Annotated in this window: 98 protein-coding genes and 7 tRNA genes (1 of these 105 cut by a window edge); 31 read left to right on the forward strand and 74 right to left on the reverse strand. The window is 39.2% G+C overall.

All coding sequences use genetic code 11. The annotated features are described in order from the left end of the window. From infB to pilM, 20 genes are all read right to left on the reverse strand, one after another. On the reverse strand, positions 1 to 1,680 hold the 5' portion of the coding sequence (gene infB / locus BLS38_RS00800) for a translation initiation factor IF-2 (RefSeq protein ID WP_092746434.1). The gene continues 1,026 nt to the left of window position 1, outside the view; only the first 1,680 of its 2,706 coding nucleotides appear in the window; it begins with the start codon at positions 1,678 to 1,680; its stop codon lies off the left edge, out of view. A 10-nt stretch (positions 1,681 to 1,690) separates the two neighbouring features. Then, entirely contained in the window at positions 1,691 to 3,175 is a 1,485-nt protein-coding gene (gene nusA, locus BLS38_RS00805) for a transcription termination factor NusA (RefSeq protein WP_092746435.1), read from the reverse strand. A 33-nt stretch (positions 3,176 to 3,208) separates the two neighbouring features. After that, positions 3,209 to 3,733 carry a ribosome maturation factor RimP gene (rimP, locus tag BLS38_RS00810; RefSeq protein ID WP_092746436.1) on the reverse strand — a complete coding sequence of 175 codons (525 nt, stop codon included), beginning with the start codon at positions 3,731 to 3,733 and terminating at the stop codon, positions 3,209 to 3,211. Between the two features lie 206 nt (positions 3,734 to 3,939). Then, positions 3,940 to 4,016: transfer RNA gene (locus BLS38_RS00815), tRNA-Met, on the reverse strand. Between the two features lie 80 nt (positions 4,017 to 4,096). Beyond that, positions 4,097 to 4,173 (reverse strand) — tRNA-Met (locus tag BLS38_RS00820). Between the two features lie 181 nt (positions 4,174 to 4,354). Further along, the gene (locus BLS38_RS00825) at positions 4,355 to 5,638 is read right to left on the reverse strand and encodes an O-antigen ligase family protein (RefSeq protein ID WP_171258503.1); all 1,284 of its coding nucleotides are present in this window, start codon (positions 5,636 to 5,638) and stop codon (positions 4,355 to 4,357) included. A gap of 408 nt (positions 5,639 to 6,046) precedes the next feature. Next, positions 6,047 to 6,487: a pilin gene (locus tag BLS38_RS00830; protein ID WP_092746438.1), complete on the reverse strand. Its 441-nt coding sequence runs from the start codon at positions 6,485 to 6,487 to the stop codon at positions 6,047 to 6,049. Positions 6,488 to 7,049: 562 nt separating this feature from the next. Next, the gene (locus tag BLS38_RS00835; RefSeq protein WP_092746439.1) at positions 7,050 to 7,613 is read right to left on the reverse strand and encodes a TPM domain-containing protein; all 564 of its coding nucleotides are present in this window, start codon (positions 7,611 to 7,613) and stop codon (positions 7,050 to 7,052) included. Next, on the reverse strand, positions 7,607 to 8,680 hold the full coding sequence (locus tag BLS38_RS00840; RefSeq protein WP_244518098.1) for a TPM domain-containing protein: 1,074 nt from the start codon (positions 8,678 to 8,680) through the stop codon (positions 7,607 to 7,609). Before BLS38_RS00840 ends, BLS38_RS00835 begins: the two co-directional genes overlap by 7 nt. Before the next feature lie 32 nt (positions 8,681 to 8,712). Beyond that, positions 8,713 to 9,306: a LemA family protein gene (locus BLS38_RS00845; RefSeq protein WP_092746441.1), complete on the reverse strand. Its 594-nt coding sequence runs from the start codon at positions 9,304 to 9,306 to the stop codon at positions 8,713 to 8,715. Between the two features lie 164 nt (positions 9,307 to 9,470). Next, a complete protein-coding gene (locus BLS38_RS00850) occupies positions 9,471 to 10,892 on the reverse strand; it encodes an FAD-dependent oxidoreductase (RefSeq protein WP_092746442.1) in 1,422 nt (473 codons plus the stop codon). 69 nt (positions 10,893 to 10,961) lie between these two features. Next, entirely contained in the window at positions 10,962 to 15,437 is a 4,476-nt protein-coding gene (gene gltB, locus BLS38_RS00855) for a glutamate synthase large subunit (RefSeq protein ID WP_171258512.1), read from the reverse strand. Positions 15,438 to 15,961: 524 nt separating this feature from the next. Next, on the reverse strand, positions 15,962 to 16,699 hold the full coding sequence (locus BLS38_RS00860) for a hypothetical protein (protein WP_092746444.1): 738 nt from the start codon (positions 16,697 to 16,699) through the stop codon (positions 15,962 to 15,964). 9 nt (positions 16,700 to 16,708) lie between these two features. Further along, positions 16,709 to 17,791 carry a 3-dehydroquinate synthase gene (gene aroB, locus BLS38_RS00865; protein ID WP_092746445.1) on the reverse strand — a complete coding sequence of 361 codons (1,083 nt, stop codon included), beginning with the start codon at positions 17,789 to 17,791 and terminating at the stop codon, positions 16,709 to 16,711. A 25-nt stretch (positions 17,792 to 17,816) separates the two neighbouring features. Next, positions 17,817 to 18,374, reverse strand: coding sequence for a shikimate kinase AroK (gene aroK, locus BLS38_RS00870; RefSeq protein ID WP_425283442.1), 558 nt, complete (start codon positions 18,372 to 18,374; stop codon positions 17,817 to 17,819). Between the two features lie 33 nt (positions 18,375 to 18,407). After that, complete coding sequence (locus BLS38_RS00875) at positions 18,408 to 20,447, reverse strand: type IV pilus secretin PilQ (protein ID WP_244518100.1); 2,040 nt, start codon at positions 20,445 to 20,447, stop codon at positions 18,408 to 18,410. A 51-nt stretch (positions 20,448 to 20,498) separates the two neighbouring features. Next, positions 20,499 to 21,020, reverse strand: a complete 522-nt coding sequence (locus BLS38_RS00880; RefSeq protein ID WP_092746448.1) for a pilus assembly protein PilP — start codon at positions 21,018 to 21,020, stop codon at positions 20,499 to 20,501. A gap of 6 nt (positions 21,021 to 21,026) precedes the next feature. Continuing rightward, positions 21,027 to 21,722, reverse strand: coding sequence for a type IV pilus inner membrane component PilO (locus tag BLS38_RS00885; RefSeq protein WP_092746449.1), 696 nt, complete (start codon positions 21,720 to 21,722; stop codon positions 21,027 to 21,029). A 1-nt stretch (position 21,723) separates the two neighbouring features. Next, entirely contained in the window at positions 21,724 to 22,344 is a 621-nt protein-coding gene (locus tag BLS38_RS00890; protein WP_092746450.1) for a PilN domain-containing protein, read from the reverse strand. After that, the gene (pilM, locus tag BLS38_RS00895; RefSeq protein ID WP_092746451.1) at positions 22,344 to 23,405 is read right to left on the reverse strand and encodes a type IV pilus assembly protein PilM; all 1,062 of its coding nucleotides are present in this window, start codon (positions 23,403 to 23,405) and stop codon (positions 22,344 to 22,346) included. Before pilM ends, BLS38_RS00890 begins: the two co-directional genes overlap by 1 nt. A 151-nt stretch (positions 23,406 to 23,556) precedes the next feature. Here pilM and BLS38_RS00900 point away from each other — a divergent pair, with 151 nt between their 5' ends. Next, on the forward strand, positions 23,557 to 26,049 hold the full coding sequence (locus BLS38_RS00900; protein ID WP_092746452.1) for a penicillin-binding protein 1A: 2,493 nt from the start codon (positions 23,557 to 23,559) through the stop codon (positions 26,047 to 26,049). Between the two features lie 19 nt (positions 26,050 to 26,068). Here the strand turns inward: BLS38_RS00900 and BLS38_RS00905 are convergent, their stop codons facing one another. The 7 genes from BLS38_RS00905 to rsmH all read right to left on the reverse strand — a co-directional run bounded on the left by BLS38_RS00905 (position 26,069) and on the right by rsmH (position 34,106). Continuing rightward, on the reverse strand, positions 26,069 to 26,893 hold the full coding sequence (locus BLS38_RS00905; protein WP_092746685.1) for a putative RNA methyltransferase: 825 nt from the start codon (positions 26,891 to 26,893) through the stop codon (positions 26,069 to 26,071). A gap of 82 nt (positions 26,894 to 26,975) precedes the next feature. Continuing rightward, positions 26,976 to 28,094, reverse strand: a complete 1,119-nt coding sequence (mraY, locus tag BLS38_RS00910; protein WP_092746453.1) for a phospho-N-acetylmuramoyl-pentapeptide-transferase — start codon at positions 28,092 to 28,094, stop codon at positions 26,976 to 26,978. Continuing rightward, positions 28,095 to 29,495, reverse strand: a complete 1,401-nt coding sequence (locus BLS38_RS00915) for a UDP-N-acetylmuramoyl-tripeptide--D-alanyl-D-alanine ligase (protein ID WP_092746454.1) — start codon at positions 29,493 to 29,495, stop codon at positions 28,095 to 28,097. 4 nt (positions 29,496 to 29,499) lie between these two features. Next, positions 29,500 to 30,999, reverse strand: coding sequence for a UDP-N-acetylmuramoyl-L-alanyl-D-glutamate--2,6-diaminopimelate ligase (locus BLS38_RS00920; RefSeq protein WP_092746455.1), 1,500 nt, complete (start codon positions 30,997 to 30,999; stop codon positions 29,500 to 29,502). A 9-nt stretch (positions 31,000 to 31,008) separates the two neighbouring features. After that, positions 31,009 to 32,829 carry a penicillin-binding protein PBP3 gene (gene ftsI, locus BLS38_RS00925; RefSeq protein WP_092746456.1) on the reverse strand — a complete coding sequence of 607 codons (1,821 nt, stop codon included), beginning with the start codon at positions 32,827 to 32,829 and terminating at the stop codon, positions 31,009 to 31,011. Positions 32,830 to 32,838: 9 nt separating this feature from the next. Next, on the reverse strand, positions 32,839 to 33,177 hold the full coding sequence (ftsL, locus tag BLS38_RS00930; RefSeq protein ID WP_092746457.1) for a cell division protein FtsL: 339 nt from the start codon (positions 33,175 to 33,177) through the stop codon (positions 32,839 to 32,841). Between the two features lie 2 nt (positions 33,178 to 33,179). After that, positions 33,180 to 34,106, reverse strand: a complete 927-nt coding sequence (gene rsmH / locus BLS38_RS00935) for a 16S rRNA (cytosine(1402)-N(4))-methyltransferase RsmH (protein ID WP_092746458.1) — start codon at positions 34,104 to 34,106, stop codon at positions 33,180 to 33,182. 324 nt (positions 34,107 to 34,430) lie between these two features. Here rsmH and BLS38_RS00940 point away from each other — a divergent pair, with 324 nt between their 5' ends. From BLS38_RS00940 to BLS38_RS00955, 4 genes are all read left to right on the forward strand, one after another. Beyond that, entirely contained in the window at positions 34,431 to 34,769 is a 339-nt protein-coding gene (locus BLS38_RS00940) for a hypothetical protein (RefSeq protein WP_092746459.1), read from the forward strand. An 87-nt stretch (positions 34,770 to 34,856) separates the two neighbouring features. After that, positions 34,857 to 36,365 (forward strand): glutamate--tRNA ligase, encoded by a 1,509-nt coding sequence (gene gltX / locus BLS38_RS00945; RefSeq protein WP_092746460.1) that lies wholly within the window; start codon positions 34,857 to 34,859, stop codon positions 36,363 to 36,365. Positions 36,366 to 36,427: 62 nt separating this feature from the next. Beyond that, positions 36,428 to 36,503, forward strand: a tRNA-Ala gene (locus tag BLS38_RS00950). 22 nt (positions 36,504 to 36,525) lie between these two features. Next, positions 36,526 to 36,601, forward strand: a tRNA-Glu gene (locus BLS38_RS00955). A gap of 111 nt (positions 36,602 to 36,712) precedes the next feature. Here the strand turns inward: BLS38_RS00955 and BLS38_RS00960 are convergent. Further along, positions 36,713 to 38,869 (reverse strand): TonB-dependent receptor family protein, encoded by a 2,157-nt coding sequence (locus BLS38_RS00960; RefSeq protein ID WP_244518102.1) that lies wholly within the window; start codon positions 38,867 to 38,869, stop codon positions 36,713 to 36,715. Between the two features lie 155 nt (positions 38,870 to 39,024). On the opposite strand from BLS38_RS00960, the gene BLS38_RS00965 reads away from it, so the two are divergent. Both BLS38_RS00965 and BLS38_RS00970 read left to right on the forward strand, forming a co-directional pair. Continuing rightward, on the forward strand, positions 39,025 to 39,360 hold the full coding sequence (locus tag BLS38_RS00965; RefSeq protein WP_092746462.1) for a hypothetical protein: 336 nt from the start codon (positions 39,025 to 39,027) through the stop codon (positions 39,358 to 39,360). Positions 39,361 to 39,535: 175 nt separating this feature from the next. Continuing rightward, the gene (locus BLS38_RS00970) at positions 39,536 to 40,336 is read left to right on the forward strand and encodes a DUF4198 domain-containing protein (RefSeq protein ID WP_092746463.1); all 801 of its coding nucleotides are present in this window, start codon (positions 39,536 to 39,538) and stop codon (positions 40,334 to 40,336) included. Positions 40,337 to 40,387: 51 nt separating this feature from the next. Here the strand turns inward: BLS38_RS00970 and ettA are convergent, their stop codons facing one another. Beyond that, positions 40,388 to 42,049, reverse strand: coding sequence for an energy-dependent translational throttle protein EttA (gene ettA / locus BLS38_RS00975; RefSeq protein ID WP_092746464.1), 1,662 nt, complete (start codon positions 42,047 to 42,049; stop codon positions 40,388 to 40,390). A 312-nt stretch (positions 42,050 to 42,361) separates the two neighbouring features. On the opposite strand from ettA, the gene BLS38_RS00980 reads away from it, so the two are divergent. Next, a complete protein-coding gene (locus BLS38_RS00980) occupies positions 42,362 to 43,249 on the forward strand; it encodes an SDR family NAD(P)-dependent oxidoreductase (protein ID WP_092746465.1) in 888 nt (295 codons plus the stop codon). 55 nt (positions 43,250 to 43,304) lie between these two features. Here the strand turns inward: BLS38_RS00980 and BLS38_RS00985 are convergent, their stop codons facing one another. Continuing rightward, complete coding sequence (locus BLS38_RS00985; RefSeq protein ID WP_092746466.1) at positions 43,305 to 45,659, reverse strand: Tex family protein; 2,355 nt, start codon at positions 45,657 to 45,659, stop codon at positions 43,305 to 43,307. A 323-nt stretch (positions 45,660 to 45,982) separates the two neighbouring features. Between BLS38_RS00985 and ompR the strand changes: the two genes are divergently transcribed. From ompR to BLS38_RS01005, 4 genes are all read left to right on the forward strand, one after another. Next, positions 45,983 to 46,747, forward strand: coding sequence for an osmolarity response regulator transcription factor OmpR (gene ompR / locus BLS38_RS00990; protein WP_092746467.1), 765 nt, complete (start codon positions 45,983 to 45,985; stop codon positions 46,745 to 46,747). Between the two features lie 8 nt (positions 46,748 to 46,755). After that, positions 46,756 to 48,147, forward strand: a complete 1,392-nt coding sequence (locus tag BLS38_RS00995) for an ATP-binding protein (RefSeq protein WP_092746468.1) — start codon at positions 46,756 to 46,758, stop codon at positions 48,145 to 48,147. 111 nt (positions 48,148 to 48,258) lie between these two features. After that, a complete protein-coding gene (locus BLS38_RS01000) occupies positions 48,259 to 49,749 on the forward strand; it encodes an acetyl-CoA hydrolase/transferase family protein (RefSeq protein WP_092746469.1) in 1,491 nt (496 codons plus the stop codon). Between the two features lie 66 nt (positions 49,750 to 49,815). Then, positions 49,816 to 50,235, forward strand: coding sequence for a GNAT family acetyltransferase (locus BLS38_RS01005; RefSeq protein ID WP_092746470.1), 420 nt, complete (start codon positions 49,816 to 49,818; stop codon positions 50,233 to 50,235). A gap of 2 nt (positions 50,236 to 50,237) precedes the next feature. Here BLS38_RS01005 and BLS38_RS01010 read toward each other — a convergent pair whose 3' ends face one another. The 3 genes from BLS38_RS01010 to BLS38_RS01020 all read right to left on the reverse strand — a co-directional run bounded on the left by BLS38_RS01010 (position 50,238) and on the right by BLS38_RS01020 (position 52,097). Continuing rightward, positions 50,238 to 51,587: an Nramp family divalent metal transporter gene (locus BLS38_RS01010; protein WP_092746471.1), complete on the reverse strand. Its 1,350-nt coding sequence runs from the start codon at positions 51,585 to 51,587 to the stop codon at positions 50,238 to 50,240. Between the two features lie 233 nt (positions 51,588 to 51,820). Beyond that, a tRNA-Phe gene (locus tag BLS38_RS01015) sits at positions 51,821 to 51,896 on the reverse strand. Positions 51,897 to 52,021: 125 nt separating this feature from the next. After that, positions 52,022 to 52,097, reverse strand: a tRNA-Phe gene (locus tag BLS38_RS01020). A 286-nt stretch (positions 52,098 to 52,383) separates the two neighbouring features. Here BLS38_RS01020 and hisB point away from each other — a divergent pair. The 5 genes from hisB to BLS38_RS01045 all read left to right on the forward strand — a co-directional run bounded on the left by hisB (position 52,384) and on the right by BLS38_RS01045 (position 55,622). After that, a complete protein-coding gene (gene hisB, locus BLS38_RS01025; RefSeq protein ID WP_092746472.1) occupies positions 52,384 to 52,977 on the forward strand; it encodes an imidazoleglycerol-phosphate dehydratase HisB in 594 nt (197 codons plus the stop codon). Further along, complete coding sequence (hisH, locus tag BLS38_RS01030; protein WP_092746473.1) at positions 52,977 to 53,594, forward strand: imidazole glycerol phosphate synthase subunit HisH; 618 nt, start codon at positions 52,977 to 52,979, stop codon at positions 53,592 to 53,594. The genes hisB and hisH overlap by 1 nt, the downstream gene beginning before the upstream one ends. Before the next feature lie 80 nt (positions 53,595 to 53,674). Then, on the forward strand, positions 53,675 to 54,280 hold the full coding sequence (locus BLS38_RS01035) for a DUF805 domain-containing protein (protein ID WP_092746474.1): 606 nt from the start codon (positions 53,675 to 53,677) through the stop codon (positions 54,278 to 54,280). Positions 54,281 to 54,394: 114 nt separating this feature from the next. Further along, entirely contained in the window at positions 54,395 to 55,117 is a 723-nt protein-coding gene (gene hisA / locus BLS38_RS01040; protein WP_092746475.1) for a 1-(5-phosphoribosyl)-5-[(5-phosphoribosylamino)methylideneamino]imidazole-4-carboxamide isomerase, read from the forward strand. Between the two features lie 91 nt (positions 55,118 to 55,208). Further along, positions 55,209 to 55,622, forward strand: coding sequence for a TM2 domain-containing protein (locus BLS38_RS01045; protein ID WP_213030485.1), 414 nt, complete (start codon positions 55,209 to 55,211; stop codon positions 55,620 to 55,622). A gap of 52 nt (positions 55,623 to 55,674) precedes the next feature. Here the strand turns inward: BLS38_RS01045 and BLS38_RS01050 are convergent, their stop codons facing one another. Continuing rightward, positions 55,675 to 56,259 carry a DUF805 domain-containing protein gene (locus tag BLS38_RS01050; RefSeq protein WP_092746476.1) on the reverse strand — a complete coding sequence of 195 codons (585 nt, stop codon included), beginning with the start codon at positions 56,257 to 56,259 and terminating at the stop codon, positions 55,675 to 55,677. A 189-nt stretch (positions 56,260 to 56,448) separates the two neighbouring features. On the opposite strand from BLS38_RS01050, the gene BLS38_RS01055 reads away from it, so the two are divergent. Continuing rightward, the gene (locus BLS38_RS01055; RefSeq protein ID WP_092746477.1) at positions 56,449 to 57,369 is read left to right on the forward strand and encodes a LysR family transcriptional regulator; all 921 of its coding nucleotides are present in this window, start codon (positions 56,449 to 56,451) and stop codon (positions 57,367 to 57,369) included. 31 nt (positions 57,370 to 57,400) lie between these two features. Here BLS38_RS01055 and BLS38_RS01060 read toward each other — a convergent pair whose 3' ends face one another. From BLS38_RS01060 to BLS38_RS01085, 6 genes are all read right to left on the reverse strand, one after another. Continuing rightward, a complete protein-coding gene (locus BLS38_RS01060; RefSeq protein ID WP_092746478.1) occupies positions 57,401 to 58,429 on the reverse strand; it encodes a carbon-nitrogen hydrolase family protein in 1,029 nt (342 codons plus the stop codon). A 65-nt stretch (positions 58,430 to 58,494) separates the two neighbouring features. Then, positions 58,495 to 60,381 (reverse strand): solute symporter family protein, encoded by a 1,887-nt coding sequence (locus BLS38_RS01065; RefSeq protein WP_092746479.1) that lies wholly within the window; start codon positions 60,379 to 60,381, stop codon positions 58,495 to 58,497. 32 nt (positions 60,382 to 60,413) lie between these two features. Next, on the reverse strand, positions 60,414 to 60,725 hold the full coding sequence (locus BLS38_RS01070; protein WP_092746480.1) for a DUF485 domain-containing protein: 312 nt from the start codon (positions 60,723 to 60,725) through the stop codon (positions 60,414 to 60,416). Between the two features lie 373 nt (positions 60,726 to 61,098). Further along, positions 61,099 to 61,908, reverse strand: a complete 810-nt coding sequence (locus BLS38_RS01075; protein WP_092746481.1) for a sulfite exporter TauE/SafE family protein — start codon at positions 61,906 to 61,908, stop codon at positions 61,099 to 61,101. A gap of 216 nt (positions 61,909 to 62,124) precedes the next feature. After that, entirely contained in the window at positions 62,125 to 63,531 is a 1,407-nt protein-coding gene (locus tag BLS38_RS01080) for an NAD(P)/FAD-dependent oxidoreductase (RefSeq protein ID WP_092746482.1), read from the reverse strand. A 22-nt stretch (positions 63,532 to 63,553) separates the two neighbouring features. Further along, positions 63,554 to 64,873 carry an APC family permease gene (locus BLS38_RS01085; RefSeq protein ID WP_092746483.1) on the reverse strand — a complete coding sequence of 440 codons (1,320 nt, stop codon included), beginning with the start codon at positions 64,871 to 64,873 and terminating at the stop codon, positions 63,554 to 63,556. Positions 64,874 to 64,959: 86 nt separating this feature from the next. Between BLS38_RS01085 and BLS38_RS01090 the strand changes: the two genes are divergently transcribed. After that, entirely contained in the window at positions 64,960 to 65,319 is a 360-nt protein-coding gene (locus BLS38_RS01090; RefSeq protein ID WP_092746484.1) for a COG3415 family protein, read from the forward strand. A 562-nt stretch (positions 65,320 to 65,881) separates the two neighbouring features. On the opposite strand, the gene BLS38_RS01095 is transcribed toward BLS38_RS01090, so the two are convergent. Next, a complete protein-coding gene (locus BLS38_RS01095) occupies positions 65,882 to 66,502 on the reverse strand; it encodes a DUF1294 domain-containing protein (RefSeq protein WP_092746485.1) in 621 nt (206 codons plus the stop codon). Beyond that, a complete protein-coding gene (locus tag BLS38_RS01100) occupies positions 66,495 to 67,463 on the reverse strand; it encodes a homoserine kinase (protein WP_092746486.1) in 969 nt (322 codons plus the stop codon). Before BLS38_RS01100 ends, BLS38_RS01095 begins: the two co-directional genes overlap by 8 nt. A gap of 104 nt (positions 67,464 to 67,567) precedes the next feature. Here BLS38_RS01100 and hisF point away from each other — a divergent pair, with 104 nt between their 5' ends. Continuing rightward, positions 67,568 to 68,326, forward strand: a complete 759-nt coding sequence (gene hisF / locus BLS38_RS01105; RefSeq protein ID WP_092746487.1) for an imidazole glycerol phosphate synthase subunit HisF — start codon at positions 67,568 to 67,570, stop codon at positions 68,324 to 68,326. A gap of 31 nt (positions 68,327 to 68,357) precedes the next feature. Here hisF and BLS38_RS01110 read toward each other — a convergent pair whose 3' ends face one another. From BLS38_RS01110 to BLS38_RS01135, 6 genes are read right to left on the reverse strand one after another with little or no spacing between them, the layout of a single operon-like run. Continuing rightward, a complete protein-coding gene (locus BLS38_RS01110) occupies positions 68,358 to 69,107 on the reverse strand; it encodes a CDP-diacylglycerol diphosphatase (protein WP_092746488.1) in 750 nt (249 codons plus the stop codon). Positions 69,108 to 69,111: 4 nt separating this feature from the next. Beyond that, a complete protein-coding gene (locus BLS38_RS01115) occupies positions 69,112 to 70,353 on the reverse strand; it encodes a phospholipase D-like domain-containing protein (protein ID WP_213030486.1) in 1,242 nt (413 codons plus the stop codon). After that, positions 70,346 to 70,975 carry a MotA/TolQ/ExbB proton channel family protein gene (locus BLS38_RS01120; protein WP_092746489.1) on the reverse strand — a complete coding sequence of 210 codons (630 nt, stop codon included), beginning with the start codon at positions 70,973 to 70,975 and terminating at the stop codon, positions 70,346 to 70,348. Before BLS38_RS01120 ends, BLS38_RS01115 begins: the two co-directional genes overlap by 8 nt. 12 nt (positions 70,976 to 70,987) lie before the next feature. Then, positions 70,988 to 73,210 (reverse strand): TonB-dependent receptor family protein, encoded by a 2,223-nt coding sequence (locus BLS38_RS01125; protein WP_092746490.1) that lies wholly within the window; start codon positions 73,208 to 73,210, stop codon positions 70,988 to 70,990. Positions 73,211 to 73,230: 20 nt separating this feature from the next. Then, positions 73,231 to 74,043, reverse strand: a complete 813-nt coding sequence (locus BLS38_RS01130) for a TonB family protein (protein ID WP_244518104.1) — start codon at positions 74,041 to 74,043, stop codon at positions 73,231 to 73,233. 1 nt (position 74,044) lies between these two features. Further along, the gene (locus BLS38_RS01135) at positions 74,045 to 74,449 is read right to left on the reverse strand and encodes an ExbD/TolR family protein (protein WP_092746491.1); all 405 of its coding nucleotides are present in this window, start codon (positions 74,447 to 74,449) and stop codon (positions 74,045 to 74,047) included. 253 nt (positions 74,450 to 74,702) lie between these two features. Between BLS38_RS01135 and BLS38_RS01140 the strand changes: the two genes are divergently transcribed. Then, positions 74,703 to 74,778, forward strand: a tRNA-Thr gene (locus BLS38_RS01140). Positions 74,779 to 74,825: 47 nt separating this feature from the next. Here BLS38_RS01140 and BLS38_RS01145 read toward each other — a convergent pair. Beyond that, the gene (locus BLS38_RS01145) at positions 74,826 to 76,799 is read right to left on the reverse strand and encodes a phytase (RefSeq protein ID WP_244518105.1); all 1,974 of its coding nucleotides are present in this window, start codon (positions 76,797 to 76,799) and stop codon (positions 74,826 to 74,828) included. A gap of 20 nt (positions 76,800 to 76,819) precedes the next feature. Beyond that, positions 76,820 to 79,309, reverse strand: a complete 2,490-nt coding sequence (locus BLS38_RS01150; RefSeq protein WP_092746494.1) for a TonB-dependent receptor — start codon at positions 79,307 to 79,309, stop codon at positions 76,820 to 76,822. 383 nt (positions 79,310 to 79,692) lie between these two features. Here BLS38_RS01150 and BLS38_RS01155 point away from each other — a divergent pair, with 383 nt between their 5' ends. Then, positions 79,693 to 80,544, forward strand: a complete 852-nt coding sequence (locus BLS38_RS01155) for a GGDEF domain-containing protein (RefSeq protein ID WP_171258504.1) — start codon at positions 79,693 to 79,695, stop codon at positions 80,542 to 80,544. Further along, a complete protein-coding gene (locus BLS38_RS01160; protein WP_092746497.1) occupies positions 80,541 to 81,542 on the forward strand; it encodes an AraC family transcriptional regulator in 1,002 nt (333 codons plus the stop codon). Before BLS38_RS01155 ends, BLS38_RS01160 begins: the two co-directional genes overlap by 4 nt. On the opposite strand, the gene BLS38_RS01165 is transcribed toward BLS38_RS01160, so the two are convergent. Beyond that, on the reverse strand, positions 81,534 to 81,851 hold the full coding sequence (locus BLS38_RS01165; protein ID WP_213030487.1) for a hypothetical protein: 318 nt from the start codon (positions 81,849 to 81,851) through the stop codon (positions 81,534 to 81,536). The two genes, BLS38_RS01160 and BLS38_RS01165, sit on opposite strands and share 9 nt — an antisense overlap. 278 nt (positions 81,852 to 82,129) lie before the next feature. Between BLS38_RS01165 and BLS38_RS01170 the strand changes: the two genes are divergently transcribed. Both BLS38_RS01170 and BLS38_RS01175 read left to right on the forward strand, forming a co-directional pair. After that, complete coding sequence (locus BLS38_RS01170) at positions 82,130 to 82,846, forward strand: FadR/GntR family transcriptional regulator (protein ID WP_092746498.1); 717 nt, start codon at positions 82,130 to 82,132, stop codon at positions 82,844 to 82,846. 53 nt (positions 82,847 to 82,899) lie between these two features. Further along, on the forward strand, positions 82,900 to 83,610 hold the full coding sequence (locus BLS38_RS01175; RefSeq protein WP_092746499.1) for a cache domain-containing protein: 711 nt from the start codon (positions 82,900 to 82,902) through the stop codon (positions 83,608 to 83,610). Positions 83,611 to 83,615: 5 nt separating this feature from the next. Here BLS38_RS01175 and BLS38_RS01180 read toward each other — a convergent pair whose 3' ends face one another. The 3 genes from BLS38_RS01180 to BLS38_RS01190 all read right to left on the reverse strand — a co-directional run bounded on the left by BLS38_RS01180 (position 83,616) and on the right by BLS38_RS01190 (position 87,253). After that, entirely contained in the window at positions 83,616 to 85,070 is a 1,455-nt protein-coding gene (locus BLS38_RS01180) for an APC family permease (protein ID WP_092746500.1), read from the reverse strand. A gap of 170 nt (positions 85,071 to 85,240) precedes the next feature. Then, complete coding sequence (locus tag BLS38_RS01185; protein ID WP_092746501.1) at positions 85,241 to 85,705, reverse strand: ester cyclase; 465 nt, start codon at positions 85,703 to 85,705, stop codon at positions 85,241 to 85,243. Positions 85,706 to 85,816: 111 nt separating this feature from the next. Beyond that, positions 85,817 to 87,253 carry a gamma-aminobutyraldehyde dehydrogenase gene (locus tag BLS38_RS01190; protein WP_092746502.1) on the reverse strand — a complete coding sequence of 479 codons (1,437 nt, stop codon included), beginning with the start codon at positions 87,251 to 87,253 and terminating at the stop codon, positions 85,817 to 85,819. A 346-nt stretch (positions 87,254 to 87,599) separates the two neighbouring features. Between BLS38_RS01190 and BLS38_RS01195 the strand changes: the two genes are divergently transcribed. Next, positions 87,600 to 88,505, forward strand: a complete 906-nt coding sequence (locus BLS38_RS01195) for an EamA family transporter (RefSeq protein ID WP_092746503.1) — start codon at positions 87,600 to 87,602, stop codon at positions 88,503 to 88,505. Here the strand turns inward: BLS38_RS01195 and BLS38_RS01200 are convergent. The 5 genes from BLS38_RS01200 to BLS38_RS01220 all read right to left on the reverse strand — a co-directional run bounded on the left by BLS38_RS01200 (position 88,502) and on the right by BLS38_RS01220 (position 96,470). After that, positions 88,502 to 89,314, reverse strand: a complete 813-nt coding sequence (locus BLS38_RS01200; protein ID WP_092746504.1) for an SAM-dependent methyltransferase — start codon at positions 89,312 to 89,314, stop codon at positions 88,502 to 88,504. The two genes, BLS38_RS01195 and BLS38_RS01200, sit on opposite strands and share 4 nt — an antisense overlap. Position 89,315: 1 nt before the next feature. Continuing rightward, a complete protein-coding gene (locus BLS38_RS01205; RefSeq protein ID WP_213030488.1) occupies positions 89,316 to 90,614 on the reverse strand; it encodes an FAD-dependent oxidoreductase in 1,299 nt (432 codons plus the stop codon). Between the two features lie 259 nt (positions 90,615 to 90,873). Continuing rightward, on the reverse strand, positions 90,874 to 92,868 hold the full coding sequence (locus tag BLS38_RS01210; RefSeq protein ID WP_092746505.1) for a 2-oxo acid dehydrogenase subunit E2: 1,995 nt from the start codon (positions 92,866 to 92,868) through the stop codon (positions 90,874 to 90,876). Between the two features lie 3 nt (positions 92,869 to 92,871). Continuing rightward, complete coding sequence (gene aceE / locus BLS38_RS01215; RefSeq protein WP_092746506.1) at positions 92,872 to 95,586, reverse strand: pyruvate dehydrogenase (acetyl-transferring), homodimeric type; 2,715 nt, start codon at positions 95,584 to 95,586, stop codon at positions 92,872 to 92,874. A gap of 245 nt (positions 95,587 to 95,831) precedes the next feature. Then, complete coding sequence (locus tag BLS38_RS01220; RefSeq protein WP_092746508.1) at positions 95,832 to 96,470, reverse strand: M23 family metallopeptidase; 639 nt, start codon at positions 96,468 to 96,470, stop codon at positions 95,832 to 95,834. Positions 96,471 to 96,550: 80 nt separating this feature from the next. On the opposite strand from BLS38_RS01220, the gene BLS38_RS01225 reads away from it, so the two are divergent. Continuing rightward, a complete protein-coding gene (locus BLS38_RS01225) occupies positions 96,551 to 97,003 on the forward strand; it encodes a DUF721 domain-containing protein (protein WP_092746509.1) in 453 nt (150 codons plus the stop codon). 61 nt (positions 97,004 to 97,064) lie between these two features. Here BLS38_RS01225 and lpxC read toward each other — a convergent pair whose 3' ends face one another. The 13 genes from lpxC to tauA all read right to left on the reverse strand — a co-directional run bounded on the left by lpxC (position 97,065) and on the right by tauA (position 110,987). Next, positions 97,065 to 97,967 carry a UDP-3-O-acyl-N-acetylglucosamine deacetylase gene (gene lpxC / locus BLS38_RS01230; RefSeq protein WP_092746511.1) on the reverse strand — a complete coding sequence of 301 codons (903 nt, stop codon included), beginning with the start codon at positions 97,965 to 97,967 and terminating at the stop codon, positions 97,065 to 97,067. Positions 97,968 to 98,089: 122 nt separating this feature from the next. After that, a complete protein-coding gene (ftsZ, locus tag BLS38_RS01235; protein WP_092746512.1) occupies positions 98,090 to 99,277 on the reverse strand; it encodes a cell division protein FtsZ in 1,188 nt (395 codons plus the stop codon). A 165-nt stretch (positions 99,278 to 99,442) separates the two neighbouring features. Next, on the reverse strand, positions 99,443 to 100,711 hold the full coding sequence (gene ftsA / locus BLS38_RS01240; RefSeq protein WP_092746513.1) for a cell division protein FtsA: 1,269 nt from the start codon (positions 100,709 to 100,711) through the stop codon (positions 99,443 to 99,445). A gap of 100 nt (positions 100,712 to 100,811) precedes the next feature. Next, positions 100,812 to 101,633, reverse strand: coding sequence for a cell division protein FtsQ/DivIB (locus BLS38_RS01245; protein ID WP_092746514.1), 822 nt, complete (start codon positions 101,631 to 101,633; stop codon positions 100,812 to 100,814). 3 nt (positions 101,634 to 101,636) lie between these two features. Beyond that, entirely contained in the window at positions 101,637 to 102,566 is a 930-nt protein-coding gene (locus tag BLS38_RS01250; RefSeq protein ID WP_092746515.1) for a D-alanine--D-alanine ligase, read from the reverse strand. Positions 102,567 to 102,615: 49 nt separating this feature from the next. Next, positions 102,616 to 104,067 (reverse strand): UDP-N-acetylmuramate--L-alanine ligase, encoded by a 1,452-nt coding sequence (gene murC, locus BLS38_RS01255; RefSeq protein ID WP_092746692.1) that lies wholly within the window; start codon positions 104,065 to 104,067, stop codon positions 102,616 to 102,618. Positions 104,068 to 104,080: 13 nt separating this feature from the next. Continuing rightward, a complete protein-coding gene (murG, locus tag BLS38_RS01260; RefSeq protein WP_092746516.1) occupies positions 104,081 to 105,178 on the reverse strand; it encodes an undecaprenyldiphospho-muramoylpentapeptide beta-N-acetylglucosaminyltransferase in 1,098 nt (365 codons plus the stop codon). A gap of 223 nt (positions 105,179 to 105,401) precedes the next feature. Then, positions 105,402 to 106,349, reverse strand: coding sequence for a glutathione synthase (gene gshB / locus BLS38_RS01265; protein ID WP_092746517.1), 948 nt, complete (start codon positions 106,347 to 106,349; stop codon positions 105,402 to 105,404). A gap of 41 nt (positions 106,350 to 106,390) precedes the next feature. Continuing rightward, positions 106,391 to 107,215: a shikimate 5-dehydrogenase gene (locus BLS38_RS01270; protein ID WP_244518107.1), complete on the reverse strand. Its 825-nt coding sequence runs from the start codon at positions 107,213 to 107,215 to the stop codon at positions 106,391 to 106,393. A gap of 261 nt (positions 107,216 to 107,476) precedes the next feature. Further along, entirely contained in the window at positions 107,477 to 108,307 is an 831-nt protein-coding gene (gene tauD / locus BLS38_RS01275) for a taurine dioxygenase (RefSeq protein WP_092746519.1), read from the reverse strand. A gap of 10 nt (positions 108,308 to 108,317) precedes the next feature. Further along, positions 108,318 to 109,175: a taurine ABC transporter permease TauC gene (gene tauC, locus BLS38_RS01280; RefSeq protein ID WP_092746520.1), complete on the reverse strand. Its 858-nt coding sequence runs from the start codon at positions 109,173 to 109,175 to the stop codon at positions 108,318 to 108,320. Positions 109,176 to 109,178: 3 nt separating this feature from the next. After that, positions 109,179 to 109,952 carry a taurine ABC transporter ATP-binding protein gene (locus BLS38_RS01285; RefSeq protein WP_092746521.1) on the reverse strand — a complete coding sequence of 258 codons (774 nt, stop codon included), beginning with the start codon at positions 109,950 to 109,952 and terminating at the stop codon, positions 109,179 to 109,181. Between the two features lie 15 nt (positions 109,953 to 109,967). Then, positions 109,968 to 110,987, reverse strand: coding sequence for a taurine ABC transporter substrate-binding protein (gene tauA, locus BLS38_RS01290; protein ID WP_092746522.1), 1,020 nt, complete (start codon positions 110,985 to 110,987; stop codon positions 109,968 to 109,970). Between the two features lie 179 nt (positions 110,988 to 111,166). Between tauA and BLS38_RS01295 the strand changes: the two genes are divergently transcribed. Beyond that, positions 111,167 to 111,379, forward strand: a complete 213-nt coding sequence (locus BLS38_RS01295) for a DUF1737 domain-containing protein (RefSeq protein WP_092746523.1) — start codon at positions 111,167 to 111,169, stop codon at positions 111,377 to 111,379. Between the two features lie 48 nt (positions 111,380 to 111,427). Here the strand turns inward: BLS38_RS01295 and pyrE are convergent, their stop codons facing one another. After that, a complete protein-coding gene (pyrE, locus tag BLS38_RS01300) occupies positions 111,428 to 112,078 on the reverse strand; it encodes an orotate phosphoribosyltransferase (RefSeq protein ID WP_092746524.1) in 651 nt (216 codons plus the stop codon). Between the two features lie 45 nt (positions 112,079 to 112,123). Here pyrE and BLS38_RS01305 point away from each other — a divergent pair, with 45 nt between their 5' ends. Both BLS38_RS01305 and BLS38_RS01310 read left to right on the forward strand, forming a co-directional pair. After that, on the forward strand, positions 112,124 to 112,954 hold the full coding sequence (locus tag BLS38_RS01305; protein WP_092746525.1) for an exodeoxyribonuclease III: 831 nt from the start codon (positions 112,124 to 112,126) through the stop codon (positions 112,952 to 112,954). A gap of 462 nt (positions 112,955 to 113,416) precedes the next feature. Beyond that, positions 113,417 to 113,767: a Spx/MgsR family RNA polymerase-binding regulatory protein gene (locus tag BLS38_RS01310; protein ID WP_092746526.1), complete on the forward strand. Its 351-nt coding sequence runs from the start codon at positions 113,417 to 113,419 to the stop codon at positions 113,765 to 113,767. A gap of 102 nt (positions 113,768 to 113,869) precedes the next feature. Here the strand turns inward: BLS38_RS01310 and BLS38_RS01315 are convergent, their stop codons facing one another. Next, complete coding sequence (locus BLS38_RS01315) at positions 113,870 to 114,307, reverse strand: DUF2147 domain-containing protein (protein ID WP_092746527.1); 438 nt, start codon at positions 114,305 to 114,307, stop codon at positions 113,870 to 113,872. A 68-nt stretch (positions 114,308 to 114,375) separates the two neighbouring features. Between BLS38_RS01315 and BLS38_RS01320 the strand changes: the two genes are divergently transcribed. Then, complete coding sequence (locus BLS38_RS01320) at positions 114,376 to 115,320, forward strand: alpha/beta hydrolase (RefSeq protein WP_244518109.1); 945 nt, start codon at positions 114,376 to 114,378, stop codon at positions 115,318 to 115,320. The last annotated feature ends 23 nt before the right edge of the window (positions 115,321 to 115,343 follow it).

A 115,343-nucleotide genomic window follows, 5' to 3' on the forward strand; every position in this document is an offset into this window, starting at 1 on the left:
GATCAAATCTAATAGATCATCAATACCTTCGCCTGTATGTGCAGATACTTTTGCAACGGCAACATCACCGCCCCATTGCTCTGGCACAACTTGCTTAGCCGTTAATTCATTGAGTACACGATCTGGATCTGCAGACTCTTTATCCATTTTGTTCATTGCAACAATAATTGGTGTACCCGCAGCGCGAGCATGGTCAATTGCTTCAGCTGTTTGAGGCATTACACCATCATCTGCCGCTACAACCAATACCACGATATCTGTTGCTTTTGCACCACGTGAACGCATTGAAGTAAATGCTGCGTGTCCTGGTGTATCTAAGAAAGTAATAATCCCTTTCTCAGTTTCAACATGGTATGCACCAATATGCTGTGTAATACCACCGGCTTCACCCGCTGCAACTTTTGCACGACGAATACGATCAAGTAAAGATGTTTTACCATGGTCTACGTGACCCATAATGGTCACAACAGGCGGACGTGTTGTGAGTTCACCACGTGCTTGTTCTGCTTGCTCTAACAAGTTGTCTTCAGTTTGAGTATCTGAAACAAGAACAGGGTTATGGCCCATTTCTTCAACCACTAAAGATGCAGTTTCTTGATCAATCGCTTGGTTTTCACTGACTAACTCACCCATTTTCATGAGCATTTTAATCACTTCTCGCACTTTTACAGCCATTTTTTGTGCAAGATCACCAACGATAATGGTTTCACCAATTTCAACATCATACACTTGTTTTTTCACTGGTTTTTCAAAACCGTGTTTGTTTGATGCACTGGTTTTTAAGCCACGTTTATGGTGATTCTTACTAAAGTTTTGCTCTTCTTGACCGTTACGACCTTTCTTTTGACCACGGGTGTCTTTCGTATTCCCACCACGTTTAATTTCACGGTCTTCTTTCTTGAAAGACTCTTCGTACGCTTGACCTACAAGACCTGCAGCAATTGGAGCGTCATCTACAACACGAATCGTTTTACTGTCTTCATTCGTGTACTTAGATGCCATTTTACGCATCTGCTCAAGTGTACGTTGTTGCGCCTCTTCAGCTGCTTTACGACGTACAACTTCTTCTGTTGCACGAAGTTGCGCTTCTTGTTCCTGACGCGCTTTTTTCTCTGCAGCATTTACAGTTGGCTTAGTATTTGGACGAACTATCGCACCATTGCGTTTTTTTACAACGACAGCAGCTGTAGAAGAAGACGTTGTCACTTGCTCTTTCTTTTGTGCTTGTGCTGCGCGCATTGCTTCAAGCGTTGCATTGGCTTTATTTTCGACAACAGGCTTGCTGTCTTTAGCATCAGACTTAACAGTATTTACCATTTCTTTCAGCTTATCTGCATCAGTTCTGGCTTTTGCAGCAGCTTCTGCAGCAAGCTGTTTGGTATCAGGCTTTGTAAACGTATGCTTTTTACGTACTTCTACATTAATCGTTTTCGGCTTACCAGAGGTACTTGCAACTTTTGCTGTACTGGTCGTTTTACGTTTCAAGGTAATTTTTCCTGCATTGCCTTCGTTTTGACCATGTACTTTTTTAAGATGGTTTACGAGGGTATTTTGCTGTTCTGTTGTAAGCGTATCATCAGCAGTTTTTTGTGGCAATCCCGCATCACGAACTTGCTCTAGGAGCTTCTCAACAGGACGTCCCACATTTTCCGCCAATTCTTTAATCGACTTGTCCGTCATTTATTACCTCCTAGTTAAACCATGATTCTCTGGCTTTCATAATTAATTGACCTGCAAGTTTAGAATCAAGACCTTCGATATCAGAGATATCGTCTGTTGCCTGATCTGCAAGATCATCTATTGTTACAATGCCACGGCTTGCAAGTGCATAAGCGATTTGCTTCGTTACGCCTTCCATATTCAATAATTCATCACTTGGTTCTTGAATATTTTCTTGCTCTTTTAATGCATCTGCCAACGCAACTTCTTTAGCTCGACTCTGTAAAAGCTCAACTGTTTCAATATCCAAATCAATTTCATTGAATGTTTCTGCAGGCACATACGCCACTTCATCAAGTGAGGTAAAGCCCATTTCAACCAATGCCATTGCCAAGTTTTCATCAATATCTAAACGTGTTACAAACATGTCTAAATACTGTTGTGTTTCATTCTGCTGACGAGCATGGTAGTCCTCCTCAAGCATCATATCAAGCTTATAGCCTGTCAATTCTGATGCAAGGCGTACATTTTGGCCTTGTGAACCAATTGCACGTGCTAATTGTTCACTTGTCGCAAAAATAATATCTGCTGTACGCATATCTTCATCAATGACTATACCACTGACATCTGCAGGCTCAAGCGCACTGGCAATATATTGCGCAGGATCATCTGACCATACAACAACATCAATACGTTCGCCATTCAGCTCTTGTTGTACTGATTGGATACGTGTACCGCGCATACCAATACATGCACCCACTGGATCAATACGATGATCATTGGTTTTTACAGCAATTTTTGCACGCACACCCGCTTGACGTGTTGCAGCTTTAATTTCAATAATTTCTTCTGAGATCTCAGGTACTTCTTTTTTAATCAGCGCCTTTAACATCTCTGGTCTAGCACGAGACAGTAATAACTGTGCGCCTCGACCTTCACGGTTTACTTCATACAAAATAGCACTTAAACGCTGTTTTGGACGTAAGTTTTCTTTTGGAATAGTTTCTTCACGCGCCAAATAACCTTCTGCATTATCACCTAAGTCAATAATGTAGCCATCTTTGGTTTGTTTTTTTACTTCACCATAAATCAACTCACCAATTTTAGACATATAGGCGTCTGCAATCAGCGCACGTTCAGCTTCACGAATTTTTTGTACAATCACTTGTTTAGCAATTTGTGCTGCAATTCGACCAAACTCAATAGATTCAACTTCTAGCTCACGAATATCACCAATTGAGCATTTTGAAGGGTCTAAATCTGAAATCGCATCTTGACATGCTGGCATTTCATGATCTTCATCGGCAACAACTTCCCATTGGCGAAATGTTCGATACTCACCCGTTTTACGGTCGATTTCTACACGTAGTTCCGCTTCTTCTGAGTTTGTTCCTTCATAAAACTTCTTTTTAGTCGCAGCCACAAGTGCCTGTTCTAGTGCTTCAAAGATGGCTTCACGGCTAACACCTTTTTCATTACTAACCGTTTCTGCAACGGTAAGAATTTCACGACCCATAAGTCACCTATACATTCAAATTTTCTTAATAATTTAGTCTTGATATACCAAATTGGCTTTGTCGATATTTTGACTGTCAATTTCAATAACCTGTTGCTTTTCTACTTCTACTTGAATTGTTTCATTTTCAAGATCAACAGCAACCAATTTCGCTTGAAATTTACGACGATTTTCAACAGCTGCAATTAAACGTAAAGCAACATTTTGACCAATATATGCAGACATTTGAGTCAGTTGAAAAAATGGACGATCCCATCCTGGTGAAGACACCTCAAGTGAATACTCACCTGCAATAGGATCATGTACATCTAAGATTGCACCAACCTGTTTGGTCACACTTACACAATCTTGAACACCAATGCCACGGGCTTTGACATCAACACCTTCGTCTTCGAGTGCCTCTACTTGATCAACCTGATCAGGTCGATCAATATAAATACGCAACATTGAACACTTACCTTGTGGTAAGAACTCAATGCCCCATAGTTCAACATTACATGCGGCTACCGCAGGTGTAATGAGATCTTGTAGCTCTTGATTTTTGTTTGATAGTTTCATGTACTCTCATCATTTTATGCAATACAACAGTTGGCTTTTTCACCAACCCACCTGTATATAGTGAAGCATGTTTTGTTGACGAACTGATGTCTACAGAACATAACAACCATTAAAAAAAGGGCGTATATCCGCCCTTTTTGCACAGAAAAAGCAAAGCCCACTGTGCAAAAAGGCCCACCTATTTGTGAGCCTTTTAGCAAGAATCTTGGTAGCGGGAGCTGGATTTGAACCAACGACCTTCGGGTTATGAGCCCGACGAGCTACCAGACTGCTCCATCCCGCAATAGTGTGCAATATTTTAACTTAGTTAAACGTTTTTTACAACCTTAAGTAAGCCCAATGATTTTGCAAATCTCATTGAATTGGTAGCGGGAGCTGGATTTGAACCAACGACCTTCGGGTTATGAGCCCGACGAGCTACCAGACTGCTCCATCCCGCACCGACATTACAATGTTCTGGTAAACATGTAATTTAAAACCGAGTCTTAAACGACCTGATGGAGCGCATTGTATAGAGTGAAATGCTTTACTGCAAGCTGTTTTTTCAAGTTTGCTCTACTTTAGAATTGAGTGAAGATTTTTTAAACAAAAATCCTAGTAATATATAAGCGACTTTTGATATTATTTATTTAACAATTCCTCATAAGTCATATTTCGGCGATAGGTATAATTTAAAATAGCAAGTTGTCTTTTTGCCTCTTGCTCTTGTCCATTCACTGCCAGAACCTGAGCATATTTTATTAGGTCGTAAGGCATAATATACAATTCAGCCATTTTTTTTGCGTTCACCCAATCCGATGCTGTCATCTTTTGATGTACATTGAGACCAATCCATTGTGCTCTAGCATCATACTGATCAAATAAAAAAAGTGTATAGGGTAAATCAACCTCGCCATAATGATCATTCATTTCCGCTGTTTTTCCAGCCAGCGTATTATCCCAAACTAGATTATATTCTTTAAAAACATAATACCCACTACAAAATGATAAAATCACAATTACAGGTAGAAACCAGCGATTAATTGTATAATTAGCATTTGGCATGTAAGAGAATGAAATGCCAATAAGCAACCCTAAAGGTAACAAGAAATATAAATAATATAATGGAAACTCAAGCATTGAATGAATACCTAATGCCGACACCATCAGAAAAATAATAAATGTTTCAAGATTAATAATACAATTAAACAGTCTCTTATATATCCAAAGAATATAAAAAATGATGAGTAAACCTAAAGGTAACCCGCACCAAACCAGTAAATCTAAAAATAAATTATGTGCACTGGATGCCCACTCATAGCCTTTATAAACATCTATTACCTGTGCCTGTGCAACACTGGTTTGGTTCCAACCATACCCCCAAACAGGCTGTTTCATGACGGCATGAATCATTTGGTTCCAAATATCTAACCTTAAATAGCCTGATGAAATACGCTCAGATGCTGAGCTAATGGGTGCAAGATCAAAATAAGGGGCTAAAAGATGGTTTAAAATTGGCAGTACTAAAATTGATACGATATAAAAGATCGTTAAGAAAATAAAATCTTTATAACTAGATTTTAAATCCATTTTATTTTGCCAAATCACAATAAAAATAAAGCTAAAAAGAATAATTAACCACCCCGTACGGGATTGTGATAGTGCCATTGCAAATAGAAATAGGCAACTAGAAATAATAAATATATTTCTTTTTAAAATAGCTCTTTCAAAAAAATACAAGCCTGACAGTAAACCTAAGGATAACAATGTAGATAATTGGTTAAACTGCCCAATATTTGCATATGGACGATTGCCAGTAAAATCCATTATCCATGGTTGTCCTTTAAACAGACCTAACCACTGAAAAATAGCCAATAAAGAAGAACACAAAGATGCAATCAAAAATACCGTACAGAGCGCACTCAAAATCTGATTCTTAGAATTTTCTCTTATTGTTAAATTGTAGCCAACAACAACGGCCAACACAAAAGAAAACAGATAAAGTGATGCAGACCATGCAATGGTAAAGAAGAACATTTGATTAAAATAATATTGTAAAAATGGTATAGCCGATAACAATAAAAATGGAAGAATAAAACGAGGAATAATTATATTTTTTTTGAAAAACAATAATGGAAGTAAGAAAATAATGCTAAAAAATACAATAAATTCTGATAAGAAGCTAGACCACGGAAGGTAATGGGCCGGTAGTAGGTATGCTAATGAAAGCAATATAATAAAAAGGAAAACAATTATTTTCATAGATAAAAAATACAGGGGAGTCCCCTGTATTCCTAAATAGTAAAAGTAGCTACATATTTCAAAAAATAAGTATTACTTAGTCGTAGTAGTCAAACAAGACTTAGGTCTATAATCTGTCGGAACACTTGTTGAACATGTCCATGTTCCTGTAGCGCTACCAGCATCAGCACTACGACTCCACTTAATAACTTCTGTATTAATAGAAGATGTACCTTTAAGAGCACATTTGATTTCTGATGCACCATTTATTGCAACATTAACAGTTACAGTATCACATGCACTTTTGTCGCCTTGAAGACCGATTGCTGATGCAGTAGTAATTGGTGCAGAAATCCCTGTGGCAAGCAATGCTTCAGCATTAGTTTTACCTGGGCTAATCTCTGCCAAGCCAGCAGCTACTTGTGATTTAGCAATATAACCCTGATATGCAGGAATCGCAATTGCAGCCAAAATACCAATAATCGCAACAACGATCATCAATTCAATTAATGTAAAACCTTTTTGAGCGTTCATCTATTTACCCCGATGTTAAAAGTAAGTTGCTAAAGTTAGACATGCTAAAAATAGCATACTATATGTTCATAAACATAGCATCATTATGTGATAAATAAGTTACATCAACAAGCATATCAACTGTTTTTTTTGTAAAGTCAATGTCTATATATTCAGATTCAATATAAAAAAAGACCTTATAATTTTTAACACATTGTTTCTTAAAAAAGTACAAAAGCAAAGTTTTTCATGGACTAAACCATGAAATCACTTTGTACTGTACGTATTTTTGACAAGAGATTTAATACATAAATAGTAAAAAACTCATATTTCATCAAATAAAGCGAAAAAAATAAAAATTTAGCTTAGCTAAAACACAGACAATTGTCATTTTATTTCACACATCAGGGTTTCTATTTTTTTAATATTTCCGGTTTCATGTTATCTTTTCTCTTTAAGAATCAGCATTTTTCTAACTCGCCAAGCACAATATTTTTGTTGAATCATGCCACTTATTTATAAAAATTAGCTATATTCTTTCGTCAAATAAAAAGGGAGAATATTAGTATTAATATCATTGGCTCTACAAAATAATTGGATAATCTGACAGTTCATCGTTATCTGTTAATGACGAACCCATACTTGCATAATGCTTATTTAATACAGCTCCAATATGTTCCACGCCATAAATTATGGCTGCTTTATACTTTTTTTCTTTCATCTGTTGCGTAATATTTTGACAAATATTTTGCCAAATACTTGAGTCAGTTGTTTTTTTAATACCACGATCAAATACAATATCGACATGTCGTTCGCATAAATTGACATATAGTAGTACACCACTATTATGCTCCGTATCCCAAACACCCAATTCAGCAAATAATTGACGTGCTCTGAGTTCTGTATTTTTAAAGTAGGCAATATTAGCAGGGATATGTCCTTCTATGACTACCTGTATTTCACCCACATGTCCATGCTCGGCATGATGAATGACTTTAGCAATATCTACCCTGTCTTGCTTAGAAAAATAATGCTTACTGTTAGAAATACAACAAAAATGTTTCAACCAACGTTGAATGCTCGTAGTTGATGGCGTTTTTAACTCATTGCTGCCTAATATATAGGTTGTTTCTGTTTTATTTACCATGAGCCTGAAGCACCTCCTCCACCAAAGTCACCACCACCGCTGTAACCATCACTACCATTGCTCCCCCCACCACTGCCACCACCACCGCCTGACATAAATATTTGCAATATCAGCTGCGCTAAAGAAGTAATTAACAGTAGAAATACACCAGCCCCTAGCAGTAAACTCACAAGAAGCCCTGCACCACTCAAAATGCCTGCACTAACTGCCGTCACGCCCGCAACCGAAGCAGTTAAACGGCTACCAAAAAATGAAGATGCGAATATGCCTACAATTAAAATAATTGCAGTATAAAGTAACATTTGACTTTTGGATTCTTGCTCACGAATAGCACTTTCATGCTGTTGCTTTAATTGTTGGGCTGCTTGCTGTGCAACACTTGGGTCTAAATTCAGTATTCGTTGAATTTCATTTATGCCTGAGATCAGGCCTGATGATATATTTCCATCTTTAAATGCAGGAGTAATTTGGTTACGAATAATTCGGCTCACCACTACATCTGGTAATACACCCTCTAAGCCATACCCTGTTAGAATTTGAATACGCCGATCATTTACAGCCACAGCAACTACAATACCATTGTCTTGTTTTGCTGTACCCAATTTCCACTGATTTGCAATACGCATTGCAAAGTCAAATATATCTTCTTGCCCTGTACTTGGCACAATCACAATACCGATCTGTGCTTTTGCAGTTCGATGGAGTTGTCTGACTTGGTCTGATAATTGTTTGTACTGTGACGCTGTTAATACATTTGCTTGGTCGATAACTGGTTGATTGAGTGTAGGCAAATTTCGTGTACTTTGCCCCACTTGCATGTCGTCTGCGACAGACAGTGGCGCATTGGTTTTTTGCTCTACACTATTAGAACCATTACTTTTTTGAGCCTGTTGCTCTTTAACAACTTGCCCAATAATCGCTTGATCAGGAGATGCATCATTTAAAGCAGCGGTTGCAAGAATCTGTTTATTTTGATCATTACTCCAAGCAAGCACCGAACTGCTCAAAATAAGCAATGCCATGATCAATTTTAAAAAGTATCCTAACCGCTGCTTCCAATACCACATGTGCATTCACCTAACCCCTGATTTATGCTGAATTAGTTATCGAATGATACTGTAGGTGCTTTTTCAGCGCCTGCTTGTGCACTAAAATTTGGACGTACTTTCAGTCCAATTACTTTTGCAGTAAGTGCTTGAGGAAATTGACGAACATAGGTATTGTAATCTTGCACTGTTGTAATATAACGATTTCTTGCGACAGCAACACGGTTTTCAGTGCCTTCAAGTTGCGCTTGTAAATCTAAAAATTGTTGATTTGCTTTTAAATCAGGATAACTTTCAGATATAGCTAGTAAACGAGACAATGATCCTGTTAGCTGGTCTTGTGCTTTTTGATATTTTTCAAAAAGTTCTGGATTTTCAAGAACCTCTTTATCTACTTTCATACCTGCCACATTAGAGCGGGCTTGCGTCACTTCAAGAAACGTAGATTTTTCATGCTTAGCATAACCTTTAACAACGCTGACTAAATTCGGTACTAGATCTGCACGGCGTTGATATTGATTCTCTACATCTGACCAAGTGGCATTAACAGCTTCATCTTTTGCTTGTAGTGCATTGTAACCACATCCAGACATTGCAAATGTTGCACTCAACACTCCTACAAGTGTAAGTTTTTTTAAAATATTCATATTTTCCTCATTTTTTATAGTACATACTTTCTATAATAATCATTTTTATTATTCAACAAAAGCATTAAAACCTAAAATCACCCACAAAAAATAACGAAAAAGTGACACAAATCAACTTTTTCGTCTTTTACCACTCATCCAAAAATAACTATATATTTAAAAAATCAAATATTTAGGTAATCTAAAATACCCTCAGCAGCTTGGCGACCTTCCCAAATTGCTGTTACAACAAGGTCTGAACCACGTACCATGTCGCCACCGGCAAATATTTTAGGATTAGATGTTTGAAATTTATATTGCTGTTCTTCTTTAGCAACTACACGGCCTGAACCATCTAGCTCAATTGTTGCTGTATTAAACCAGTCCGCTGGGCTTGGTCTAAAACCAAATGCAAGAAGTACCGCATCTGCAGGTAAAACTTCTTCAGACCCTGGTATAGGCTCTGGACTACGGCGACCACGCACATCTGGCTCACCTAACTGTGTAGTGACCACTTTTACACCAGTAACTTTTCCATGTTCGCCCACAATTTCAATCGGTTGGCGGTTAAATAAAAACGCTACGCCTTCTTCTTTAGCATTTTGTACTTCTTTACGAGAACCCGGCATATTCGCTTCATCACGGCGGTAAGCACACGTCACTTCTGCAGCACCTTGGCGAATAGATGTACGGTTACAGTCCATGGCTGTGTCACCCCCACCCAGTACAATCACCTTTTTACCTTCCATGCAAATATACTCAGATGCATCTTTTTCCCAGTTTTGACAACGGTTTACATTGGCAATAAGGAAGTCTAAAGCATCATACACACCATCTAAATCTTCACCTGCAAAACCACCTTTCATATAGGTATATGTGCCCATACCCATAAATACAGCATCATAATCTTGCAAAAGTTGCTCTATGGTAATGTCTGTCCCCACATCTACATTCAATTTAAACTCTACGCCCATGCCTGTGAAAATTTCACGACGGCGTTTCATGACATCTTTTTCCATTTTAAATTCTGGAATACCAAAGGTCAGTAAACCGCCAATTTCTGGGCGTTTATCAAACACAGTGGGTTTTACACCGCTACGAATTAAGATATCAGCACAGCCTAGGCCAGCAGGACCTGCACCAATAATGGCAACTTTTTTATTGGTCCATTGCACTTGTGACATATCTGGTCGCCAACCCAGTGCAAAAGCAGTGTCATTAATGTATTTTTCAGCATTACCAATGGTTACTGCTCCAAAACCATCGTTAAGCGTACATGCACCTTCACACAAGCGGTCTTGTGGGCATACACGGCCACAGACTTCAGGCAAAGTATTGGTTTGGTGGCACAGTTCAGCTGCTTGAAAAATACGCCCTTCTGCAATGAGCTTCAACCAGTTTGGAATATAGTTGTGTACTGGACATTTCCATTCACAGTACGGATTACCACACCCCAAACAGCGGTGTGTTTGGTTTTGAGCTATATCTGTACCGAAAGGCTTATAAATTTCTACAAATTCAGTTTTACGTACATCAATTTGTTTTTTTTCAGGGTCTTGGCGTGCGACATCGAGAAACTGGAAGTCGTTACTTAGGCGTTCTGCCATATTGTTCTCCGTGGGTCAGTATGAATGGTGGCTGACCATTCATACCTGCCTGTTCAATCAAGATTCAATTTACTGTGGGTCGGCTTGTGTTGCTTTTAACAACGTGAGTAAGTTTGCAGCTTTGGGTTTAACCAACCAAAATTTTCGGCTATAAAAGTCAAACTCATGGCGAATCTTATATGCCCACGCACTTCCTGTTTCTTTAATGTGTTCGTCTAAAATACGTAACAAATTGGCTTGATGCTCTTCCATTGACTCAGTCGAAATACGTGTTAAGTCAATTAACTCATGATTATAACGGTCAACAAAATCATTTTCCAAATCCAGTACGTAAGCAAAACCACCTGTCATGCCCGCACCAAAGTTATAGCCTACTTTGCCTAGAATAGTCACGACACCACCGGTCATATATTCACAACAGTGGTCGCCTGCACCCTCAATTACGGCAAATGCACCTGAGTTACGTACTGCAAAACGCTCGCCGGCAGTACCTGCAGCATAGACTTTACCACCCGTTGCACCGTACAAACAGGTATTACCAATAATAGCTGTGGTTTGGGTTTGGAATGGCGAGCCTTTTGGTGGGAAGATCGACAGTTTACCACCTGCCATACCCTTACCGACGTAATCGTTGGCATCACCTTCTAAACGAATATGTAAACCGCCTGCATTCCATACGCCAAGTGATTGCCCTGCTGTGCCATGAAGATTCATGACAACAGGATAACTTTCCATGCCCAAGTTACCATGACGACTCGCAATTTCACCAGAAATTCTTGCACCAATCGAACGGTCACAGTTACCTACTTTAAAGTGGAACTCACCACCTGTAGCCGATTCAATCGCTGGCTTCATTTCTTCGACCATTCTTTCAGCCAATAGGCCTTGGTCAAATGGTGGATTACCTTGTTGTACGCAGTATTGCGCTTTGCCTTCTGCTGAAGGGTGTGACTGTAACAGTGGACTCAAGTCAATATGACGATGCTTATCTGTTTCACCCGGTAACATTTCTAGTAAATCTACACGACCAATGAGGTCTTTTAGCTGACTCACACCCAGTGCGGCCAACCACTCTCTCGTTTCTTCTGCAATAAATTTGAAGAAGTTAATGAGCATTTCTGGCTCACCAATGTAATGATCTTTACGCAAATGATCTTGCTGTGTCGCAACACCAGTTGCACAGTTATTCAAGTGACAAATTCGTAAGTATTTACAGCCTAAAGCGATCATTGGTGTTGAACCAAAACCAAAACTTTCAGCCCCTAGAATCGCTGCTTTTACTACATCTAAGCCTGTTTTTAGACCACCATCGGTTTGTACACGCACCTTGCCACGTAAGTCATTCACACGTAACGCTTGATGTGCTTCAGCCAACCCTAATTCCCACGGCGACCCTGCATGGTGAATAGACGATAATGGTGATGCAGCCGTACCACCATCATACCCAGAAATGGTAATAAAATCGGCATAAGCTTTGGCCACACCTGCAGCAATGGTCCCAACACCCGGCTCAGAAACTAACTTTACCGATACCATAGCTTTTGGATTGACTTGTTTTAAGTCAAAAATAAGCTGTGATAAATCTTCAATCGAATAAATATCATGGTGTGGTGGTGGTGAAATGAGCGTCACACCCGGTACTGCATAACGTAAGCGAGCAATCAATGGATTCACTTTACCACCCGGTAACTGACCACCTTCACCTGGTTTTGCCCCTTGTGCGACTTTAATTTGCAGGACTTCAGCAGACATGAGGTATTCCGGTGTGACACCAAAACGGCCAGATGCAATTTGCTTGATTTTTGAATTACGAATCGTACCGTAACGTGCGGGATCTTCACCACCCTCACCAGAGTTTGAACGCCCACCCATGGTGTTCATGGCTGTTGCAATGGCTTCGTGTGCTTCGGGTGACAATGCACCAATTGACATACCCGCAGAGTCAAAACGAGGTAAAATTTGACTAATATCTTCTACGTCATTAATTGAAATTGGATGATCAGTTTTTACTTTAAGTAAATCACGAATCGTTGCGATTGGACGGCTATTCACAAGCTCAGCATACGCTTTAAAGTCTTGGTAATCTCCTGAACGTACTGCTTGATGCAACGTGTTAATCACATCTGGGTTAAACGCATGATATTCCTTGCCAAATACAAATTTCAGTAGTCCCCCTTGGTCAATTGGTTTACGGGTTTTCCATGCCAATTCTGCCAAGATTTTTTGGTCATTTTCTAAATCAACAAAGGTCGCACCTTGTATACGGCTTGGTACACCAAGGAAGCACAGATCAACCACTTCATTGGCCAAACCAACGGCTTCAAACAACTGCCCACCACGATAAGATGCAACAGTTGAGATTCCCATTTTAGATAAAACTTTGAGTAAGCCTTTATCTATTCCTTTACGGAAATTATTTTGTGCTTGAAGTGGATCACCCAATAATTCGCCTTTCGCCACAAGATCATTAATTACATCATATGCAAGATATGGGTAAATTGCAGTTGCGCCAAAACCTAAAATGACAGCAATTTGATGCGGATCACGTGCGATTCCCGTTTCTACAATAATATTAGCATCTGTACGTAAACCAACTTTAATTAAGTGGTGGTGTATCGCACCTGTCACCATTGCCGCATTGGCTGGCAAATAGCCTGTGCGAATTTTTTTATCTGAAATAATCAGTAATGTTTTACCATCACGAATCGCTTGTGCTGACTCTTCACAAATACGTTGAATGGCTGCTTTTAAACCTTCTGAGATATCATAATTTAAATCTATTTCAGCAGCTTCATAACCTTTACGACCAATCGTTCTGAGCTGGTGCATTTTTGAATTAGATAAAACAGGGCTCGCAATAATTAAACGATCTGCATGCTCTGGCCCTTGCTCAAAAACGTTTTGCTCACGCCCTAAACAAGTTTCAAGTGACATCACAATTGACTCACGTAATGGGTCAATCGGTGGATTGGTCACTTGAGCAAATTGTTGTCTAAAATAGTCAGTCACATGGCGTACTTGTTTTGAAAGTACAGCCATTGGGGTATCGTCACCCATTGAACCAACTGCTTCTTGGCCATTTTCAGCGATTGGGCACAAGACTTGGTCACGCTCTTCAAACGTCACCATAAACATTTTTTGTGCCGTCTTAAGCTGTTCACCGCTTAGACCTTTATCAATCAAATGTTCTTCAAGCTGCGGACTTGCTTGTAAACGTACAGCATTTTCACGTAACCATTGGCGGTACGGACGCATACGTTTCAGGTGGTTGCTTACATCTTCAGTTTCAAGAAGTTTACCTGTAAAGGTATCCACCACTAAAATTTGACCCGGACCAACACGACCTTTAGATACCACATCTTCAGGCTTATATCCCCAGACACCAATTTCAGATGCAAGTGTAATGTAGTCATTTTTAGTAATGACCCAACGTGCAGGACGCAAACCATTACGGTCTAGCATACAAATCGCATGACGACCATCTTGAATTACTAAGCCAGCAGGGCCGTCCCATGCTTCCATATGCTTAGAGTTAAACTCATAAAATGCGCGTAAGTCCGCATCCAAGTTTTCAACATTTTGCCATGCAGGTGGTACAAGCATGCGTAAAGCACGGAACAAGTCCATACCACCGCCAATCAAAATCTCAAGCATATTATCTAGGCTTGATGAGTCAGAACCTGTACGGTTCACAATCGGATCTAGTTCAGATAACCCTGGAAGTAGTGGATTTTCAAATTTTGGTGTACGTGCACTGGCCCAATTGCGGTTTGCAGTAATGGTATTAATTTCACCATTGTGTGCTAAATAGCGAAAGGGTTGCGCAAGAGGCCAACGTGGCAATGTGTTGGTCGAAAAACGTTGGTGAAATACAGCAATATGTGATTTTAAATCTTCATTGGCTAAATCTGTGTAGAAATCAGCAATCGCTGCAGGCATCATTAAGCCTTTATAACTAATGACTGTAGAACACAATGTCGTGACGTAAAAATCACTATCTGAACGTAATAATTGTTCTGCTCTGCGACGTGCCAAAAAGAGCTTACGATTAAACTCTGGCTCAGTCACACCCATTGGGCAATTCACAAATATTTGTTCAAAACGTGGCAGTGACTGTAATGCAATTTCACCTAGAACATCTAAATTAATAGGGACTTCACGCCAACCAATAACACGTAAACCTTCTTCTTCAACTTCTTTAGTAAGAATATGGCGTGCATGCTGTGCAATCGTTTCATCTAAACTTAAAAATACTGAACCCACAGCAAAGATTTCACTCAGGGTAATATCACTAATTTTTTTGGCTTCACTACGGAAAAAGTCTTTTGGCATGGCCAAAAGTAGACCACATCCGTCACCTGTTTTACCATCTGCGGCAATACCACCACGATGTGTCATACAGCTTAAACTATGTATTGCTGTTTTTACTAAGTCATGACTTTCGTTGCCTTTCATATGGGCAATTAAACCAAAACCACAATTATCCTTGAACTCATCAGGTTGATATAAACCTTGAGCGGGGGCTACAGTGTTTAGCGATGGCATATGCATAGCGGACCCTTCTATCAATTCGCTCTAAAGAGCAACACACTTAAGAAATTTTTTTTGCGACTTTTATCGGCAGCTTGTGGCTTGTGAGAACACACGTGGGCTAAATTTTAAAGCTCGTTCAAATAGCATATCTTGTTTTGTACGACTGCCCATACATAAAATTGCAAGAATGTATGTAGTGAATCGTCATCATCATAAAAAACAATCGCAAGCTCTTTGGCTTCAATTTGGACCACAGATCACCAAATTGAAGCTTTTCGCACCATTATAAGCAATATATATGCCAAACATTAAATTAATTATTTTAAAATAAATATCAAATACTTAAAACATATAAGAATGAGTTTAACTATTTAAAAGTTGCACAAATATGGTGCCAAAAAAATTAACAATGATTTTTAGATACAAAAAATGCATGTCTTTTTATAAAAAATTTTAAGCACAAAATCATGACTGAGTGCGACTAAAGTTGTACCCATTATTAGGTTTTTCAATTTTTTTACAGTGCAGTTTTAATTTTAATGTTCACTTAAAGGCATGGTTTTTTGCGTACTTGCTTCATTCGTTTCTGTTGTAGATGAGATATCTGGTACAGGGTTAAGCACAGGTAACACGACTTTAGGTAATGGCGCACTGGTCAAGCGTACATCATATAGCTTGCTTACTTCTGTACCCTCATCTGCCCCCATATCGTTGACATAAGGTGCATAATTTGCAACCTTTTCAACACTGGGTTTAATTGAGGTGGGTAATTTTAAATTGAGTCGAGACAATACAGCTTTCGCCTCTTGTTCTCCATCATAAATACCATATAAAAGTACATAACGTTCAGGTTGATTTTGGTTAGTAAGCCGAATATAAATAAAATCTTTACGGTCTACTCTTTGCTGTAAGAAGTTTTTAATAATGTCTTCTTTACCAATTTGTACAATTTGAATACTGTATCGATTACGATAGTCAACAATAAATTTTGTGCCTCTAAACTCAGGCTCATGCAAACCCGATGTAACAACACGGGTTGTTTGCTGTAATGGCCTTACTTGATCAGTCAGTACACCTAAGTTGGGTACTGCTGCAACCTGTTCTACCTGAAATGTAGGATACACAATCTCTGTATCATCATGGTCTTTTTCAACATGTACGGGAGGCTGAGCCAATGACATGATGAGTAAAGCCCCCGCTAGACACACGCCACCAACAATAAACAATGACCACGGTTTTAAACGAGATTTTGTAGTAGCGTGAGGACTAGACATATATGCACTCTATTGTTCTAAATGATTGAGTATGGCTTGCTTCATCATATTTATGTCAAAGCGATTTGTAATAAATGCTTCACCAATACTTTTAAGTAAAATTAAACGTATTGAACCATTCAGTACTTTTTTATCATGTGACATATAATTTAAAAAGTCATCTATTGGAATATTTGGGCATCGAATAGGTAATTTAGCACGCTGAAAAATGTGTTTAACTCGCTCTACGTCTTCAGCTGAGATAAGCCCCATTTGACACGATAAATCTGCAGCCATGACCATACCCACAGCGATCGCCTCTCCATGTAACCATGTACCATAACCTAAATATGATTCAATCGCATGACCAAATGTGTGACCTAAATTTAAAAGTGCCCTTTCTCCATGTTCTTTTTCATCGTTGGCCACAATACGTGCTTTATGTGCACAAGAACGGTATACCGCTTCTGCTAACTTTTCTTCATCACCTGCAACAAGCTCATCTATATTACTTTCTAGCCAGATTAAAAAGTCGATATCACCAAGGAGTGCATACTTAATAATTTCAGCAAGACCTGCAGACAACTCGCGTAAAGGTAGTGTTTTTAACTGTGCCATATCTGCAAAAACAATATTGGGTTGCTTAAATGCACCAATCATATTTTTGCCTAAAGGATGATTGATTCCCGTTTTCCCACCTACGCTTGAGTCAACTTGTGACAATAATGTTGTAGGTACTTGAATAAAATCAACACCTCTTTGAAAACTCGCTGCTGCAAAACCTGCCATATCACCAATGACACCACCACCTAGAGCAAGTACTGTACAGTCTCTATTAAACCCTTCTCTAAGCAGTGCATCAAAGATTAGATTTAGACATTCAATATTTTTATATCGTTCACCATCTGGCAAAATACAAGTCGCCGTCGTCTTACCTAAATGTTGCAATGCATCCTCATAGGTTTTTGCATATAATGGAGCAACGGTATCATTGGTGACGATCATCACTTGTTTATTCGGCAAATATGGCGATAACAGTGTTGCAATATCAAGTTGACTACCAATATAGATAGGATAGCGACGTTCACCAAGTTCAACGTATAGTGTTTGCATCATTTCAACCAATTACTGTTCATTATTAAATCTGTGGGTTTTCAAGAATATTACTCAAAATTTGGTAAGCTAAATCTCGAGCAGCTCCATTATGGGTATCAACAATATAATGAGCAACTTCTTTGTATAAGGGGTCTCTTACTTTCAAGAGTTCTTGTAGCTTTTTTTCAGGATATTCTACTTGCAGAAGTGGGCGATTTTTGTCTCTATATGTTCTTTGCAACTGTATTTCAACAGGTGCAAATAAATAGATAACAATACCTCTTGTTCTCAACACATGGCGGTTATCTTGCTGGGTGATCGCACCACCACCTGTTGCCAAAACTAAATTACCTAGTTGTGTGAGTTCTTCTAAAATCTGTTTTTCTCGTTGGCGGAAGCCAGTTTCACCTTCTTTTTCGAAAATCCACGGAATCGATGCCCCTGTTTTCTCTTCAATTTCATGATCACTATCTACAAACTCACGCCCCAAAATTTCGGCAAGGTGACGCCCAACTGTGGTTTTTCCAGCGCCCATAGGCCCTACCAAATAGATATTTGGTAGGGTGTCAATTGCTTGTTTTGGCAAGGTGCTACCTATTATTTTCGATCTATACTACTTATATTAATGATTTCTTTAAAATGTGTCATTAATAATTCGTGGTGTAATGAAAATCAGTAGCTCTCGCTTAGTATCTGACTTGGTATTATTTTTAAATAAATGACCCACACCAGGTAAATCGCCTAACAATGGTACTTTATTCGTTTGATTAATCGAGGTATTTTCATATAAACCACCTAACACAACGGTTTCACCATCTGAAACGAGTACATTGGTTTTCAATTCATTGGTATCTATGGCATAACCTGCAGTCGTTAATACACCAAGTGAATCTTTCGAAATATTCAGTTTCATTTGTATTTTTCCATCTGGAGTAATACCCGGCGTCACTTTAAGTTCGAGCACAGCGTCTTGAAAGGTCACCGTAGTACCATTATTACCGCTAGTCGTTGCAAATGGTATTTTTTGCCCAGAGCGAATCGTTGCTTCTTGATTATCACCGGTCATCACTTTTGGCGTAGATAAAATTTCACTTTGCCCATCACTTTGTGATGCAGCTAATTTTAAATCAAGCATATTACTGCCTAAACGGAGTAACCCTAAAGACAGTGAACCGTAATTTGTTGTCGTGCCTAAATCAACACCTGCTGAAATTGAGCGCGTAATTTTACCGTTATCCCAACCTGACGTAGATGTCTGTTGTGATAAGCTCCAATTCACCCCAAGCTCTTTACTAAAGTTTGTTTCAGTACGCACAATGCGTGCTTCTACCATTACCTGCCTAACCGCTGTATCAAGCTGTTTAAATAGCTTTCTCACTTCTTTAATTTTTTCAGGTGTATCTGTTAAAACAATGGTATTCGTTCGAGGATCAAGAACTGCTGAACCTCGTGGCGTCAATAAAGGATTATTTTCTTTTCGGTCTTGACCTTTATTCTTTAAATCAAATATTTCTTCGAGATCTTTGACTTTAATATAGTTTAATTGAATAAATTCAGTTTGTAGCTGGACATCTCTACTTTGTTGAGATTTCAGCTTAGCCTCATCCTCATCAGCTTTAATCATATCTACTGTAGGCATAACCCACACCACTTGACCAATTTGCTTTTTAGATAAGTTTTTCGCTTTTAAAATCAAATCTAGAGCCTGATCTGAAGGGACATCTTTGAGCCGTAAAGTAATATTTCCTTGTACATTATCGGCTGCAATAATATTTACCCCTGAAAAATCAGATAAAACCTGTAGTACACGTCTAATTTCTATGTCTTGAAAATCTAGAGATAATTTACGCCCTGTATATTTAGGCTCATTGAGTGATTTGTCTACAGTATTGTCTTTACGTGCCACATTAATAGTCAGCTTCTTTTCAGCTTGGTAGGCTTTATAATCGAAATTTCCTGTATTTTTAATTTCAATAATGCCATTAGCCCCATCATTAAAACTATCTACTGTACTAACAGGTGTTGCAAAATCATTAACATCCATACGTTGAACAAGATGCGTTGGAATTTTATTTCCAATCAAACGAATCACAACATAGTTGCTGCGTTGCTGAATATCAATGGGTGTGTGACCATCTAATAAGTCAATTACAATTTGACCGTCACCTTTTTCACTACGCTGAAATCCAATATTTGCAACACCTTGTGCCAAACGCTTAGCTAATGTTTGGGTAGGCGTTGTTGCTTGCATTGGTGTAGTTATTGGTGTGCTCGAACCTTTAGGTGTCACGCTTAATATATATGTTGAACCTTCAATACGAGAAGAAAATTGTGCATTTGATTTTAAGTCTAAACTTAAACGAGATTGTTGGTTTTGTGAAAGCAGTTCCACACGATCAAGTTGATTCGTATGTAATTTTGCAAGTTGTGCAGCAGTCACTTTTAGTTCCGTTTTAGGAAAGTCTAAAATAAGCTTTGGTGTTTGCCCAACTTGATATGCTTTAGGGTCTATGGGTGCACCATCAAATACAATACGAACTTCACTGTTTTGGTTGCCTTGATCAGTTGCAGTCACACTTGTGATTGCAAGTGCTTGCGCCAATTGCACCGCAGATAAACTACTACTAAAAAGAATCACCCCCATCAGGAGTCGATACATTCTTGAATACTTCATTCGTTTATTCCCCACAATATTTCATTCTGTCTAATACGTTTCTCTAACTCGCTAAGCATTTTGGCCAACCAAAACTAACGTTCTTGGTCGCTCTACATAGCCACCTTGACCATCAGATACAATTTCAATTAACTGGATTCGCTCTGGTGTTAATGTCACAACACGTCCTTGATTCAAGCCCATATAGCTACCGACACTAATACGATAAACCTGCTTATCTGGTGCTTGGATTAAAGCAGACATTTTGCCACTGTCTTGTAATACACCTCGCATAAGTAAAGACTCTAGCGGATATAATTCAAGAGGCTGTGCAACATGTGCAGGGTTTGGTGATACTTTTTTACCAGCACGTACCTTCAGCTCAGTGAATAAAGAACTTTGTAAAAAAGGGCTTCTCAAGCCTTGAGCTGCATATTCAAATTGTGGCACTTTATCGAACACGGGGGCAGCTGGTAATGGTAACGGTGGCTGTTGCTGTATATGACTCATCTCAGCTTCGACATAATCAACCCTGGAATCACAACCCGAAATCAACAATACAGTCATAGCACAGTACATTAAGCGATGGTTCATTTTGAATTAGCCTCCCGCCTTTTGGTTTGTCATGGGTTGTACATCACCTAAATAGCGATACGTTTTTGCTTTGATCACGTAATTTAGTTCAGGTACATCAACTTTACCATTTTTGCTTTCAACTGCCGTAATAGAGAAATCACCCACTGTGACAATACGTGAAAGTACAGCCAAATCGCTCACAAACCGAGCAAAAGAATGGTAGTCACCTGTGGCTTCAATAGTGATGGGCTGTTCAACAAAAAAGGCTTGGCTCATCTCACCTTCTAAACGAATATTTTTGAGTTTTAACCCAGCTTTTAAACCTGTCGTGTTAATATCTTCAACAAGTCCCGCAATCTCAGATTCTTTAGGTAATTGCTGCAATTGCTGCTCAAAACCTGCTCGCATGGTTGTCAATTGTTTTTTATAATTTTGTGAGTTACGTAATTTAGACTCTTTTTGCTGATACTCATTCAGCAAGTTGGCTTCTTGCGCCCGTGCTGAAGATGTATCTTCTATAACAGAAACAATGAATACAAAATAGCCTAAAATTCCAATAAAGATGACAATAAAGATCCAACTGGTCACCTTTACAACTACAGGCCAAGCACCATAGTTATTCGCATCTAGTGATCTAAACTGGTCGAAAAAACCTTGTATTGAGCGTTTTTTCTTGGTTGCTTTATCATCAAAATCAACTAAAAAATCTTGATCAGCCATTTTATTGCCCCCCTTGTTGCGTGTTTGCAGAAATTGGCTGTGCAATACTTCCAATGTTTGCAGTCACAACAAAGCTTCCATATCGCTCTTCAGCTCTAGGTAAAATTGATGTTTGTATATTTGTTGAAATATCTTTATCGTTCGTAATAAATGAGCTCATAAAAACATTACGAAACCATACTGAACCACCCATCTTACGAATCAACTCTGCAACAGTATTTGGGTTATCTGCTCTACCTTCAATGACAAGCGATTCACCTGTACGAGTGAAACGTGTCAAATAAACTTGTGGCGGAATCACGCGAACCAATTCATCTACAAGCCGCACAGAAACGGGACGTTGAGCCTGTAAGTTTTGAATAAGCCCCATACGGTCAACAATGGCTTGTCTTTGTTCTTGCAAGCCATTTAAAGACTTTAACTGTGCATCAATTTGCTCATTTTTTGCTAAAATAAGCTGGTTTGCTTGTTCTTGATCTGTTCTTTGCTGATTTAAGAAAAACCAAGTGACCGCAACAAGACTTAACCCCAAACATGCCATAAGTACAGATACTAAAATAAATGTTTTTTTCTTTTGCTCACGGACTTCATCACGCCAAGGCAGTAGATTTATTTTTGACATCAATCGAAACTCCGAAGGGCTACACCTAATGCAAGCATTAATGCAGGGGCATCTTGTTCAAACTGTTGTACGTTTACTTGAGGAGAAAACGCCATATTTAAAAAGGGATAAGCTATAGTCACTCGATAGCTCAACTCTGCTTGTAAGTATTGTGCTAGACCATTTAAATTCGCAACACCACCTGCCAATAAAATATGGTCTATTTTATGGTAAGAAGAACTTGAGAAAAATAATTGTAAAGCTCTTGTTGTTTGATCCAGAATAGCTTCTTTAAATGGCGTTAAAATTGCAGTTTCATAATCAGCATACATACTGTGATCAGAAATTAAAGCCGTTGCATCTGCATCAGACAAACCACCATAATGGTACTGTGCATCTAAAATAAGTTGCTTCCCACCCAACATTTGTTCTTTGGTGTATACAACACGCCCTTCACTTAATACCGTAAAATTTGTTGTTGTATGCCCTACATCAAGCACTGCAACCAACTTCGCAGACACAGGCAAATTGCTCGAAAATATAGAAAATGCACGCTCTAAAACCAAATTTTCTACATCTGCAATCTTAGGTGTTAGTCCTGCATACGTCAGTGCGTCTGTCATTGAGTCTATATATTCAGTTCGAGTAGCAACTAAGCGAACATACACTTGATCTGGCTGCTGTTTGTTTGTACCCAGAATCTCGAAATCTAGACTCACCTCATCTAAAGGGAAGGGAATATACTGTTCTGCATCTAAACGAATTTGTATTTCTCTCTCTTCATCGCTCATCTCTTTATCCATTTCTAAGGTTTTATAAATAACCTGTGCATTAGGTAAAGAAAAAGCAACTAAATCAGCCGCAGGATTTCCCACATCAACGGCTTCTTGTAAAGCATCCGATAAGGCTTCAGCATCTATCACATTATTGTCGACAAGCACGCCTTCTGCCAAAGCAACCTTGGCATAACTTTCAACCTTATAACGCCCACCTTTTTGTGAGAGTTCCAACAATTTTACAGAGGAGCAACCAATATCTACTCCCACTAACCCCTTTTTTCGTTTACCATTCAGTTTAAGCACAACACTTCCTCATGATTTCTATGAGAGTAATAACTTTTGACGATACACTACTTTCAATATGATTTGCACAATAATCGTATATAATACGCCATAATATAATGACATAGATTATACTTTAATTTCGCCATCCCATTTTTTAACCATAGTTAATATGAAAAAAACTTCTTGTTCTGGTCGAATTTACCCATTTTTCCTGTTTATCTTGATGATTCTTGTCGCTATTCCGATGGGATTTTATGGCATGTACTTGTACATTGCACCATCACTACCAGACATGAGTACGATAAAAAAAGCACCTTTACTTAAACCCATTCAAATTTATACAGCAGACCATCAACTGATTGCAGAGTACGGCGGCAAACTGTCTATTCCCGTTGAATACAAACAAATTCCTCCTCAGTTCATTCATGCATTTTTAGCAGCAGAAGACTCCTCCTTCTTTGAACATAGCGGTATTAGCTTTAAAGGCTTAGGTCGCGCTGTCAGTGAAAGTATCACAGGTTCTGAGGTACAAACTGGCGGTTCAACCATCACCATGCAAGTGGCTAAAAACTACTACTTAAGCCCTGAGCGTACCCTAAAACGTAAACTTACAGAAGTCTTTCTTGCTCGCAAGTTAGAAGAGAACCTCACAAAACAAGAAATTTTAATGCTGTACGTCAACAAAATTTTCTTAGGCAAAAATGCTTATGGCATCGCAGCGGCTGCAAAAATCTACTATAACAAAGACCGCTTAGATCAACTTAGCATTGCACAAATGGCCATGATTGCAGGCCTACCTAAAGCACCATCAAAATACAATCCAGTTGCCAATCCAGACAGAGCACTTGAACGTAGAAATTGGATTTTAGGTCGAATGTTACAATTAGGCTATATTAGCTCACAAGAATATCAGAAATCTGTGACAGAATCGTTAAATTTAGATATGCAAGATAGAGGAATTAGTACTCAATTTCCATATGTCGGTGAAATGGTTCGAGCAGAAATTGTAAATAAGTTTGGAGAACAAGCAGTTGACTCTGGTTTTAAAATTTATACAACAATTAATAGCCAACGTCAAAAATATGCTGAAGAAGCCGTACAAGAAGGCCTTGAAGACTACGATCGCCGTCATGGCTGGCGTGGTGCTGAAGCAAATGATAAACCCTTAAATCAGTTTTTCCCCATTGCAGATGCCTACCCTGCTAAAGTGACTAAAGTTTTAAACAGCACATTTGAAGCAGAGTTTAAAGATGGCAAGACAGTCACCATACCTTGGTCAAATATGGCATGGGCACACCCATATAAAAATGCCAATAGCGTTGGGACAATGCCAACGCGCGCAAACCAAATTGTAAAGCTGAATGATATTGTACGTTTAAGACAAAGTCGCGATAAAAGTACATGGCTTTTAGTCCAAATACCAAAAGTCCAAGGACAGCTAATTGCCCTAAATCCTAATAATGGTGCAATTGAGGCCGTCGTTGGTGGTTACAACTATTACCAATCTACATTTAATCGTGCTTTACAAGGCTGGCGTCAACCTGGCTCTACCATTAAACCCTTCATTTATGCATTGGCTTTAGAGCGTGGTATGACCCCGTACAGTATGGTCGATGATGCGCCAATTACCATTGGGAAATGGTCCCCTAAGAACTCCGATGGACGTTATTTAGGGCTTATCCCTTTACGTAGAGCCTTATATTTATCGCGTAATACTGTTTCTGTACGTTTACTCCAAAGTGTTGGTGTAGAACATGCCCGTCAATTACTCATGGATTTTGGACTACAAGAAAACCAAATTCCTCGAAATTTCACCATTGCGCTAGGTACACCTCAAGTATTGCCCATACAAATGGCAACAGGATATGCAACTTTTGCCAATGGTGGATACCGTATAGAACCCTATTTTATCGGTCATATTGAAGATGCTTATGGTAAAACCATTTATCAAGCAAATCCTGAATATGCTTGTATTTCCTGTATAAATACAGCCTCTACTACACCATCAGATGTACAAGGCACCAGTGATGATGCTGCATTTAAACAAAGTACAACAACTGTAGAACAACCGATTTCAAAACGTAGTGATTACCGACAAGCTCAACGTATTATCAAACCGGAATCTGCCTTTGATATGGCAAACATTTTACGCGACGTTATTCAAGTCGGTACTGGTCGTGCAGCACTTGCGATTGGGCGTGATGACATTGGCGGAAAGACAGGAACAACAAATGATGCCAGAGATGCATGGTTCTCTGGTTTTAATGGCAAACTGGTGGCTGTTGCTTGGGTTGGGTTTGACCAACCAACAACTTTAGGACGACGCGAGTATGGTGGTGTTGCTGCTCTGCCTATTTGGTCAGGATTTATGAAAAATGCCTTAGCCGGTACACCTTATGCATGGATTAATGTAGACAGTAATAATTTACTCCAGCCACCGAGTAAAGATAAAAACAATGGACGTACTTTGCCACCAAGTGCAAAACCACTCTACAGACCTGTGACTATTCAAACCACACAAAACAGCAGTGACTTTAGTGACTTACCTCAAAATGATACAGACCATGCAGACACTCCCCCTGTGCAACCAAGTACACCAAATACAGGTAAGCGTCCAAGCAATGGGGATGATATTGAGAATTTAATTAATCAAGTGCAATAAAATAATAATGAGATCTGCCTCAATCTTTGCTTGGGCAGATCTCTAGAGTTTGTTTACAGCGTTGAAATAAATAAATTTGAAAACTTGCAGTCACTTCAAAATGTTCTACTTGCTCTAATGCACAACGTCTATCTAACTTGGCTTTGTAAGCATACGGTGTCATGGCAATCAGGTGTTTAAGTGCAGATTGTGTAAGATTAACTGTATATTCAAGGTGTTGTTGCATCACCAAGTCAAAATAAGGCTCAAATTGTGCCAATATTTTATCAGGCTCATGCAATGTCACTTGCTCAAAAAGCGCTTCTCGCATGGCATACAAATGATTCTTTGCCGGGGTCACAACAAGACAGTACCCCTCATCTTTTAATACACGACACATCTCACCCATAGGTAATGGACTAAATAAACTACTACACAAAGCAATACTATTATCCATCACCGGGAGTACTGCCCCAGTGCCCACGACCCAAGTCACGGCACGGTTTGTTTTTGCTGCACGTTGCACCGCATTTTTTGCAATATCAACGCCTATACATTGAGACGTACTGTGTTGCATGGCACTGGTGTAATACCCTTCACCACACCCAATATCTAGAACTGAATCGATCTTATATTTTTTAATTATTGCAGTAACAGCTTGCTGTAAAGGTTCATAATGACCTTCTGCCAAGAATGCGCGGCGAGCAGTTACCGACTCTACTGTATCACCTGGGTTTTTACTATGTTTATGTTGCACAACATGTAAATTGACATACCCTTGCTTTGCCACATCAAAACTATGCTTTTGTTCACACTGCCATGTCTGATCAGACAAATGAAGTTGATGCCGACATACAGGACACATCAAAGGTAAAGCTTTGGCTGTTTTCACAAGACCCTCCAATATAAAAAGCTGGCAATCGCCAGCTTTTAAACAACACCTATAATTAGCGTAATTTTAACGTCATTAGACCAATGACCACTAAGAAAATAGTAACAATCCAAAAACGTATCACCACTTGAGTTTCTTTCCAGCCCCGTTTTTCATAGTGATGATGCAGCGGCGCCATTAAAAATACCCGCTTGTTTCGCATGCGCAATGAACCAATCTGTAAGAAAACAGATACAGCTTCCATCACAAACACTCCACCCATAATCGCAAATACAATTTCTTGACGTACCATAACTGCAATCGTGCCCAACATTGCACCAAGCGCCAAAGCACCGACATCACCCATAAAAATTTGTGCGGGGTGCGCATTAAACCATAAAAATGCCAATCCTGCGCCAACCATAGCAGAACAGATCACAACCAGTTCAGAAGTATATTTCACATAAGGAATATGTAAATAACCAGCAAAACGTACATCCCCAGACAAATAGGCAAACACACCTAAACCGGCAGCAACCAAAACTACAGGCATGATGGCAAGGCCATCTAGACCATCGGTTAAGTTCACTGCATTTGATGCCCCATTAATTACCAAATAAGTAAATGCGATAAAAGCTAAACCCAACGGTACAGCAGACAATGGAATACTTAAGTTTTTAAAAAATGGAATAAGTAAGTCAAGCATATTGTGTGTTGTGGTCATTGACGGTTGTATTTGAGCAATATAGTACAATGCAATACCTGCACCTAATGCACCAACTGACGTCCAAAAAAACTTTTTACGAGCAGGAAGGCCCGCATTGTCTTTATAACGAATTTTAATCCAGTCATCTGCCCAACCTACAGCACCAAAGATCACCATCACCGCTAAAACAATCCAAACATATGGATTCGATAAATCTGCCCAAAGTAAAGTACTAATTCCAATCGACATGAGAATGAGTACGCCACCCATCGTAGGTGTACCCATTTTTTGGGCATGGTTTTCTGGAGCAAAAGTACTTACTGCTTGACCATATTTTAAAGCACGTAGCTTTTTAATCATGATTGGCCCTAAGCACAATCCAATTAACAGTGAAGTAAGGACACTCAATAGTGTACGTAAGGTGAGATAGCGCACGACTAAAAAGCTACTGTCGTATCCGCCCAATCTTTCAAATAACCATAACAACATTTAAAGTGTCTCCATCAAATCAGCCATCAACGTCTCCATATGCATAAAGCGAGACCCTTTAAATAGGAAACTCATGGTCTGAGGTTGATGTTTTTTTATCATTTCAATTAAATACGGTAGTGCTTGTGCTTGCGTTTCAAAGTGTGCTACAGGTACAGGCCCAGTTGCCGCAATGCTCACAGCCTGCGAATATTCGCCTATAGCCACAATATGATCTATTGCAAAGTATGATAGTTGTTTACCTAACTTTTGATGCTCAGAAATTGCTGTATTTCCCAACTCACCAATATCACCCATGACCAAGACTTTCATACCTTGTTGTTGGCTTAACACATGGCTTGCAGCCAACATAGATGTGGGGTTGGCATTATACGTATCATCTATGCATAAGTATTGTTTTTTACGAATAAAGTTCAAACGCCCCCTGGCCGCAACAGCAGAAGCTAAACCTTGCGCAATCACATTCAAGGGAACATCCAGCGCTAAAGCAAATGCCGTAGCTGCCAAAGCGTTATCCACATTGTGTATACCTGCAAAGGGCAAGTCTATGGGTATAACACCTTTGGGTGTATGTAGCGTAAATAATGTTGATTCAGGCTGTAGTGCTATGTCTGTTGCGAAAACATCACCACCGTCACCAAAACTTAAACACTGAAAAGATTGTGTTTTTTGTTCAATTTTGGCCGTAAAGTCATCATTTTTAGGAACAATTGCATAGCCACTCGATTTTAAGTGCTGATAAATTTCCGACTTGGCTTGGCAAATGCCTTCACGACCACCAAACTCACCTAAATGTGCTGTACCAATATTTAAAATACCGGCCACATCTGGTTCAACCAAATGAGAGGTATAATCAATCTCCCCTTGATGATTTGCACCTAACTCCATCACTGCATAACGATGCTGATCTGTGAGTTCGAGTAACATCATCGGTACACCTAAATCATTATTTAAGTTACCTCGAGTCACCAGTGTAGGTGCTAACTGGCTAAAAATACTGCCTAGCATTTCTTTGGTGGTGGTTTTACCACTACTACCTGTCAGTGCTAACACTTTTAAGTCATGGCATGCCCGACGGCGAAATGTACCTAAATGACCTAAAGCCAAACGTGTATCAGCCACCACAAGTTGAGCAAGATCTAAACCATCTATTGGTTGCTCTACAATCGCAACTTTACAACCTTGTGCCTGTACTTGGGCTAAAAATGTATGTGCATCGAAACGCTCGCCTTTGAGTGCTAAAAAGGCATCGCCTGATTCAGCATGACGTGAGTCAGTTAAAATGCGTTTAATGGGTGTATTTGGATAATACCCCTGATGCCAAATACCCTGGGTCGCTTGCGCTAAATCTTGTGCAGACCAAGGCATAAGTGTATTGGTACTCGTGGTTGATGTATGCATATTATTATCCCAATGCCACGTATGTTTTTGAAATCGTTTCTTTTTGTTGCAAAGCAGTTTTTATTTCAATAGTATCATCAAAAAAGTGCTTTATGCCTTGTATATCTTGGTAGTTTTCATGGCCTTTTCCTGCAATCACCACAACATCACCTGCTTGTGCATGCTGTACCATATAAGTAATCGCTTCACGGCGATTGTCAATTTGATAAGCACTGTGCGAGGTAAAATCTATACCTGTGGTCATATCATTAAAAATATGTGCTAGGTTTTCAGTTCTTGGATTATCTGAAGTGAGTATCACGACATCGGCTTGCGACAATGCAATATTGGTCATTATTGGTCGTTTTGTACGGTCACGGTCACCACCACAACCAAAAGCGACCCAGAGCTTACCTGCAACATGCTTTCTAACGCTGATTAACGCTTGTTCTAAGGCATCTGGTGTATGCGCATAATCGACAATAAACACTCTATTCGCATCTGCAATGACTTGCATGCGGCCTGGCGCACCCATTAAGTCAGGAAGCCTAGAAACTATCTGACGAAGATCAATCCCTAATGCATACACAGTGGCTAAACTGGCCAATAAGTTATCAATATTAAACTGGCCAAGTAATGGGCTGACGACACTCAGCACACCTTGTGGGCTATGTAGATTAAAAATCACACCATGTAAGCCAAACTCTACCTGTGTTACATAAAGGTCAGCATGGTGATGCTGACGCGAATATGTAATTACCTTCGGCTGTGTAGGGTTATTTTTTGCAGCGGTTTGCATGACTTCTGCATACGCATCATCAATATTAATGATTGCTGTTTTCAATGAAGAAAATGAAAATAGTTTTGCTTTAGCTGCAGCATATTGCTCAAAGGTATGATGGTAATCTAAATGGTCGTGACTCAAATTACTATAAATTGCCACTTCAATATCACACCCGACCAAACGCCCTTGATCTAAACCATGAGAGCTCGCCTCTAAAGATACATACTCAGCACCTTGTTGTTTATATTGTGCTAAATATTGCTGTAATTGTAAGGCATCCAGCGTGGTGTGGGTTGATGGGGTTAAATGAGGCAAAATGCCGTGTCCTGTCGTACCCATAACAGCAACAGTATGGCCTGCAAAGGTTAAAAGCTCCGCGACCAAGCGCGAAATAGTGGTTTTGCCATTAGTACCTGTCACTGCAATGACTTTCGGAGGCGCAATGTTTAACGTGTGTTGTAAGTATTGTTGTTGCCACTGCCCCATTTTTTGACGTACATCGGCAATGATCAGCGTATCCATTTGATCAATACTAGACTCTGAAACAACCCCCAAAGCACCTTTTTCAATTGCATTTTTTGCAAATATAGCTGTTTTTTCTGGCTGAGAATAACTATTGAGCGCAATAAAAATTTGACCTGATTTTAAAACACGACTATCCAAGCAAAAGCCATGAAAAGGCTGATCTAACCAAGCTTGATGACTAGAGACATTACATACATCTTTAAAGCAAATAGACATAAAAGCACCTTATTTTTTGAAGTTCGTTGGCTGTAATGGTTTATCTAAAGGTACATTTAATAAACGTAATGTTTCTTGCATAATACGGGTAAATACAGGGGCTGCAACCACACCACCATAATAAGCACCTTGTGGGTTTTCAACCACAACAATCATGGCCACACGTGGGTTGCTAATAGGTGCAATTCCTGCAAATAAAGCACGATATTCTGAGGTAGAGTACCCTTTACGATCTGGATTTAATTTATGTGCTGTCCCAGTTTTACCCCCCACACGGTAACCTGGTATTTGTGCTTGTGTTGCGGTACCACCAGGCTGTGTGACTTGCTCTAACATACTTACAATTTGGTCTGCAATTTTAGGAGACAACACCTGTTCACCTTCAGGTAATTTGTCTAAACGATACAATGATAATGGCATTTCTTTACCATGATTTGCCAACATGGCATAACCTTGAGCCAACTGTAAAACAGTCGCATTTAAGCCATAACCATATGCCATTGTGCCAATTTCAGAAACATTTAAATATTTTTGTGGCAAAATTAAGCCGCCACTTTCACCAGGGAAATGTACTGCTGACTTTGAACCAAAACCAAAACGTCTAAATGTTGTTGGTAAAGTGGTGGTTGGTAAGGACAATGCGATTTTTGCAGCACCCACATTAGATGATTTAATAATTACCCCTGCCAGTGTTAAAACACCATGGTCATGAGTATCTCGAATGGTATGCGAACCAATACGCATTGAACCCGGATGAGTATCTATAATAGATGCGGGTGTATATTTATTACTTTCCAAAGCTGCAGCAATGGTAAAAGGTTTCATGGTTGAACCAGGCTCAAACATATCAATTGCGCCACGGTTACGCATTGCATCTTTATTGCTTAAATCATTTTTATCATTTGGGTTATATGATGGCCAACTGGTCATGGCTAAAATTTCACCTGTTTTTACATCTACAGCAATAGCTGTCGCCGAACGTGCATTATTGGCAACGCCTGCAGCTGTGAGCTCTCTATACATCACATACTGAATACGTGAGTCGATACTCAAAGTGAAGTTCTTACCATTACTGACAGGACGAATAATTTCAGGATCTCTGACCCGATTACCAAATTTATCTCGAATAGTCGTTTGTAAGCCCGATGTACCTGCAAGCTCATTATTGAGCTTCATTTCAAGGCCTTCTACACCTTTACTATCATTATTGGTCAAACCAATAATCTGTGCATTTGGCTGTGGCTGCGGATAGTAACGTTTATACGATTTTTCCGTATATATCCCTTGAAAGTTGCGTGCCATAATGACATCCGCTTCAGGTGGTGGTACTTCTGTTTTTAAAACCAAATACCTAGACTTTGGATGTGCTTGCATACGCTGTTTTAATTCTGTACGACTGATCCCCACAAGATCTGCAAGTTCATCTAAGTTAAAATCTTTGTCTGGTAATTTCTGTTTGGCTTTATGTTTTTTACCATCAACCGAAGGGGCTGTCATTTGATCATAGAGCTTTTTATTGTCGTAATAGTCTGCCGTATCCATGACAATTTTCATAATCGGTGAACTAATCGCAAGCGGTACACCATTACGATCACTAATCACGCCACGCATAGATTCAACCGTTTGGTCACGCTGAATAACTGCATTGGCTTTATCTTGTAAAAAGTCTTTATTAATGACCTGTACATAAAAAGCTCGGCCAATTAAAAGAATAAAACACCCAACTACCACTAACCAAATAAAATAAAAGCGCTCCTGACTCATTGGAGCAACTTTAGGTGTCACCGAAGCTGTGACTTTATTTTGATGTGTCGTTTTTTTTTCAGCCATACCACAACCTTATTTTTTCTGTTCTAACGGCGGTAAGGCAATCACAACCGTTTCTGCTGCTGGTGGTGAGAACATACGTAACTGTGTGACAGCACGAGTACCAATTTGAGACGTAGAGCCAAACGTTTGTTGCTCAATCAGCAACCGTGTCCATTCGGCATTCAAGTCATCTTGCTCTTTTAAGTAGCCCGTCATTTGTCGGTAGTCATGACGATATTCAAAGACCTCAAACACCACCATAATTGCACTCACGCAAATTAAGAGCACCAAAAATGCATATAGCATGGCTTTTTTATAACCTTGGTTTACATTAGGCTCTGAATTGGCATTTGCAATATTTTTTTTCATACTTATTCTTCTATATGCTGTTCCAACCCTGCGGCCACTCGTAGCCATGCGCTACGTGAACGTGGATTCACTTTAACTTCTTCTGGGCTTGCACAAATACGGGCAATTTTTTTCAAGCGCCGAGTATCTTTTGGTACAACAGGCAAGCCCCAACCACTATCTTCTGGCAAAGTCGACTCTTTTTGTATAAATTGTTTAATCATACGGTCTTCTAATGAATGAAAGCTAATCACTGCTAGTCTTGCGTCGGGTTTGAGCATATTGACCGCTTGTGGTAAAAAAGCCTCAACATCATCTAATTCTTTATTAATTGCAATACGAATCGCTTGGAAAGTACGTGTGGCAGCATGTTTCTTTTTTTCCCACTTCGGATGCGCTACTTTTACAATTTCCGCAAGTTCTGCTGTGGTTTCTATATCACCTGCCATTTTAATGGCTTTAGCAATACGGCGACTGTAACGCTCTTCACCATACTTATAAATCGTATTGGCCAAAGTTTCTTCGTCAATATCAAGTAGCCACTGTCTTGCTGTTTGTCCTTTAGAGTTATCCATACGCATATCTAAAGGGCCATTATTCATGAAACTGAAACCACGCTCTGCTTGGTCAAGCTGTGGTGAAGACACACCAAGGTCAGCCATAATACCATCGACCTGTTGTATACCTCTACGCTGTAGCTCTATTTCTAAATCTGCAAAACTGGCATGAATAATATGAAAGCGTGCATCTTGTTGTTGTAATTCAGCCGCTGTTTGTAAAGCTTGAGGGTCTTTATCAAATGCATACACTTGGCTATTTTCATCTAACTTTGAAAGCAATAAACGTGTATGTCCACCCCGACCAAATGTTGCATCCACATATATTCCTGTTTGGCGGTTTGCCAAAAGTGCATCAATTGTTTCGTTAAGCAGTACAGAAATATGTGACATAAAATGGTATCAGAAAAATGGATAATATAGCCTGCTATTATCGCCATGATTTTTAGCTGTGCCAAACAACTTTTTGTAGGAAAATATTAATTTTTAATGGTTATTTCAATTTTTTCATCTTTTTGTTCAAAAATGGCACAACATGCTTAAAATACTTCGCCTAAAATATGACGAAATTTCGCTTTAGATTAAAAAATGCATCTTATTTATTATTACAATTCACTTAAAGCAACAAAATAAGATACAATATCTGTATAAAATCACTACATATAATATCACAAAGCATCATCGTACATGGCTTTGTTAATTTTTGGAGCACTTAGCATGTTTTTTGTACGTCTTGTACTCCTTACACTGTCTTGTTTTGGCATGTTTATCCATCCCTCGCAAGCAACTCATATTGTAAGTAAAACTGAAGCAAACAACGAATTACAAACACACTTTTTATTTACTCATCAAAACTTACTTCGTCAGCCACAACTAAAACTGTCAGAAAATGCATTAAACAAACAAAAGCAAAACCTCAATACTCAGATTTCTGAACATGATGATCTTATATTACTAAATACAATTCATGCCGCACCTACACAAAACTTTTTTGCAGCACAACAACAACGTTTTTCTCGTTTTGTACAAAACCTACTTGCACTGTGTAATTCATAACCTACACAAGCATGCTTTAGAACACCCTATCACCACTGCTATTTTTCGTTATAATGCATGTTAACTAAAAAATATTTAGACATGATTATGACCACTGTTCGTACACGTATTGCTCCTTCTCCAACAGGCTTCCCACATGTTGGCACAGCATATATTGCATTATTCAACTTATGTTTTGCAAAGCAACATGGCGGTGAGTTTATTCTTCGTATTGAAGATACCGACCAACAACGCTCAACCCCTGAATCTGAAAAAATGATTTTAGATTCACTTCGCTGGTTAGGACTCAATTGGAGCGAAGGCCCAGATGTGGGTGGCCCACATGCACCTTACCGTCAATCTGAACGTATGGGTATATATAAGCAATATGCTTTGGAGCTTGTAGAAAAAGGCCATGCATTTTATTGTTTTGCGAGTGCAGAAGAACTAGATGACATGCGTGCGGCTCAGCAAGCACGCGGTGAAACGCCAAAGTACGATGGTCGTGGTTTACACCTAAGCGATGCAGAAGTGAAACAACGTCTTGCTGCCGGCAAACCACACGTGATACGCATGAAAGTACCCGAAGAAGGTATTTGTAAGTTTAACGATTTACTACGTGGCGAAGTTGAAATTCCTTGGGCACAAGTCGATATGCAAATTTTGCTAAAAACCGATGGTCTACCTACCTATCATTTGGCAAATGTGGTCGATGATCATTTAATGCAAATTACCCATGTGTTACGTGGCGAAGAATGGTTACCTTCAGCACCCAAACACCAACTTTTATACCAATATTTTGGTTGGGACATGCCAACACTGTGCCATATGCCACTACTGCGTAACCCAGATAAATCAAAACTGTCTAAACGTAAAAATCCAACGTCTATTAACTACTATAAAGACATTGGTGTACTCCCAGAAGCTCTCCTTAACTATTTAGGACGTATGGGCTGGTCTATGCCAGATGAGCGTGAAGTATTTAAACTCCAAGACATGATGGATCATTTTGATATACAACGTGTGTCTTTAGGTGGCCCAGTATTTGATGTAGACAAACTGAACTGGCTTAATGGTCAATGGATTAAATCATTAACACCTATACAACTGTTAGAACGTTTACTCGCTTGGCAAAATAACCCTGCCAAATTAGAAGACATTGCCCAAGCCATACAGCCTCGTATTAACTTACTTTCTGAAGCGGTGAACTGGTCTACCCTGTATTTCAATCATATGCCACAATTAAATGCAGATATGTTTGTGCATAAAAAGCTCACACCTGAACAAGTGCGTCAAAGCTTACAATTTGCGATCTGGCGTTTAGAAAAAACTTTTACATGGAACAATGACACGGTGAGTCAAATTCTCATGGACTTGGCCAACCAAATGGGCATTAAACTTCGTGACTTCATGCCAACATTCTTCATCGCTATTGCAGGTTCAACAAGTGCCACGCCAATTATGCAAGCCATGGTCACTATTGGCCCTGATTTAACTTATGCACGTTTACGCCATGCACTAGACATTGTGGGTTCACCGAGTAAAAAAGAGCTAAAAGTGTGGGAAAAACTCAATGAATCAATCCAATTGCCGAAAAATGATGCAATTGATTCATAACTTTATATTTTTCACTTGACGCAATGTGTACTTCAACATAACATAGCGCTCACACAGCAACTGGGGTCATAGCTCAGTTGGTAGAGCGCTACAATGGCATTGTAGAGGTCAGCAGTTCGATCCTGCTTGACTCCACCAAATCGCTTGTTCGTGTATATATGTCCCTATCGTCTAGAGGCCTAGGACATCGCCCTTTCACGGCGGTAACCGGGGTTCGAATCCCCGTAGGGACGCCAAATTCTAAAAAACCACAACATTAAGTGTTGTGGTTTTTTTATGCCTGCCTATAAAATTTTTAATCATAAAAAAGGCACAGCGAGCTGTACCTTTTTATTTAGATGACCAATTTAAAAGTCAAATGAGGTTTGAACAAAAATAGTTCTTGGCTGGCCTTCAAACTTGCCACCGTTTGCATCAGATGAACGGGTAAAATAATTTTGATCAAATATATTTTTAATACCTACAGCTGCTTTTAGTCCTTTCACCTGTTGGCTAAAGTCATAAGCAACACGTACAGACATGGTGTTATAGCCTGGAATATTGCCATACATACCCGCAGCATCTTCAATCACTACATCATCTTTGTTTGGTGCAACTTGTTTTGACTGAGCAAAAAAGTCTGTATTTACAGTCCATTGCTCGTAGTTATATTTCAAACCTAAGTTTGCGACCCATCTAGAGTAAAATGAAATATCTTTTCCTTTTCTCACGCCAGCTGCTGCTGTTGCATGGGTATAGGTTAAGTTCCCATATGCAGATAAGCCTGAAAGTTGATCCGTAAATTGACCAAAGTCATAGCTTGTACCGAACTCAAAACCAATATGCTTGGTCGCGCCTAAGTTGGTCCAACCTTCTGTACCTGCAACATTGTAACGCAATAGCTCTTGGTCAAAATCGATATAAAATGCAGTAAACTCAGCCGTTACACCTTTGCCTAGGTAATGTGTACCAATTTCATAATTTTTCGCCTTTTCAGGGCTTAAACCTGCTGTTTGTGACACTGCTTTACCTGCATCATCAATTTTAGCCATTTGGCTATACTGCTGTGGCCCAAAAGACACGCCATAGTTGGCAAAAATATTCCATTGATCATTGGCTTTATAAGAAATAGATAAGTTTGGTAAAACTTCATCTGAATCTACTTGTGTTGCTACTGCATTTTTCACGCTATTATTGGTATTGAGTCGATAATAGTTTTCTTTACTTTTAATTGATTCAAAACGCACACCCGGCGTAATTGACCAATCATTCCACTGCGTTTTATGGTCTAAATACACGGCATGCGCTGTGGTATTTCCATCAGCTGCACTGTATCCATCTACAGATAACGGCGTTGCACCACTCTTATACCATGCACTGCGGCCAATATATTCTTTACTGTCTTCATGTAAATAACGATAACCTACAGACACTTCATTACTGGTATTGCCCCATGCATAAGCATGTGAAAAACGAGGCTCAAATGCAGTCACTTTATAACTACGTGGTGCATTTCTCAGCTGTGTTTTATTTTTATCGGTATCGTTAATCTTTTCCATCACCGCATTACGGTAGGTATCTGTGTGATATGCCAATAACTCGAACTGATTTACATCATCACTATAGGTATATTTAAATGAACCATCAGTACGGTGACCCGAAAAAAAGTCATATGGCCGTGTCGACTGATTTGGGTCTACTCGGTATTGCTGTACTGTTAAACCACCTGGCATGTCTGCCTTTGCATCGTAACGATGGACATTAAACTCAATATTATTGTGCTGATTAATGCGATATGCCGTTTTAAGTACAACGTCATTAATATTGTTATGGTCATTATTGTCTCTATAGCCATCGCCTTGTGTACCTGAATACAGCAAAGCTACGCCTAAGCCATTTTCAAAAGTCGTACCCAAAAACACATTGGGACTCATTTTTACTTGACCATTTTTTGCAATTTCATTGGTTAATGCCACATTACCTTGAAACTTTTCAGGAATTGCACGGGTATTAAAGTTAATAATACCACCCACATTTTGTGGCCCAAAACGGACTGAACCTGCGCCACGAATCACATCTATCGATTCAATATTTCCTAAACTGGTGGGTGCAAGTGATAACTGAGGCTGACCATACGGTGCAAAAGCCAACGGTACGCCATCAATTAACACCGTTGAACGAGGTGAAAAACGTGAGCTTAAACCACGCACCCCAAAGCTTAATGACAAATCACTGCCTGCTGTACCTGCGTTATCTTGTACTTGTACCCCAGGTATTTGGCGCAATGCATCTTTAATGGTCGTTGATGCCGTATCATTCATACGTTGGCGGTCAATAATTGTTCTTGCACCTGCATGTTCTAGTACTTTTTTTGCAGTCACGTCATCAAGCCAATTTCCTTGTGCTTGTACAGCAATTGTATCTAACATGGCATCATTAGGTGCGGCATAGGCTAAAGATGAACCTAATCCCATACATGCAATAGACATGGCTATTTTTGTTAAACGTGTTGTAATCAAGTACATATTGGCTTCTTTACTTACATTAAATTACATGAATAATAACAAATGAAGCATATTAAACAATAATTATTCTCAAATAATTATATAACAGATTATATTTTTTCCTTTTAGTAGATGGGCTGTTAAAATAACCCTACTGTGTTTTTTTCGGAATATATATGCAATATCGCTGCCCTAAATGCCAAAGTTCTAAACTTATGCCAGTTGCTCAAGGTAATGGTGCTAGGCCTGACGTACCCAAGAGCCTGATTACACTTATTTTTTCGCTTTTCTTATTATTACTTTTGGTTATTTCTAGCATTGTGATGTGGATATTTAGCAATGGTGCGGGTACTAACCTACAAATTGCGACTGTCATCGTATTTGTGATTACTGTGGGTTCAGGTTTCATGTTTTGGCGTGATTTACCAAAATTCAAGCAATCTATGCAAACCTTTATGCGATCACAAAAAGCATGGAAATGCCGTGACTGTCAGCACCAATGGCAAAACTAGTTTTAATACTTTTCTAAGGGCGTGTTCGATAAACTCGTTGACGCTCTACCCTTTTATATAAAACAACAATTTTTTGCGAAGATAAGACTATTCAAACGGCGACTTTTATTTATAATAACGATTCTCAATTCTATTTACACTATAAATAATTTTATTTCGTCAGGAACTCCCCCCCATGAAAAAACTACTGCTTGTTTTAGCATTGACTGCATCTGCAACCGTATCTGCTCATCAACCTTATGTATCCACTTTAGTTAATCAAACTGAAAACTCACGCACACCAATTATTGCAGGTTATGCTGAAGAAGCCCTTAGCAGTGAAGCCGCACTCAAGAAAGCTGTTTTTTCTATTGTTGATCCAGAGTCTCAAGTGAGTCAAATCACGCCAGAAACACAACTTAAATCAGCCACAGTATTTGATTTAAGCCTGCCCAAAGAAGGCACCTATAAAATTAATTCAACCATTTCATATCATTTAAAATACGCGTTTCAAGACAAGGCATGGCATATGTTTTTAGATATGCCTGCAGATAAAGCCCCAGCCAAAGCAAGTCGTCAATACCTTATTCCAAGTGACTTTAAAAAAGCACCTGAAACCATTGATGCGACACGTGAATGGACCATTCAAAGCTATATTAGTAAAAAACATACGACAGAAATCAAAGAAATTGAACTTGCACCAATTGATTTAACCTTTAGTGCTCACCCCAATGAAATTAAAGCCAATCAAGATGTGGTTGTACATGCCCACAATCACAGTAAAAATGAACACCTAGGCGATATTGAAGTCTCTGTCCGTAAACTAGGTGAGTCAGATGAACAAGCCAAAACATTGAGTACCAATAAAGAAGGTGAAACGACCATTCGTTTTGCAACAGGAGGTCAATACCTTGTTGTAGCAACACCAAAATTTAACCCTCAATTGAAACCAACCACACAGCATTACACCATTGTCAGTCTGCATGTGAGCAATTAAATACTGATCAAATAAAAAACCAGCGCATTGCGCTGGTTTTTTTATGGCACGTTAAGCACCAATTTTTCTGTATTTTGCACGTTTTGGTCGTGCATCATCACCGAGTTTTTTCTTACGATAAGCTTCGTATTCGGTATAGTTACCATCGAAGAATTCAGGGCCTTCATCTTCAAATGCCAAGATATGCGTGGCAATACGGTCTAAGAACCAACGGTCATGCGACACCACCATAACAGTGCCTGGGAAGACTAAAATTGCATCTTCTAACGCACGTAAGGTTTCTACGTCAAGATCGTTTGATGGTTCATCGAGCAACAGTACATTTGCACCTTGCTGTAGAATTTTAGCCAGTTGTAAACGGTTACGCTCACCACCAGACAAATCACCTACACGTTTTTGTTGATCTGAGCCTTTAAAGTTAAAACGACCAATATATGCACGAGATGCAATTTCATAGTCGCCTACTCTTAAAATATCTAAACCGCCAGATACTTCTTCCCATACCGTTTTGCTGTCATCTAAAGCTTCACGAATCTGACCTACATAAGCGACTCTTACAGACTCACCGACTGTAACTGTACCTGTACTTGGCTCTTGCTCACCGGTCATCATACGAAATAGCGTGGTTTTACCTGCACCATTTGGTCCAACAATACCCACAATCGACACAGGAGGTACAGAAAAGCTTAGGTTTTCATATAGCAAACGATCACCGAAGGATTTACTGATATTTTCTACTTCAACCACTTTATTACCTAAACGTGGGCCAGGTGGAATATAAATTTCAGAAGTTTCGTTACGTTCTTGGAATTCTTTTGAGTTCAGCTCTTCAAAGCGCTCCATACGGGCTTTGTTTTTCTTTTGCTGACCTTTTGCATTCGAACGCACCCACTCAAGCTCTTTTTTCAAAGCTTTAGCAAATGATTCTTCTTGTTTGTTTTCTTGCTCTAGACGTGCATTTTTCTGCTCAAGCCAGTTGGTATAGTTCCCTTGGTAAGGAATACCATGCCCACGGTCAAGCTCCAAAATCCACTCAGCCACGTTATCTAAGAAATAACGGTCATGGGTAATAGCAACAATTGTTCCAGCAAAATCTTTTAAGAAACGCTCTAACCAAGATACAGATTCTGCATCTAAATGGTTCGTTGGTTCATCTAATAACAACATGTCTGGTTTAGACAACAACAAACGGCACAAAGCAACACGGCGACGCTCACCACCAGAGAGTTTATTTACGTCTGCATCCCATGCAGGTAAACGTAATGCATCTGCAGCTTGTTCCATTTGGTTTGCTAAATTATGTGCATCCCATGCATGAATAATGCCTTCGAGTTTTTCTTGTTCTTTTGCAAGTGCATCAAAATCTGCATCTTCAGCTGCATATTCTGCAAACACTTCATCTAAGCGTGCAAGTGCATCAAGCGGTTCTCTTAAACCATCTTCAACGTTACCACGCACATCTTTATTTGGATCAAGTGGTGGCTCTTGCTCTAAATAGCCAATTTTGATGCCAGGTTGTGCACGTGCTTCACCTGAAAAGTCTTTATCTACGCCAGCCATAATACGAAGTAGCGTTGACTTACCCGCACCATTTAGACCTAGAACACCAATTTTAGCACCCGGGAAAAATGAAAGTGAGATGTCTTTTAAGATTTCACGCTTTGGTGGAACCATTTTAGACACTCGATTCATTGTATAAATATATTGGGCCACAAAGACTCCTCAATGAAAATAGTGATCATAATATTGCTTTAAATACACCGTCTATTATACCGCAAAGCCATCAAAATATAAGGCGCGATTGTTTCTAATCATGTAGATCTGAGTAAGTTTAAGTTCAAAGTACCTATTACCATGATAATAAATGGCTTGTTTGTTCATCTGCTAACAATACAAATGATTTTTGTCATTATTTTAATGCGATATTTTGCTATGATTTAACTTCAAATGAAAGGCGTTGTTTTAATCAATGAGTCATCACTTCTCAACGACTTTCTTAGGTAGACTCAAGCTAGGTAACATCTCGTGAAGAAAAAATTAGAGCACCTTTTTCAAAGCCAAGTCCAAGGTAAAGTGGCACTTATTACAGGCGCATCTAGCGGTATTGGGCTCACTATTGCAAGACGACTGGCTCGTGCAGGGGCTCACGTGTTATTGCTCTCTCGTACCGAAGAAGATTTACTTAAAGTAAAAGCTGAGATTGAACAAGAAGGCGGCCAAGCATCTGTTTATCCCTGTGATTTAAATGACATGGATGCAATAGATCACTGCACCACGAAAATCTTGGCTGACGTTGAATATATTGATATTTTAATTAACAATGCAGGGCGCTCAATTCGGCGTGCAGTTGAAGAATCTTTAGACAGATTTCACGACTTTGAACGCACCATGCAACTCAATTACTTCGGTGCGGTGCGCTTAGTACTAAATTTACTACCGCATATGATTAAACGTAAAAACGGGCATATTATTAATATTAGCTCTATTGGTGTATTGGCCAATGCTACGCGTTTTTCGGCCTATGTGGCTTCAAAAGCAGCTCTTGATGCGTTTAGTCGTTGTTTGGCTGCAGAAGTGCATCGGCATAAAATTGCCATTACTTCAGTGTATATGCCACTGGTTCGCACACCAATGATTGCACCCACAAAAATCTATAATTACGTACCTACACTTTCTACCGAACAAGCTGCCGACTTAATTGCTGAAGCCATTGTAAAACGTCCTAAAAGTATCGCAACACACTTAGGCCGTTTGGCTTCAATTAGCTATGCCATCGCACCAAGTGTCAATAATACCCTCATGTCAATTGGCTTTCACTTATTCCCAAGTTCGAGCGCATCTCGTGGAAAAAAAGAAAAGTTAAACCTCATTCAGCGGGCATACGCCAAACTCTTCCCCGGCGAGCACTGGTAAAAAACATAAAAAAACCAGCATATTGCTGGTTTTTTTATTTGATTAAAAACAACACTTACTTACTGTTCTTTTTAATCCCTGCTTGTAATAACAATGCACCTAAACCACCAATTTTTTGCTCTTGAGGTTTCTCTTGCTTGGTACGTGGTTTGTTTTGAGGTGTAGCGGTAGCACGTGGCGTACGTTTAACAGGTGCTTTATTGGCAGGAGCATCGCTTGGCTTTTCACGGCGTGTAGTCGCACGTTGTTGCTTCGCTTCTGCCTGCGAGCCTTCTGGACGCATACTTAAATTGACACGCTTACGCTCTACATCTACATGAATCACACGTACTTTCACAATTTGGCCTGGCTTGACAATTTTTTGTGGATCAGCAACAAATTCATTGGCTAACTCAGAAATATGCACTAAACCATCTTGATGTACACCTACATCAACAAATGCACCAAAGTTCGTCACGTTTGTTACAACACCGTCAAGCTCTAGCCCTTCAGTTAAATGAGCGACTTCCGTAATATCATCACGAAACTTCACTGTACGAAATTCAGGGCGTGGATCTCGGCCTGGTTTTTCAAGTTCAACCAATACATCTTTAACAGTAATCTCACCCACTTGGTCGTTAACAAACTGCTCGACATTCACATTGCGAATGATTTCAGTTTTACCAATCAAGTCTTGCACAGAAATGCTTTGTGCTTGAGCAATGCGCTCAACTAATGCATAACTTTCTGGGTGTACTGCTGAAGCATCAAGCGCTTGCTCACCTGCGTGAATACGCAAAAAGCCTGCAGCTTGTTCAAAAGTACGCTCACCCAAGCGAGGGACATTTTTCAACGTCTGACGATTTGCAAACTGACCATGTGCTTTACGATATTCAACAATTTGTTGTGCAATCGCTTTATTCAAACCTGCAATATGCGCCAAAATTGCAGGCGATGCAGTATTCACATCAACCCCAACCGCATTTACACAGTCTTCAATTACTGCATCTAGAGCAGTTGCTAGACCTGTTTGATTCACATCGTGTTGATATTGACCCACACCAATTGATTTTGGATCAATTTTAACCAATTCAGCCAGCGGGTCTTGTAAACGGCGTGCAATAGAAACTGCACCACGAATAGATACATCTAAATCTGGTAATTCTTGGCTTGCAAGTTCACTGGCAGAATATACAGACGCACCTGCTTCACTGACTGTTACACGGGTTAAATTTAAATCTGTGTTTTCAGCCATCATTTCTGCAATCACGCTTTCAGTTTCACGGCTTGCAGTGCCATTACCAATCGCAACAAGTTCTACAGCAAACTCACGGCATAAACGTGCCAACTCTTGTTTAGCACCTGCTTTATCTTCTTTTGGTGCAAATGGGTAGACTGTACTGTGTGCAACCACATCACCTGATGCATTCACTACAGCCAATTTCACGCCTGTACGTACACCAGGGTCTACCCCTAACGTACAACGACCGCCTGCCGGTGCAGATAAGAGTAAATGACGTAAGTTTTCAGAGAATACATCTACCGCTTCTGCTTCTGCAGCCAAACGTTTTTCTGTCAACAAACTGTGTTCAATTTGCGGGCGAAGTTTAGCAGACCAAAATAATTTTGCAGTGTCTTGTAAAAATGCTTGTTTTGTTGCAGGTTCGATCTGATCTAAAGCATAGGTCTGTGAAATCGTTGCTAATGGTGCTTCATTTTCACCATCTACTTTTAAACCTAGCACATTTTCTTGGCGACCACGCAACATGGCCAATAAGCGGTGCGATGGTACTTTATTTAGCGTTTCTGAAAATTCAAAATAATCTCTAAATTTCTTACCAACTTCTTTCTTTTCGTCAGAAGCAACTGTACTTTTTAACACAGCTGTTTTAGCAAAAATTTGTTTTAGCTCAACAGTCAATGCAATATTTTGCGCCCACTCATCAATAATAATATGTTGAATGGCGTCAAGCTGACTTTCAGTATCAGCATAGTCCGCATGGCTAAAGCCTGCCAAAGCTGCTTTTGGCTCAATATTTTGCGTTAAAATTTGTGTTGCAATCGGGCCTAAACCTGCCTCTTTTGCTTTAAATGATTTACTGCTACGTTTTGGACGATACGGTGCATAAATTTCTTCTAACGCATTTTTTGTGGTTATTGCATTTACACGTGCCAGTAAATCATCACTCAGCTTGTCTTGCTCAGTCAATGATTGAATGACTTTTTCACGACGCTCGTTTAAATCACGTAAATAGCTCAAACGGGTATCAAGCTGACGTAGCTGCACATCATCAAGCCCCTGCGTAACCTCTTTACGGTAACGTGCAATAAATGGCACGCTTGCGCCTTCATCAATCAAACGAATTGCAGCTTCTACTTGGTTCGGACGTGCGGCAATCTCACTTGCCAACTGCTGAACGAGGTCAGTCATTGTATGGAATCCTACTTAAGGAACATAAACTAAAGGCCAAGATTATAAAGGCCATGCTCGTAAAATCTACAGCTAGAACAATAAAATTTGTGTTTTATCGCAATAATTCGAGCTAAATAGGCTTTTGATCGTATCAGTAGATGTATTTTCACACCACAAAATAGCAATACATTCTATTTTAAAGTCAAATCAAAACACTAAACCCATATCTACATTGTATATTTTTATACAAATCACTGCATTAATGCATAGCCATAGCTAGGGGTATCGCATTATACTCAAAACATCCAAGATGAAATAAACATATAAAAAGGGAGCACTGTATGAGTTTAGTCGTACCTGCTGAACCAACTGAGAACAGCACACACGAAACCGACCGTGTAGAGCGTATTTTAGTGGTTGATGATGACGTACGCTTACGCACACTACTACAACGCTTTTTAGAAGATAAAGGCTTTGTTGTTAAAACAGCACATGATGCAACGCAAATGGATCGCTTACTACAACGTGAATTATTTTCACTGATTGTACTCGACTTCATGTTGCCTGTAGAAGATGGTTTAAGTATTTGTCGTCGCTTACGTCAGTCTAATTTAGATACCCCAATTATTATGCTCACTGCACGTGGCAGCGATGCAGACCGTATTGCTGGCCTAGATGCAGGGGCAGATGACTATTTACCAAAACCATTTAACCCAAATGAACTGCTGGCACGTATTCGCGCTATTTTACGCCGTCAAGTACGTGAAGTGCCCGGTGCACCAAGCCAACAAATGGAAGTCATTAGTTTTGGTTCTTGGTCACTTGACTTATCTACCCGTACGCTTACTCGTGAAGGTCAAGTCGTTACACTCACAACGGGTGAATTTGCGGTACTCAAAGCCTTAGTACAGCACCCACGTGAACCACTGACGCGTGACAAACTCATGAACCTTGCCCGTGGTCGTGAATGGGGAGCAATGGAACGTTCAATTGACGTACAAGTATCACGCTTGCGCCGTTTAATTGAAGATAACCCAGCCCGCGCACGTTATATTCAAACGGTTTGGGGTATTGGCTACGTATTTGTACCAGATGGTTCTGAATAATAAGCCACATGAATAGCTCTACACAGCAACCTACAGACCACCCACAGCAACAGAAGCGTGCACCTTTTGACCGCTTCTTAGACCGTATTAAACCCAAATCTGCGGCTGTTCGCACCACCGTATTGGTGACGGTGGTGGTCTGTTTTAGTTTATTTACCTCTATTTTATTTTTTTGGCGAACACTTTATTTACCTGAAATTCAACAACATGCACGTTACCTTGCCATTCAATTAGATGTGATTCACAACCCAAACTTTCATATTTCTTATAAAAATCAAAATATCGATACAGATGAGTGGTTAAAACATCGCTTAGGGGTGGAATACGTTACTGATCCTACACAATATCCAGACGTACAAAAAAAGTGGATTGCAGATATTTTTACCAGTCGCATTGAAAACCGATTGGCACAAGAAATTCAAGTAAAACGTGATGACGTGACCGTCTACTTTAAATTTAAACCCTCGCCCACCATTTGGGTACAAACGCCAGATATGCATGGCCATTGGCTCAAAGAGCCTCTCAACACCTATGCCAACTACAGCATAGAGCTGATTATTGCTTGGCTTGTAGGGATACCATTATTCTCTGCAATGATTATTTTAACTTTAGTCAGACAGCTGAATCGTCCATTAAAACGATTACAAAATGCAGCACGAGCTTACAGTCAAACAGGACGTGCACCCTTTTTAGAAACCAATCATGGCCCACTTGAAATCCGACAAGTCAACCAAGCCTTTAATCACATGATTCAAACCCTAGAACAAGCAGAAAAAGACCGAAAAATCATGCTTGCAGGCATTTCACATGACTTAAGAACCCCACTTACTCGTATTCGACTCACTGCGGAAATGCTACCCGATGAGTTTTTACGAGAAGGTCTAGTCTATGATGTAGATGACATGGATGCCATTTTAAGCCAATTTATTTCATATATGAGAGATGGTTCAGACGAAGATATTTCTGAAACCAATATTAATGGCCTATTACAAGAGCTGATTATACAGTTTCAGCCATTGGATATTCACTTTGAACCCCATCACCTCCCCAATATTATGGCCAGAAGCCTATCACTCAAACGACTGATTGGTAACTTAATTAATAATGCCAAACGCTATGGTGCAGAACCCATAGACATTCAAGCATCAGTTCAAGAAGATCAACTCAAAATTTGTGTATCTGACCACGGCGAAGGTGTACCTGATGCACAAATATATGAGCTCCTACAACCCTTTGTACGTGGTAATGCCGCGCGCACGACACAGGGTAGCGGTTTAGGCCTTGCCATTGTTAAACGCATTGTAGATTTACATCAAGGCACCATTGAATTAAAAAATAAAGCAACTGGTGGCTTTGAAGTGACTGTTATTTTACCCGTAACCATACCAGAGCATGATTAAGCAATACACATGTTAGACCTTAGCATAAAACCACTAGGTGAGATCGCTCGCATCACGTAGGATAAATTCACCCAAAGCCGATTATTTGTAAACACACCGAGACCATGCATCATGCCACACCCACGTATTCGATTCGCACAGCTTCAAGATAAAGTCATTTCCGCTGAACAAGCAGCCATGTGTGTAAAAGATCAAATGGTGGTTGGTATGAGCGGTTTTACCCGTGCAGGTGAGGCAAAAGCCATTCCCTTAGCATTGGTTGCTCGTGCGACAAAAGCGCCCTTAAAAATCACGCTCGTTACAGGGGCAAGTTTAGGCAACGATCTCGATAAAAAACTTACTGAAAGTGGTGTACTGGCACGGCGTATGCCCTTTCAAGTCGATAACACTTTACGTAAAGCCATTAATCAAGGCGAGGTCATGTTTATAGATCAGCATCTGTCTGAAACAGTGGAACAAATGCGTAATCTTACCCTTAAAAAACCTGATCTTGCGATTATTGAAGCCGTTACCATTACAGAAGATGGTCTGATCATACCCACCACATCTGTAGGTAACTCTGCTAGCTTTATTGAATTTGCCGACCAAATTTTAATTGAAATTAATACCAGTGTTAGTACAGCATTAGAAGGCTTACACGATATTTATATACCCACAGCCAGACCCCAGCGTGAGCCTATTCCACTCACGCACGTCAAAGACCGTATAGGTACACGAGGCATTGCATTCGATGCCAATAAAGTGATTGGTATTGTATTTAACGATACCCCCGACTCTGCTTCAAATATTACTGAACCTGATTTAGACACCCAAGCGATTGCAGACCATTTAATTCACTTTTTTGAAGATGAAGTCAAACAAGCACGTCTTCCTGCAAACTTAGGCCCTATTCAAGCAGGTATTGGCTCAATTGCAAATGCTGTACTGTCAGGCTTTAAAACATCGCCATTTAATAACTTAGTCATGTATTCAGAAGTACTTCAAGACTCTGCTTTTGAACTCATTGATGCGGGTAAAATGTCTTTTGCATCTGCCTCTTCAGTGACGCTGTCTAAAGCTTGTGGGCAACGTGTCTTTGGCAATATAGAGCATTACAAAGACAAATTTGTATTACGTCCACAAGAAATTTCTAATCATCCAGAAGTGATTCGTAGACTCGGTATTATTAGTATTAATACGGCATTAGAGTTTGATATTTATGGTAACGTCAATTCAACCCATGTCAGTGGCAGTAAAATGATGAATGGTATTGGAGGCTCTGGTGACTTTGCTCGAAATGCACACCTTGCTATTTTTGTGACCAAATCAATTGCTAAGAATGGTCTCATTTCATCTGTTGTACCTATGGTAAGCCATGTTGATCATACCGAACATGACACCGATATTTTAGTGACTGAACAAGGGCTTGCAGATTTACGCGGACTTGCACCAAGAGAGCGTGCAATACAAGTGATTCAGCATTGTGTTCACCCAGACTATAAAGAGGCTATTTTAGACTACTTTCACCGAGCATGTGCTAAAGGTGGCCACACCCCTCACCTGCTACAAGAAGCCATTGCATGGCATACCAATTTTGAAACCTATGGCACCATGAAACCCTAAAAATAACAGCAGTGATCAGATGCTCTTTGGTCACTGTTACTCATATTTTATAATGAGCCATTCAATATGTTTATTATTCGACCAACTGAAGATAAAGACTTAGACCCCATTTTAGAATTATGGGAGAACTGCGGCATTACTCGGCCATGGAACCACCCCGAAACAGATTTTTTCAGGAAAATGACCCAAAAAGACAATCTTTTTTTAGTGGCTGAAAAAGACAATACCGTGATTGGCTCAATTATGGGTGGCTACGATGGTCATCGGGGCTGGATTCACTACTTAGCAGTCCACCCAAGTCATCAACGGATTGGCATTGCCACAGCACTGATGCAAAATATAGAAAGGCGTTTAATTGCAGTCGGTTGCCCTAAAGTACAACTCATGGTTCGAGCAGATAATACATCTGTCATCGATTTTTACGAGCAACTCGACTTTGAAAAAATTGAAAGCGTCAGCCTTGGTAAACGCCTAATCAAAGATTAATACTAACTAAAAAACTTGGTTGCAGTTTCTATAATCAGCTGTAGATTCAAAGCCACCAACAAAACAGTGGCAATAACTCCAACTGTAATGGTAAGTTTCGAGTTTACAAACTCACCCATCCATTTTTTGTTCGATGTCATCCAAATTAAAGGAATCATAGACACAGGTAGCGCAATACTTAAAAAAACCTGTGAATAAATCAGTAGGCCTTCCACCACATCTTCACGATCCCCCCAAAAGTAAATGGCCACTAAAATGGGTAAAGTCGCCAGCCCACGCGTAATAAAACGGCGTAACCACGCAGGCACTTTTAAAGCCACAAAGCCTTCCATGACAATTTGACCTGTAAGCGTGCCTGTAATGGTCGAATTTTGCCCTGAGGCCAACAATGCAACCGCAAACAACGTTGCTAATAAACCACTGGCAATACTTCCTACAACATTGGGGTTTTCTAGCGCATGATATAACTGTGAAAAACGCCCAAACTGCTCTGGATCATGCCCAAAGAATAAAGCAGCACCCAAGATCAACAATAAACAATTGATGATAAAAGAAAAACTGAGTTGTAAGTTTGAATCAAAAATTGAAAACTTAATTGCATCTTTCATGCCTTGAGCAGAACGCTCATACCTTCTAGACTGCACTAACGATGAATGCAAATATAAATTATGTGGCATCACTGTTGCACCTACAATACCTAATGCAATTAAAAGTGCTGAATCTTGACCTGAAAGGTGCGCAGTAAAAATTTCTTTTTGTGGTATAAAACCACGTACAACATCTCCCCAATGCGGTGATGCCAGCATAACCTCATAAGAAAAGATAAAAAATACCGTTAAAATGAGGGTAAAAACAAAAGCTTCTATTTTTCGAATACCCAAAGACAAAAAGAACAACAGTAAGAAAACATCAAGTAAAGTAATTAAAACCCCAAGCATTAGAGGTAAACCAAACAATAAGTTCAGTGCGATTGCTGTACCAATCACCTCTGCAATATCTGTGGCCATAATCGCTAACTCTGCCACAACCCACAACACCACAGACCACTTTTTACCGGCCAATACTCGAGTTGCTTGTGCGAGGTCCATCCCTGTCACAATACCCAATTTACTACACATGGCTTGTAGTAACATTGCAATTAAGCTAGACAGTAAAATCACACTTAACAGCAGATAGCCATATAGTGCACCCCCTTGAATAGAGGTTATCCAATTACCTGGGTCCATGTAGCCCACAGCAACCAATGCACCGGGGCCAGAAAAAGCAAACAATTTACGTAAAAATGACGCATTTTTCGGTATTGGCACCGTATTGTTGACTTCTTGTAGACTAATATCGGTTTTGTATTTCATAGATGAGCCAAATGCCTTACAGGTACAACCTATTATATGAGAATGATTATCATTTAATCAAGCATAAAACTTGAATTAATCACGCGATCACTTTAAATATCAATGATATGTCTACATAATCTCTATAAAAACACACTTTAAGACAATAATATATGTATATTTTATATGCTTTTTATAGTTAACAAGCATAAAAAAAGCCCTTACTATTTAAGATAGTAAGGGCTTTTTGAATATGGTGGCGAGACCCAGGTTCGAACTGGGGACACACGGATTTTCAATCCGTTGCTCTACCGACTGAGCTATCACGCCAATGGGTGTATTAAGCCTGAATTGTACTACCTAGTCAACAAAAAACTTTAACATTTCAAACAATTGAACAATGTTTAGGCAAAAAAAATCCCTGATTTACTCAGGGATACAAAAACACAAATTTATGGTGGCGAGACCCAGGTTCGAACTGGGGACACACGGATTTTCAATCCGTTGCTCTACCGACTGAGCTATCACGCCAATGTGGACCGTATTAAACACGGTTAGAGCATTTTCGTCAAGCATTAAATCTAAAAATTTATTCAAATATCGAAAAACGTTTATCAAATCACATTGAATACGAGTAAATCATTTATTTTCAGATAATCAGAGTAAAACTCAAATAAGGCAACCACGCCAGATACTTGGTAGATATGGGCAACATGATATAATGCGGTAGGCATTGATTAAGACTGCCTAGCCATCTAATATGGCAACATGAAACAGCCATTGTTATTTAGAATTAGCCATTTTGAGGAATGTGTTCATGACACAACGTATCAGTGAAGTAGTGAGAAACACCAACGAAACTAAAATTAAAGTGCGTGTCAATCTCGATGGTACAGGTCAAGGCACACTCAATACAGGTGTTCCATTTTTAGATCATATGATCGATCAAATTAAGCGTCATGGTTTATTCGACATCGATATTCACTGTGATGGCGATCTAGACATTGATGATCACCATACTGTTGAAGATTGTGGTATTACTTTAGGGCAAGCTTTTGCTCAGGCACTAGGTGACAAAAAAGGTATCCGCCGTTATGGGCATTTTTATGCACCACTTGATGAGTCTTTATCTCGTGTTGTGGTCGATATTTCAGGTCGCCCAGGGTTATTTATGGATATTCCTTTTACCCGTGCACGTATTGGTACGTTTGATGTCGATTTATTTTCAGAGTTCTTCCAAGGTTTTGTAAACCATTCACTCATGACCTTACATATTGACAATATTAAGGGCAAAAATAGTCACCATCAAATTGAAAGTACGTTTAAAGCATTCGCTCGTGCACTACGCATGGCATGTGAGCAAGACCCACGTGCTGCCGGCACGATTGCATCAACGAAAGGGAGCTTATAATGACTCGTATTGCACTACTCGACTATGGCATGGGCAACTTGCATTCCGCTGCAAAAGCACTTGAACATGTCGGTGCACAAGTTGATGTGACCAATGACCCTAAAGTGGTTGCTCGTGCAGATAAAATTGTATTTCCCGGTGTAGGCGCAATGCGTGACTGCATTCAAGGCATGCAAGATGCAGGCATTGATGACGTGATTAAACAAATGGCATTAAATAAACCTGTTTTGGCCATTTGTGTGGGTATGCAAGCCCTGATGAATCGCTCAGAAGAAAATGGCGGTAGTAATGCGTTGGGTATTTTTGACGGTGTAGTGAAGCAATTTCCTGAACAACCCAACCTTAAAGTACCTCATATGGGTTGGAATCAAGTGCAACAAGTTGATCCAAGCCACCCAATGTGGAATAACATTGCTCAAGACACACGCTTTTATTTTGTGCATAGCTTCTACGTTGAACCTGTAGATCAAACCCTTGTGGCTGCACACTGTGACTACGGCGTTAATTTTTGTGCTGCAATACACAAAGAAAACTTGTTTGCAACACAGTTTCACCCTGAAAAAAGTCATACTGCAGGACTACAATTACTGAAAAATTTTGTTGAATGGCAGATATAACCCTGTATATAATCTTAAAGCCAGCTCAATGCTGGCTTTTTTATTGATCTAAATCACATTTATTTATATTGAGAACAATAATGACTCAACCTTTTGAACAGCAACAAAAGCCCTCACCTTCAATATTTAGTGCCAATGGTCGTTTGGGACGCCTTTCTTATGCTGCATGGAACTTTTTTGTCTACTTTATTGCAATCGTTGCAGTAGGAGCAGCTTATGGGGTGTTATCTCCAATCATAGATGCTAACTCACCTCATGCCTCGTTAGACTTTAGCAACCTTGCAACTATTTTAGGTGGCCTTTTTATTGTTTTACTGTTCATTATAATCATGTACATGGGCTTTATCTTAAGCATTAAGCGCTTACATGATCTCGATAAAATCGGTTGGATTTGTCTGCTTAACTTTGTACCTTTAGTGAGCTTCTTTTTTACATTTTACCTACTGTATGCCAAAGGTACTGAAGGTTCAAACACTTACGGCGCAGTTCGTACAACCAAAACATGGGAAAAAATTATTGGCTGGCCCATGCTAGTTCTGCCAATATTATCTGTTATTGCAGCAATTGGTATTTTTATCAACCTCGCATCTTCACCTAAATCTGTAACAGAAATTTCTAAAGAAACCACCTATATTGAGCAAAAAATTGCATCTAAACCTGTTGCAAGTGCAGTTAAGCCTTCTTAACACTCACGATTAGTTGCAAATTACACACCAAAGAATAATTTGCTTTAGCGATGTTTCAATAATTTGTTACTATCGTAACTAATTTTATGATGTGACGTTAAAAGGTATTTAATTATGCTGATCATTCCAGCGATTGACTTAAAAGATGGTAAATGCGTTCGACTCAAACAAGGTCGTATGGAAGATGATACTGTTTTTTCAGATGACCCTGTTGCTACTGCAACGCATTGGGTGAATGAAGGTGCACGCCGTTTACATTTAGTTGATTTAAATGGTGCTTTTGCTGGAACGCCTATTCATAAAAATGTGGTTGAAGCGATTGCTAAAGCACACCCTACACTGCCTATTCAAATTGGGGGTGGTATACGCTCACTTGAAACCATTGAACATTACTTAGATGCGGGTGTATCTTATGTAATTATTGGGACTAAAGCCGCTAAAGAACCAGAATTTGTAGAAGAAGCATGTAAAGCTTTTGCGGGTAAAATTATTGTCGGTATTGATGCAAAGGATGGTTTTGTCGCAACTGATGGCTGGGCCAATATACTTGATATAAAAGCCACCGATTTGGCCAAACGTTTTGCAGACGCAGGCGTATCTAGTATTGTTTATACAGACATTGCACGTGATGGCATGATGCAAGGCGTCAATATTGAACAAACAGTTGCTTTAGCACAGTACTGTGGACTACCAATTATTGCTTCAGGCGGTGTAACCGATTTAGAGGATGTAAAGCATTTAAAAGGTCAACCGGGTATTTTAGGTGCAATTACAGGCCGTGCGATCTATGAAGGGAGCTTGCAGTTGGCAGAAGCTCAAGCTTTACTAGATGCTTAAATCATACTAAATACAAAAACGGAGCAAATAATGCTCCGTTTTTTTGTTATATTTAAAATTATGTATGATTATCACAAGGATTAAGGCCCTCATGAAAGGTACCATTTTAGACTTTTCGATAGAGCAAAATAAAGGTGTCATTGCTGCAGAAGATGGCAACCGCTACGAATTCACCACACATGCTTGGAAAGAAAACTTAGCGCCTAGAAAAGGCATGAATGTAGATTTTTCTTCTCAATATGGTCAAGCACAAGAGATTTATACGATTTCAAATACAAACATTTTTACATATCAACAATTCGGTACAAAAAATCGTATTGTTGCCGCTTTACTGGCCTTCTTTTTAGGTGGTTTTGGTGCCCATAAATTTTATTTAGGGCAAATTGGCTGGGGAATTGTCTATTTATTATTTTGTTGGACATTTATTCCCTCTTTTGTCGCATTCATTGAATTTATTATTTACCTATGCACTTCAGACGAAAAGTTTGCGGCTAAATACGGCTAAGTCGTTACAGGATATCCCCTACTGTTTATCAACAACACTAGGGGGATCGTACTTATTTTGCTGGTTTACCCCATTCATTATTTTCTTGTTTCGTGTCTGTCGCCCAGAAAATAACTAATGGAATAATACCAATCACGGTAAGTATTAGAAGTTGCCACCAACCCGAGCGACCTATGTCGTGTAGACGGCGTGCACCCGCAGCAAATACAGGAATAAATGTGGCTAAGTTCCATAGTAAATTAACAATACCAACATTTGAACGAATGATAGAGTCAATGATCTGAGCCAATATGGCCACAATCACTGTTGCTAAATAAAAGAACCAAAATTCTTTACGTCTTGCTCTACCACTAAAATTTATATAATTTTCAAAGCATTTTTTAGTCCAATCTATAATATTATAATTATCTTCTGAATCAATTTTGTTTGAAAAAAATGATCCTTGTACTTCTTTGACTAAATAGATACTAATCGCTTGGCCTGTGGTTGGTTCAATTGCAAAATCAACATACATTCCCTTTCTAGGGGCGGCCTTTTCATTCCATTGTTGCCCTAAGAATTCATAACGATTGCCATTTTCTGCGGAAATCACGCCCGACCCATGTTGTATTGAAAAATCTAAAATGGTACCTTTCATTATTACTACCTCAAACGATTTATGTATTTTTATCTGTACGTTCGCAATAGACGTATTTTTACAATATAGCCTATTTTCATGACATTGCTAATATATTGATATAAAAGCCGTCGTATGTTTTAGAATTAGGTACACTGTTTCATCGTTGCTCAACATCATATTCATGATCTTATTTCATTGAGTACCTCTATGGATTTAAATCGTCTAAATTGGAATGATCTCAGAATTTTTTTAACTGTAGCACGCAGTAAAACATTGTCTTCGGCTGCAAAACAGTTAGCAATTGATGATTCAACCGTGAGCAGACGGATTACTCACTTAGAATATCATTTAAATAGCGCATTACTTGAAAGAGATCATCAAGGCATTCATCTCACGCCTCAAGGTGAACAGCTTTTACAACATGTAGAAGACATGGAACGTGCAGCACTTTCTCTGATCGAAAGCGTGAGTCATGCCGTGTCTGAGCCCCATGGTCGGGTACGTGTTGCGTCTATGGAAGGTATTGCAACACTCTATCTCGCAGGCCAATTTGCCACATTAAAAACACGTCATCCCTCGCTACACATTGAATTGGTTACCTCATCAACCATGATTCACGTCAACAGACGTGAAGCAGATATTTTTCTCAGTTTTTTTCCACTAGAGGCAAGAGGACTAGATGCATTACCTATTGGTGAGTTCTCACTGTATTTATATGCATCTGAATCATATTTAAAGAATAAAGGGCATCCAAAATCTAAAGAAGATTTAACCAATCATGATTTTGTTTCGTACATTAATGATTTAATACAGCTAGATACCGTACGCTGGCTAGATGAAGCGATTAGTGAGCCCAAAATTGTATTTTGCTCCACCAGTATGCTTTCTCAAATGTACGCTGCAGCTGCAGGTATGGGAATTGTCATGCTACCTAACTTTGCACATGCAGAAAGTTTAGGACTGATTAGACTTTTAGAAAATGAACTGCTTGTGTCGAGAACATTGTGGATGTCTGTTCATCAAGACTTAAGATATACACGAAGAATTAAAACAACCATGTCTTTTCTTTATGAAATATTCAAACAGGACTACCCTTGCCCACCAAGTATTATTATGAAAGAACTATAATACTTGGTGAGTACAAAACTAAGTACAACACCTAGTCTGTACTAGATATTTCATCAATTTGATGCGTATCAGTTCTAGATCTTTCATCTACAAACTTGGCAGGTATATCACGCTTACGAGAGACTGTTAAATCAAAGACATCGTAACGATTATAGTATCCAACAATGTCATGGTACTGCTTAGGCTCTATACATGCGCTTAAATCGAAAGTTGCATACGCAATTCCTTCTTCATTTTGTAGAGTATCTCCAATGACCTCGCCTGTTGGGGTGATAAACTGTGTTGCTGCACGTGGTGTATTTAGCAATACATCTAATGCATCTTGATCTGCATGCTTTGATAAGCAATCAATCATGTTTTGATCCATAAATCCTGCACTGATAATGCCAAAGACTTTGGCTTCAAAACAATGGCTACTTGCTCGAATACGGTTTGCCTCTAAATTATTAAAGTTTTTTAGGCCGGGTTTACGTGTTGGCCAAATTGCGGGCCACGCAGAAATATGAATTTGCTCACCTTGAGCCGCTAAACTGTACTTCGCCAGTGGATTGGTATTTTCACCACAGATGAGTGCGCCAATTTTACCAATTTTTGTATCTACGACCTGTAAGCCTTTTCCATCGCCTGCAGCCCATACCATTTTTTCATAAAAAGTAGGGACGAGTTTCCGATGATGATTTAATATTTCACCGTCATCACCAATAATAATATTACTATTCCAAATACACCCTACACTGACTTCAGTCGACTCACTAAAACCAAGAGAAATAAACACGCCGTGGCGTTTTGCAGCAGCCCGAATCGCATCTATTTCTGGGCCATCAATCAAAAGGCTATTTTCTACCATTATTTTAAACCAATCATGGTTATAAATCGGTGCCCATAAAGCAGCCCATACTGGAAACCCCGGAATAAAAGATTCTGGAAATACAACCAACTCAGCACCATTTCTTGCCGCTTCATCAATAATAGAAAGGGCTTTTTGTACTGTAGCAGCTTTGTTCATATAAACAGGTGCAACATGCGCCGATGCCACCTTAGTCACAGGTAATTTAACCATAATAAAATACTCAAATATTGGACTAAACCTGAGTAAAATCAAAACGATTTCACTCAGATTAAGAATTAATGTTGAACAGGTTTATGTACGCCTAAACCAGACTCTCTACGTACAGAGAACTCTTTCCATGAATTTTGTGAATAACGGCTAGGAAACAATAAAGAGAACATAATCACCAATAGAAATCCAACAGGAATAGAAATAATGCCTGGATTTTTAAGGTTAATTATTGGCTTTTCTAGTCCGATTAAACTTGTGGCTTGATCTGGTGTACTTACCACTTTTTCCATAGCTGCTGTACGAGATTTCTTCCACTCTGCAAGTTCACGATCTGATGCTTTTAATACACCACTTTCTACTTGGCTCACTTTCGCATCAAGTGTTTTTATTGTGCTAACAGCCACCTCTTTTTGTAATTGTGGGTAAGTCATGTTTGGTGAAATTAAAACCAAGCCAATTGAAAGTACAGTTCCACCAATCACACCCGCTAGTACACCTGCAGTACTACATCTTTTCCAATACAACGTCATAAGCAAAGCAGGTAAATTAGCAGAAGCCGCAACGGCATAACCCAAACCAACCAAGTGAGCAACATTTTGCCCTTTTGCAGAAATACCCACGCCAATTGCAATCAATACCATAATAATAGTGGCTATTCGAGCAGCATTTTTTTGCTCACGCTCTGTTGCTTGACCATTTTTAATTGCCCCCACATATACATCATGGGCTAAAGAAGATGCAGCTGCTAAAGTTAACCCTGCAACGACTGCCACAATGGTCGCAAAAGAAACTGCAGCCACTAATGCCAGTAAAAAATTACCCATCATGCTATCAGCACCACCACCCAAATACTGTGCGAGCATTGGTGCGGCAAGATTGCCACCTTTATCAATTTGAGAAATAGCCAATGGCCCAATGTTTAATGCAGATGAAAAACCAATCACAATAATAAACAGATGACAAACACCAATGGCAAGCATGGCCCATAAAGCAGATGCTCTAGCCCCTTGTGCATTTGCGACTGTAAAAAATCGCATTAAAATATGTGGCATAGCTGCTGTACCTAGCACAAGTGCAAGGCTTAAAGAAAATTGCTCTAAAGGGCTTTTTAAATATAAGCCGGGTTCTAGAAATCGTTGCCCTGCTTCTGCAGCAGATAAATTAGAAGTACTTCCGAGCAAAGATAAAACATGTTGTTGAATGAAGGGATGACTGACAACTGACTTAAAGAAACCATTCACATTAAAACCATATGGTATCCAAGTTAAAATCACGAGTAAAAAACAAAATGAGATTAAAACCAATGCTTTAAATAACTGAATGGCTGTAGTTGCACGCATTCCACCAAATAAGACGTAACTCAACATAAGCCCGCCTACAACAACGACCGATGTTTCGTATGGAATACCAATCAAAGCTTTAATAATCACAGCACCACCCACAATTTGTGGCACCATGTAAAACAATGCAACTAAAATACTGGAAATGGCGACAACAAACTTCGTTGATCTAAAGTGATTTCTTAAGGATAAAATATCACCTAAAGTATACTTTCCTAAATTACGACAAGGCTCAGCCACTAAAAGTAAGACTGGAATAAAGGAAACAAAAAAACCAACCAGATAGATACTTCCATCAAGTCCATACAACGCAATTAATCCAGACACACCTAAAAAAGCAGCCGCCGATAAATAGTCTCCAGCAATTGCAATACCATTGGTACGCCCAGAAATGGCACCGCCACCCGTATAGAAATCGCCTGTTGTTGTATTTTTTTTGGCTGCCAAGTAAATGACAGCAAATGTTAAGATGAACAATAATGCGAAAATAAAAAAAGTAAAATTACGACTACTGTCAGACACTAAAGTCGACTGCGCTAAAGTATATTGGCTGATTAAGCTTAAGCTCAAGATGCTCAATATACGACGTACGTTGATACTTAAATAATTCATAATACAACCGTATAAAAAAGAAATGAGAGAAGCTAGTCTGTTGTAGAATAAGTAGAAATGAGCTTTTGAGACATTGCATCTACTTTTTTCAACTCAACAACATAGCGCCATGCGATTAAGCCACCAACAACATATTGAGCAACCACTAACAGCAACCCAATATTGATTGCACCTATCATTTGAATACGTAATACACTTGGAGAAACAACAGAAAAGAAAGGGATTGAGAAGAAGAAAACCATACAAATTAAAAATAATTTGAGTGTGACTTTTCTTCTTTTAATAACGAGCTGATTAAACTGAGGATCTGCATAAATACGATCCCATGCATGTGCCTGATTCATAATTACTCCTAGACGATATACCCCAAAGAACGACACAGCAATTAATAAAATACAATTAAAACAATATATTAATTAAATTAACTCACCACAATAGAACGCATAAAGCTGAAATAACCATTGCTGCTTAAACAAGTGTACTGAAGTAAATTTATGGGTAAAAGCTGAGTTTTTTCAAAGGCTGTTGCAAAAATACCTGAACTAGAAAGACACATTTTTTTCAAACATGCACTTATTTTGTACAATAAAAAATGGGACATCTTTTTAAGATGTCCCATTCAACCGCTGACAAAAATTTGCCATACGCTTAAGTCTGATTCCGTCAAAGCGAATATAAATTCTGTATTGAGATCTTTAAAATTGCACTATTCATTTTTTATAAAACGTGTCTTACCGCTTGTACAATAAAATAACTCCCAATAAATAAAAGTAAAAAACTAAAGCATATTTTTAGTCGCTGAGGTGATAACTGATGTGCAACTTTAGCACCCATTTTTGCAGTTAAAAAACTCATACTGCTAATGCCAACAAAAGCATAAATATGCACATAACCAATGGTATGAGGTAATTCTACGACTTGATTTTTACCAAACCACATGAAGCCTAAAGCCCCTGCCAAAGCAATTGGAAAACCACACGCAGCCGATGTTGCTACAGCTTTTTGCATGACTATACCGCATCTATTTAAGTAAGGGACAGTCAGAGACCCTCCACCAATACCAAATATAGCAGACGCTATGCCAATCACAGCCCCTGCACCCAATTGGTTCTTTAACGATGGAAAGGTTTTTTTCTCATCTATAAGTACTTTTCTACCATTAAACATGGTGTACGCAATGGTCAGTGCAAATAACCCAACTAAAAACTGTAAAACATAACCAGACAAAATACCTGCAATACCTGCACCGAAAAAAGAACCAATACAGAGGCCAAAACTTAAGTTCTTTACCACAGGCCAAAGCACAGCATTTTTTTTATGGTGCGCTAAAATTGAACTCACGGAAGTGACTAGAATTGTGGCTAAAGATGTACCTAAAGCAAGATGCATAATCGTATCTATAGGATAGCCTTGTTGCTGAAAGACCACATATAAAATAGGTACAATAATTAAACCGCCACCGACACCAAACAGGCCTGCGCTAAAACCAGCGACACCACCAATTAAAAAATATATGACAATATCCATTTCATTCGCTCAGTTTTTGCAAAATTACGCCTATATAGCAAAAACAATACCAGAGCGAGATTGAAGAATAAGAAAGATCAGATAGGTTATCCAAATAAAGCATACGTATCGATCAATATATTGGCATATTTTTATGCTTGGCCTAATGCCAATCTTCCTTAAAAACTCACTTCCAACCAGTAACATTCATACATTTATTTCAATCATTTCAAACTATTAAAATGAAATCATTTTACCCGGTTGGAGTGCTATTTGTGCGCTATACATACATTTTGCCAATGGAATTGCAACAGGTGCGAAAATACGGCCTAAGGGAATATTTCTATGCTCAATTTGAGTTAATCGATCATAATCTTTATTTTCACTAAATACATCGTCAGCAATCGCTTTACCAATGCGTACAGTCTGTGCAACACCATGCCCACTCCAACCATGTACTGCATAAACAGGGGCTTTTGCTTCAGTTTTACGGCTATCTACTGCGCCATTTACTGTCAAATCGGTCATACCGCTCCATACAAAATCAAATGCTGTTGACTCAACTTGGGGAAATACTCGAGAAATACGCCCAAGTAAATATTCAGATGTTTTTTCTGGACTCCAACATGAGCCTGTCCCCTGCCCACCAAACAATAAACGATTTTTAGAAACGCCTCGGTAATAGTCGATCTGCAATTGTGTGTCATATACTGGATAGCTTTTTGGTAAAATCTCACCTAAATTTATGTCTAAAGGCTTAGTCACGCCAACATAAGTAAAAAATGGAATGGTTGTATTAGGCTTTTCTTCAAGAAGCTCAAAAGATGCATGATGTACCGCCATGACCACAGCTTGACGTGCTTTTATCGTCCCGTGTGCTGTTTCTACAATCGTACAGTCACTTTGCTCCGAAATAGAAGTAACTGCTGTATTTTCATAGACTGTACCGCCATTGTGTAAAAAGCCATGTACCAAACCACGATTCAGTGCCAAAGGATGTATTTGTCCACCTAAATCATCAATTAAACCACCATGATAAGTCTCTGATTTTACATAATCAAAAAGCTCATGTTTGCCTACAATTTTAGTATTAGACTCGCCTAAAAATGTACGCGCATCTGCGCCTTTCGTGAGTGACAATACGTGGCCTGGGTGTACAGCTGCTGTAATATGACCATAACTTCGTGCCAAATTCAGTTCATATTTTGCACTAATATCATCAATTAATTGCATGGCTTCAACAGAAGTAAATTGCCATAGTTGCTTTGCATCTTCATGGCTTAGATGGTGAATCATGTCTTCAGCTTCCCAACGAGCAAGGCCAGGTGTCAACTGCCCACCATTACGTCCCGATGCTGCACTCCCTACTCGATCTTTGTCGACCAACACCACATCAAGCCCTCGCTCCGCTAAATGCAAAGCGGCTGAAGCACCCAACAAACCTGCGCCAACAACAACAACATCACAAGTTAAGTCTTTTTCAAGCGCACTAAACGTGATCCATGGCGCAAGTGAGCTTTCATAATAGTTGGCAGGAATCACTTCATCTGTATACGTGTAAGAACTCCAATTCCAGTCTTGACCATTTAAACAATTTTGGCTTGGTTTAAACTCGACATCATCTAAAATTACGGGTTTACTCATCTTCACTACTCCAAAAAATTATTTACACACCACTAATATTTAATGTCTGCTTTCTCAATTTTTTATATAAAAAGAAGATCACACCCACAGCAAACCACCCGCCCCCAAACATCATGGCCTCACGGTCTAAGTTAAACCATAGACACAAAATTGCTAATACCGAAATAAGGGGTAAAACTAAGTTAAAAAATGTATTTCTTACACCTACTCTTTGGGACTCTTTAATATAAAAACGCATAAATACTGAAAAATTCACCGCAGTAAACGCAATCAATGCGCCAAAACTAATTAAACTCACCACTTGCGCAAGATCTAAAAACATTGCGGCTAAAGATACAACACCAACAAATAATGTAGAAAACAGTGGTGTACCCCATTTTTCACTTAAATGACCAAACGTTTTTTGGTTAAAAATACCATCTTTACCCATAATAAAAAGTAATCGTGATGCACTGGCATGGCTGGCTAAACCAGATGCAACGGTATTCATAATTTGCCCGACTAAAAACACAGATTGAAACAGTGCCCCCCCCACAATAAGTACAATTTCAGGCAATGCTTCATCTGGATTTTTAAATAAACGGTTACTTGGAAAATAAAGCTGAATAAACCATGAAGCTGTAAAAAATATCAAACCGCCAATGAGTGTCGTTAGAATAATTGCTTTTGGAATATTAACTTTTGGATTTTCTGTTTCATGCGCTAACGTCGTGACTGCATCAAAGCCTAAAAATGAAAAACATAAAATAGATGCCCCCGCAATTAAAGGCAGAAGCTCTGTATGTTCACTCAATAAAGGGCTGAGTGTCCACAGCGTATGATAATCGGGAGACTTTCCAACACCAGTAATCACTAAATAGACAAACACCAGCATGAGAACCACAGGTGCAAGTACAAAAACAAGACTTAAATTTGCCAGTAACTTCACTCGAAAACAGTTAATGAAAGTCACAAACCCTGCGGATAACATCACCCAAAACCAATAAGGTAAACTTGGAAATAAAGCAGATAAATAAATACCGCATAAGAGTGCATTAATTAAGGGTAATAACAAATAATCGAGGAGCGTACACCAACCAATAAAAAAGCCTGCAGATGGACCACAGCTATCTGCTGTATATGTATAAGCAGAACCTGACTTTTCCGTAACTCGACTAAAACGTGCATAACTAAATGCTGTAAGTAGCATTGCAACCATGGCAAAAAGGTATGCCAATGGTACATGACCATGCGTCGTGCCTGAAACAATACCAAAAGTATCAAATACAGTCATTGGGGTCATATATGCAATACCAACCACAACCACTTGCCACAATGACAACCCCTTAGAAGATTTATCCATTATATTCTACTTTAAGATATAAATACTTTTGATTAACTTGCATAAACTATGCCATATAATATAATTGTTTTATTTAAGGAATTAATATGGCTAAGTATAGTTTAGAAACCAGAAAAAAAGCAGTCGATAAATACAAAAAAACAGATTATAAGGTTGCTGTTTGTAAAGAGTTTAATATTTCTAGAGTCACGCTTGATGCTTGGATAAAGCTTGAAGAACACACAGGATCACTACAACATGCAAGTGGTAAAAAAAGAGGCGCACCCTCTCACATTAAAGACTTCGAAGCATTTAAAATCTTTATTAATAAACAAAAATTTAAAAATATCAGTGATTTAATTCCTTTGTTTGAGGAAGAATTTGGTTATAAAGTTTCTTATGCTGTTTTAGTGAAAGCAATACACTTGTTAGGATTACGTCGTAGAGCTGGACGTTTTTATGCTTAAAAAAACGTAAATTTATTTTATTAAAAAAGTAAAATTAATATATTAAAAATGTAATTTTATTAATTAAAAAATGTAAAATATTTTTGATAAAAAAGTAAAATATTATATTTAAAAATGTAAACTAAATTCATTAAAAATGTAAGCTATATATATTAAAAACATTCTAAAAAAAATATGTGTATTTCTTGGGAACAATAGTCAAAAATGGCTGTGCTTACAGCTTGAGTCCTTTATGACAGATAAGGTATGCCCCAATATAGGTATATTCTTGTTTTTAATATTTGGTGTATTGCTTCATTACATCACGTTATGGCTATATAATAGGGTAATTTTTAAAACGATAAAATTTATAACCAATGACGTAAAAAGAGTATATAAAATAAATCCGTAATTTAAATGCATCGAAGTTTATATACCGAAAAAATAAAGCTTAAACAGGTAAAGTATGATGTACCCAGAAGGGCATTAGCATAAAAAACCAAGTGAAAAAAATACTGGGCTCAAAGAAAAGTTTCTTATCAGAGTAAAATAGAATCAACCGAAAAGCACAGCTTAAACTTTTTTAAAGCGTCAATTTGCCTGCTGCAACCACAACAACCAAAACAATATTCAGCAATACTGTCAGCCAATAGACTTGGCGGAACGACTGCTTTTGTGTTTTATGTCTTAGCTTTTGTTGCATAAACCAAGCAATAGACCAACCACCCAAAACAGAAAAAAGGTGTAAGGTCGCTTCAGGGACACGCCATGCACCAGAAACAGCTGCTGTTTTGTCTTTTTTATATAAAAAATACGTCGCAAGGCTACAGATAATACTCAGTAAAAAATACGCGCTTGGTAATTTACCCATCGTATCTAGAGTAAATAACACCAACCAATAAATAATAATGGCAATGGTCATTTTATCGAGCTTAGATGACTGTGTTTGAGGAAATTGCTCAAATGTGGCTGATTGAGAGCGTGTCTGTTGTGCATTTAAATACACCACGCTTTTAGCGGCAAAGCGACCTTTACCATCTACAGCCACATTATATTCTAACGCACAGCCCACGATCGGACGTGGGCCACGTTTAGCGAAGTCTTTCATGTGTAAAAATACACGGGCTTTCGATGTATCTTTTGGCTGAATAAAACCATAGCCCTGATCATCGAACCATTCCACCAAACGCCCTTGATCACGCATGCGTTGGCTCAATGTTTAAACGTGCCAAACGATTGAATAACATTTCACGCATTTGGGTAGGGTCTTTTTGAAATACATCACTACCGCCACGTCCTTCTAAACGGTTTAAACGTGCTACATTTAAACGCAACAACCAAAAACGACACGCGCACATGGCTAAATATACATCTAAACATGCCAGCTCATCATCACTCATAGTTCTTACACGTTGATATGCCTGTAAGTAGGCATCTACGCGTATTTGATCTAAGCTTACTTCAGGATATTGGGTACAAAACTCATTAATCGTGATAGCAATATCAAACAATAACTCATCAAAATTAAGTTCAAAAAAATCTAAAATACCTGTGAGCGTATCGCCTTCAAACAGCGTGTTATCTCTAAATAAATCTGAATGCACCCAGCCTTTCACACGGTTTGGATACTTCGCCTGATATTGTTCAAACACACCATACACTTGGTCAAACAGTGCAGCGTCTTGTGCTGACATTTCTTCTTTTTGTAGCATCTGACCAATATTAGTCCAATACGCATGACCACGGCTATGGCTACGTGTGAGTGGGAAATCAAGTAAAGCCACATGCAGTTTTGCCTGTGCCGTTGCAATTTCTTTAACTTGTGCCACATTGGTTATTTCTGGATGTTCACCCCACACTCTTGGCGCAACTTGAGCAGGTTTTCCGACAATATAATGAATGGCTTTACCGCTATGAGCGAGCGGTGCGGCTACAGGTACACCATGTTGTGCCAACTGTTGCAGTACAGGGACTAACTCGCCTGCACTTTGCTCTGTTTCATTTTCAAAGACCGTGAGCACATACTGTTTTTGGTCTTCGCAGATAATAAAATAGTTCGTATTTTGAATGCCGCCTTGAATCGGCACGAGGTCAACCACGTTTAAACCGTATGCACGGGTAAATTGTTGAACTTCTTCTAATTGCAAAGGCGTATAAACAGACATAGAAAACCTGCGTGAAACAAAAATAGTTTGATAGAATACCTGAAGTTTAACAAGTTATAGCCGATCTCGGAAACTTTATTTATAGGCCAGTGCAGGATACCCATATGCTCGCAAAACGAATTATCCCCTGTTTAGATGTCGACAATGGCCGTGTGGTCAAAGGCGTACAATTTTTAGATATTCGAGATGCAGGCGACCCTGTAGAAGTGGCACGGCGTTATAACGAACAAGGTGCAGATGAAATCACTTTCTTAGATATTACTGCAACCCATCATGGTAGAGATACCACTTACCGTACTGTAGAGCGTATGGCTGAGTCAGTTTTTGTACCACTGACAGTGGGTGGTGGTGTGCGTAAAGTTGAAGATATTCGCCTATTGTTAAATGCAGGCGCAGATAAAGTTAGTATTAACTCAGCTGCCATTACCAACCCTGAATTTGTTCAAGAAGCCTCTTCTCGTTTTGGTGCCCAATGTATTGTGGCGGCCATTGATGCAAAAAAAGTAGCCGAAGGAAAATGGGAAATTTTCACTCATGGTGGGCGTAAAGCCACTGGCATAGACGCCATTGAGTGGGCAGTTAAAATGGCCAACTATGGCGCAGGTGAGCTACTCGTGACCAGTATGGACGCAGACGGTACCAAAGCAGGTTATGACATTGCACTCATGCGTGCCATTAATGACCGTGTTTCTGTACCCACCATTGCTTCAGGCGGCGTAGGTAATTTACAACACCTTGCCGATGGTATTTTACATGGTGGTGCAGATGCTGTGCTTGCAGCCAGTATTTTTCACTTTGGACAACATACCATTCCCGAAGCAAAAAAATACCTTGCTGAGCAAGGCATAGAAATGCGTTTATAACCGCATAAATATCTCAGATACGTTTTGTCTCTTATTGTGTAACCTGACAAAACGTATCTTGTATTTCTTCAATACTGCCTAAATTTTTCTCTGTTAAATCAAGTTTAGTAGCAAGTAGTATCATGTCTGTGTCTGTTATAGACACCATGGCTAAGCCATATTCTGCCATATTTCCTGCATTACTTTGCTGTAAATAGCCAGACAACATCTGAAATGGGCTTGTTGTGTTTAACTCAGCTAAAGTAATTTTTTTCGCTAAATAAGTATGCCCTAAAATTTTATTAGATAAGGCTTGCCAGTGTGGTGTAATGCTTGGTCGTTCACGTTCAAGCTGTGCATAGACTGCTTTACTTAAACAAGATGAATGGATATGTAACTGGTCTTGGGTACGCCCATACGCGGAATTCACTGAAAAAGATAAGTAACGCGATTCAATGGCTTTTTTATTTTGTATATCTAAAATACGCCGTTGTACCCATGCCTCATTAAAATAATTTTTAGCAGTCGGCTGTAAAAGTTGCGGGTCTTCAATACCTGTAATTTTAGCAGTTGGAATAATCAACGTTTGCACAGGCCCATTTCGATCTCTTAACACCACATAGCCTGCTTGTCTATTCACCACCAAACACGCATGCGTTTCATCTCGAGGTGTTTCACAACGATTAGTCACAATATCCCACAGCACTTGTCGCTTTGGTAATGCCTCAGGAATAACAAAACAGCCTGTCAGTAGCGTACTCAAAGTAAAAATCGTCAACATATTACGGCTTAGGTCACGCATCGCTTTACTCTTTGGCAGGGTTCACTGGCTTATAGGGCATATTTACATCTACCGCATGTGCATAATCGCTTTGCCATAAATCGTCATACAAGCGATCTAAATTTTGGGTAATTTCAGGTTTATTATTTAACACAACCTCTATATTACGAGACTGGTCAAAATACCCACCACTCCAATTCGATGTACCCACCCATGCTGTTTTATGATCTATGGTCATATACTTGCTATGAATCACCCGAGCATAGGGAATAAAGCCATCTTTGCTTTTAGGAATCGTCACAATTTTAATATTAATGTTAGGTACAAGCGCAAGGCTTTTAATCCAGAGAATATCTGGATACCGAATATTCCAGTCTGCAATCATTAAATTAATTTTGACACCACGTGCAGCTGCCGCACGTAAACTCGTATCAATCAAACCATAAAACACACGCTTACCCTTACCTTCGGCATAACTCAGTGGTGAATACTGCATGACCTGAATATTAATATTGGACTGAGCACTAGCAATCAGTTTAGGGAAATTATCTACTGCTGTATAAATATTGCTAGGTGTTACTTCAGGTGGGCTTGCCAGTAAATAATCATTTTGTGTGACATCTGCAGGCATTTGATGTTGCGTAATTTTCTCAATCGCTTGTTGATTTTCTAGATGAGTTTGATTATTCCAATCCGCTTGGAAAATCTGTTTCATCTGCTCAACTATGTGTGAATCTTGTATTTTGAGCCCTGTTTCATGAATGTGTTTTAAAGCTCTCCAGTCAAAATTTTGACTGCCTACAAAAGCCACTCGACCATCTACAATAAAATATTTGGCGTGAATGATGCCATTCCCTATTTTAGAAAAATCCATCACCTTCCATTCAAGATTTGGAATACGCTGAATATATTGAATGGTGTCTGGATTAGATAAGCCCAGCCCTTTTTCGTCAAGTAAAAAACGAATCTTCACGCCTCTTTGCCCTGCTCTTTTTAAAGATTGAAGCACGGTATCAAGCGCTGTATCGGGCAAGCTATACACATAAAACTGTGCGATCTCTATATCCGATGTTGCACCATCAAACAGCTGTTGCCAAGTGCTTTGTGCATCTGGCAATTCAAGGTGTTTTAAAGTGGTTTCTGTTGGAATATTAACGACCAGCTCAAAGTCACGTGTAGTTTGAGCATGAACCATATGAGAGAAACCAAAAGACATCAAAAAAACACCCAAACAAGCGACTTGTTTGGGCAGTTTAACATTAAGCATAACGGTTTTCTTCAGTGGCTTGTGCTTTCCAAGTCGAACCCTTGACTACTTTGCTCTTGCCTGTGTTAATGAGTAAGACTTTAGATAACTCATTAATACGCTCTATACGGCTACCTAAAAAGTTATTGGCAACCAACGCAATTAGCGCAATGGCAATTCCCAACCCTGTCGCATATAACGCCGTACCCATACCACCTGACACTTTACTCGCATCAGACACACCAGATGCTGCCAAAGCTTGAAATGTATCTACAATACCTAAAATAGTACCAAGTAAGCCTAATAGTGGTGCTGCAGCAACAATGGTTTCTAGTACCCAAATGCCTTTATTTAAAGCCGCTTTACTTTCAATGTACTGCTGCTCAATGGCATCGTTACGCTCATTTTCAGTCAGACCGCCCACTAATAATGGCTCAACCAATAAATATGCAGGGTTTTTGTCTTTTTTCTCAATCTGCTTTTCATCAAGCGCATGCTGTTTTTTCAGTTGTTCATTCAGCTTTTTGGTTTGCTTTTGTGTCCATGTTAAATAAATCACACGTTCAATAAAAATCACACACAGCACCGCTAGGCAGGCATACATCATGTAAAAAATAATACTATGAACTAATTCAGCATTCATATTCAGTGAACCTTATAGTTTTGCAGATAGAGAAATAACAAACGTACGCTCTTCACCAATGTTATACAGTGGTGCTGAACCTGTTGCTGTGCCTGTTGTTTTTGAGTTGATTTGAACTGTTTTTGCAGATGCTAAATACTCTTTATCAAAGATATTATTTACACCAAAGCTAAGCGTCACATCTTTAACAAAATTACCTTTAACGGGTACATGTACACCAGCTGCGAAGTCAAATGTTGTACGACCTGAGATTTTTTCATCATTGGTTAAGTCGCCATAAAATGGCCCTGTGTAGTTACCGCTAAAGTTCCAAGACCATGTACGGTTGTCATAGCCTATACCTGCGGTAAAGACATTTTTAGATGTATTTGGCGTTTGTTTACCCACGGTTGGTAAAGAAACACCTTTCTTCACAGCCATACCTTTTTGCTGAGAATCAGTGTAACTATATGACGTGTAATAGTTCATGTTATACGGTAAGTTACCGCTCCACTCGAGCTCTACACCACGGCTATCCACTTTACCTGCATTGATCATTAAGTCGTCACCACTCCCATTTTGGCTCGAGATTTGACGATTTTTATAATGCATATTAAACGCTGTTGCACTTAGCAACATGTCTTGTGTTTGGTAACGCCAACCGAGCTCTTGGTTTAAGCTTAACTCTGGTTTTAAACTGATTGAATCATCTGCGTTATACAGCACATAGCTTTGTGGTGCACGCATGTTTTTAGAGAGGTTATAGAAGAACTGGTGTTGATCATTAAGTTGATATTTGGCACTAAAGTTCGGCAATAGCTCATTATATTTAGCCTGCTTTGTATATGCTGTTGTAGATAGACTGCCGAAGTTATTTCCTTTACGTTCAACATTTTCCCACGCCAAACCACCCAACAATGTCACTTTAGGTGAAACATACCAAGCATCTTGCAACCATACACGTTGTGCAGGTGTAATCGTCAACTGATTACGCCCTTGTACCACTTGACCTTTAGCATCTATAAACTGGTTTGACTCTGCCCAAACATCACGAGGTATACCATTGTCTGTATAGATAAAAGGTTGTGTTTGACGTTGACGTGCACGCTCATACCAATAACCTGCAGATAAACTATGCTGGTCATTCAAGTCCCATTTGGCTTTAACCGTGACTCCCGGACGCCATGTTGTAGTCATTGATGGACGGTAGAATTTTTGAGTATTAATAACATTTTTTAAATCATACAAATTTGACTTGCTCGATGTATTTAAAGTTTTTGATTCAGTAGCTCCACCGCCATTACCCCAATAGTAATATGGCTGAATGGTTGCTTTAAAACTGTCGCTTAAAATCAAATCTTGCGTAAATGATACATTCAAGTTTTCAAATGGGTTACGTGCATATTGATAATATTTAGAGTTCGTTGGATTTGATGAATAATCTGCTTTATGTCCTGTTGTGCCATCTGGATTTGGACTCGCATCAAAGTCACTTTTTTTCACTGAATTGTATTGATAGTTTTCTTGTTTATTATATTTCACAATCAAGCTACTGGTGTTGCCATTGTCTGCTTTATAAAAAGCATTGGCTTCAACTCTATTACTTTCTAAATCACCTTGACCTTTCCATTTATCGGCAGTTGTATGTGAGGCAGATAACCATGCGCTAAAGTTACCTATTTGGCCTGTTTCAATACGAGCAAAGGTTTTTTTCAGGTCATTACTACCAAATTTTTGCTCTACAAATAAACCTGCATTTTTATCTGGACGCTTGGTGCTTAAACCAATATTACCACCACTCGAACCAATATGTGGGCCGTCTACTTCTGCCGAACCTTGGGTCACAAACACTTGACTAATATTTTCCGAATCACCTAAAAGGTTCGGATATACCGCATAGTTTCCAGAGTCATTTAAAGGAATACCATCGGCAGATAAACCAATTTGATCTGCACCCATGCCACGCATGGTGTAATTCAAGCCACTAATGCCCGATGAGTCGGTACTACTCATTTGTAAACCGGGGACTTTGGCAATTTTATCTAAGGCATTACCTGCGCTCGGATTACTATTTAAAGCATCACTGGTCACTACCGAACGGGCTTTTGGTGTGTCTTCTTGTACCATCATGCCACCGCCCAAAGCTTGGCCTTTCACAGAAACCACACCCACATCTACACTTTGAGCCTGTGCAGTTGCAGATAAGAGTATAGACAGTACCGAAACTGACAATAATTTTTTCTCAAACGTTTTCATTTCTTTCCCCTGTAGTTAAACTACGGCGCTGTATAATTTAATGTCGCAATAAATCGTTTTTGGCTTTCACCTGAAAACGCATCTTCAGGAAATGGCTCAACCTGTTTAATGGCCTGTAAACTTGAAAGTGCAGCACGGTTAAGCAACATACTTTTAGATTTTGAAGCAATACCTGAGTCCAAGACTTTGCCACTACGGTCAATCTGCAACCATACCTCCACATTACCCTCTGGTCGCTCAAGCGATGCTTCTCGCCCTGTTGGATAACGCTTCTGTTGCTCAACGGCAGATTTGACTTTATTTAAATAGCTTGCTTCCGCTGAATGATTTCCTGTGGTAGCAGGTGGTGCAGGCTTTGGTTTTTCTGCAACAACAGGCTCAGCTTTGGCTTTGGGCGCCTCTTGCACTTTTTCTGCCACAGGCGCAGGTTTTTCTACTGGCTTTTCAAGCACTTTTTCAGTGACTTTTGCTTCAACGGCTGGCGTTTTTTGTACTTTTTGCTCAACCTTTTCTACAGGTTTAACCTTGGGTTCAATTTTTGGCTGTATTGGTTTTTGCTTAATTGGTTCAACCACTTTGGGTTTTGGTTTCTCTTCAACAATGGCATCTTCTGGTGGAGCTTCTGGCTCAGGCATTGCCTGTACTACAGGTGTTGGTGGTGTAACAACAGGCTCTGGTGGCGCAGCTAAAGTAATTTCAATGGGCTTTTCATCATATTTAGGTTCAATTTTTAACACATCTGGTTGTGCTAAAAAGAGTAAATATGCCCCAATACACACCGCAGGACACCAACTTAAAGCCTTCCGATGCTGATAAACAACATACATACTCATACTAGACTTTCCGTGTAGCCAAAGACACCGAGGTAAAGCCATCTGCTCGTAAACGATCCATTACACTCACCAACTGCTCTACTGCAACCCCTTTGTCGCTATTAATAATTACAGCAATACTTTTACCAGATTGTTGTTGCGCTTTAAGTGACTGAACGAGTTGATCTATGCTGGTATTTTGACCGTCAAGCTGAATTTGATTTGCTAATAACGTCACAATCGCTTTCGTTTGTGGTTTTAATGCTTGTGAAGTGGTTGCAGAAGGAAGTTGTGTTTTAAGCCCTTGCGATGGAATCACATTTAAACTAATGAGTACAAAAAAAACCAACAAGAACATCATGACATCAATCATGGGAATGAGTTCGATGTGTGGCTTTGCTTTTTTTGTTTCACTCCAACTGCGCATTATTGTCACCATTACCTATTGAATGCCAAATAGCATATGGGTCAAATATGACAAAGTATTGATAATTTTATGACAGTTTCATTAAATAAAAATGTTTTAAAATCAAAAATTTAAATAAAAAAATACCAATATATATATCGAATCATAAAAATATGACCGATATTTATATTGGCAAAGGTAAAACTTAAATATACTAAGTGGTTATTTTTTGGCTTGACCTTTTTCAAAAACTGTATAAAATTGCCACCACGTTGCCGACATAGCTCAGTTGGTAGAGCAACTGACTTGTAATCAGTAGGTCCTCAGTTCGAATCCGAGTGTCGGCACCAACGTATTTTATAGACCATCAATCATTATTGATGGTCTTTTTTTATGTCTACTCTGGCAATTTTAATGCCTGAACAATACTTGACCATGGTACATACTTAAAGTTTTGGTTACCTTCAGGCATGCGTTTATGACCATCTTGTGCTACAAACATGCCATTTTGCCATACGCCACCCATGGCAAAATTACTTACTTCTAAACCATCTGTTTCAGAAATAGCATCTATGTTTTTTTCAAGGTTCATCCCCACTTTAAAACGACCACGATATTGGTACGGTACGGTCGCATCAACCACCACATAGCTATCATTACCTTGGCTTGAGAACACCAAATAACTGTGGTTTTTACCTTGGTAAATACCCATACCTTCAATGTCATCTTTCACACCATGCTCACCCACAGCAATCACTTTTTGCAATGCTTCATTGTTTGCTAGTAGGCTCATGCTCCATACCGCATGGTCTTCTTCACCCAAGAAAATACGATCATTGAGGTCATCTACCACACAACCCTCAGGCTGGGTTTTTACAGCAAAGCGCTTAACTTCCGTACCTTGTAATTGTTTGTTTTTGCCCGTGATTTGATATTGTACAAATGTGCCATCTTTATCATTCGGAATAGCAAAAATATCTTTGTCACGGTTTTGGTATAAACAAATACCGTAAATGTCTTTTAAGCTGGTCGCGACTTCACCCAGTACTGACAGCTTACCTGTGCTTTGATCAATGGCAAATACATGCAAGCTGTTTTGATCACGATTGGTGGCTATCGCTACATCTACACGTTCATTTCCCCACATAAAGTTTGGGCGAATATCAACATTATTTAAGCGACCTACAGGTAAATACTGCACCTCTTTACCTTGTAAGTCATAGACTTGTAGGCCACCGAGTTTATCTGTACCCAGTACTCTAGATTGGCTCGGGTTTTTCACATTATGCCAAATGGCTGGGTCATCTGCTGCATCACCTGCATGTGGCACACTTACCGTTTGTACTTCTGGTTGTACCGTCACCACGTCAGTGGTCGCAACTGACGCGGTATTTGGCTCAATATTGGCTTCTTTTTCAGACAAGCTGGCTATTTTTAATTGATGGTTGTCATTCACTAAAAATTTAACTTGATCTTGCTCTGACCAAACCTGTAACTGTTCAGGTTTTTTCATCTCTGGCAAAGACCATGTTTTTAAATACGTCCAAGCTTTACCTTTTTGCTCATATTGGTACATCAGGTGTGCTTTTTCATCTAACATAAAGGCAGTTTTGCCAACTAAAGCCATGCCTGCAGGAGTACCTTGGATCTGACCATGTGGCTGTACTAAGTCAACAATTTGACGTGTAAAAGGTTGCTCGGGGTCGGCAGGATATTGCCATACACCAATGCCTTCTTCATTGATCAGCAGTTTGCTTTTATGCTGATCAACCGCACATGCACTACTCCCCACAGGCAGATTTAACTGACGTACCAATTTAGGCGCAACAACTGTCGTTCCATTTTGGCCAATAATCCACTGCTCACCTTGCCCTTGTTCACCAATAAGAAAAGAAAAGAGGTCTTTACTTTCGTTTTCATATAAACACAGCGTTTCTATTTTAAAGGGAGTTTTCGGCAGTGCAGTCATTTTTGACCATGTGTTTGTTTTAAAGTTAAACGTACTGGTCATCGCTTGCTGAGTTGATAAATCAACCACTTGGACTAAAATCTGTGATGCATCTAAAACACGATACCCCACCGAACCGAATTTCCCCTCTAATTGGGTCAACACTTTATTTTGCTGGTCTAAAATGCGTAAACCTTGGTTTTTACTGCTTTGAATCACAAATGCTTCAGGCCATGCAGCCACAGCAAGATGCTGAACTGCTTCGACTTTAAATGCTTTATCTTCCATCGTCTTAAACTCAAGTACAGTGTGACCACTATGCACTTGGCTGGCAGAAACTACGGCTTCTTTATGCTCAGGAGCTTGACTACATGCACTCAGTATCAGTGCCATACTACTGATTAGTAACGTTGTTTTAAACATATTCTTAACCATCAATTACATTAGAAGTGTGTGAATGTCAGTGCCAATTTATAGGTTGGGCCGTAGGTTTCATACTGTGCATTCATTGACTTTGAACCTGTGTACGCGTAGTACGCCTGATTGGTCACATTCCCCACATCAAACTTCACTTTAAGTTGTTTAGTGATGTTGTAGTAAGTGCTAATATCTACAAAGAACTGCTTGTCATTGTAAATATCTAATGCAGGTTGGCTCACATCTGTAATTTGATACACGTTTGCCGATTTATAATTGGCAGATACTTTCACCCCTGCTCGCTCACCCTCCCAACCCAACAATGCATTACCTACAAAGTTTGACTGACTTGGGAAACGAATATGGCGTGTGGTATAGGTATCTGAAATCGTTGCATCTGAGTGGCTCAGTGTTGTATTTAAGCCCCAAATTAAACCATTCCAGGGTACAGGGAGTTGATCCATTTTTTGTGAATACGCAAGCTCTAAGCCATAAATTTTCGCTTGCTGACCATTTCTATAAGTCGTGGCTGTGTCAAAATCAGCCCATCTGCCTTGACCAGATACATCTGTTTGATAAACAAAATTTTTGATCTTTTTATAAAATACATTGGCAGATAATGTGCCTGCCGTACCAAAATAATGTTCGACACTTAAATCAAAATTATTGGCCGTAAGTGCTTTTAAATCTGGATTACCAAACTCAGCTTCTAAGTCAGTATTACTCACATACATACCCGGTGAAGACTGAGCAAAAGTCGGGCGAACTACAGTGCTTGTATAGGCTGCACGAAGTAAAGTATTTTTATCTAATTCATAACGCAAAGTTAAGTTAGGCAACCAGTTGTTATAGTCTTGTTTGTGTGACGTTGGTGAAACTTTTCCATCAATATAGCCATAACCTTGTGAGGTCTTTTTAGTCCCTTCAAAGCGTAAACCAGCAATTACACGTAGCTTGTCGATATCTACTGTGTTCATGAAATATAAAGCATTGATGTTTTCTTTACTCTTAAAGTCATTCACCGTAGATGCTTCTAAATCTATATTTTTATTTGGATCTAAACCGACTAAATGATTTTTAGCAGCAACTTCATCAATAAATGGGCCAAAACTTGCGAGGCCATAATCAGCATCACCATAAAAGTCACTGGTACCCAGATTATTAAGTTTTTTATACACCCACTCATTTTCATCATTGGTTTTTTGACGATGGCTCACTTTACCACCAAACTTAAACTGTGCCGCATGCTCGGCCAAGCTATAGTCACGTGTAAAATCGAGCTTAATATTTTTCTCAGTGTCTTTGGTCAGTGCTTGCTTTTCTTTAATACTATTTAACGTGAAATTCTTTGGATTATTTAAATCACTTACACTTGAAGTAAATACAGGACGTTTGGTATCTGAGTAACTTAACCCTTTAAATTTCCCAGTATATTCTGCACCAGACAACCCTTGTGGGTCATGTTCTTGAGCTTCACTGTAGCCCAACTGCCCTTCAACCAACCACATGCCCAGTTGTTGCTTACCACCCAGTACGTATGACTGTATATCTTGATCTTCTTCACGTGCTTTGAGTGCACGAGTCACTTTACCTGTACACACTTGATTCACCACACATGGGCTATCAAATTTCACATTACGTGCATAACGGGATTCAGTGTCATTAAAACTGCTATACAACGTTCTTAAATAGTATTGGCCTGAATCAGTACGCCAGTCAAAGTTAAGTCCTGCCCCTAAACGCTCCCGTGCAATATCATAATAACGCATCGAGATTTTATTCAGACCTTGACCTTTCCACTCACCTTCTGTTTCTACATTATCTGAGCCAAATTTACGATTTTGATAACTGAGTGCAGCAGCCACACCAAAATTGTCTTCTCCACCTAAAATACTAAAGCGATTACTGATTGCCCCAGAAAATTTTGGACTATATTTATCACGTAAGCTGTTATAACTGCCTTCAGCTGTGCCTGTATAAAATAGTCCTTTATGATCAAATGCAGACAAACTATTGACTTGAACTGTACCCCCCAAAGAGTTGGCATCTAAATCTGGAGTAAGTGTTTTAACCACGGCTAAAGACTGTACTAGTTCAGCAGGTAGAACATCTAAAGCCACACCACGGCGATTACTTTCCGGTGCAGGCACCAATGTACCATTAATCGTCACTGCATTTAAGTCTGCACTTAAACCACGTACTGTTACAAAACGTCCCTCGCCCTGATCTCGTTCAACAGATACCCCAGGTAAGCGCTGTAATGCTTCTGCTGCATTGTCATCTGGCAATTGCCCAATGCCATCGGCATGTACCACACTGCTAATACTGTCTGAGCTTTGTTGCTCACGTAGTGCTGCATTCATACTGGCAGCTTGTCCTGTCCCTGTGACTTGAATGACACCCAATGACTGTACGTCATTGTCTGCTGCATGTACTGGATTTAAAGCCATGAGTGCCAAGACCAATGTGCTCAATTGAAATGTATTTAAAGTTGTTTGTTGTTTTGATTTATGCATGACGTAATACCCCAAGCGAAATTAAATGTGCTAGGGGCACAATAAGTTGTAATTGTGAATGATCTGTTACAGCTTTTTTTTATCATGCTATTTTTGTATGTTTTAGTCTATTTTTTGTCAGTAAATGAGCTGATTTGACCTCAAAAAATGGATTTAAAATCACTATAAGTGCAACTATAGTGCATTAAATTACATATTTAGTATTAATTTAAAAAAATGAATGAGCTGTTTTGACGAAAAGCTAGCCATCAAAACGTCATATAGATTTGCTTAACTATAAAAAAACAGCCTATTTTTCCAATATGCGTACTCATCTCTCCCGTCCATTAAAATTTACCTATTATCTGTGCTTGCTGTCACTGTTGTGTATATTCGGCCTCATATTGTTTTTAGTCTTTGGTCAAATTAAACACATACCACAGTGGAATTGGGTTGATATTTTAGGTGAAGGGGGATCAACATTATTTATTGGTTTTTGGATTGCATTACTGTTAAAAGGCCGCCCCCAAGGCTATGTCACTAATTATATTTTTTTTGGTTTAAGTTTTATCTTTTTTCACCTTTGGATGGATACCCTAGACGAATTTATTCATTTGCCTAAAAATATTCACTGGAATGCATGGCTTGAATCTGTGCCTTTTCCCATTGGTATTGCACTACTCACCATTGGTTTAATGTATTGGAAACAAGAACAACTGGCAATTTCTAAACAGCTCCTTAAAACTGAACGCGTATTTAGAGATCATCGTTTGTTTGATGCACTGACCCCACTTGCAGATGCCAACTATTTTAAGGTACAGCTCAATACGCTCATACAAAACCTAGAAGAGCATGCACAGCACAGCGTTATTTTAATTGATATGCAACAGTTCGATGCCATTAATAAACAACATGGCTTTGATGAAGGGTCATTGATTTTACAGTATATTTCACAAATTTTAATTTTAAATCTAAGAGCAGATGACTTGGTCTGCAGATTGGCAGGAGACCGTTTTGTAGTACTACTACCGCACACCTCGTGCCAGCAGGCTGAAAAAATAATGCAACAGCTCAAAAAAGTGATCTCTAGCTGTCAGTATTACCCACAACATTCAGCACAAACGATTCCATTATCAATTTATGCCGTATATACCCCCATAAAACATACAAATGCACATTCAGTTTTACAGGATTTAAATCAACAACTTCAACACACCAAACAACATTATGCGACACACCAAATGGTGTCATTATGAATTATGAACATGATCATCTTTTTATACCCGCACATCATCAGCTGTCTTTACTCATCGATTTAGCCAGACAATATCATTTAGACGATCATATTTTACTTCATGGGAGTGGGTTGTTTTTACAAGATATCTTATCTGCCAATAAGAAAATATCTTACATACAATTTATAAAAGTATTAAACAATGCCAAACAGTATTTTCACAGTGATGATATCCGTTTTTTATTCGGTAAGCGATGTTTGACGACGCCATTTAATCATGCCTTAAAGTCTATTTTATATGCACAGAATTTCGAGCAAGCACTACAACGTTGTTTGGAATTTCATGCATTTGTTTGTCCTTGGCTCACACCTAAACTCATCAAAAACAATCATGAAATCATGATTTATTGGTTAAATGTACCACGTAATGATGAAGGCCTTTTTCTTCTTGAAATTAGTATGAGTGCATTTAAGGCTTTATCTAGAGACATTTTAGGAGAAAAAATTGCGTGGCGTTTCGACTTTAATAGTGATGAACCTGAGTATATTGAGCAGTATTGGAGCCATTTGGGAGATCAGTTACATTTCCGACAACCCTTGTCTTGTATGCGTCTGAGCATAAATTATTTACTCAAACCACTACAGCAACACTCTTTTACCTTATCGTCAACATGCTACTTACAGGCACAACATGATATTGAAAAATATCAACTACAACAAAGTTTTTTAGAAGCAGTTTATCGCTATCTAATGCAACATATTAGCCAAGGTGTTTCACTAGACACTACAGCCAGCCACTTTTCAATGAGCAGTGCCACACTTAAACGCAAACTTAAAAAACACAATACTTCGTTTCAAGCACAAGTTGATCAGTGTCGCTTACATACAACCATCATTTTACAGCGCATGCATGGCTTTAATAGTGAGCAAATTGCTCACCATCTGGCCATTCACGACCCCACAAATTTTCGTAGAGCATTCAAACGTTGGTGTGGATTGAATGTACAACAACTAATTTAAACCATAACATTTAGAAGTTGCCACGTTTTGATCACTACTTGAATTTGCTGGATAAACAAAACAAATCAGTGACTTTTTACCGTGCTGTAATGTCAATACAGGGCCTGTATCTTCAATTTGCGTACTTACAATTTTTGCCCCCTGGTTTAAAAACTCAGAAAGTGGTTTTTGTTCTGCTTTCAGTACAGTTGGGTACTCTAACGCATTGCCTGCAACTTTTGCTCCTGTTTGGGGTGGCCAATGTGAGTCTGCATAACTCAAGTGACTTAACGTACTTAAAGTGATTAATATGCCCACTGCTTTTAACATGTGATTTCCTAATAAAGTCACTCATTTTTCTAATATAAATATTTATCAAAAAAACTCGACATAAAGTACAAAAAAATTATAAATATCAACATAATGTAACTTAATAAACAATATTAATTTAAATATTGCTATGACTCGAAATATTTCATTAAATGATATTGTGTGACATTCAATATCAAGAAATTAAGCGATTTATATTTAAAGCTTTATTGGTAAATGCTACTTATTTTAAACACTTTACTCTACAATTTACTTTTATACCTTGACCTCAATACGACATGATTAAACATGCTGTCATTTTTAGTAAGCTCGGGCAAGCAACCCGAGCAGAGCAAGTGGTCGCTAGACTGAGTAATGCGATTGTCACAGGTTTACTAGAAGCCAATGAATGTTTACCCAATGAATCTGAGCTCGCTAAACTCCTTGGCGTCTCACATATTACTGTGAGAGAAGCGCTCAATACACTCAGAAATCAGAATTTAATTTATACGATAAGAGGACGTAATGGAGGGAGTTTTGTCAGTGATATATCCCAACAACAACGTCAATTAAGAGACCCCCTGACCCAACTCAGTAGTGATTATATTGCTGACTTAGGTGAAATCTATGCAGCAATTATGGTACGTAGTATTAAATTAGCAGTACATAGAAGTACACTGAAAGATATTAATAAAATTAAAGACTGTCTAAACATACTAAAGCAGTGCACAACTGCAGAACTGAAAGCACAAGCCGATATTCGACTTTTTTTAACAATTGCCGCTAACTCACAGTCGGCTAGACTTTCTAATACAGTACTAGAATTACAGTCTGAATGGGCTCCTCTTATTGCCATACTATATGTAAACCCAAAGATATATAAAAATATTGTTGAAATGTATGATGAGACTCTAACAGCCTTACAAGACGCTGATGAAAATAAAGCAACACAATCTGTAGACCAAGTCATTATGTATTTAACTGAGCGATTACTTGAAATAAAGAATAATGTATAAAACGGCATAAAAATTGTATCTAAATTGATAAGTCGCTTTATGGAACCAGTATCATGCTAAACACAGTATTGCTTAAAGATATACAAAACACTGTCAACGATGTTACAGCTTGTCTTAATGATGCTGTAAACTCTTTAGCCAATGCATTGACGCTTGTACTCAATGAAGAGCTTCTAAAAAATCATAAATCTTTAAATGTGTTAGAAAAAGCAAACGTTCAGTTGAGACCAATTATTCAAGAAAAATTAAAAGAATATCAATATTGTAGTGGTGCGGGTTTTGCTAGTCATATAGAAGATATGAAAGATCATAGCGACTACTGGTTACTTGAATGGTGGTTTAAAAAGCCACTCAATACAAATAATCAAAAATTAAACCTAGACCAAGCCACGCAGCAACACTTAGATTTTAGAACATTTGACTGGTTTACCGACTCTAAATTCTCCAAAGATACCTATATTCATGGGCCATATGTCGATTATGTTTGTAATACTTCTTATACTCTAACGGCAGCTCATCCTATTTTTATAGATAATACATTTGTAGGTGTTGCCGTAATTGACTTACTGGTTTCAAGACTGGAGGAATTATTAAGTGACTATTTTAGAAAGCTTAAGCATGACCTACTCATTACAAATACAGAAGGTAGAGTCATCTTATCAAATGCCCCTTCATTTCGTGTAGGGAGCTTAATCAAAGATACTTCTAGCTATGAAATGTTAGATCACACTTACTTTCAAATGTTTTATAAATTGAGACAATAATTCGTCTAATTCAGCTGTCTTCGTTTATTTGAAAACTCAATAGCATCATTTTCTGGGGCATCTGATTGACCATATGGTTTTGCGATAAACATGTAGATCATTCCACTACCGATCACGATAGCTAAGCCGACCAAAACAACCCATCGATCCAAAAAGGTTTGCCCAACACTTGGCTGAATAAGTAAATAAATCGCCATAATACCATAGAGCAGCGCCATAATATTGACTGCCATTCCTGCTGACCCAATGCTCCATTCTCCTGCAGGCTTCCACCCTTTTAGGCGCTGTCTAAGTGCAGCTAAAACAACCATTTGAAACGAAACATAAATGCCTGCAACAGCAAAAGCTGTAATTTTGGCTAAATTATCTGGCGAAAAATAGACCCAAACACAAATAATTAATGGCAATAAGCAACTTACGATCATTGCATTATCAGGCACACCCTTTTTCGATAGTTGAGATAGCCAACCACTTTTGGGCAACATATTATCTCTTGAAAACGAAAATACCAATCGACTCAGTGCTGCTTGTAAAGATAAAATACACGACAACATTGCAATAATTGCAATGACAATAAAAATACTTGCGCCTGTTGGACCTAAAGCATCTGTAAGAATGGCAGGTATTGGATCTGCAATTTTTCCTGAAATAATATCTTTTAAATTCGGTGAGGCAAGTAAATATCCTAAAATAGAAACAACCGCAGAAATGGCACCAAATACAATACTCAAAATCATAGCAACAGGAATTTGTTTACTCGGATTTTTCACTTCTTCAGCCACATTACCACAGGCCTCAAAACCAAAAAACATAAATAAGCCTAGCAATGAAGCAGATAAGAAAGCGCTGGTATATGTACCATCTGACCCTAATATGCCCATAGAATCAAAAACAATCGAAAATGGCTGAGCTCGGTGAAAAATAAGCAAATAGATTCCCAAAGCAATAACACTCACAATTTCACACCAAAACCCAATTCGAGCCACACGAGCAAGGTTCTTAGTGCCAGACATATTCATCACCATCACAAGAATGAGTAACACGACTGTAGTGATTAAAGCGTGACTTGCACTATTTGTATAATTTAAAAGCGATGCAACAAAACCTGCACTATATTCTGCAATGGATGTAATTGTAACGACTAATGCCCATAAATAAATCCAAGCAGCCATCCATGCATATTTTTTACCCCATAACCGCCGAGCCCATGGGTATAACCCCCCTGTAATTGGGTACTGTGAAGCAGTTTCACCAAACACTAAAGCAACTAATAACTGACCAAAAGCCACAATGAGAATCCACCAAATAGATGCTGGACCTGCCAACGTAATTGCTAAAGCAAAAAGTGAATATACAGCGGTTAAGGGTGACAAGTAAGTAAACCCTAATGAGAAATTAGAAATTAGTCCTATAGATCTTTCAAACGTTGGGGCAGTGTTTTTTTCTTGGTTATTTGTCATAGCTTATCTCTTTTATATTCAATAAAGTGAGATGGTATTTAGTGTCATTTTAATGAATCATAACAGCGCTCTACACAAAACTTACCCTGACTAAATTTGATAGTTAACTGTAATACAGTTCAATTTTATATGACCTTTAAGTACATGATCTCTAGATTTTTTTGATTACGTTATAAACCAAGCTGCTGATTCAAATTCGCAGCATCATAGTAATCACCTTGGTACGTTATTTTGCCGTGATGAAGGTGTACGAAACTGACACCTTTAAATGAAATATCTTTATTTGTAGGTGCTGTACCTGCCCATACTCCAGTATTTTTACCACTAAACTCCCACTCAAAAGCAATACTATCTTGACCAACAATCGGTTGGCCTATCATTTTCCATTTTAAATTTGGTACAGCATCCATAAATACTTTGATCACATGATCTCTTGCATTTAATTGCCCCACTTCAGATTTTCCAACTGTGACATCATAATATTGAACATCTTTAGAGAAATAAGTAGCAGCTTTTTCTGCATTGTGTGCATTCCATGCCGACATATAGTCTTTAATTACATCTTGCGGTGATGTCATCTCGGCATTTGCTAAACAACTCATGAATAAAACAGGTAACATGGCAAATATTTTCATATTTTATCTCGCATAAATTTATTATTGCTTCGCTATATAACAAACACTATTTACTTATAATTACTGTCACTTCATATAACGTAAAAGGTAGAATCACGCTATACATCAATTTTAGGTTTCATAAGCGCTCATCACATGCTTAATACGCATGTACTCTTCTAGGCCATAAGACGATAAATCTTTGCCATAACCTGATTTTTTAAAACCACCATGTGGCATTTCTGCCACTAAAGGAATATGTGCATTAATCCAAACCGTACCAAAATCTAAATCACGGCTAAAACGTAATGCTCTTGAATGATTCTGGGTCCATACGCTAGAGGCAAGACCATACTCAACATCATTTGCTTTCTCTAATGCTTCATCGTCTGTTTGAAAAGACTGTATGGTGATAATTGGACCAAAAATTTCTGTTTGAATCATTTCATCTTGTTGCTGTAACCCTGTCACAATGGTCGGCTCAAAATAAAATCCGGCCGATTCAATTGGGTTTCCACCTAACACAATGTTGGCATGTGAAGGCAATCGCTGTAAGAATCCTTGTACTTGATTAAGCTGATTTTTATTATTTAATGCACCATATAACGCGTGCGTATCATCTGGTGTACCACATTTAATATTTTTCTTTGTGTAATCAATTAAACCGTCTGTAAACTCATCATAAATAGAGGATTCAACTAAAATACGTGCAGCCGCTGTACAGTCTTGGCCCGCATTAAAAAATGCTGCTGTTGCAATACTTTCAATGGCTTTACTTATATTTGTATCAGCAAATACAACAACTGGCGCTTTTCCGCCAAGTTCTAGATGTGCTTTAGCAAGATTAGAAGCAGCAGATGCTGCAACTTGTAATCCTGCTCTGACAGAACCTGTAATTGACACTAAAGCCGGTGTTAAATGTGAAACAACTCTTGAGCCAGCCTCCGCTTTTCCCAAAACAACATTAAATGTGCCTTGTGGGAAAAAAGGCGCTGCTATCTCGGCTAAAATCAAACTACTTGTGGGCGTTGTATCACTGGGTTTTAAAACAACGGTATTACCTGCGGCCAATGCTGGAGCAATTTTCCAAACCGCCATCATGAATGGGTAATTCCACGGTGCCACTTGGCCAACCACCCCTAAAGGTTCTCTACGAATACTGGATGAAAAGCCCTCTAAATATTCTCCAGTCGATTTACCCTCTAAACAACGGGCAGCGCCTGCAAAAAAACGAATGTGATCAGCTGATGCTTTCACTTCCTCTTGAGCAATCATGTGCTTTAGCTGACCAGTTTCTATACTCTGCGCATTAACCAATCGCTCAAGGTTATCTTCTATAGCATTTGCAAGGTCAAGCAATGCTTTTTGCCTAACCGCTGGTGTTGTTTTACCCCATGTTTTAGATGCTTTTTTTGCAGAAATGTATGCAATATCTACATCTTCTTGGGTTGCATTTGGTGATATTGCATGTACCTTTCCGGTAACTGGACTAATGAGTTCGAATAAATCTCCTCCATCTGTTTTTCTATATTTTCCATCAATAAAGTGTTCTAAAGTGTGTATGGTCATTTTTATCGCTCATTTAAAACATATAACATATTATGTATTATGTATTTCTTTTACTGTCAATATTTATTTTTAAAATCTAAAAGTCATATGAGACCATTTTTAAACAAGTTGTTAGAATTTATTGTTATTTATCAAAGATAATGTAGATATATTCTATATGACTACAAAGAGTTAATCGTTTTAAAAATTTGGGAAGACATTCGAGTCTATTCCCTTCTTATATTCAAATTGAGTGAGATAACAAGAAATACAGCAACCAAAGAAATCTACTAAATAATAAGTAAGGCTTATATTGTATACAGTTGCTTAGCCATGTTATAAACACAAAAACAAAAAGGTATTCCTCATGACCATTAAAGACTTCTTACTTGCATGTATTGTCATTTTGGCATGGGGTGTCAATTTTGTAGTAATTAAATTTGGCGTTCAAGATATCCCACCATTCCTATTGGGCTGTTTACGTTTTGTTTTTGTGGTCTTTCCTGCCATATTTTTTATTAAACGCCCACCTGTACCACTGCGACTTATTTTAGGTTATGGTTTGGCCATTAGTTTTGGTCAGTTCAGCTTACTATTTTTTGCCATGCACTTAGGTATGCCAACAGGGATTGCTTCTTTAGCCTTACAAGCACAAGTCTTTTTTACACTCTTATTAGGCGTATTATTTTTAAAAGAAAATATGAAAATACAACACATTATAGGCATGCTTGTTGCCAGTGTTGGACTAGTTATTTTGGCCGTCAGTAAAGCAGGTATGAATAGCCATGTGCCTCTCATTCCATTTTTATTTATTTTAGCCGCAGCATTGTCTTGGGCAATTGGTAATATTTGTAATAAAGTAATTTTAAAACATGCCAATGTGAATGCACTGTCTTTAGTCGTTTGGGCAGGTCTTGTACCGATTATTCCATTTTTCCTCTGCTCTGTATGGCTTGATGGTATGGATAAAATCAGCAATAGCCTTATACACATACAAGCCAAAGATATTTTTGTGGTGTTTTACCTCTCTATTGTTTGTTCATTGATTGGTTATGGTTTGTGGGGCTACTTGCTTAATAAATATGAAACATGGCGAGTTGCACCACTTACACTCCTTATTCCTGTTGTTGGCTTAATTACAGGTTTTCTTGTATTAGGTGAGCGTTTATCTTACGCACAATATATCGGCGTATTCGTCATTGGTGTAGGGCTTTGTATTAATATGTTTGGTCAACGATTATTTGCTCGGTTCAGAAGAAAACAAACGAGCTAATCTTTAGATACTGTCACTTGTACATAATCAATTAAACCATCTTGGTATAGTTTTTGACATAGTTTTGCCGTCATTTTAATTTTTAGCCCAGACAGTCCTTTAAGTTTTTCTGCAGGTAAATGTTCAACGTAATGAGCAAATCCTGCAAATACATCTTGGCTAAGTACTTGTATATTTAAGTCATTATAGCCTTGGGATTGAACCATGCATTGAAGTGTTGTTGCTGTTTCGATGTGTTTAAACTGAACATTGGCTACTTTCAATAAGTACTGGTATGTCTTTTTTTGTAGCCATGTTTGCTGTTGCCAACGTTCATTCAGGAGTAAATGGTGAAAACCAACTCTCGTGTTTGGCTTTACTACATGTGCAATCGCTTTAAAAAAGTCACTCAATCCACTGTGATATAAAGCATCTATACAGACAATCACATCATATTTCTGTTTTAAACAATCAAGTGACAAAAATGAACTGTGATAAACCTGTATATCTTGGCACCTATTTTGAATATTTCTTACACAATCTGCTTGTAATTCCACAGCAGTAATCTGCTGTACTGAATAATACCGTTGCCAAAAAAATAGACTTGCGCCTTGTCCGCAACCTAAGTCTAACAAGTGATCGGTTTTACATACTTGCAGTTGATTGGCTAAATTGATTGCCAACTGCTCACAGGCTTGGACATAACTTTGGTTTTTTGAGTGCCATAAACCTAAGTTTGTCCATGCACAGGTTTCAGTATCCCCCAATTGGCTGGCATCTATCGCATATTTATGCGCCAATGCCCAGCGAAATTGAGGTAATTTATGCACCTTAGTACCCTAACTCTGGTGCCACTGTCACTTTAGGTTTCAACCCTACAAATGGAAGTGGTGCACCTAGGTTTTTTGCAATTTGCATGGCAGATGTCACGGCAGATTCTAAAATAGGTAAGCCATCACATGACCATGAACCACAAAAATATACCTTACGGTCAGTTGCCTTTTGACGGCGTTGCAGTTCAGAGTTCAGTTCAATCGTTTGTGAGTTCACCACTGCACGACTGAGTTTTACAGTCGAAACAATTTTTTTCTGGTCAATCGGCATCACAGGTCGCCATGTCTGAAATACAGCCTCTTTACCCACCAACGTTGGCTCAATGGCATTCATCCATACTGTAAACTGTTGTTTAGTAAATGGACGATCCATCATATAACTGAGTACAGACCAGTCTTTACGGCGTGGTGGCATAACTGTAGCATCTGTATGTATAACCAAATCACCTTCTTCAAACTTAAACTGTTTGAGTAAGGCCAAATCATCGGCGAATTGTTCTAAGTTTAAAAACTCTTCTAACTTATTGGTTGGCGTCGCTACAATTGTACGGTCGAATTGTCGTTTAATGCCTGCTGCATTTTCAACATAAACCTTCTCACCCTGAAGCTCTACTTTCGTGACAGCCGAACCGCTTTCAATATTTATGCCATCAATTAGTTTACTTACAAATGCAGGCGCACCGCCTTGTAAACGCAGTAACTGATCGCCATTGGTTAATTGTTGTAAAAAAACCAATAACGGTTTGGCAGGCCACTCACCAATCGTTTGAGGGTTACAGGTACAAATGGTATACAACACAGGCATGATCGCCCCATGCCAAAATACTTCTTCAATCTCATTTTTATTAATAAACTCAGATAAAGTAATATCTTGACGCTTCGATTTAAAAAAGCGGTAAATCGCACTTTTTAATTGCAACATGCCTTTCACTAAACGCACGCCGTACTGCTGTAAGCCTTTACGATTATTAATAATTGGAAAATTACCAATCGGTGCTCTAGAAGTCGTCAACCATGTTTCAATTTTATCTTCAAATAACCAACTACACGACATATATGTACGTACAGGAAAAGTATCTATGCCTAAGTGTGTGGCTAAACTTAATGTGTTTTTCCAAAGATAGGGGTTCATTACACGTAGTGGTACATCAATCATTCCACCATCAAAAGCAATACTGTGGCTGTCGATTCCTCGGCCAGGTAGTGCTTCAAATACAGTAATATTATGCCCGGCATCTTTTAAAATTCGTGCAGTAGCTAGTCCCGCCATGCCACTTCCAATGACTGCTATATCCACGTAGGTATCCATTAAAGAGTTTTTTTTATTATGCGTGATATGAAACAGAAAGACTTTATTAAAAAATACCATTCTGAATGGGTTATGTGTGTTTTTTTTTAACAAGCTGTACATTTATTCAATATCAGCTCACCAATGAAATTAAATCTAGAAAAACTATACGTATTAAAGACGTCATCTACAGCACTATTTAAAATCGCCTGTATCATAAAAAAAGACCCCGATGAACAGAGTCTTTCTATGATGATTAAATTACAGTTTAAAGCAATAAAGAACGAATATCTGAAAGCAGTTTCGTTAATTTATTGGTAAAACGTGCAGCATCTGCACCGTTAATGACACGGTGGTCATAAGACAGTGACAATGGCAACATTAAGCGTGGTTCAAAGTCTTTACCATTCCATACAGGTTGCATGGTCGCAGGTGAGATACCCAAAATTGCAACTTGTGGCCAGTTCACCAATGGCGTAAATGCTGTACCACCAATACTACCTAGACTGGTAATCGTAAAGTTTGCACCTTGTAAGTCTTTCGGAGAAAGTTTTTTCTCACGTGCTTTTTTACTCAGCTCACCCAATTCAATTGCAATATCTTTAATTGATTTCTGATCTGGATTACGTAGCACAGGTACAGTTAAGCCATCTGGAGTTGCCACTGCAATGCCCATATGAATTTCTTTACGCAGCAGCACAGACTTTTCATCATCAGCTAAATGGGCTGCAAAATATGGCTCTTCTTTTAACAAGTGTGCCAATGCTTTAGCAATAAATGCCAAAATAGTTAAACTCACCCCTTGTTGTTTAAAGCCACCTTTTAGCTCGCCACGCCACGCTTCTAGCTCAGTAATATCCGCTTGGTCAAACTGAGTTACTTGTGGAATAAAGTTATTTAAGCACAACTGCGGTATAGACACTTGTTGCAAACGTGTGAGCGGTTTTTCTTCAACACCACCATGCGCTGTAAAGTCAGGTAATTTTGGTAATCCTGACTTGACTGCAGGGGCTGCTTTTTCAACCACTTTAGGTGCTTCAGTCAAACGCCCTTTCACATAAGCAAAAACATCATCTTTCATGATTCGCTCATGCGGTCCCGATGATTTCACTTCTGCCAAGAGCACACCAAGCTCACGTGCTAATTTACGTACTGCTGGGCCGGCATAGACTTTTGCATTTTCTGCTTGCTGTGCTTTGCTCAGCTTTTCTGTATGCGTAGATTCAGAAGCTGGGGTCGATTTTTCAGCTGGCTTTGGTGTAGCAGGTGATTTTTCAGATTGAGCTGCAGGTGCTTGTTCAGTTTCTTTTTGAGGCGCTTCATTCTGCTTTTGGCCTTCTGCTTCTACCGTAGCAATTTTAATGCCTTGGCGAACATCTTGCCCAACTTCAATATGAATGGCCTTAATCACACCAGATGCAGAGCTTGGTACTTCAACGGTCGCTTTGTCTGACTCGACGACTAAGATACTGTCATCTTTTTCAATGCTATCGCCAACTTTAACTAAAATTTCAGAAACGGCTGCTTTATCCACACCCAAATCAGGCACAATAATCTCTATTTCACCTGCCGGTTGTTTATTTTGTGCAGGTTGAGTATCCGCATCCGCTTGCTGGTTTGAATGAGATGCTTGCGGAGCAGGTATTTTATTGACTTGAACAGGCGGAGCTTCAGGTGCTTCACCACCGACCGTTTTGACTGTAATTAAAAGCACACCCTCTTGAATGGTATCGCCTTCTTTTACAGCAATACTTTCAACTGTTCCCGCTTCGGTACTTGGTACTTCCACAGTCGCTTTATCTGACTCAACAACAACAATACTGTCATCTTTTTCAATACTGTCGCCAACTTTGACCAGTATTTCACCAACAGATGCTTTTTCAACACCAATGTCAGGGACTTTCACTTCAACCACTTTAGATGTACTACTTGAAGCAGGCTTCGCCTTTTCTTGCAATACAGTTGTGGTTTTACTTGGCTCAGGTGCAGGCGCAGGTTTCTCTTCCACAGCTTCAGCTTTCGGTTTTTCCTGATTTTCGCCACTTTCTAGCTCAATCAGAGGTGTACCTTGAGCAATCTCATCACCCTCTTTGACCAAAATCTTAGCCACAACACCTGCCGAAGTGCTTGGCACTTCAACAGATGCTTTGTCAGACTCGACCACAACAAGGCTATCATTTTCAGCAACTTGATCGCCAACTTTAACCAAAATCTCTGCAACTGTGGCGTGATCTACACCAATATCAGGTGTTTTGATTTCCATTGTTTAGTTCTCCTCACCTGATTGCTCTTCATATGCAGCAACCGCTTGTACTTCAGGGTGTGCTTGTGGAGCCCATGCAACAGGACGGTCTGTATCTAGTTCAAAAGAAGAAATCGCATCTTTGACTAAACGGTTATCCACTTCGCCTTCATCTGCCAGTTTTTTCAACGTTGCAACGACAATGTGAGCTGCATCTACACCAAAGTAGCTACGTAAATTTGCACGTGTATCTGAACGACCAAAACCATCTGTACCTAGTGTCACATAAGGACGATTGTCTGGTAAGTAAGCACGAATCTGTTCGCTATATGCGCGCATATGATCCGTTGCAGATAACACAATACCATTTGTTGCACGTAGTTTTTGTGAAACCCAAGATTCTTTTGTTTCGTCAGTCGTTGGATGTAAGCGGTTATATTCGTCACACACCATACCATCACGCGCTAGCTCGTTAAAGCTAGTGACACTCCAGACATTGGCATGAATTTGATATTCTTCACGTAAAATTTTTGCAGCTTTTATCACTTCACGTAAAATCACACCTGAACCTAGAAGCTGAACAGTCGCCTTTTCATCTTCTTGTAACAGATACATACCACGTTTAATACCTTCTTCAGCACCTTGTGGCATTTCTGGGTGTTCGTAATTTTCATTCATTACTGTTAAGTAATAGAAAACACGCTCTTGTTCTGCATACATGCGCTTTAAGCCGTCATGCATGATCACAGCCAATTCGTAACCAAAACAAGGGTCATACGCCACACAGTTTGGAATGGTGCTGGCTAAAAGATGTGAGTGACCATCTTGGTGCTGTAAGCCTTCACCATTAAGCGTTGTACGGCCTGCAGTTGCACCAAATAAGAAGCCTTGTGCTTGTGCATCGCCTGCTGCCCATGCAATATCACCAATACGTTGGAAACCAAACATAGAGTAATACATATACATTGGAATCATTGGCAAGTTATTGGTTGAATAACTGGTTGCTAATGCTGCCCATGCACTCATTGCACCCGCTTCGTTAATCCCTTCTTGGAGCATGTGACCATCTTTTGCTTCACGATAATTCATGAGCTGTTCTTGGTCTTCTGGAATATAGTGCTGTCCATGAGCGGCATAAATACCGAGCTGACGGAACATACCTTCTAAACCAAAGGTACGCGCTTCATCCGGTACAATCGGTACAACATGGTTTTTCAGTGCTTTTTCTTTAAGCAATGCAGAAATTAAACGAACAGATACCATTGTAGTTGACTGTTCTTTACCACCACTACCTTTAAGTACTGCATCAAATACTGAAAGCTCAGGAATAGGCAGCGCAACGCTGTCTTTACGGCGCGCAGGTAAATATCCACCCAATGATTCACGGTGTGCTTTTAGATATTTCATCTCAGGTGAATTTTCACTTGGACGATAGAACGGCAACTCTTCAAGCTGTTCGTCGTTAAACGGTAGGTTAAAGCGATTACGGAAGTATTTTAGTGATTCTAACTGCATTTTTTTGATTTGATGCGTTTTATTAACCGCTTCAATTTCATCAGATAGACCATAACCTTTGACTGTTTTGGCTAAAATCACCGTTGGTTGACCATTACTTTTTGATGCAGCGGTGTACGCAGCATGTACTTTGTATGGGTCATGACCACCACGATTTAATGCGTCAATATCATCATCGCTTAAGTTTTTAACCAACTCAGCCGCTTCAGGATATTTACCAAAGAAGTGTTCACGGGTGTATGCACCGCCTTTCACTTGGTAACGTTGATAATCACCATCTACCGCTTCTTCCATACATGCTTTGAGTGCACCAGAGGTGTCTTTGTCTAGTAACGTATCCCACTGACGACCCCAAACCACTTTAATCACACGCCAGCCTGCACCACGGAAAATAGATTCAAGCTCTTGGATAATTTTACCATTACCACGTACGGGGCCATCTAAGCGTTGTAAGTTACAGTTGACCACCCAAATGAGGTTATCTAACTTTTCACGACCTGCTAGAGAAATCGCACCTAAGCTTTCTGGCTCATCCATTTCACCATCGCCAAGGTATGCCCAGACTTTACGGTCTTCTTCTTTAATCAATCCACGGTTCATTAAATACTTTTGAATATGTGCTTGATAAATTGACATGATTGGCCCAAGCCCCATAGATACCGTTGGGAACTGCCAATAGTCAGGCATAAGGTATGGGTGAGGATAACTTGGTAAACCATTTCCATTTACTTCACGGCGGAAATTACCCAACTGCTCTTCAGTCAAACGCCCTTCTAAAAATGAGCGTGCATAAATACCCGGTGCACAGTGTCCTTGGTAGTAGATCATATCTCCACCAAAGTTTTCGCTATTTGCACGGAAAAAGTGGTTAAAACCGACATCGTACAGTGTTGCAGATGATGCAAAGCTGGCTAAGTGACCACCTAAATCATCACCTGTTTTGTTGGCACGAAGTACCATGGCCAACGCATTCCATCGAATAAGTGCGCGGATACGGCGTTCCATATCTCGGTCGCCAGGCATGGTCGTTTGTTCTTCTACAGGAATTGTATTCACATATGGCGTGTTGAGTCGCTGAATAGGAACATGTTTTGCAATCGCTTGTTGGTATAACTTTTCTAATAAGAATGCAGCACGATCTGTTCCCATGTGTTTTAAAACAGAGTCAAAGGCATCTTGCCATTCTTGGGTTTCTTGTGCGTCGGTATCACCATAGTACGCCATATTTCACCTTTCCTTAATCGTTAATCGTTAGCCACATCTATTTTTACCATGTTTTTATAGCGGCATGTAATGGCTAGAATTAAATACAATACCAAAATAACATTTCGTAAATAAATACGTAGCAGATAAGTCACTTATTTACACAAAAAAAATCGCCAAATTGGCGATTTTTTCATAGACAGTCTTTTCGTACAGTTTATATCTCTTTACACCATATCTATTATAACCGATTTTTTGGGCTGATCTTATGGCAACATTGCTAAATAAGTACCCGGATTTCGACGTATACCATCTGAGACAATTTCAAAATGTAAATGCGGGCCTGTACAACGCCCTGTACAACCAACTTTGGCAATTTCAGCCCCTGCTTTCACACGATCACCTACACTCACCATCAATCTTGATGCATGGCCATAACGTGTCAAATAACCATTACCATGGTTAATTTCAACAAATTGTCCATAGCCAGATACCCAACCCGAACGAGTGACAACCCCTGTGCCAGACGCATAAATGGGTGTGCCTGTAGGTGCAGATAAATCTAAGCCTGAATGACCTTCTTTTTTGCCAAACATAACACGTTGCCCAAAGCTAGAGCTAATTTTAGCACTTGAAGGCAATGGGCTTTTTGTTAACCACGACATAATTTCTTTTGAAGATGTATTTGTTGCTGCAGTTGATTTATTGGTATTACGCAACGTAATATGAGTACTCATTTGCTTTGTATCAACTACTGCATTTGAGTCTTGCGCATAAGAGCCTTCTGCAAGAGTACGCTCTAAACGGTCTGTTTTAGTCACTGATGTTTGACTATTGTCCATCAAGTCAGCAAAAACTACAGGAGATGCAAAAACCACTGACAGCGCACACAAAATACGTCGCATAGTAAACCTCTAAAGTCGTGACGGTTAGCTTTCACTAGATTAGCTTTTAAGCTTCATTTAATACATATAAGAGACCATACATGGCACAACCCCATCTGTTTTTCCAAAACCAGCAAAAAAATCAGAAAAGTAGCCCCGCTAAATCTCTCACACAACACGTTTTGTATTGGCAAAAACTCACTCAACTATTACAGCCTGTTTTACCACAACCTGAACACTGGCAAATTGCCCGCTATCAGAACGGTATACTCACACTCTCTGGTGAGAACCAAGCCATGATTAGTAAAGTAGGTTATTTACAAAAGCACTATGTGCAACAACTTTCACATATGGAAGCATTCAAAGATTTACAGGAGATTCATGTTCGATTACGAACAAAAAGTGTAAAAAAAACCAATGAAATAAAGCCCCAACCATTGTCTACAGAAACACAAAACATGTTAAAAAATGCAGCCCAAATGGTGAATGACCCTAAGCTTAGCCAAGCTATGTACAACTTTGCAAGCAATAAAAAGAATAACACTTCATCTTAGCTTACAATTTGCAAAATCTAGTATTGTACTAAATTTTTAATAGTTGTTAAATTTTAGCCATTTAACTGACTGCAACATACGGAATCGGGCATTTATGTAGGTCATCAAATGTTACAATTTCATAGCTCGATGGATCTGATTTCACATTGCGTAATAACTGATTGTTCAAAGCATGCCCTGATTTGCATGCATCGAACTTGGCAATAATCTGGTAACCCAGTAGATATAAGTCACCCACTGCATCTAAAATTTTATGACGAACGAATTCATCGTTATAGCGCAAGCCTTCTTCATTCACCACACCATTTTCATCGAGTCCAATGGCATTATCCAAACTGGCACCGAGTGCTAAATTATTGGCTTTTAAAAAATCGAGATCTTTCATAAAACCAAATGTACGTGCATCACTCACTTCATACACAAAAGTTTCAGTTGAGAAATCTATGGTTGCAGACTGATATTCTTTGGCAAAGGCAGGATGATTGAAGTCAATGGTAAAGTTCAGCTGAAAGCCGGCATGTGGGGTAAACTTTGCGGTTTTATCGTCAATGAGCGCTTCTACAGGCTTTAAAATACGAATAAACTTTTTAGGTGCTTCTTGTTCTACAAGCTCACCTTGCATCAGCAAGTAAATAAATGGCCCGGCACTGCCATCCATAATAGGTACTTCTGAAGCGGACACTTCAATAATAAGATTATCTATACCTAATGCAGCAATTGCACTCATGACGTGTTCAATTGTGCCTACTTTAGTATTGTCTTGAATGAGGTTTGAACACATAAATGCTTCTTGTATAAGCATTGCATCTGCAGGCAAGTCAACGATGGGGTCTAAATCAATACGACGAAAAACAATGCCCGAATCAACTGTGTGCGGCACAAAATTGATCATGACTTTTTGTCCGCTATGTAAGCCAATTCCACTGGCTCTAACAACACGTTTAAGGGTACGTTGCTTTAACATCTATACTCATATTCCACCAATAAAACCGCTATACGTTAGCACATTTCGCCATTGATAAAAAATAAAAAAGGTAGGTTCAGTACCTACCTTTTTTTAGATCGTATCAATTGAATATACCAATGCTACTTACCTTGTTGTTTTTTAAGGTATTCTTGAATACTTATACGGTTTGGTCTAGCACCTGTTTGTGTATTGTCTGCACTATTTAATGCATTTTCAATACCTTGCTGCTGGCGCTGAATGGCTGGAAGCTCTTCATCTGTTACAGTATTTGTTTGTTGATGAGGCATCTGAGCCTGTTGTGGTTGACTTACTTTTGTTGTTTGCGTGCCCGTATTTCGAGTTAAACCTGTTGCAATCACTGTCACACGAATTTCATCTCGTGCTTCAGGTTCAAATACAGTACCAAAGAATACATCGCCTTCATCTAAATCAACAATTTGATTTACAACATCGGTAATCGCCTTGGTTTCACTCAGCGTAATATCATTACCACCTGTAATATTAATCAGTACACCTTTGGCATTCATAATATTAACATTATCGAGTAATGGACTACGAATCGCTAAACGTGCCGCTTCTTCTGCACGATTTTGACCAGACCCTTTACCTTCGCCCATCATGGCATAGCCGCGTGTACTCATCGCATTTTTAAGGTCGGCGAAGTCAAGGTTAATATGTCCTGGACGAACAACTAAATCAAAGATACTACGCACCGCACTTAAAAGCACATCGTCTGCACGACGATATGCTTCTTGCATTGAAATATCGCCATAGACATTCAATAGGCGTTCATTTGGAATAATAATCAATGAATCTACATATTTTTCGAGTTCTTCAATGCCTTTTTCAGCAGATTTCTGACGACGACGGCCTTCAAAACTAAATGGTGTCGTCACAACACCCACCGTTAAAATTTCCATTTCTTTAGCAATTTCAGCCACAATTGGTGCAGCACCTGTACCCGTACCACCACCCATGCCTGCAGTTACAAAAACCATGTCTGCATCTTGGAGTTGTTGGCGGATTTGCTCACGACTTTCCTCTGCAGAGCGCTTACCTACTTCTGGGTTTGCCCCTGCACCTAAACCACGCGTGCTTTCTTGCCCAAGCTGGATTTTATGTGGTGCGCTCATACGATCTAAGGCTTGTTTATCTGTATTTGCACAAACAAAACGTACGCCTTTAATATCTGATTCCACCATGTGTTGTACAGCATTACCACCTGCACCACCTACACCAAATACAGTAAAACGGGCTTGACCGTTACCTTCGGTTTGTTCATCTTCTAAAAATTCAAATGAGGCCATGACCTTACGTGTTCCTAATGTTTAGCAGTTTGCAAACAACATTTACTGCCTTTAATTTTTAAATGGGTTACAGTGTGTTTTTAGAATGAAGTGACAAAGTAATACTTGTCAAGCCTCAGTTCTATGACTTACAACAACCGTACAATAACTGTCTAACGAAAAGACTTAAAAAATTGATTTGAGCTGTGCTTGAAAACGATCCCAACCATTTTTTAAACGGCCAACAAATGTTTTTTCATCAACATTTGGTTGGATGTCTATGGCATCCGATGGTTCTTTTTGACTATACAAAAGCAAACCAATCGCTGTTGCATATTGTGGACGTTTCAGCGCGGGCAACAAATCATCTGTAGCGGTCACACTGGTGGGTAAATTACCTAAATGTGCAGATACACCAAATAAACGCCTTGAGAAACTCACCACACCTTCAATTTGACTGGCAGCACCTGTGAGCACAACACCATGATACAAGCCACTCATTGCACCACTTTCAATCAGATCATATTTTACGGTATGTAGAATTTCCTCATAGCGTGCAATAATAATTTCGCTCAGCTCTATGCGACTAATCGTTTGAGGTCCTTCAATCCCTTTTACCTGAATCATATGGTCTGGCTTTACCGCCTGAAGATCGACACTACCATAAAACAATTTGATGCGTTCGGCCTCTTCTGTTGTTGTTTGTAAAACTGCTGCAATGTCGTGTGTGACGCTGTCACCACCGGCCGCATACGTTTTAGCAAAGACCAAATGCCCTTCTAAGTATACTGCAACATTTGTTGTTCCTGCACCAATATCTACTAAACAAACACCATAATCTTTTTCATCTTGCAACAAACTGGCTTCTGCTGTGGCCAAAGCACATAAAATCGTTTTTTCAACACGAATATTTGCACTTTTCATGGCACGGTCAAAATTTTGCATTTCATTGATCGGCAACATCATGAGCTGATAATGCCCTGAAATTTTGCTTGCACCTAGACCAACAGGATGAGTAATCCATTGTTCTGCATCGTCAAGCTGAAAACCCAGTGGTACAGCACTGGTCAAATACAATTCTGGTTCTTGCTCTACTTTATTTTTTTTCGCAGCCTCGAGTACTGAAACCACCTCACTGGTTGTAACAATCCTTTCATTATTAGTAATATAAGCCTGACCTTGGGCATAAAAACTTTTTAAGTCTGCACTTGGTATGGATACCCATGCCGAATTTATACGGCATTCTGTCGTGTCTTCTACGTCTGAAACAGCTTGCTTAATAGAAGCAATCATTTTATCGAGGCTCGTGATTTTTCCTTTTTTCATGCCTTGATTTCGCGCAGAAGCCATTCCCACAACTTCTATATGGTCTGGTGCATGTACTTTTGCAATAAGTACAGATACTTTATGTGTTCCAATATCTATTGCTACTACTGAAGGAACAGCGTCATTCATTACCTAATACCATTGACTTATCGTTTAATTAATTTGAGATTATTTTATTTATGTGTAAAAACCCTCATTATCACCCCAAAAGTGTATTATCTGCAAGGGTTTAGCTACGATTCGTTACAACAAATTGACCATGTGATACAGGAGGAATACCCTTCCATTGTATAGATAATCCATTTCTATACCTTAAATCTACTGTTGAAATTTGTGACCATACGGGTTGTAAATCTTGTCCTGCGAGTTGGCTTAAGTGTTGTAATTTACTCATGGTTTGATCCTGATCAACAATTAAGCGCAAACCACTATCAAATTGCATAAACCACGTCATACGCTCAGTCAAATATAACTCAGTTAAATGTAAATTATATGGTCTGAATAGTTGATTAATTTCATGGTAACGACGCATCATAAAAGGCGCTTGACTCACAGGGCCATGCAATAACGGTAGACTTTGATAGTCTTGTGCAGTCACTTCTTTAAATACAAACCCTGAGTCACTAAGTAAACGACCTGTACCCCAACGTGCAACAGCATGTCTTGGAATAATTCTCACTTTAATTTCATCAGGCCATGCACGAGATATAACCACCTGATCAATCCAAGGGAGCTGCAATGCTTGGTCGCGTATGGTTTCTAAATCAACTGTAAAATAGTTTTTATCGACGAATGGACGAATACTTCGAATTAAGGCCTGCTGTTCTACATCTGAACGAGTTCCAATCACTTCTAAGTTTGCGACGTGAGCATCGGTAAGCATTTTATAACTACCATATGCTCCTAAAAGCGCAACACATGCTGCAAAAAGTAAAATAATCCAGCCACCAATATAGATCAAACGATCTTTTAGTGAAGCAGGTTTTTCATGGATTGATGTTACTGCCGCCGCATGTTGTTTGCGACGCATTGAAGCAGGAAGTTGCGCCATCGGTTATTTTTCTGCCTCTGTAAGCGTTTGTTCTAAGATCGCCAAACAGAGTGCATCAAAATTGTAGCCAACCGCAGATGCCGCTTTAGGTACTAAAGAGTGGCTTGTCATGCCCGGTACAGTATTGACTTCAAGTAACCAAAATTGGCCATCTTGATCTTGCATTGCATCTACTCGTCCCCAACCCTGTGCACCTACAGCATTAAATGCCTGTAAAGTTAAAGCTTTGAGTTGTTGTTCTTCTTGCTCAGATAAACCACTCGGTATGCCATATTCAACATCATTACGCTGATATTTAGCATCATAATCATAAAATGCAACATCTGTAGGTGGTTGTAAACGAATCACGGGCAATGCTTCACCATTTAGAACTACAATCGTGTACTCTTTGCCTGTAATCCATTTTTCTGCCATTACAATACTGTCTAGAGCAATGGCTTTGTCTATGGCTTCAGCCAGTTCTTCAGCATGTTCAACTTTGCTCATGCCTATACTTGAACCTTCATGCACTGGCTTAATAATGAGTGGCAACCCAAGCGCTGCAATTAATTCATCTGTATCGACTACTGTGTTGACAATACGATACGGTGCTGTAGGTAAAGCGCTGCCTTGCCAAATTTGCTTCGTCTTCACTTTATCCATACCAATGGCTGAGCCTTGTACACCCGTACCCGTATAAGGAATATCAAGCCATTCAAGTACACCTTGTATTTGTCCATCTTCGCCGCCACGGCCATGTAAGACAATAAAGGCGCGGTCATAATTCACAAGTTCAGTCACACTACGGTGTAATGGGTCAAATGCCTCTGCATTTACACCTGAGCGTTGTAAAGACTCAAGCACCGCTTGACCACTGTCTAACGATACATCTCGCTCTGCTGAACGACCACCGAAAAGTACAGCGACTTTCCCAAATTTTTCAACATGTGACATATTTTCCCCTTTGCTTATCTGTGGCATTCAGCAATGCGTATTGATTGACCTAATTTAAAAAAAGTTTTTTTTGTGCGAGTTCTGCTGAAATTGTACCAACATTTCCTGCACCTTGGGTCAAAACAACATCGTTCGCTTGTAATAGATGGCCCAATACTGTTTCAAGATGTTTTTCATCAATAGGATCAATTAAAATGGGTTCGACTTGCCCTCTTAAACGAATACTTCGGGCCAATGCTCTGCTGTCTGCACCTACAATTGGCTTTTCACCTGCAGGGTAAACTTCAAGTAAAATGAGTTGATCTACTTGTGACAATACATCTACGAAATCATCAAAACAATCACGTGTACGTGAAAAACGATGTGGTTGGAATATCATGACCAAACGATGCTCTGGATGACTTTGGCGTACTGCCTTAATAGTCGCATCTACTTCTTTAGGATGATGGCCATAATCATCAATGAGTTTGACTCTACCACCATCTAGTGCATATTCACCTTGAATCTGAAAACGGCGCCCAACGCCACGAAATCCTTGTAAAGCACGACTAATTGAATCATCTGAAACGCCTTCATCGGTCGCAATACCAATGGCTGCAAGCGCATTGAGTACATTGTGCAATCCAGGTTGATTAATGCTCAGGCGTAGCGGTTCACGGTCTTTTCTCAGTACTGTAAAATGCGACTGCATGCCGTCTTGTACCACATCTATGGCACGAATATCATTATCTTCATTAAAACCATAGGTAATGGTTGGACGACCAAATCGTGGCATAATTTCACGGACATTGCGGTCATCGCCACACACTACAGCCAAACCATAAAATGGCATACGGCGAATAAATTCAACAAAAGTGTCTTTGAGCTTATCAAAACTACCTTCATAGGTATCCATGTGGTCTGCATCTACATTGGTAATAATGGCTGCCATGGGTTGTAGGTGTAAAAAAGATGCATCTGATTCATCTGCTTCTGCCACAATAAAACGACTTTCGCCTAAAGCTGCATTCACCCCAGTACTATTGAGCAAGCCACCAATCACATAAGTCGGATCGAATTTTTCCTCGGCGAGCATGGTGGTCAGTAAACTGGTGGTAGTCGTTTTGCCATGTGTACCAGCCACAGCAATACCATGTCTGTAGCGCATCAATTCACCCAACATTTCAGCACGGCGTACTAAAGGAATACGTTGGTTGAGTGCCGCTTTAATTTCAGGGTTTTCCGGATTAATGGCTGTAGATACCACAATCACGTCGGCATGTTGAATATTACTTTCATGGTGTCCCAGATAAACCTTGATTCCTACATTTTCAAGCTGGGTTGTTGTCTTAGAATATTTAATATCTGAACCAGAGACACAATAACCTTGATTTTTAAGTACTTCAGCAATACCACACATGCCTGCACCACCAATACCCACAAAGTGAATATGTTTAATACGGCGCATTTCTGGAATTTTAATCAATTTTTTTTCTAAATGAGCAGGAGCTTTAGGTGACATGGCAGACCTTAGGTTAAATATTTGCAATAATTTCAGCAACATGTTCTGTTGCATTGGGTTGTGATTTTTGGCGTGCATTGACGGCCATTTCAGACAATATCGTACGGCTCATCAGTGCTTTTAACAGTACAGTCACAGATTCAGGTGTCATATTCGCCTGTGGACAAAGCTTAGCAGCACCGACTTTACATAAATACTGTGCATTGGCAGTTTGATGATCATCTACTGCACTCGGTAATGGTACAAAAACAGCTGCCACACCCGCAGTTGCAACTTCTGTCACTGTCAATGCACCTGCACGACAAATAATCAGGTCTGCATCACTGTATGCTTGCGCCATATCGGCAATAAATGGCACAACTGTCGCCTCTATATTGGCAGGGGCATTGGCATAACGTGCTTGCGTTTCTTCAAGCTGTTTTTGACCACATTGATGCGTAATCTTTAAAGCTACACCAAGTTGCTGTAGTGCAATCGGCATCGTTTCATTCAATACTTGTGCCCCTAAAGATCCACCAACGACCAAAATCTGTAATGGCTGTTGCTGTTTTTCTCGTTGTTCATAACGCCATGCTGGGCTCAGCGTATTGGTAATTTCAGTACGTACAGGATTACCGGTTGTAATCACTTTTGGGTGGCTACGAAATGTCTTTGGAAAAGCTTGGCAAACTTTTTTTGCAACTTTGGCCAATTGTATATTGGTAAACCCTGCGATCGCATTTTGTTCATGAATGACCACAGGAATACCTAATGCACGGGCAGCAAGACCACCTGGTCCTGCAACATAACCGCCGAAGCCTGCCACAACATCTATTTTTTGTTGTTTCATAATTTTTATGGCATGCAGAACTGCTTTCAAAATCTTAAATGGTGCAGCGAGTTTACGCATGACACCATTCCCTCTCACCCCTTGTATATCAATCTGATACATCGGAATATCTTCATTTTCAAGCAAGCGGTTTTCCATACCATGTGGTGTGGCAAGCCATGATACACGGTGGCCTTGTTGTTTGAGTTGCTTGGCCACTGCAAGAGCAGGAAAAACATGACCACCAGTGCCAGCAGCCATCATTAAAATATGTTTGGGTTTAAATAATGTCGATTCGGTCACGGGTATAATACTTCGGCTGTAATTTGATAATTTTAGTATCTTATTCTAATCATAAAGTGCTTATTCAGTGAATGATTTTCACGTGTTTTAAACAAATATTGTAAAAATAACCTACTGTTGTTTCAGCAATAAATTGAATTACTGAGTATTTAGCAACGATGGTCGGTTTGAGGACTATCGTTGCTTGACTACTTTACATCGACTGTGGTCTATCAAGATTCAATTAAACGTAATTTTTTTTGTTCTCAAGCACATCAAATAATAGATCAGCAATTGATGTACCAAACTGGGCATCTATCTCTCGTATACAGGTTGGGCTAGTCACATTAATTTCTGTCACGTACTCGCCAATAACATCTAACCCGACAAAAACCAGTCCTTTCTCACGTAAAAACGGCCCAACTTTTTTAGCAATTTCACGGTCTTTTTCAGTGAGTGGGCGTGCTTCACCCAAACCACCTGCAGCGAGATTCCCACGCACTTCGCCATTTTGAGGAATACGTGCGAGGCAGTATGGCACAGGCTCACCGTGAACCATTAAAATCCGCTTATCACCATCTACAATCTCAGGAATATATCGCTGTGCCATAATGGGTACTGTGCCAAGCACCGTTAGCATTTCGAGTGTAGAACCAATATTTGGCCCACCTGCACTCAAACGAAAAATACCAGCGCCTCCCATACCATCGAGCGGTTTTACAATCACGTCTTGATGTGTGTCTATAAACTCTCGAATTAATATATGTTGCGATGTGACCAATGTTGGCACCTGTAACTCTGGGAACTGAGTTGCGAAAAGCTTTTCATTACAGTCACGCAGTGATTGCGGTTTATTCACAACCCATGCCCCCTCTCGCTCTGCTTGCTCTAACACATAGGTGGTATAGACAAAATTCATATCAAATGGTGGGTCTTTACGCATTAAAATAATGTCGTAATCTGCTAAAGATTGTTTTTTGGGTTCGGCCAATTGGTAGTGTGGTACTTGCTGTTCAAATACCTGTAAAGCCGATACCAAGCCAAATGCTTTGCCTTGGTCTATGTATAAATCTTGTTGTTGTGCATAGCCAAGTTGATGCCCACGGCGACTGGCCACCCATAACATGGCCATGGTCGAATCTTTTTTGAGGTTGACTTGCTGGATTGGATCCATAATCACTAAAACACGCATAATGCTCACTCTATTTTTAAGATACTTTGAATATACCTGATTTATTGGGTTGTTGCTGTACGTGAAAATTGCGCTGCTGCTTCAAATACTTCTTTTTCAGGATAAATACCTGTATATAAATGAAATTGGGCCAGTGCTTGGCGTGCAAAAACTTCTGCACCTGTAATGACTGTTTTATTTAAGCTTTTGGCATAGCAAATAGTGGGGGTATTTTCGGGTAAAGCCACCACATCAAACACCATATGAGCAGCATCTATCACTGTTGTAGGCCATGCCAATTCATCTTGCCATGCTGTACCTTGCATACCTACAGGTGTAGCATTAATAATTAAATCTGCTTGATTGGGCTCTAAAGTCGCTTGCCAAACATAACCTAATTTTTGAGCCAATGCCGTGCCCGTTTTTTCATTTTTGGCCACAATAATGCCGTTCTCAAACCCTCTATTTTTAAAGGCGTAGGCAATCGCTTTTGCCATACCCCCACTGCCTTTCAGTGCAAATCGGGTATTGGGTGAAATTTCGTACTCATCAATCAGTTGTTGAATTGCCATGTAGTCGGTATTAAAGGCTTTTAGCACGCCATCTGTATTTACAATGGTATTTACTGAAGCAATGGCTTGGGCTGATGGATCTAGCTCATCGACCAGTGCCATCACTTGCTCTTTATACGGCATAGAAATGGCGCACCCTCGCACAGGTAAGCCACGTACACCTTGTATAGCTTGTGCCAAATTGACTGGCGCAAAGGCTTTATATAGATAGTTTAGATGGTAAGCTTCGTATAAATAATTATGAAACCGAGTGCCAAAATTACTGGGTTTGGCCGCCAAAGACATACACAGCACTGTATCTTTATTAATTTTCATCAGCATCCTGCCATAAATATTTTTATTAATTTTATGCTAGCACTGTACGTTGTGAAATAGTGTATCAATACTTTAACGGCAGTCGACTTATTTAACCTTTTAAATTTTCAAAACTGAGAAAGAGAGCTGATATTTCCATCCTAACATTCATGATGCGTCTAAAAATATCAGCTTTATAAGATAATGTCTGAATAGTATTCTAATGCAATCTCCTTTCGAACCAGTATATTTTGAATTACTGTGTATTGTATCTATTGTAAATCAAAAAGGGACATCACCATTAATGGTGGCTCTATGCATAATCCGATGAGCACTGCCATAATCAAAAAGTGCCTTATGTTGTGTACAACGGTTGTCCCAAATCGCCACATCGCCTTGTGCCCACTGCCAACGTAAATGTAAGTTCGGCTGTGTCACATGTTGAAATAGAAATTGAAGCAAACGCTGGCTCTCAGTGGCGTCTAACTCATTAATCTGAGTGGTAAAGCCCTCGCTCACAAATAGTATCGGTGCTTGAGTAATGGGGTGTGTTCTCACTACAGGGTGAATCACGGGTGGATTCTTTTCAAAAACACGTAAAAGATTTTCTCGCTCTTGTGGTGTTTTTGCATAACGCTCTATGGGAAATGACTGCCGAATGTCATGTGTTGCAGTTAAATCAAACAGCTGGTTTTGTATATCTATTGGTAGCGTATTAAAAGCACCTATGCCTGTTGCCCAAAATGTATCTCCACCGTGAGCTGGAATTTTTTTGGCTTGTAATACACACCCTAGGGGTGGCGTTTGACTAAAAGTAACATCTGTATGCCACAGCTCATTGTCCCTAAGATCTTGTTTTAAACTATCTAAGATGAGAATCTCTGGGACATCTTCTACATGTGGAAAAATAGGATGTGTATGTAGTGACCCAAAACTTTGGGCTAAATTCGCTTGTTGGCGTGGCAAGAGGTCTTGTTGACGAAAAAAAATGACTTGATAATCAAGCAATGCTTGATGAATCCGAGCCAACGTGTCGGCATCAAGATCATTTAAATCAACACCGTGAATAACTGCACCAATGGTGGGTTTAATGATTTCAATTTCAAATGGCATCTCACCGCTCCTATAACTGCTTGCCATACCATGGGGAAAGCTGTTGTTGTAACCAACGTAAAAACAGCTCAAAAATGACAGCCACTATAGCAATAACTAGAATACCTAAAATTACGATATCGGTAATTAAAAACTGCGCGGCCGATTGAACCATAAACCCAATACCTCTATCTGCTGCAACTAACTCTGCCGCAACTAAAGTTGACCAACCAACACCAAGTCCTATACGAATACCCGTAATAATATGTGGGAGTGCTGTTGGTAAGATGACATATTGGAATACTTGTATTGGACTTGCACCAAGGGAAAGTGCTGCTCGCTCTCTATTTTTTTGATGGCTAAGCACACCATATGTACTACTAATAATAATAGGTGCCAAAATAGATAGGAAAATAAGTAAAATTTTAGTTGTTTCACCAATGCCAAACCAAATTACAAGTAAGGGTAAATATGCCAATGGTGGAATGGGTCTTAATAATTCAATTAAAGGATCAACGATTGCTCTTGCCCACTTATTCAAACCCATTAACAGGCCCACTGGTACACCGACAACAATAGCTAAAAGTAGCGCAATAAAAACCCGACTGATACTTGCCGCCAAATGTTGCCATAACGTGGCTTTCATAAAACCATGTTGGCTCACTTCAATAAACTTATGAAAAACAGCTTGGGGACTTGGTAAAAATAATGATGAAATAACACCAAAACTTGTTATGAGAAACCAAATCACAAAAAGCAGAGCTACACTTGAAATACTTAAAATAACAGCCTGATACTGCACCCAATATTTATGTAAAAAAGTGGTCTTATGATCTATGAGACCTTCTTTTCCTTTGATTATTCGCTTTGTATCTACGGTATCATGCATACATTATCCCTCCACTTCATGGCTTAGTTGAGTGAAGAGTTGTTCACGAAGAGCAATAAATTGAGGGTCTGATTTAATTGAACGAATGGACTCTCCTCCACGATAGCGATGTGAAAAATCCAAGCTTAATTTTTTTGCAATTCTGCCAGGTTTTGCTTGCATAATAATAAGCTCTTCACTCAGTAAAAGTGCTTCCTCTATATCGTGTGTAATTAAGAAGAAACTTCTTTTTTGCTTCGCCCATAAATCCAAGACAAGCTTTTGCATATGCTCTCTTGTAAATGCATCTAAGGCTGCAAAAGGCTCATCTAATAGAATAAATTCGGCATGGCTAATCAATGCACGAGCAATACCTACTCGCTGTTTCATGCCTCCAGACAACTCCCAAATATTCGATTGAGCCACATGAGCTAAACCTACTATTTCTAAAATTTTCCGAACGCGTTGTTCGATAACACCTACATTTAATTTCTTAACCTCTAAAGAAAATGCAATATTATCTTGTACATTTAACCATGGAAATAAAGCATGTTCTTGAAACACAACTGCACGAGTGGCATCTGGGCCATGTAAAGGTTTCCCGTTAAGTAATACCTGTCCTGTGCTTGGCTTTTGAAATCCTGCCAAAATATTTAACAATGTTGTTTTACCACAACCTGACTCTCCTAAAACAGTCGTCAGAGAACCTTGCTCAATCTCTAAATGAATACTCTCTAGCGTTGGCACTGTATGATTTGGGAAGGTTAACCCTATATGATCTGCAATCAATTTACTCATGATCTACCCCTTACATTACTTTAAAAATGCTGTAGATACATTGTCTTGATAGTTAGGCTTCACTTGGTCTACCTTACCTTGCTGTTTTAAAAACTGTGCTGTATCTAAAACATTTTTAGAAAATTCATTCGACAAAGCATCTATTTGTTGTTGTCGATTTAAATACCTATTTCCTGAAAGTAACAATTTAATATCTTCAGGTTTAGAACCAGTCAGTGTGGAAATATCGGTAATATTTTTACTGTCCAGTGTAAATTGATCTGGAGATTGATTGTATTTATCGAGTTGATTTAATGTCGTAGAAACAAAAGATTTTAAGAATTCAGGATTCTTTTCAGCAAAATCTTTTCTAACCACCCATAGATCATAGGTTGGTGCTCCCCACTGCCCCACTTGCTCTGAATCTACCAGCACTTGCCCTGTTTCTTTGACTTTATTTAAAGCTGGCTCCCAAACATACGCTGCATCAATATCACCACGGTTCCATGCTGCAATAATTTCAGGCGGTCTTAAGTTAATAATTTTGACTTGATCTTCAGAAATATTCCAATGTTTCAATGCAGACAGCAAGCTATAGTGTGTCGTAGACACAAATGGCACAGCAATTGTTTTACCAATCAAATCACTCGGTTGTTTAATGCCTGATTTTTGCTGAACAACAAGGGCTTCCGAACTGCCTAATTTTGCAGTAATGAGAAATGCTTCAATAGGAACGCCTCGACTTGCCGCCGCTGCGAATGGACTTGAGCCAATATTACCAATCGCAACATCTCCAGATGCCAACGCAGTGACCACATCAGAACCTGTATCAAATTTTTTCCACGATATAGCATGTTGGCTATTTTTTTCATACAACCCTTCAACCTGCGCCACTTTGCTTGGATCAACACCCGTTTGATATGCAATAACAATTGGTGTTTCATTCTGTGTGATGGCTTTTGTTGTCGTTTCAGAGCTCTGATAAATCAAAAAGCCAACAAGTGCCACAACAATCAATATTGTTATCGTTAGAGGCTTTCTATACTGTTTTTTCATAGTGATAATGGTTGTTTATTAATATTAACGATATGGTATTGTGCAAAGTGGTCACAAAAAAAATAAGAATTAGTTTATTAGTTATTCATATTTAATAAATATATTTTACTTCTATACTTTGTATTTAAATTACAAAGCATATCCAGCAGATTCCCCAGACATAATATGGAGAAAAATGAATGAAACTTTACCGTTATTTAACAGGTGCAGATGATTCAGCCTTTTGTGCTCGTGTGAGCAAAGCACTCAATAGAGGTTGGATATTACACGGTGCACCCACCATGACTTTTAATGGTTCACAAGTCATTGTTGGGCAAGTCATCTGTAAAGAAACAGATGAAGAATTTAATGAAGATACAGACATGATTACAGTACTAAAAGTAGCTTCATAACAAAAAAGTCCTTGTATCGTTCAACACAAGGGCTTTTTTTGAGATCGATTAAACATCTATACCGTAGCGCTGACGATATGCTTGCATATTCGCGAGTGCTGTTTGATCACCTTGTTGTTCTAAATATGCCATTAAATCTTGCATGGTCATTAAAGCATGTACAGGAATTTCTAATTCTTGTTGAACTTCTTGTATAGCAGACAATTTACCTTGTCCACACTCTTGGCGGTCTAACGCCACCAATACACCTGCAATATTTGCACCTGCTTGCTTGAGCAGTGTCACCACTTCACGGATGGCTGTACCTGCAGTAATGACATCATCAATAATCCAAACATCTTTACCTGCAACAGATGCACCCACCAATACGCCACCTTCACCATGGTCTTTGGCTTCTTTACGGTTGAAACCCCACGGTACACTTTGGGCATGGTTTTTAGACAGTGCCACAGCTGTTGCCGCTACAAAAGGAATACCTTTATACGCAGGGCCAAAAATGACATCAACATGCTCACATTGCTGTAATTTTGCTGCATAACCATCGGCTAAAACAGACAGTGCTTCACCATCAGACAGTAAACCTGCATTAAAGAAGTAAGGGCTGACACGACCAGACTTTAAGGTAAACTCACCAAATTTAAGCACACCTCGCGATAAGGCAAGTTCAATAAAAGCCTGTATGTTAAACTGCGTGGTCATGAAGCACTCCATTTTTAGATTTAGATATTGAGGTAAAACGTCACTATGATACCAAAGGATAGCTACACAAGTGATCAAAAAATTCTGCGAGTTGTATCGCTTAATGTGAATGGCCTACGTGCATCGGTTAAAAAAGGGCTACTCGAATGGTTAGCGCAATCTGAAGCCGATATTGTTTGTATTCAGGAAAGCCGTATTACCCATGCCCAATGTACCGATCAATTTAAACCTGAGGGTTGGTATACACACCTTTTTCCTGCCGAAAAAGCGGGTTACGCAGGTACAGCCATTTTTAGTCGCTTACCTTTTGTATCTGTTACAGACGGTTTAGGTTTTGAACTTGCAGACAGTCAAGGGCGCTTTATTGCAGCTGAGTTTGACTTAGGTCTTGAAAAAAATGTCTATATTTGCTCACTTTACTTACCCTCTGGTTCATCGGGCGATGAAGCTCAAGCACGTAAAGAAATTTTCTTAGAAAAATATCAGGCCATTTTAAAGCAATGGCGTGATGAAAATAAGTCGATGATTATTTGTGGTGACTACAATATCGTACATAAACGCATTGATATTAAAAACTGGTCAGGCAATAAAAATTCATCGGGTTGTTTACCGCATGAGCGTGCGTGGCTTGACTATATGTATGATGAGCTCGGTTACGTAGATACTTTTCGTACTGTACGCCCAGAAGCTGAACTGTACTCTTGGTGGTCGAACCGTGGCCAAGCGCGTGCTAAAAATGTGGGGTGGCGAATTGACTATCAAGCTTGCTCTCCAGATTGGAAAGCCCGTACAGTCAATGCATGGGTCTATCGTGAACAATGGTATAGCGATCATGCCCCTGTAATTATTGACTATTGTCTGAAAAATAGTGAATAATCTTTCATACGGTATTGCACTTAAAAAGTTAGCTATATTTTTGAAAATACTTTTTATTCACTAAGTGAGCAAAACAGGTTCATTTTATATTTTTTCTTTAAAAAGAATAACTTTATCTCATTTAGAGAACACGTGTTCTTTTTTTACGTGGAAATGGCTTACATCATTTGTCGTTTTTACGGCTATTTATTCATAGCAAATAAAGGCACTATATCAATACGGCACAGGGACATGTCAGGATGACACAAAAGGATAGGACGCCGTAGGAAGAAAAGAAACGTACGAGTAATCGTAAGTTTTAAAGGACTTAACATTGGACGTTAACACAGTGAGACCCGCATAATCAGGATGATTTAATGCGGGTTTTCTGCTTTTAAATCTCAAAATTTTCACATGATCGTCACTAGACAGTCAGCATTTTTCAGTTACTCTTATGAAATATTCAATTTATGAGACTGCACTATGCTAAAAATATACGGTATTAAAAACTGTAGCACAATGAAAAAAGCCTTTGATTTACTCAACATGCTTGGCCTGAGCTATGAATTTCATGACTATAAAAAACAGAGTATAGATGCACAACACTTACAACAGTGGCTAGAGCAAGCAGGTACAGAAGTCATTTTAAATAAAAAAGGTACCACTTGGCGTAAACTCGATGAACAAGTACAACAAAACGCTTTAGCCAACCAAACAGCACTCATTGAAGCACTTAAGGCACATACCAGCATGATTAAACGCCCCGTGCTAGAAACACCCAATGGATTGATTATTGGTTTTGATGAAGAAAAGTATCGAGCTTTAACAGGTTAGTCACTTATTTACGATCGTTTAAAAAATTAATCCTCTAAATTTTAAAAATTTAGAGGATTAAAATAATAGTTACTTGTTAAATATTAATATTACAAGCAATAATTACTGTATACGTTGCCAAATTTGGTTACGGCCCAACAGTGAAATACCAATGTAGCCACGTAATTTTAAGGTTTTATTTTGATTCAGTAACTCACCTTTTAAACGATAGCTTTTACCATTTTTAGGGTCAATAATTGTGCCGTCTTCATATTTATTTTCACCGACACTTTTTAAACTACGGACAATTACAGCCCCTTGTAACGGCTTATTATGATACATGCCCTCACACTCGCCACAAATTCCATCTTCACCTGGAACTAAAATTTTTTGAATCGTTGCAATAAAACTGCCATCACGCTGTTGGTTAAAAACAACCTGCGCTTTAGCTTGGTTCGTTTCATCATCTATGGTTTTCCACACACTCCCATTTAATGGGTCTGCTGCATGTGTTATGGTAACCAAGCCAAATATGGCAACTGCACATAATATTTTTTTCATTGCATATTCCTATAAAATTTTAAGATGTGACATATCTCACATCATACATGACTATCTATAGCGAATATATGTATCTCAAGGCCATTATTATGCATGAAATGTGGAAACAACTGCTTGTCGAATCTTGCCTCAAAGGCACATTACGTTATCCAAGTAAATATGATTTTTCACCGCAAACCATGCGTCATTTTACTGGCCAAATCACACAGATATTTCCATGTAACACGCAAGACTTAAACATAGATACCTACAGTTTAGATACACTCACTGTTGAAAAAATTACGCCCTTACAAAATACATCAAAACAGATTATTTTTTATTTGCATGGCGGTGGTTTTTGCTTAGGCTCACTCAAAACACATCGGGCTTGGCTCTGTGAAATGGCACGTACTACGGGGCTTACTGTCATGAGTTTGGCTTACCCTCTGACACCCGAAACCCCATTTCCTGAACTCAATGAAGCAGTTTACAATGCCTATAAAGCATTGCTTGCGTCAGGTATTCAAGCAGATGATGTTATTTTGGCAGGTGACGATGCAGGTGCAAATTTAGCCCTAGCCCTGAGCCTACGTTTGGTCCGACAGAAAAATACTGTATTGCCTCGTGGACTCATGCTTTTATCCCCATTTATAGACCTGACACTGACCAGCAACTCTATACGATACAACCAAAAACACGATGCGCTGTTATCTATAGATTTCTTAAAAAAAGCAATTCATTATTACTTACAAAATTGTGACTTTGATCCATCTAATCCACGTGTGTCACCTTTATTTGATGACCTTGCAGGATTGCCCCCACTGCTTATACAGGTGGGTAGTAAATCTATGCTTATGGACGATGCAAAGCGACTCAAAGATATGGCAGTAAATGCTGAAGTTGATGTAAGTTATAAGTTATATACAGGCATGTGGCATAACTTTTTTATGTTCAATGCATGGTTTGACGAAGGAAAAATGGCATTAGATGATATCTGTTACTTTATTCAACATCGCTTAAATAAAACAAATTAAAAAAATAATGGCTTTACGTGAGT

Source organism: Acinetobacter boissieri (assembly GCF_900096955.1).
In the GTDB taxonomy this organism is placed as follows: domain Bacteria; phylum Pseudomonadota; class Gammaproteobacteria; order Pseudomonadales; family Moraxellaceae; genus Acinetobacter; species Acinetobacter boissieri.

Excerpts from the sequence above, each read along its gene's own strand:
- nusA (WP_092746435.1), bottom strand. The coding sequence starts at position 3,175 with ATGGGTCGTGAAATTCTTACCGTTGCAGAAACGGTTAGTAATGAAAAA.
- rimP (WP_092746436.1), bottom strand. The coding sequence starts at position 3,733 with ATGAAACTATCAAACAAAAATCAAGAGCTACAAGATCTCATTACACCT.
- BLS38_RS00830 (WP_092746438.1), bottom strand. The coding sequence starts at position 6,487 with ATGAACGCTCAAAAAGGTTTTACATTAATTGAATTGATGATCGTTGTT.
- BLS38_RS00835 (WP_092746439.1), bottom strand. The coding sequence starts at position 7,613 with ATGGTAAATAAAACAGAAACAACCTATATATTAGGCAGCAATGAGTTA.
- BLS38_RS00840 (WP_244518098.1), bottom strand. The coding sequence starts at position 8,680 with ATGTGGTATTGGAAGCAGCGGTTAGGATACTTTTTAAAATTGATCATG.
- BLS38_RS00845 (WP_092746441.1), bottom strand. The coding sequence starts at position 9,306 with ATGAATATTTTAAAAAAACTTACACTTGTAGGAGTGTTGAGTGCAACA.
- BLS38_RS00850 (WP_092746442.1), bottom strand. The coding sequence starts at position 10,892 with ATGGCAGAACGCCTAAGTAACGACTTCCAGTTTCTCGATGTCGCACGC.
- gltB (WP_171258512.1), bottom strand. The coding sequence starts at position 15,437 with ATGCCATCGCTAAACACTGTAGCCCCCGCTCAAGGTTTATATCAACCT.
- BLS38_RS00860 (WP_092746444.1), bottom strand. The coding sequence starts at position 16,699 with ATGTCTAGTCCTCACGCTACTACAAAATCTCGTTTAAAACCGTGGTCA.
- aroB (WP_092746445.1), bottom strand. The coding sequence starts at position 17,791 with ATGCAAACACTATACGTTGAACTTGGTGAACGTCGCTATCCTATCTAT.
- BLS38_RS00875 (WP_244518100.1), bottom strand. The coding sequence starts at position 20,447 with ATGAAGTATTCAAGAATGTATCGACTCCTGATGGGGGTGATTCTTTTT.
- BLS38_RS00880 (WP_092746448.1), bottom strand. The coding sequence starts at position 21,020 with ATGAACCATCGCTTAATGTACTGTGCTATGACTGTATTGTTGATTTCG.
- BLS38_RS00885 (WP_092746449.1), bottom strand. The coding sequence starts at position 21,722 with ATGGCTGATCAAGATTTTTTAGTTGATTTTGATGATAAAGCAACCAAG.
- BLS38_RS00890 (WP_092746450.1), bottom strand. The coding sequence starts at position 22,344 with ATGTCAAAAATAAATCTACTGCCTTGGCGTGATGAAGTCCGTGAGCAA.
- BLS38_RS00900 (WP_092746452.1), top strand. The coding sequence starts at position 23,557 with ATGAAAAAAACTTCTTGTTCTGGTCGAATTTACCCATTTTTCCTGTTT.
- BLS38_RS00905 (WP_092746685.1), bottom strand. The coding sequence starts at position 26,893 with ATGTGTCCTGTATGTCGGCATCAACTTCATTTGTCTGATCAGACATGG.
- mraY (WP_092746453.1), bottom strand. The coding sequence starts at position 28,094 with ATGTTGTTATGGTTATTTGAAAGATTGGGCGGATACGACAGTAGCTTT.
- BLS38_RS00915 (WP_092746454.1), bottom strand. The coding sequence starts at position 29,495 with ATGCATACATCAACCACGAGTACCAATACACTTATGCCTTGGTCTGCA.
- BLS38_RS00920 (WP_092746455.1), bottom strand. The coding sequence starts at position 30,999 with ATGTCTATTTGCTTTAAAGATGTATGTAATGTCTCTAGTCATCAAGCT.
- ftsI (WP_092746456.1), bottom strand. The coding sequence starts at position 32,829 with ATGGCTGAAAAAAAAACGACACATCAAAATAAAGTCACAGCTTCGGTG.
- ftsL (WP_092746457.1), bottom strand. The coding sequence starts at position 33,177 with ATGAAAAAAAATATTGCAAATGCCAATTCAGAGCCTAATGTAAACCAA.
- rsmH (WP_092746458.1), bottom strand. The coding sequence starts at position 34,106 with ATGTCACATATTTCTGTACTGCTTAACGAAACAATTGATGCACTTTTG.
- BLS38_RS00940 (WP_092746459.1), top strand. The coding sequence starts at position 34,431 with ATGTTTTTTGTACGTCTTGTACTCCTTACACTGTCTTGTTTTGGCATG.
- gltX (WP_092746460.1), top strand. The coding sequence starts at position 34,857 with ATGACCACTGTTCGTACACGTATTGCTCCTTCTCCAACAGGCTTCCCA.
- BLS38_RS00960 (WP_244518102.1), bottom strand. The coding sequence starts at position 38,869 with ATGTACTTGATTACAACACGTTTAACAAAAATAGCCATGTCTATTGCA.
- BLS38_RS00965 (WP_092746462.1), top strand. The coding sequence starts at position 39,025 with ATGCAATATCGCTGCCCTAAATGCCAAAGTTCTAAACTTATGCCAGTT.
- BLS38_RS00970 (WP_092746463.1), top strand. The coding sequence starts at position 39,536 with ATGAAAAAACTACTGCTTGTTTTAGCATTGACTGCATCTGCAACCGTA.
- BLS38_RS00985 (WP_092746466.1), bottom strand. The coding sequence starts at position 45,659 with ATGACTGACCTCGTTCAGCAGTTGGCAAGTGAGATTGCCGCACGTCCG.
- ompR (WP_092746467.1), top strand. The coding sequence starts at position 45,983 with ATGAGTTTAGTCGTACCTGCTGAACCAACTGAGAACAGCACACACGAA.
- BLS38_RS00995 (WP_092746468.1), top strand. The coding sequence starts at position 46,756 with ATGAATAGCTCTACACAGCAACCTACAGACCACCCACAGCAACAGAAG.
- BLS38_RS01000 (WP_092746469.1), top strand. The coding sequence starts at position 48,259 with ATGCCACACCCACGTATTCGATTCGCACAGCTTCAAGATAAAGTCATT.
- BLS38_RS01005 (WP_092746470.1), top strand. The coding sequence starts at position 49,816 with ATGTTTATTATTCGACCAACTGAAGATAAAGACTTAGACCCCATTTTA.
- BLS38_RS01010 (WP_092746471.1), bottom strand. The coding sequence starts at position 51,587 with ATGAAATACAAAACCGATATTAGTCTACAAGAAGTCAACAATACGGTG.
- hisB (WP_092746472.1), top strand. The coding sequence starts at position 52,384 with ATGACACAACGTATCAGTGAAGTAGTGAGAAACACCAACGAAACTAAA.
- hisH (WP_092746473.1), top strand. The coding sequence starts at position 52,977 with ATGACTCGTATTGCACTACTCGACTATGGCATGGGCAACTTGCATTCC.
- BLS38_RS01035 (WP_092746474.1), top strand. The coding sequence starts at position 53,675 with ATGACTCAACCTTTTGAACAGCAACAAAAGCCCTCACCTTCAATATTT.
- hisA (WP_092746475.1), top strand. The coding sequence starts at position 54,395 with ATGCTGATCATTCCAGCGATTGACTTAAAAGATGGTAAATGCGTTCGA.
- BLS38_RS01045 (WP_213030485.1), top strand. The coding sequence starts at position 55,209 with ATGAAAGGTACCATTTTAGACTTTTCGATAGAGCAAAATAAAGGTGTC.
- BLS38_RS01050 (WP_092746476.1), bottom strand. The coding sequence starts at position 56,259 with ATGAAAGGTACCATTTTAGATTTTTCAATACAACATGGGTCGGGCGTG.
- BLS38_RS01055 (WP_092746477.1), top strand. The coding sequence starts at position 56,449 with ATGGATTTAAATCGTCTAAATTGGAATGATCTCAGAATTTTTTTAACT.
- BLS38_RS01060 (WP_092746478.1), bottom strand. The coding sequence starts at position 58,429 with ATGGTTAAATTACCTGTGACTAAGGTGGCATCGGCGCATGTTGCACCT.
- BLS38_RS01065 (WP_092746479.1), bottom strand. The coding sequence starts at position 60,381 with ATGAATTATTTAAGTATCAACGTACGTCGTATATTGAGCATCTTGAGC.
- BLS38_RS01070 (WP_092746480.1), bottom strand. The coding sequence starts at position 60,725 with ATGAATCAGGCACATGCATGGGATCGTATTTATGCAGATCCTCAGTTT.
- BLS38_RS01075 (WP_092746481.1), bottom strand. The coding sequence starts at position 61,908 with ATGGATATTGTCATATATTTTTTAATTGGTGGTGTCGCTGGTTTTAGC.
- BLS38_RS01080 (WP_092746482.1), bottom strand. The coding sequence starts at position 63,531 with ATGAGTAAACCCGTAATTTTAGATGATGTCGAGTTTAAACCAAGCCAA.
- BLS38_RS01085 (WP_092746483.1), bottom strand. The coding sequence starts at position 64,873 with ATGGATAAATCTTCTAAGGGGTTGTCATTGTGGCAAGTGGTTGTGGTT.
- BLS38_RS01090 (WP_092746484.1), top strand. The coding sequence starts at position 64,960 with ATGGCTAAGTATAGTTTAGAAACCAGAAAAAAAGCAGTCGATAAATAC.
- BLS38_RS01095 (WP_092746485.1), bottom strand. The coding sequence starts at position 66,502 with ATGCGTGATCAAGGGCGTTTGGTGGAATGGTTCGATGATCAGGGCTAT.
- BLS38_RS01100 (WP_092746486.1), bottom strand. The coding sequence starts at position 67,463 with ATGTCTGTTTATACGCCTTTGCAATTAGAAGAAGTTCAACAATTTACC.
- hisF (WP_092746487.1), top strand. The coding sequence starts at position 67,568 with ATGCTCGCAAAACGAATTATCCCCTGTTTAGATGTCGACAATGGCCGT.
- BLS38_RS01110 (WP_092746488.1), bottom strand. The coding sequence starts at position 69,107 with ATGCGTGACCTAAGCCGTAATATGTTGACGATTTTTACTTTGAGTACG.
- BLS38_RS01115 (WP_213030486.1), bottom strand. The coding sequence starts at position 70,353 with ATGCTTAATGTTAAACTGCCCAAACAAGTCGCTTGTTTGGGTGTTTTT.
- BLS38_RS01120 (WP_092746489.1), bottom strand. The coding sequence starts at position 70,975 with ATGAATGCTGAATTAGTTCATAGTATTATTTTTTACATGATGTATGCC.
- BLS38_RS01125 (WP_092746490.1), bottom strand. The coding sequence starts at position 73,210 with ATGAAAACGTTTGAGAAAAAATTATTGTCAGTTTCGGTACTGTCTATA.
- BLS38_RS01130 (WP_244518104.1), bottom strand. The coding sequence starts at position 74,043 with ATGAGTATGTATGTTGTTTATCAGCATCGGAAGGCTTTAAGTTGGTGT.
- BLS38_RS01135 (WP_092746491.1), bottom strand. The coding sequence starts at position 74,449 with ATGCGCAGTTGGAGTGAAACAAAAAAAGCAAAGCCACACATCGAACTC.
- BLS38_RS01145 (WP_244518105.1), bottom strand. The coding sequence starts at position 76,799 with ATGTTTAAAACAACGTTACTAATCAGTAGTATGGCACTGATACTGAGT.
- BLS38_RS01150 (WP_092746494.1), bottom strand. The coding sequence starts at position 79,309 with ATGCATAAATCAAAACAACAAACAACTTTAAATACATTTCAATTGAGC.
- BLS38_RS01160 (WP_092746497.1), top strand. The coding sequence starts at position 80,541 with ATGAATTATGAACATGATCATCTTTTTATACCCGCACATCATCAGCTG.
- BLS38_RS01165 (WP_213030487.1), bottom strand. The coding sequence starts at position 81,851 with ATGTTAAAAGCAGTGGGCATATTAATCACTTTAAGTACGTTAAGTCAC.
- BLS38_RS01170 (WP_092746498.1), top strand. The coding sequence starts at position 82,130 with ATGATTAAACATGCTGTCATTTTTAGTAAGCTCGGGCAAGCAACCCGA.
- BLS38_RS01175 (WP_092746499.1), top strand. The coding sequence starts at position 82,900 with ATGCTAAACACAGTATTGCTTAAAGATATACAAAACACTGTCAACGAT.
- BLS38_RS01180 (WP_092746500.1), bottom strand. The coding sequence starts at position 85,070 with ATGACAAATAACCAAGAAAAAAACACTGCCCCAACGTTTGAAAGATCT.
- BLS38_RS01185 (WP_092746501.1), bottom strand. The coding sequence starts at position 85,705 with ATGAAAATATTTGCCATGTTACCTGTTTTATTCATGAGTTGTTTAGCA.
- BLS38_RS01190 (WP_092746502.1), bottom strand. The coding sequence starts at position 87,253 with ATGACCATACACACTTTAGAACACTTTATTGATGGAAAATATAGAAAA.
- BLS38_RS01195 (WP_092746503.1), top strand. The coding sequence starts at position 87,600 with ATGACCATTAAAGACTTCTTACTTGCATGTATTGTCATTTTGGCATGG.
- BLS38_RS01210 (WP_092746505.1), bottom strand. The coding sequence starts at position 92,868 with ATGGAAATCAAAACACCTGATATTGGTGTAGATCACGCCACAGTTGCA.
- aceE (WP_092746506.1), bottom strand. The coding sequence starts at position 95,586 with ATGGCGTACTATGGTGATACCGACGCACAAGAAACCCAAGAATGGCAA.
- BLS38_RS01220 (WP_092746508.1), bottom strand. The coding sequence starts at position 96,470 with ATGCGACGTATTTTGTGTGCGCTGTCAGTGGTTTTTGCATCTCCTGTA.
- BLS38_RS01225 (WP_092746509.1), top strand. The coding sequence starts at position 96,551 with ATGGCACAACCCCATCTGTTTTTCCAAAACCAGCAAAAAAATCAGAAA.
- lpxC (WP_092746511.1), bottom strand. The coding sequence starts at position 97,967 with ATGTTAAAGCAACGTACCCTTAAACGTGTTGTTAGAGCCAGTGGAATT.
- ftsZ (WP_092746512.1), bottom strand. The coding sequence starts at position 99,277 with ATGGCCTCATTTGAATTTTTAGAAGATGAACAAACCGAAGGTAACGGT.
- ftsA (WP_092746513.1), bottom strand. The coding sequence starts at position 100,711 with ATGAATGACGCTGTTCCTTCAGTAGTAGCAATAGATATTGGAACACAT.
- BLS38_RS01245 (WP_092746514.1), bottom strand. The coding sequence starts at position 101,633 with ATGGCGCAACTTCCTGCTTCAATGCGTCGCAAACAACATGCGGCGGCA.
- BLS38_RS01250 (WP_092746515.1), bottom strand. The coding sequence starts at position 102,566 with ATGTCACATGTTGAAAAATTTGGGAAAGTCGCTGTACTTTTCGGTGGT.
- murC (WP_092746692.1), bottom strand. The coding sequence starts at position 104,067 with ATGTCACCTAAAGCTCCTGCTCATTTAGAAAAAAAATTGATTAAAATT.
- gshB (WP_092746517.1), bottom strand. The coding sequence starts at position 106,349 with ATGCGTGTTTTAGTGATTATGGATCCAATCCAGCAAGTCAACCTCAAA.
- BLS38_RS01270 (WP_244518107.1), bottom strand. The coding sequence starts at position 107,215 with ATGAAAATTAATAAAGATACAGTGCTGTGTATGTCTTTGGCGGCCAAA.
- tauD (WP_092746519.1), bottom strand. The coding sequence starts at position 108,307 with ATGCCATTTGAAATTGAAATCATTAAACCCACCATTGGTGCAGTTATT.
- tauC (WP_092746520.1), bottom strand. The coding sequence starts at position 109,175 with ATGCATGATACCGTAGATACAAAGCGAATAATCAAAGGAAAAGAAGGT.
- BLS38_RS01285 (WP_092746521.1), bottom strand. The coding sequence starts at position 109,952 with ATGAGTAAATTGATTGCAGATCATATAGGGTTAACCTTCCCAAATCAT.
- tauA (WP_092746522.1), bottom strand. The coding sequence starts at position 110,987 with ATGAAAAAACAGTATAGAAAGCCTCTAACGATAACAATATTGATTGTT.
- BLS38_RS01295 (WP_092746523.1), top strand. The coding sequence starts at position 111,167 with ATGAAACTTTACCGTTATTTAACAGGTGCAGATGATTCAGCCTTTTGT.
- pyrE (WP_092746524.1), bottom strand. The coding sequence starts at position 112,078 with ATGACCACGCAGTTTAACATACAGGCTTTTATTGAACTTGCCTTATCG.
- BLS38_RS01305 (WP_092746525.1), top strand. The coding sequence starts at position 112,124 with ATGATACCAAAGGATAGCTACACAAGTGATCAAAAAATTCTGCGAGTT.
- BLS38_RS01310 (WP_092746526.1), top strand. The coding sequence starts at position 113,417 with ATGCTAAAAATATACGGTATTAAAAACTGTAGCACAATGAAAAAAGCC.
- BLS38_RS01315 (WP_092746527.1), bottom strand. The coding sequence starts at position 114,307 with ATGAAAAAAATATTATGTGCAGTTGCCATATTTGGCTTGGTTACCATA.
- BLS38_RS01320 (WP_244518109.1), top strand. The coding sequence starts at position 114,376 with ATGTATCTCAAGGCCATTATTATGCATGAAATGTGGAAACAACTGCTT.